Origin of the sequence: Sphingobium sp. TA15 (assembly GCF_037101235.1) — a bacterium.
Classification (GTDB): Bacteria; Pseudomonadota; Alphaproteobacteria; order Sphingomonadales; family Sphingomonadaceae; genus Sphingobium; species Sphingobium indicum.
Map to the genome: position 1 here is coordinate 3,266,525 of NZ_AP025355.1, position 113,413 is coordinate 3,379,937.

General features: G+C 63.2%; 110 protein-coding genes and 1 tRNA gene (2 of these 111 cut by a window edge). 72 read left to right on the top strand and 39 right to left on the bottom strand.

Translation table 11 applies throughout. The features are described 5' to 3' along the window. The 9 genes in view from Sj15T_RS16015 to Sj15T_RS16055 are tightly spaced (at most 10 nt apart) and all read left to right on the top strand, a layout consistent with a single transcriptional unit that may run on beyond the window. Nucleotides 1-168, top strand: partial view of a VirB3 family type IV secretion system protein gene (locus tag Sj15T_RS16015; RefSeq protein ID WP_013041713.1) — the 3' portion only. 114 nt of this gene lie to the left of the window's left edge; the window shows 168 of its 282 coding nt (coding positions 115-282); the start codon falls outside the window, past its left edge; its stop codon occupies nt 166-168. A 10-nt stretch (nt 169-178) separates the two neighbouring features. After that, complete coding sequence (trbE, locus tag Sj15T_RS16020; protein WP_013041712.1) at nt 179-2,617, top strand: conjugal transfer protein TrbE; 2,439 nt, start codon at nt 179-181, stop codon at nt 2,615-2,617. Beyond that, nucleotides 2,614-3,378 carry a P-type conjugative transfer protein TrbJ gene (gene trbJ, locus Sj15T_RS16025; protein ID WP_013041711.1) on the top strand — a complete coding sequence of 255 codons (765 nt, stop codon included), beginning with the start codon at nt 2,614-2,616 and terminating at the stop codon, nt 3,376-3,378. Before trbE ends, trbJ begins: the two co-directional genes overlap by 4 nt. Nucleotides 3,379-3,388: 10 nt before the next feature. Further along, complete coding sequence (gene trbK-alt, locus Sj15T_RS16030) at nt 3,389-3,724, top strand: putative entry exclusion protein TrbK-alt (RefSeq protein ID WP_013041710.1); 336 nt, start codon at nt 3,389-3,391, stop codon at nt 3,722-3,724. Between the two features lie 2 nt (nt 3,725-3,726). Further along, the gene (gene trbL, locus Sj15T_RS16035) at nt 3,727-5,085 is read left to right on the top strand and encodes a P-type conjugative transfer protein TrbL (protein WP_013041709.1); all 1,359 of its coding nucleotides are present in this window, start codon (nt 3,727-3,729) and stop codon (nt 5,083-5,085) included. Then, nucleotides 5,085-5,768 carry a conjugal transfer protein TrbF gene (gene trbF / locus Sj15T_RS16040; RefSeq protein WP_013041708.1) on the top strand — a complete coding sequence of 228 codons (684 nt, stop codon included), beginning with the start codon at nt 5,085-5,087 and terminating at the stop codon, nt 5,766-5,768. The genes trbL and trbF overlap by 1 nt, the downstream gene beginning before the upstream one ends. After that, entirely contained in the window at nt 5,765-6,814 is a 1,050-nt protein-coding gene (gene trbG / locus Sj15T_RS16045; protein ID WP_013041707.1) for a P-type conjugative transfer protein TrbG, read from the top strand. Before trbF ends, trbG begins: the two co-directional genes overlap by 4 nt. Further along, complete coding sequence (locus tag Sj15T_RS16050; RefSeq protein WP_013041706.1) at nt 6,811-8,037, top strand: TrbI/VirB10 family protein; 1,227 nt, start codon at nt 6,811-6,813, stop codon at nt 8,035-8,037. Before trbG ends, Sj15T_RS16050 begins: the two co-directional genes overlap by 4 nt. Nucleotides 8,038-8,039: 2 nt before the next feature. Next, nucleotides 8,040-8,291, top strand: a complete 252-nt coding sequence (locus Sj15T_RS16055; RefSeq protein ID WP_013041705.1) for a DUF2274 domain-containing protein — start codon at nt 8,040-8,042, stop codon at nt 8,289-8,291. Here Sj15T_RS16055 and Sj15T_RS16060 read toward each other — a convergent pair. The 5 genes from Sj15T_RS16060 to Sj15T_RS16080 all read right to left on the bottom strand — a co-directional run bounded on the left by Sj15T_RS16060 (nt 8,288) and on the right by Sj15T_RS16080 (nt 14,314). Continuing rightward, nucleotides 8,288-9,217: a LysR family transcriptional regulator gene (locus Sj15T_RS16060; RefSeq protein ID WP_013041704.1), complete on the bottom strand. Its 930-nt coding sequence runs from the start codon at nt 9,215-9,217 to the stop codon at nt 8,288-8,290. The genes Sj15T_RS16055 and Sj15T_RS16060 overlap by 4 nt on opposite strands. Nucleotides 9,218-9,282: 65 nt before the next feature. Further along, nucleotides 9,283-9,876: a TetR/AcrR family transcriptional regulator gene (locus Sj15T_RS16065; protein WP_238559301.1), complete on the bottom strand. Its 594-nt coding sequence runs from the start codon at nt 9,874-9,876 to the stop codon at nt 9,283-9,285. Nucleotides 9,877-10,046: 170 nt separating this feature from the next. Further along, nucleotides 10,047-11,582, bottom strand: a complete 1,536-nt coding sequence (locus Sj15T_RS16070; protein WP_013041702.1) for a DHA2 family efflux MFS transporter permease subunit — start codon at nt 11,580-11,582, stop codon at nt 10,047-10,049. Between the two features lies 1 nt (nt 11,583). Beyond that, a complete protein-coding gene (locus Sj15T_RS16075) occupies nt 11,584-12,735 on the bottom strand; it encodes an HlyD family efflux transporter periplasmic adaptor subunit (protein ID WP_013041701.1) in 1,152 nt (383 codons plus the stop codon). Nucleotides 12,736-12,748: 13 nt separating this feature from the next. Continuing rightward, nucleotides 12,749-14,314 (bottom strand): efflux transporter outer membrane subunit, encoded by a 1,566-nt coding sequence (locus Sj15T_RS16080; protein WP_148225642.1) that lies wholly within the window; start codon nt 14,312-14,314, stop codon nt 12,749-12,751. Between Sj15T_RS16080 and Sj15T_RS16085 the strand changes: the two genes are divergently transcribed. From Sj15T_RS16085 to Sj15T_RS16095, 3 genes are read left to right on the top strand one after another with little or no spacing between them, the layout of a single operon-like run. Next, nucleotides 14,259-14,912, top strand: coding sequence for a TetR/AcrR family transcriptional regulator (locus tag Sj15T_RS16085; RefSeq protein WP_013041699.1), 654 nt, complete (start codon nt 14,259-14,261; stop codon nt 14,910-14,912). The genes Sj15T_RS16080 and Sj15T_RS16085 overlap by 56 nt on opposite strands. 3 nt (nt 14,913-14,915) lie before the next feature. Further along, nucleotides 14,916-16,103, top strand: a complete 1,188-nt coding sequence (locus tag Sj15T_RS16090; protein WP_148225641.1) for a TetR/AcrR family transcriptional regulator C-terminal domain-containing protein — start codon at nt 14,916-14,918, stop codon at nt 16,101-16,103. Next, nucleotides 16,100-17,155: a TetR/AcrR family transcriptional regulator C-terminal domain-containing protein gene (locus Sj15T_RS16095; protein ID WP_013041697.1), complete on the top strand. Its 1,056-nt coding sequence runs from the start codon at nt 16,100-16,102 to the stop codon at nt 17,153-17,155. The genes Sj15T_RS16090 and Sj15T_RS16095 overlap by 4 nt, the downstream gene beginning before the upstream one ends. 170 nt (nt 17,156-17,325) lie before the next feature. Here Sj15T_RS16095 and Sj15T_RS16100 read toward each other — a convergent pair whose 3' ends face one another. After that, nucleotides 17,326-18,081 (bottom strand): CerR family C-terminal domain-containing protein, encoded by a 756-nt coding sequence (locus tag Sj15T_RS16100; protein WP_148225640.1) that lies wholly within the window; start codon nt 18,079-18,081, stop codon nt 17,326-17,328. Nucleotides 18,082-18,192: 111 nt separating this feature from the next. Here Sj15T_RS16100 and Sj15T_RS16105 point away from each other — a divergent pair, with 111 nt between their 5' ends. Then, entirely contained in the window at nt 18,193-18,861 is a 669-nt protein-coding gene (locus Sj15T_RS16105) for a TetR/AcrR family transcriptional regulator C-terminal domain-containing protein (RefSeq protein WP_193746229.1), read from the top strand. Between the two features lie 34 nt (nt 18,862-18,895). Here Sj15T_RS16105 and Sj15T_RS16110 read toward each other — a convergent pair whose 3' ends face one another. Together Sj15T_RS16110 and Sj15T_RS16115 are read right to left on the bottom strand one after the other, a co-directional pair. Further along, a complete protein-coding gene (locus Sj15T_RS16110) occupies nt 18,896-20,260 on the bottom strand; it encodes a transposase (RefSeq protein ID WP_013039168.1) in 1,365 nt (454 codons plus the stop codon). Nucleotides 20,261-20,265: 5 nt separating this feature from the next. Continuing rightward, nucleotides 20,266-20,679: a hypothetical protein gene (locus Sj15T_RS16115; RefSeq protein ID WP_148225638.1), complete on the bottom strand. Its 414-nt coding sequence runs from the start codon at nt 20,677-20,679 to the stop codon at nt 20,266-20,268. A 333-nt stretch (nt 20,680-21,012) separates the two neighbouring features. On the opposite strand from Sj15T_RS16115, the gene Sj15T_RS16120 reads away from it, so the two are divergent. Both Sj15T_RS16120 and Sj15T_RS16125 read left to right on the top strand, forming a co-directional pair. Continuing rightward, complete coding sequence (locus tag Sj15T_RS16120) at nt 21,013-25,872, top strand: autotransporter outer membrane beta-barrel domain-containing protein (RefSeq protein WP_193742852.1); 4,860 nt, start codon at nt 21,013-21,015, stop codon at nt 25,870-25,872. Nucleotides 25,873-27,032: 1,160 nt separating this feature from the next. Continuing rightward, a complete protein-coding gene (locus tag Sj15T_RS16125) occupies nt 27,033-28,217 on the top strand; it encodes a Fic/DOC family N-terminal domain-containing protein (RefSeq protein ID WP_028055928.1) in 1,185 nt (394 codons plus the stop codon). Nucleotides 28,218-29,247: 1,030 nt separating this feature from the next. Here Sj15T_RS16125 and Sj15T_RS16130 read toward each other — a convergent pair. The 3 genes from Sj15T_RS16130 to Sj15T_RS16140 form a co-directional block, all read right to left on the bottom strand. Then, a complete protein-coding gene (locus Sj15T_RS16130; RefSeq protein ID WP_013039124.1) occupies nt 29,248-30,027 on the bottom strand; it encodes a 3-hydroxybutyrate dehydrogenase in 780 nt (259 codons plus the stop codon). Continuing rightward, nucleotides 30,024-32,450, bottom strand: coding sequence for an FAD-dependent oxidoreductase (locus Sj15T_RS16135; RefSeq protein WP_013039125.1), 2,427 nt, complete (start codon nt 32,448-32,450; stop codon nt 30,024-30,026). Before Sj15T_RS16135 ends, Sj15T_RS16130 begins: the two co-directional genes overlap by 4 nt. A 90-nt stretch (nt 32,451-32,540) precedes the next feature. Next, a complete protein-coding gene (locus Sj15T_RS16140; RefSeq protein ID WP_013039126.1) occupies nt 32,541-33,293 on the bottom strand; it encodes an acetoacetate decarboxylase in 753 nt (250 codons plus the stop codon). A gap of 166 nt (nt 33,294-33,459) precedes the next feature. On the opposite strand from Sj15T_RS16140, the gene Sj15T_RS16145 reads away from it, so the two are divergent. Both Sj15T_RS16145 and Sj15T_RS16150 read left to right on the top strand, forming a co-directional pair. After that, nucleotides 33,460-33,834 carry a phasin family protein gene (locus tag Sj15T_RS16145; protein ID WP_013039127.1) on the top strand — a complete coding sequence of 125 codons (375 nt, stop codon included), beginning with the start codon at nt 33,460-33,462 and terminating at the stop codon, nt 33,832-33,834. Between the two features lie 864 nt (nt 33,835-34,698). Then, the gene (locus Sj15T_RS16150; RefSeq protein ID WP_013039129.1) at nt 34,699-34,968 is read left to right on the top strand and encodes an AlpA family phage regulatory protein; all 270 of its coding nucleotides are present in this window, start codon (nt 34,699-34,701) and stop codon (nt 34,966-34,968) included. Here Sj15T_RS16150 and Sj15T_RS16155 read toward each other — a convergent pair. From Sj15T_RS16155 to rpsM, 10 genes are all read right to left on the bottom strand, one after another. Next, a complete protein-coding gene (locus Sj15T_RS16155) occupies nt 34,958-36,214 on the bottom strand; it encodes a tyrosine-type recombinase/integrase (protein WP_021223132.1) in 1,257 nt (418 codons plus the stop codon). The two genes, Sj15T_RS16150 and Sj15T_RS16155, sit on opposite strands and share 11 nt — an antisense overlap. Nucleotides 36,215-36,532: 318 nt before the next feature. Continuing rightward, nucleotides 36,533-38,092 (bottom strand): glutamine-hydrolyzing GMP synthase, encoded by a 1,560-nt coding sequence (guaA, locus tag Sj15T_RS16160; RefSeq protein ID WP_013039131.1) that lies wholly within the window; start codon nt 38,090-38,092, stop codon nt 36,533-36,535. A 42-nt stretch (nt 38,093-38,134) separates the two neighbouring features. Then, a complete protein-coding gene (locus tag Sj15T_RS16165; protein WP_013039132.1) occupies nt 38,135-38,794 on the bottom strand; it encodes a YoaK family protein in 660 nt (219 codons plus the stop codon). An 18-nt stretch (nt 38,795-38,812) separates the two neighbouring features. Then, a complete protein-coding gene (locus Sj15T_RS16170; protein ID WP_013039133.1) occupies nt 38,813-38,977 on the bottom strand; it encodes a hypothetical protein in 165 nt (54 codons plus the stop codon). Nucleotides 38,978-39,069: 92 nt separating this feature from the next. Next, the gene (locus Sj15T_RS16175; RefSeq protein ID WP_007686681.1) at nt 39,070-39,600 is read right to left on the bottom strand and encodes a hypothetical protein; all 531 of its coding nucleotides are present in this window, start codon (nt 39,598-39,600) and stop codon (nt 39,070-39,072) included. A gap of 70 nt (nt 39,601-39,670) precedes the next feature. Further along, nucleotides 39,671-41,836, bottom strand: a complete 2,166-nt coding sequence (locus Sj15T_RS16180) for a prolyl oligopeptidase family serine peptidase (RefSeq protein WP_041386235.1) — start codon at nt 41,834-41,836, stop codon at nt 39,671-39,673. A gap of 256 nt (nt 41,837-42,092) precedes the next feature. Next, nucleotides 42,093-42,518: a 50S ribosomal protein L17 gene (gene rplQ / locus Sj15T_RS16185; protein WP_007686677.1), complete on the bottom strand. Its 426-nt coding sequence runs from the start codon at nt 42,516-42,518 to the stop codon at nt 42,093-42,095. Between the two features lie 177 nt (nt 42,519-42,695). Beyond that, the gene (locus Sj15T_RS16190; protein ID WP_013039135.1) at nt 42,696-43,760 is read right to left on the bottom strand and encodes a DNA-directed RNA polymerase subunit alpha; all 1,065 of its coding nucleotides are present in this window, start codon (nt 43,758-43,760) and stop codon (nt 42,696-42,698) included. A gap of 121 nt (nt 43,761-43,881) precedes the next feature. Further along, a complete protein-coding gene (gene rpsK / locus Sj15T_RS16195) occupies nt 43,882-44,271 on the bottom strand; it encodes a 30S ribosomal protein S11 (protein ID WP_004208752.1) in 390 nt (129 codons plus the stop codon). 101 nt (nt 44,272-44,372) lie between these two features. Next, nucleotides 44,373-44,741, bottom strand: coding sequence for a 30S ribosomal protein S13 (rpsM, locus tag Sj15T_RS16200; RefSeq protein WP_007686665.1), 369 nt, complete (start codon nt 44,739-44,741; stop codon nt 44,373-44,375). 318 nt (nt 44,742-45,059) lie between these two features. On the opposite strand from rpsM, the gene Sj15T_RS16205 reads away from it, so the two are divergent. Beyond that, nucleotides 45,060-45,599, top strand: coding sequence for a hypothetical protein (locus Sj15T_RS16205; protein ID WP_013039136.1), 540 nt, complete (start codon nt 45,060-45,062; stop codon nt 45,597-45,599). A 599-nt stretch (nt 45,600-46,198) separates the two neighbouring features. Here Sj15T_RS16205 and Sj15T_RS16210 read toward each other — a convergent pair. Beyond that, nucleotides 46,199-47,710, bottom strand: a complete 1,512-nt coding sequence (locus Sj15T_RS16210; protein ID WP_013039137.1) for an acetyl-CoA hydrolase/transferase family protein — start codon at nt 47,708-47,710, stop codon at nt 46,199-46,201. 98 nt (nt 47,711-47,808) lie between these two features. Between Sj15T_RS16210 and Sj15T_RS16215 the strand changes: the two genes are divergently transcribed. Further along, nucleotides 47,809-48,708 (top strand): LysR family transcriptional regulator, encoded by a 900-nt coding sequence (locus Sj15T_RS16215; RefSeq protein WP_013039138.1) that lies wholly within the window; start codon nt 47,809-47,811, stop codon nt 48,706-48,708. 46 nt (nt 48,709-48,754) lie between these two features. Here Sj15T_RS16215 and Sj15T_RS16220 read toward each other — a convergent pair whose 3' ends face one another. The 3 genes from Sj15T_RS16220 to Sj15T_RS16230 form a co-directional block, all read right to left on the bottom strand. Beyond that, entirely contained in the window at nt 48,755-49,024 is a 270-nt protein-coding gene (locus Sj15T_RS16220) for a 3TM-type holin (protein ID WP_013039139.1), read from the bottom strand. 10 nt (nt 49,025-49,034) lie between these two features. Continuing rightward, entirely contained in the window at nt 49,035-49,574 is a 540-nt protein-coding gene (locus tag Sj15T_RS16225; protein WP_007681880.1) for a glycosyl hydrolase 108 family protein, read from the bottom strand. A gap of 137 nt (nt 49,575-49,711) precedes the next feature. Then, nucleotides 49,712-49,788 (bottom strand) — tRNA-Pro (locus Sj15T_RS16230). Nucleotides 49,789-49,978: 190 nt separating this feature from the next. Between Sj15T_RS16230 and yajC the strand changes: the two genes are divergently transcribed. The 7 genes from yajC (at nt 49,979) to Sj15T_RS16265 (ending at nt 56,822) form a co-directional block, all read left to right on the top strand. Continuing rightward, entirely contained in the window at nt 49,979-50,314 is a 336-nt protein-coding gene (yajC, locus tag Sj15T_RS16235) for a preprotein translocase subunit YajC (protein WP_007681879.1), read from the top strand. A 9-nt stretch (nt 50,315-50,323) separates the two neighbouring features. Continuing rightward, nucleotides 50,324-51,925, top strand: a complete 1,602-nt coding sequence (gene secD, locus Sj15T_RS16240) for a protein translocase subunit SecD (protein WP_013039141.1) — start codon at nt 50,324-50,326, stop codon at nt 51,923-51,925. A 15-nt stretch (nt 51,926-51,940) separates the two neighbouring features. Next, on the top strand, nt 51,941-52,927 hold the full coding sequence (gene secF, locus Sj15T_RS16245; RefSeq protein WP_013039142.1) for a protein translocase subunit SecF: 987 nt from the start codon (nt 51,941-51,943) through the stop codon (nt 52,925-52,927). Between the two features lie 53 nt (nt 52,928-52,980). Further along, nucleotides 52,981-53,325, top strand: coding sequence for an MTH938/NDUFAF3 family protein (locus Sj15T_RS16250; protein ID WP_081440686.1), 345 nt, complete (start codon nt 52,981-52,983; stop codon nt 53,323-53,325). A gap of 102 nt (nt 53,326-53,427) precedes the next feature. Continuing rightward, a complete protein-coding gene (locus Sj15T_RS16255; protein ID WP_013039144.1) occupies nt 53,428-54,522 on the top strand; it encodes a Ppx/GppA phosphatase family protein in 1,095 nt (364 codons plus the stop codon). A 10-nt stretch (nt 54,523-54,532) separates the two neighbouring features. Continuing rightward, a complete protein-coding gene (locus tag Sj15T_RS16260; RefSeq protein ID WP_041385667.1) occupies nt 54,533-55,204 on the top strand; it encodes an RlmE family RNA methyltransferase in 672 nt (223 codons plus the stop codon). A 109-nt stretch (nt 55,205-55,313) separates the two neighbouring features. After that, nucleotides 55,314-56,822 carry a YifB family Mg chelatase-like AAA ATPase gene (locus Sj15T_RS16265; RefSeq protein WP_013039146.1) on the top strand — a complete coding sequence of 503 codons (1,509 nt, stop codon included), beginning with the start codon at nt 55,314-55,316 and terminating at the stop codon, nt 56,820-56,822. 31 nt (nt 56,823-56,853) lie between these two features. Here the strand turns inward: Sj15T_RS16265 and Sj15T_RS16270 are convergent, their stop codons facing one another. Genes Sj15T_RS16270 through Sj15T_RS16290 form a run of 5 tightly spaced genes read right to left on the bottom strand, consistent with a single transcriptional unit; the run spans nt 56,854 to nt 62,947 of the window. Further along, entirely contained in the window at nt 56,854-57,609 is a 756-nt protein-coding gene (locus Sj15T_RS16270; RefSeq protein WP_013039147.1) for an FCD domain-containing protein, read from the bottom strand. Nucleotides 57,610-57,626: 17 nt separating this feature from the next. After that, nucleotides 57,627-58,550 carry a Gfo/Idh/MocA family oxidoreductase gene (locus tag Sj15T_RS16275; protein ID WP_013039148.1) on the bottom strand — a complete coding sequence of 308 codons (924 nt, stop codon included), beginning with the start codon at nt 58,548-58,550 and terminating at the stop codon, nt 57,627-57,629. Next, complete coding sequence (gene araD1, locus Sj15T_RS16280; RefSeq protein ID WP_013039149.1) at nt 58,547-59,524, bottom strand: AraD1 family protein; 978 nt, start codon at nt 59,522-59,524, stop codon at nt 58,547-58,549. The genes Sj15T_RS16275 and araD1 overlap by 4 nt, the downstream gene beginning before the upstream one ends. A gap of 20 nt (nt 59,525-59,544) precedes the next feature. Then, complete coding sequence (locus Sj15T_RS16285; protein WP_013039150.1) at nt 59,545-61,122, bottom strand: aldehyde dehydrogenase (NADP(+)); 1,578 nt, start codon at nt 61,120-61,122, stop codon at nt 59,545-59,547. Between the two features lie 22 nt (nt 61,123-61,144). Further along, nucleotides 61,145-62,947, bottom strand: a complete 1,803-nt coding sequence (locus tag Sj15T_RS16290; protein WP_013039151.1) for an IlvD/Edd family dehydratase — start codon at nt 62,945-62,947, stop codon at nt 61,145-61,147. Between the two features lie 113 nt (nt 62,948-63,060). Here Sj15T_RS16290 and Sj15T_RS16295 point away from each other — a divergent pair, with 113 nt between their 5' ends. Beyond that, nucleotides 63,061-63,993, top strand: a complete 933-nt coding sequence (locus tag Sj15T_RS16295) for a 2-dehydro-3-deoxygalactonokinase (protein WP_013039152.1) — start codon at nt 63,061-63,063, stop codon at nt 63,991-63,993. After that, nucleotides 63,990-64,619, top strand: coding sequence for a 2-dehydro-3-deoxy-6-phosphogalactonate aldolase (locus Sj15T_RS16300; RefSeq protein WP_007686598.1), 630 nt, complete (start codon nt 63,990-63,992; stop codon nt 64,617-64,619). The genes Sj15T_RS16295 and Sj15T_RS16300 overlap by 4 nt, the downstream gene beginning before the upstream one ends. Nucleotides 64,620-64,918: 299 nt before the next feature. Here the strand turns inward: Sj15T_RS16300 and Sj15T_RS16305 are convergent, their stop codons facing one another. Next, nucleotides 64,919-66,982: an ATP-binding protein gene (locus Sj15T_RS16305; protein WP_013039153.1), complete on the bottom strand. Its 2,064-nt coding sequence runs from the start codon at nt 66,980-66,982 to the stop codon at nt 64,919-64,921. Between the two features lie 119 nt (nt 66,983-67,101). Here Sj15T_RS16305 and Sj15T_RS16310 point away from each other — a divergent pair, with 119 nt between their 5' ends. The 4 genes from Sj15T_RS16310 to Sj15T_RS16325 all read left to right on the top strand — a co-directional run bounded on the left by Sj15T_RS16310 (nt 67,102) and on the right by Sj15T_RS16325 (nt 70,886). Beyond that, the gene (locus Sj15T_RS16310) at nt 67,102-68,148 is read left to right on the top strand and encodes a COX15/CtaA family protein (protein ID WP_013039154.1); all 1,047 of its coding nucleotides are present in this window, start codon (nt 67,102-67,104) and stop codon (nt 68,146-68,148) included. Nucleotides 68,149-68,296: 148 nt separating this feature from the next. Next, the gene (gene rplM, locus Sj15T_RS16315; RefSeq protein WP_007686594.1) at nt 68,297-68,776 is read left to right on the top strand and encodes a 50S ribosomal protein L13; all 480 of its coding nucleotides are present in this window, start codon (nt 68,297-68,299) and stop codon (nt 68,774-68,776) included. Next, on the top strand, nt 68,776-69,303 hold the full coding sequence (gene rpsI, locus Sj15T_RS16320) for a 30S ribosomal protein S9 (protein WP_013039155.1): 528 nt from the start codon (nt 68,776-68,778) through the stop codon (nt 69,301-69,303). The genes rplM and rpsI overlap by 1 nt, the downstream gene beginning before the upstream one ends. Before the next feature lie 227 nt (nt 69,304-69,530). After that, complete coding sequence (locus Sj15T_RS16325; RefSeq protein WP_013039156.1) at nt 69,531-70,886, top strand: tyrosine-type recombinase/integrase; 1,356 nt, start codon at nt 69,531-69,533, stop codon at nt 70,884-70,886. 351 nt (nt 70,887-71,237) lie between these two features. Here the strand turns inward: Sj15T_RS16325 and Sj15T_RS16330 are convergent, their stop codons facing one another. Further along, nucleotides 71,238-71,699 carry a DUF6641 family protein gene (locus tag Sj15T_RS16330; RefSeq protein WP_041386240.1) on the bottom strand — a complete coding sequence of 154 codons (462 nt, stop codon included), beginning with the start codon at nt 71,697-71,699 and terminating at the stop codon, nt 71,238-71,240. Nucleotides 71,700-72,117: 418 nt separating this feature from the next. Here Sj15T_RS16330 and Sj15T_RS16335 point away from each other — a divergent pair, with 418 nt between their 5' ends. The 4 genes from Sj15T_RS16335 to Sj15T_RS16350 all read left to right on the top strand — a co-directional run bounded on the left by Sj15T_RS16335 (nt 72,118) and on the right by Sj15T_RS16350 (nt 78,729). Next, complete coding sequence (locus Sj15T_RS16335) at nt 72,118-72,801, top strand: hypothetical protein (protein ID WP_148225527.1); 684 nt, start codon at nt 72,118-72,120, stop codon at nt 72,799-72,801. Further along, nucleotides 72,794-75,535: an RTX toxin gene (locus tag Sj15T_RS16340; RefSeq protein WP_013039159.1), complete on the top strand. Its 2,742-nt coding sequence runs from the start codon at nt 72,794-72,796 to the stop codon at nt 75,533-75,535. Before Sj15T_RS16335 ends, Sj15T_RS16340 begins: the two co-directional genes overlap by 8 nt. 69 nt (nt 75,536-75,604) lie before the next feature. Then, nucleotides 75,605-77,374 carry a type I secretion system permease/ATPase gene (locus Sj15T_RS16345; RefSeq protein WP_013039160.1) on the top strand — a complete coding sequence of 590 codons (1,770 nt, stop codon included), beginning with the start codon at nt 75,605-75,607 and terminating at the stop codon, nt 77,372-77,374. Next, on the top strand, nt 77,371-78,729 hold the full coding sequence (locus tag Sj15T_RS16350; protein WP_013039161.1) for an HlyD family type I secretion periplasmic adaptor subunit: 1,359 nt from the start codon (nt 77,371-77,373) through the stop codon (nt 78,727-78,729). The genes Sj15T_RS16345 and Sj15T_RS16350 overlap by 4 nt, the downstream gene beginning before the upstream one ends. Nucleotides 78,730-79,141: 412 nt before the next feature. On the opposite strand, the gene Sj15T_RS16355 is transcribed toward Sj15T_RS16350, so the two are convergent. Next, entirely contained in the window at nt 79,142-79,684 is a 543-nt protein-coding gene (locus Sj15T_RS16355) for a recombinase family protein (protein ID WP_013039162.1), read from the bottom strand. Between the two features lie 279 nt (nt 79,685-79,963). Between Sj15T_RS16355 and Sj15T_RS16360 the strand changes: the two genes are divergently transcribed. Together Sj15T_RS16360 and Sj15T_RS16365 are read left to right on the top strand one after the other, a co-directional pair. Then, nucleotides 79,964-81,304 carry a hypothetical protein gene (locus Sj15T_RS16360; RefSeq protein WP_197532071.1) on the top strand — a complete coding sequence of 447 codons (1,341 nt, stop codon included), beginning with the start codon at nt 79,964-79,966 and terminating at the stop codon, nt 81,302-81,304. Next, the gene (locus tag Sj15T_RS16365) at nt 81,301-82,476 is read left to right on the top strand and encodes a hypothetical protein (RefSeq protein ID WP_013039164.1); all 1,176 of its coding nucleotides are present in this window, start codon (nt 81,301-81,303) and stop codon (nt 82,474-82,476) included. The genes Sj15T_RS16360 and Sj15T_RS16365 overlap by 4 nt, the downstream gene beginning before the upstream one ends. Here the strand turns inward: Sj15T_RS16365 and Sj15T_RS16370 are convergent. Then, on the bottom strand, nt 82,443-84,005 hold the full coding sequence (locus Sj15T_RS16370; protein WP_148225528.1) for a DEAD/DEAH box helicase family protein: 1,563 nt from the start codon (nt 84,003-84,005) through the stop codon (nt 82,443-82,445). The genes Sj15T_RS16365 and Sj15T_RS16370 overlap by 34 nt on opposite strands. A 530-nt stretch (nt 84,006-84,535) precedes the next feature. Further along, nucleotides 84,536-85,471, bottom strand: coding sequence for a hypothetical protein (locus Sj15T_RS16375; protein WP_148225529.1), 936 nt, complete (start codon nt 85,469-85,471; stop codon nt 84,536-84,538). Between the two features lie 112 nt (nt 85,472-85,583). Here Sj15T_RS16375 and Sj15T_RS16380 point away from each other — a divergent pair, with 112 nt between their 5' ends. Beyond that, nucleotides 85,584-86,780 (top strand): hypothetical protein, encoded by a 1,197-nt coding sequence (locus Sj15T_RS16380; protein WP_338756141.1) that lies wholly within the window; start codon nt 85,584-85,586, stop codon nt 86,778-86,780. 797 nt (nt 86,781-87,577) lie between these two features. Here Sj15T_RS16380 and Sj15T_RS16385 read toward each other — a convergent pair. Further along, nucleotides 87,578-88,768 (bottom strand): M23 family metallopeptidase, encoded by a 1,191-nt coding sequence (locus tag Sj15T_RS16385; protein WP_013039172.1) that lies wholly within the window; start codon nt 88,766-88,768, stop codon nt 87,578-87,580. A gap of 502 nt (nt 88,769-89,270) precedes the next feature. Here Sj15T_RS16385 and rpsL point away from each other — a divergent pair. The 31 genes from rpsL (at nt 89,271) to Sj15T_RS16540 (ending at nt 109,507) form a co-directional block, all read left to right on the top strand. Next, entirely contained in the window at nt 89,271-89,642 is a 372-nt protein-coding gene (rpsL, locus tag Sj15T_RS16390) for a 30S ribosomal protein S12 (protein ID WP_007686591.1), read from the top strand. A gap of 15 nt (nt 89,643-89,657) precedes the next feature. Continuing rightward, nucleotides 89,658-90,128 (top strand): 30S ribosomal protein S7, encoded by a 471-nt coding sequence (rpsG, locus tag Sj15T_RS16395; RefSeq protein WP_007686590.1) that lies wholly within the window; start codon nt 89,658-89,660, stop codon nt 90,126-90,128. A 174-nt stretch (nt 90,129-90,302) separates the two neighbouring features. Beyond that, entirely contained in the window at nt 90,303-92,375 is a 2,073-nt protein-coding gene (gene fusA, locus Sj15T_RS16400; protein ID WP_007686589.1) for an elongation factor G, read from the top strand. Nucleotides 92,376-92,511: 136 nt separating this feature from the next. Continuing rightward, nucleotides 92,512-93,702: an elongation factor Tu gene (tuf, locus tag Sj15T_RS16405; protein ID WP_007686588.1), complete on the top strand. Its 1,191-nt coding sequence runs from the start codon at nt 92,512-92,514 to the stop codon at nt 93,700-93,702. A gap of 209 nt (nt 93,703-93,911) precedes the next feature. Further along, entirely contained in the window at nt 93,912-94,220 is a 309-nt protein-coding gene (rpsJ, locus tag Sj15T_RS16410; RefSeq protein ID WP_007686587.1) for a 30S ribosomal protein S10, read from the top strand. A gap of 317 nt (nt 94,221-94,537) precedes the next feature. Then, the gene (gene rplC, locus Sj15T_RS16415; RefSeq protein ID WP_007686585.1) at nt 94,538-95,293 is read left to right on the top strand and encodes a 50S ribosomal protein L3; all 756 of its coding nucleotides are present in this window, start codon (nt 94,538-94,540) and stop codon (nt 95,291-95,293) included. A 2-nt stretch (nt 95,294-95,295) separates the two neighbouring features. Beyond that, nucleotides 95,296-95,919 carry a 50S ribosomal protein L4 gene (rplD, locus tag Sj15T_RS16420; protein ID WP_007686583.1) on the top strand — a complete coding sequence of 208 codons (624 nt, stop codon included), beginning with the start codon at nt 95,296-95,298 and terminating at the stop codon, nt 95,917-95,919. Beyond that, nucleotides 95,912-96,229 (top strand): 50S ribosomal protein L23, encoded by a 318-nt coding sequence (locus Sj15T_RS16425; RefSeq protein ID WP_013039173.1) that lies wholly within the window; start codon nt 95,912-95,914, stop codon nt 96,227-96,229. The genes rplD and Sj15T_RS16425 overlap by 8 nt, the downstream gene beginning before the upstream one ends. A 2-nt stretch (nt 96,230-96,231) precedes the next feature. Beyond that, nucleotides 96,232-97,068, top strand: a complete 837-nt coding sequence (gene rplB, locus Sj15T_RS16430; RefSeq protein WP_013039174.1) for a 50S ribosomal protein L2 — start codon at nt 96,232-96,234, stop codon at nt 97,066-97,068. A gap of 5 nt (nt 97,069-97,073) precedes the next feature. After that, a complete protein-coding gene (rpsS, locus tag Sj15T_RS16435; RefSeq protein WP_007686576.1) occupies nt 97,074-97,352 on the top strand; it encodes a 30S ribosomal protein S19 in 279 nt (92 codons plus the stop codon). Then, on the top strand, nt 97,352-97,735 hold the full coding sequence (gene rplV / locus Sj15T_RS16440; RefSeq protein ID WP_007686575.1) for a 50S ribosomal protein L22: 384 nt from the start codon (nt 97,352-97,354) through the stop codon (nt 97,733-97,735). The genes rpsS and rplV overlap by 1 nt, the downstream gene beginning before the upstream one ends. Nucleotides 97,736-97,739: 4 nt before the next feature. Next, nucleotides 97,740-98,435: a 30S ribosomal protein S3 gene (rpsC, locus tag Sj15T_RS16445; protein WP_013039175.1), complete on the top strand. Its 696-nt coding sequence runs from the start codon at nt 97,740-97,742 to the stop codon at nt 98,433-98,435. A 21-nt stretch (nt 98,436-98,456) separates the two neighbouring features. Next, complete coding sequence (rplP, locus tag Sj15T_RS16450) at nt 98,457-98,888, top strand: 50S ribosomal protein L16 (protein WP_007686573.1); 432 nt, start codon at nt 98,457-98,459, stop codon at nt 98,886-98,888. 3 nt (nt 98,889-98,891) lie between these two features. Continuing rightward, nucleotides 98,892-99,095 (top strand): 50S ribosomal protein L29, encoded by a 204-nt coding sequence (rpmC, locus tag Sj15T_RS16455; RefSeq protein WP_007686572.1) that lies wholly within the window; start codon nt 98,892-98,894, stop codon nt 99,093-99,095. Nucleotides 99,096-99,107: 12 nt separating this feature from the next. After that, on the top strand, nt 99,108-99,371 hold the full coding sequence (rpsQ, locus tag Sj15T_RS16460; protein WP_006960320.1) for a 30S ribosomal protein S17: 264 nt from the start codon (nt 99,108-99,110) through the stop codon (nt 99,369-99,371). Nucleotides 99,372-99,535: 164 nt separating this feature from the next. After that, a complete protein-coding gene (gene rplN, locus Sj15T_RS16465) occupies nt 99,536-99,904 on the top strand; it encodes a 50S ribosomal protein L14 (RefSeq protein WP_007686569.1) in 369 nt (122 codons plus the stop codon). Next, the gene (rplX, locus tag Sj15T_RS16470; protein WP_007686567.1) at nt 99,904-100,215 is read left to right on the top strand and encodes a 50S ribosomal protein L24; all 312 of its coding nucleotides are present in this window, start codon (nt 99,904-99,906) and stop codon (nt 100,213-100,215) included. Before rplN ends, rplX begins: the two co-directional genes overlap by 1 nt. Beyond that, nucleotides 100,215-100,787 carry a 50S ribosomal protein L5 gene (gene rplE, locus Sj15T_RS16475; RefSeq protein WP_007686565.1) on the top strand — a complete coding sequence of 191 codons (573 nt, stop codon included), beginning with the start codon at nt 100,215-100,217 and terminating at the stop codon, nt 100,785-100,787. Before rplX ends, rplE begins: the two co-directional genes overlap by 1 nt. Before the next feature lie 50 nt (nt 100,788-100,837). Next, complete coding sequence (rpsN, locus tag Sj15T_RS16480) at nt 100,838-101,143, top strand: 30S ribosomal protein S14 (RefSeq protein WP_007686564.1); 306 nt, start codon at nt 100,838-100,840, stop codon at nt 101,141-101,143. Nucleotides 101,144-101,155: 12 nt separating this feature from the next. Beyond that, nucleotides 101,156-101,551, top strand: coding sequence for a 30S ribosomal protein S8 (gene rpsH / locus Sj15T_RS16485; RefSeq protein ID WP_007686563.1), 396 nt, complete (start codon nt 101,156-101,158; stop codon nt 101,549-101,551). Then, nucleotides 101,551-102,084: a 50S ribosomal protein L6 gene (gene rplF / locus Sj15T_RS16490; RefSeq protein ID WP_007686562.1), complete on the top strand. Its 534-nt coding sequence runs from the start codon at nt 101,551-101,553 to the stop codon at nt 102,082-102,084. The genes rpsH and rplF overlap by 1 nt, the downstream gene beginning before the upstream one ends. Before the next feature lies 1 nt (nt 102,085). Further along, nucleotides 102,086-102,439, top strand: coding sequence for a 50S ribosomal protein L18 (gene rplR, locus Sj15T_RS16495; protein ID WP_007686561.1), 354 nt, complete (start codon nt 102,086-102,088; stop codon nt 102,437-102,439). 3 nt (nt 102,440-102,442) lie between these two features. Further along, entirely contained in the window at nt 102,443-103,150 is a 708-nt protein-coding gene (gene rpsE / locus Sj15T_RS16500; RefSeq protein WP_013039176.1) for a 30S ribosomal protein S5, read from the top strand. Nucleotides 103,151-103,156: 6 nt separating this feature from the next. Continuing rightward, nucleotides 103,157-103,333: a 50S ribosomal protein L30 gene (rpmD, locus tag Sj15T_RS16505; RefSeq protein ID WP_013039177.1), complete on the top strand. Its 177-nt coding sequence runs from the start codon at nt 103,157-103,159 to the stop codon at nt 103,331-103,333. Nucleotides 103,334-103,486: 153 nt separating this feature from the next. Then, nucleotides 103,487-104,023 carry a 50S ribosomal protein L15 gene (gene rplO / locus Sj15T_RS16510; RefSeq protein ID WP_013039178.1) on the top strand — a complete coding sequence of 179 codons (537 nt, stop codon included), beginning with the start codon at nt 103,487-103,489 and terminating at the stop codon, nt 104,021-104,023. Between the two features lie 190 nt (nt 104,024-104,213). After that, the gene (gene secY, locus Sj15T_RS16515; RefSeq protein ID WP_007686557.1) at nt 104,214-105,578 is read left to right on the top strand and encodes a preprotein translocase subunit SecY; all 1,365 of its coding nucleotides are present in this window, start codon (nt 104,214-104,216) and stop codon (nt 105,576-105,578) included. Between the two features lie 50 nt (nt 105,579-105,628). Further along, complete coding sequence (locus Sj15T_RS16520) at nt 105,629-106,285, top strand: adenylate kinase (RefSeq protein WP_041385678.1); 657 nt, start codon at nt 105,629-105,631, stop codon at nt 106,283-106,285. Between the two features lie 32 nt (nt 106,286-106,317). Beyond that, nucleotides 106,318-106,872 (top strand): SRPBCC family protein, encoded by a 555-nt coding sequence (locus Sj15T_RS16525; RefSeq protein ID WP_013039180.1) that lies wholly within the window; start codon nt 106,318-106,320, stop codon nt 106,870-106,872. 298 nt (nt 106,873-107,170) lie between these two features. Further along, a complete protein-coding gene (locus Sj15T_RS16530) occupies nt 107,171-108,208 on the top strand; it encodes an acyltransferase (RefSeq protein ID WP_013039181.1) in 1,038 nt (345 codons plus the stop codon). 85 nt (nt 108,209-108,293) lie between these two features. Beyond that, nucleotides 108,294-108,839, top strand: a complete 546-nt coding sequence (locus Sj15T_RS16535) for a hypothetical protein (RefSeq protein WP_013039182.1) — start codon at nt 108,294-108,296, stop codon at nt 108,837-108,839. Beyond that, nucleotides 108,839-109,507 carry a hypothetical protein gene (locus Sj15T_RS16540; RefSeq protein ID WP_013039183.1) on the top strand — a complete coding sequence of 223 codons (669 nt, stop codon included), beginning with the start codon at nt 108,839-108,841 and terminating at the stop codon, nt 109,505-109,507. Before Sj15T_RS16535 ends, Sj15T_RS16540 begins: the two co-directional genes overlap by 1 nt. On the opposite strand, the gene Sj15T_RS16545 is transcribed toward Sj15T_RS16540, so the two are convergent. Next, nucleotides 109,497-109,949, bottom strand: coding sequence for a peptidylprolyl isomerase (locus tag Sj15T_RS16545; RefSeq protein WP_013039184.1), 453 nt, complete (start codon nt 109,947-109,949; stop codon nt 109,497-109,499). The genes Sj15T_RS16540 and Sj15T_RS16545 overlap by 11 nt on opposite strands. A 136-nt stretch (nt 109,950-110,085) precedes the next feature. On the opposite strand from Sj15T_RS16545, the gene mgtE reads away from it, so the two are divergent. Together mgtE and Sj15T_RS16555 are read left to right on the top strand one after the other, a co-directional pair. After that, the gene (gene mgtE / locus Sj15T_RS16550; RefSeq protein WP_013039185.1) at nt 110,086-111,513 is read left to right on the top strand and encodes a magnesium transporter; all 1,428 of its coding nucleotides are present in this window, start codon (nt 110,086-110,088) and stop codon (nt 111,511-111,513) included. A gap of 28 nt (nt 111,514-111,541) precedes the next feature. Next, nucleotides 111,542-111,940 carry a DUF1489 domain-containing protein gene (locus Sj15T_RS16555; protein WP_013039186.1) on the top strand — a complete coding sequence of 133 codons (399 nt, stop codon included), beginning with the start codon at nt 111,542-111,544 and terminating at the stop codon, nt 111,938-111,940. Between the two features lie 16 nt (nt 111,941-111,956). Here the strand turns inward: Sj15T_RS16555 and Sj15T_RS16560 are convergent, their stop codons facing one another. Then, the gene (locus tag Sj15T_RS16560) at nt 111,957-113,351 is read right to left on the bottom strand and encodes a UdgX family uracil-DNA binding protein (protein ID WP_013039187.1); all 1,395 of its coding nucleotides are present in this window, start codon (nt 113,349-113,351) and stop codon (nt 111,957-111,959) included. A gap of 5 nt (nt 113,352-113,356) precedes the next feature. After that, nucleotides 113,357-113,413, bottom strand: the final stretch of a protein-coding gene (locus Sj15T_RS16565; RefSeq protein WP_007686537.1) for a hemerythrin domain-containing protein. It continues 408 nt past the right edge of the window; the window shows 57 of its 465 coding nt (coding positions 409-465); its start codon lies beyond the right edge, outside the window — the gene reads right to left on this strand; it ends in the stop codon at nt 113,357-113,359.

Below are 113,413 nucleotides of genomic sequence, written 5' to 3' on the forward strand. Positions count from 1 at the left end.
AACGGCACGCTCGCCGCCGCGCTTGGATTGGGTCTGCGCCTCTGGCTGGTTGGCCTGGCGCTCTGGGCGATCGGTCATTTCGCCGCGGTCTGGGCCGCCAAGCGCGATCCGCAATTCGTCGACGTCGGACGCCGGCATCTGCGCATCCCGGCCTATCTGACGGTCTGAGGGCGTCGCCATGATGAACCTTGCGGAATATCGCAATCGCAACACCCGGCTCGCCGACTTCCTGCCCTGGGTCGCGCTCGCCGGCGAGGGCGTGATCCTGAACAAGGACGGCAGCTTCCAGCGGACCGCCCGCTTCCGCGGTCCGGACCTCGACAGCGCCGTGCCGGCCGAACTTGTCGCGGTCGCCGGCCGCCTCAACAACGCCTTCCGCCGCCTCGGCTCGGGCTGGGCGATCTTCGTCGAGGCGCAGCGCCATGAGGCCGCGACCTATCCGACAAGCCGCTTTCCCGACCCGGCATCGGCCTTGGTCGACGCCGAGCGCAAGGCCGACTTCGAGGAGGCCGGCGCGCATTTCGAGTCCAGCTATTTCCTGACCTTCCTCTATCTGCCGCCGGCGGAAGACGCCGCCCGCGCCGAAAGCTGGCTCTATGAGGGCCGCGAGCGCGGCGGCGTCGATGCCCATGAGGTGCTGCGCGGCTTTATCGACCGCACGGACCGCATCCTCCAGCTCGTCGACGCCTTCATGCCGGAATGCGCCTGGCTCGATGACGCTGAGACGCTGACCTATCTGCACTCCACGGTCTCGACGACGCGGCACCGCGTCCGCGTGCCCGAGACGCCGATGTATCTCGACGCTCTCGTCGCCGATCAGCCGCTCACCGGCGGGCTCGAACCGCGCCTGGCCGACACGCATCTGCGCATCCTCACCATCGTCGGATTTCCGACCGCGACGACACCCGGCATCCTCGACGAACTCAACCGGCTCGCCTTCCCGTATCGCTGGTCGACCCGCGCCGTGCTGCTCGACAAGACCGACGCGACCAAGCTGCTGACCAAGATCCGTCGGCAGTGGTTCGCCAAGCGCAAATCGATTGCCGCCATCCTGAAGGAGGTGATGACCAACGAGGCGTCGGTGCTGGTCGACACCGACGCCGCGAACAAGGCGGCGGACGCGGATCTCGCGCTGCAGGAGCTCGGCGCCGACTATGCCGGCCAGGCCTACGTCACCGCGACGATCACCGTCTGGGACGCCGATCCGCGCATCGCCGCCGAGAAGCTGCGCCTCGTCGAGAAGGTCATCCAGGGCCGCGACTTCACCGCCATGCCCGAGACGATCAACGCCGCCGACGCCTGGCTCGGGAGCCTGCCGGGGCATGTCTATGCCAATGTCCGCCAACCGCCGCTTTCGACCCTCAACCTCGCCCATATGATCCCGCTGTCGGCGGTGTGGGCCGGGCCCGAGCGCGACGGGCATTTCGCAGCGCCGCCGCTGCTCTTCGGCAAGACCGAAGGCTCGACCCCATTCCGGCTGTCCATCCATGTCGGCGACGTCGGCCACACCCTCGTCGTCGGTCCGACCGGGGCCGGCAAGTCCGTGCTGCTGGCGCTCATGGCGCTGCAATTCCGTCGCTACGATCGCGCCCAGGTCTTCGCCTTCGATTTCGGGGGCTCGATCCGCGCCGCGGCGCTCGCCATGGGCGGCGACTGGCATGATCTCGGCGGCGGGCTGACCGAGGGTGCGGACGACAGCGTCTCGCTTCAGCCGCTCGCCCGGATCGATGACGCCGCAGAACGCGCCTGGGCCGCCGACTGGATCTCCGCCATCCTCAGCCGCGAGAGCGTTGCGATCACCCCGGAGGTCAAGGAGCATATCTGGTCGGCGCTGACATCGCTGGCTTCGGCGCCGCCCGCCGAGCGCACCCTGACCGGCCTGTCGGTGCTGCTCCAGTCCAACGACCTCAAGCAGGCGCTACGGCCCTATTGCGTCGGCGGACCCTATGGCCGGCTGCTCGATGCCGAGGCCGAGCATCTCGGCGAGGCCACCGTCCAGGCTTTCGAAACCGAAGGACTGATCGGGACCGGGGCCGCAGCCGCCGTGCTCGCCTATCTCTTCCACCGGATCGAAGATCGCCTCGACGGCCGCGCCACACTCATCATCATCGACGAGGGCTGGCTCGCGCTCGACGACGAGGGCTTCGCCGGCCAGCTCCGTGAGTGGCTGAAGACGCTGCGCAAGAAGAACGCGTCGGTCATCTTCGCTACCCAGTCGCTTTCCGACATCGACGGGTCGGCCATCGCGCCCGCTATCATCGAGAGCTGCCAGACCCGCATCCTGCTCCCCAACGAGCGCGCCATCGAGCCGCAGATCACTGCCATCTACCGACGGTTCGGGCTCAACGACCGGCAGATCGAGATCCTCGCCCGGGCGATGCCGAAGCGCGACTATTATTGCCAGTCGCGCCGGGGCAATCGCCTCTTCGAGCTGGGCCTGTCGGACGTCGCGCTGGCGCTCTGCGCCGCGTCCTCCAAGTCCGATCAGGCAGCGATCGCCAGTACGGTCGCCGAGCATGGCCGCGACGGCTTCCTCACCGCCTGGCTCGATCGCCACGATCTCGGCTGGGCGGCCCAACTCATCCCCAACCTCGAAACTCTGGAGACCTCCTCATGACCTCGCGCCGCACGCGCGCGGTGCGCCTTGCCGCCGCGCTGCTCACCACCACCCTCGCCACAGCGCCATACCTCGCCACGCCGGCCCAGGCGCAGTGGGTCGTCTACGATCCGACGAACTATGCGCAGAACCTGCTCTCGGCGACCCGCGCGCTTCAGCAGATCAACAACCAGATCACCTCGCTGCAGAACGAGGCGACCATGTTGATGAACCAGGCCCGCAATCTCACGAGCCTGCCCTATTCCTCGCTCCAGCAGCTCCAGCAGTCGGTGCAGCGGACCCAGCAGCTCCTCGGCGAGGCGCAGCGGATCGCCTACAATGTCCAGAACATCGATCAGGCGTTCCGGACCACCTACGGCAATGCCTCGATGTCGGCATCCGACACGCAACTCGTCGCCGATGCGCGCGAACGCTGGCAGAACACCGTGGGCGGCTTGCAAGACGCCATGCGGGTGCAAGCCGGCGTCGTCGGCAACATCGACACAAACCGCATTCAGATGTCTGCGCTGGTCGGCCAAAGCCAAGGCGCCACCGGAGCGCTTCAGGCGACGCAGGCAGGAAATCAGCTTCTCGCGCTCCAGGCGCAGCAGCTCGCTGATCTCACCGCCGTCGTTTCCGCCAACGGCCGCGCCCAGGCGCTCGCCGTCGCGGAGCGCGCGGCGGCCGCCGAACAGGGCCGCGAACAGCGTCGCCGCTTTCTTACGCCTGGCAGCGGCTATCAGCCGGGCAACGCGCGGATGTTCCCGAACAGCGGCAACTGAGGACGCGGCGATGGACGGGAAATCGCTCGCACGCATCGGTGCGATCGTCTTCGTCGCGGTCGCGATCACGGCGACCGCGATCGAGATGAGCCGGAAGGAGGAAACGGCGGAGAGCTGGGCGACAACGCGGCCGGTCCCGACGCCGAACGATCCGCTGCGCACGGAACTGTTCCGCTGCCAGGCGCTCGGCGAGGCCGGCCCTCGCGATCCCGCCTGCCTGCGCGCCTGGGCCGAGAACCGTCGTCGCTTCCTCGCCCCCGGATCGCGACCGGCCGGGAGACTGCCGGACGCGACGGCTCCGTCTGAGCCAGCGCCTGCCGACGCGCAGCCGGGCGAGGCGCGATAGGCATGGGGAACACCGGCGTCATCGACCATTTCCTCGAGGTCTTCACCCGTTACATCGACGGCGGCTTCGGTCTGCTCGGCGGCGAGGTGACGTTCATCGCCACGACGCTGATTGTGATCGACGTGACGCTCGCGGCGCTCTTCTGGTCCTGGGGCGCCGATGACGACATCATCGCCCGACTGGTGAAGAAGACGCTGTTCGTCGGCGTTTTCGCCTACATCATCGGCAACTGGAACAACCTCGCCCGGATCATCTTCGAGAGCTTCGCCGGTCTCGGCCTGAAGGCGAGCGGCACCAGCTTCACCACGGCCGATCTTCTTCGCCCCGGCAAGGTCGCGCAGACCGGGCTCGATGCGGGACGGCCGCTGCTCGATTCGATCTCCGGGCTGATGGGCTATTGGAGCTTCTTCGAGAACTTCATCCAGATCGCCTGCATGTTCCTCGCCTGGGCGCTGGTGCTGCTCGCCTTCTTCATCCTCGCCATCCAGCTCTTCGTCACCCTGATCGAGTTCAAGCTGACGACGCTCGCCGGCTTCGTGCTGATCCCCTTCGGCCTGTTCGGAAAGTCCGCCTTCATGGCCGAACGGGTGCTCGGCAACCTCATCTCGTCCGGCATCAAGGTCCTCGTCCTCGCGGTCATCATCGGGATCGGATCGACCCTGTTCTCCGAATTCACGGCGGGCTTCGGGGGCGCCACGCCATCGGTCGACGAGGCGATGGCCATCGTCCTCGCAGCCCTCTCATTGCTCGGCCTTGGCATCTTCGGGCCCGGCATCGCGTCCGGCATCGTCTCGGGCGGTCCGCAGCTCAGCGCCGGCGCTGCCGTCGGCACGGGTCTCGCCGCCGGCGGCATGGTCGCGCTCGGAGCCGGCGCCGTGGGCGCCGCCGCGACAGGCGGCGCCTCCCTGGCAGGCGGGGCCGCCGCCGCCGCCCGCGGTGGCGCTGCCCTCGCTGGCGGCGCATCGACCGCCTACAGCCTCGGGGCCGCGGGGCAGACGGGCGCTGCTAGCGTCGCCGCCGGTCTGGGCGGCGTCGCCCGGGCCGGCGGGAGTGCCGCGATCTCGCCCCTTCGTCGCGCCGCCTCCCGCGCCGCTGAAGGCATGCGCTCGAGCTTCAATGCCGGCGGCCGCGCGGTTCTTGGAGCCACGGGCGGCTCCACGACCGGTGGACCGAGCGCCGGCGGACCGGGGTCCGAAGATGCGGCTGCTACGGCAGGCGGCGGAGGCCCACCCGCCTGGGCGCAGCGCATGCGCCGCCGCCAGCAAATGTCCCATGCCGTCCAGGCGACGGCCCATGCCGTCCGCTCGGGTGATGCCCATGGCGGCGGCTCCTCCGTCAACCTGTCCGAAGGCGACCGCTGATGTTCAAACGACCCGCCACCCACTACGGCAAAACAGCCGAGCCCGAGACGCCCTACCAGCGCGCCGGCCAGATCTGGGACGACCGCATCGGCTCGGCCCGCGTCCAGGCGCGAAACTGGCGTCTTATGGCATTCGGCTCGCTCTTCCTCTCGGCCGGTTTCGCCGCGGCCCTGGTCTGGCAGTCCGCCCGGGGAACGGTCGTGCCCTGGGTGGTGCAGACCGATCGGCTCGGACAGGCGCAGGCGGTGGCGCCGGCCATGGCCGATTATCGCCCGACCGATCCGCAGATCGCTTTCCATCTGGCGCGCTTTATCGAGGAGGTCCGTTCAATCCCGGCCGACGCCATCATCGTCCGCCAGAACTGGCTGCGGGCCTACGACTTTACGACCGATCGAGGCGCTGCCGCCCTCAACGACTATGCACGCGCCAACGACCCGTTCACCAATGTCGGACGCCAGCAGGTCGCGGTCGAGGTCTCCAGCGTCATCCGCGCATCTCCCGACAGCTTTCGCGTCGCCTGGGTCGAGCGCCGCTACGAGAACGGCCAGCTCGCCACGACCGAACGATGGACCGCGATCCTGACGATCGTGATCCAGACACCACGCAATGCCGATGTCCTGCGGAAGAACCCGCTCGGCATCTACGTCAACGCCATCAACTGGTCACGGGAGCTTGGGCAATGAGGCCGTCGTTCCGTAAAGCCGGAATGCCGGCTTCACGCATCCAAGCATGTGCGCATCCACGGATCGGCACGCTGCCGGTCATTCTGCTCGCCACGACGGCGCTCGCTGGATGCGCGACCACGCACAAGCCGCCGGAGATCTCCTACGACAATGCCGCCCCCGCCGTGCAGACGGTCGATCCGCCGGCGCCCGTCACCGTCGTGGAGCTACCCCGGCCGCTTCCGCTTCCCGGCCAGATGAAGCCGGTCGAGCGCTCCCGGCAAGCGCCGGAACCCGCCGATCCGGCTGCACGGGTGAACCAGGCCAATGCCGCGGCGCGCGTGCAGCCCGTGCGCGACGGCTTCATCAATTCGATGCAGGTCTATCCGTTCACCCAGGGCGCGCTCTATCAGGTGTATACCGCGGTCGGGCAGATCACCGATATCGCGCTTCAGCCCGGTGAGCAGCTCGTCGGGTCCGGCCCGGTCGCCGCCGGAGACACCGTCCGCTGGATTATCGGCGACACGCTAAGCGGCTCGGGCGCGACGCAACAGGTCCATATCCTGGTCAAGCCGACGCGGCCGGAGCTGATGACGAACCTCATCATCAACACCACTCTGCGAACCTACCACATGGAGCTACGCTCGACCGAGCGCACCTACATGGCGTCGGTTTCCTGGCAATATCCCCAAGACCAGCTCATAGCGCTGCGTCGCCAGAATGCGCAGGCCGAGGCGACCCGTCCCGTCGCCACCGGCGTCGATCTGACCAACGTCAATTTCCGCTACGCGATCGAAGGCGATCGCGCGCCATGGCGGCCGCTTCGGGCCTTTGATGACGGACGGCAGGTGTTCATCGAATTCCCGCGCGGCATTGGCCAGGGTGAGATGCCGCCGCTGTTCGTCGTCGGTGCCGAAGGCAACACGTCCGAACTCGTCAACTACCGGGTCCGCTCGAACTACATGATCGTCGACCGCCTCTTCGCCGCCGCCGAGCTGCGCTTCGGTGCCGGCCGCGAGCAGAAGCGCGTCCGCATCGTCCGGACCGACGGGAGGCCGACCTCGTGAGCGACACCGATCCCCGCAGCGAGGAAAGTCCAGAGGAGGAGGCGCGGCCGCTGACCGGTGAGCCGCCGAGCCCGGCTGCGATGCGCCTGCGCGCCGAGCCGCCGCGCGTGACACGGCTCTCGCGCAAGGTTCTCGCCGGACTCGCTCTGGTCGCGAGCGTCGGCATCGGCGGCGCGCTCGTCTACGCGCTGCAAACCCGGGACGGCAGCCGACCGAATGAAGAACTCTACTCGACCGAGAACCGTCCGACCGCCGACGGGATTTCCGGCCTGCCGCGCGACTATAGCGGCGTGCCGCAGCTCGGCCCACCGCTGCCCGGCGACCTCGGCCGTCCGATGCTCGGCGCGCAGAACCGGGGTCAGCCCGTGCCTGCGCCCGGTGTCGCCGCGCCCAATCCTGGTCCAAACCCCGCGGAGCAGCGCCGTCTTCAGGAGCTGGAGGCCGCGAGGACCGCGCGCTTGTTTGCCTCGACAGAGACGAGATCCGCTGGTCCTGTAGCCGCTCCAGCGGCGCCGGACGCTGTTTCGCCGCCACCAACCCTGACAAATCTCGGCCTCGCCCCGCCGCCGGCGACGCCGACCGCCCAGGATCGGCAGAACGCCTTCCTCAACGCCGCCGCCGATCGCCGAACCGTGGCACCGGATCGCGTCGTGGCGCCGGCATCCCCCTATGTCCTCCAGGCCGGCGCCGTGATCTCGGCCGCTCTTCTCACCGGCATCCGCTCCGACCTTCCCGGGCAGATCACCGCCCAGGTGACGGAGAACATCTATGACAGCCCAACCGGCCGAGTCCTTCTCGTACCCCAGGGCACGCGCGTTGTCGGCCAGTACGACAACAACGTGCAGTTCGGGCAGAGCCGCGTGCTGCTGGTATGGAATCGGCTGATCTTTCCGAATGGTCGCTCGATCGTGCTCGAGCGACAGCCCGGCGCCGATTCCGAGGGATTTGCGGGTCTTCAGGACGGCGTTGATTACCACTGGTTTGAACTTGCCAAGGCCGCGGGACTGTCCACGCTGCTCAGCATCGGCTCCGAGCTCGCCATCGACGATGATGACCGCCTTCTGCGCGCTATCCGCAACGGCGGCCAGGACACCTTCAATCAGGCGGGCCAGGAGATCGTCCGCCGACAGCTCAACATCGCCCCGACGCTGACGATCCGGCCGGGCTTCCCGGTCCGCGTGATCGTCACGCGCGATCTCGTTCTCGAACCGTATGGAGGCTGAGCGTGGCCAAGCTGAAACTCGGAGCGATCACTGAAGACAAGCCGGTCAAGGTCTCCCTTGAACTGCCTGGAGCGCTGTTCCGCGACCTCCAGGAATATAGCGAGATCCTCGCGCAACAGGAGGGCGTGCCAGCGACGGAGCCGAGCAGGCTGATTGTCGCGATGGTGCAGCGCTTCATACAGACCGATAGGGGATTTGCCCGAGCCCGCAAGAACAAGATGCGCAATCCCTTGGAGGCTGATCGCGAGCGCTAGGCCCTCACGGCGCCATTCAAGCCGCGCCGCCCGGCCGCCACATCCCTGATGAGCCGCAGCATGCAACCCAGAGCGGGATTGGAGTTGGACGGCGACCAGACTGCGGAATATCGAAGCTGCTCGGGATCGCCGCCGATAGGGCGGAACGCGACACCCTCCGCCATGCCGTCCACGATGGAACCGCTCGTGAGCGTGATCCCGTATCCCATTGCGACGACGCTAAGGAGGCTTTGCCTGCTCACATCGTGAACATCGATCTTTGGGCTGAAGCCAGGCATTGAAAGCTTCCGGACCAGATAGTTGCGGATCTCCGGGCCGGCGCCACGTTGAGTGACGACAAAAACTTCGTCGCGAATATCCCGCCAGTGCAGCTCCTCGCGCTTCGCCAACCTATGGCTCGAGGGCAGTGCGACATAGATGCTCTCTGTCCAGAGCAACTGCACATCTTGCCCACTCGTTTTCGGCGTTCCGGCTAGGAATGAGATGTCGAGCTCGCCGGTCATCACGCGGGCGAGATCCTGCTCCGAAGATCCTTCGTGGAGGCAGACACGGATACGCGGGTAACGCCGGTGAAATTCCTTGAGCGCGAGGTGAAGGCGGCCTGCCGCCAAAGGGACGACCACTCCCACCTGCAACTCGCCCCGTTCCCCTTTGTGAACGGAAGCAGCGAGCAGGATGGCTTGACCGAGTTGATGCATGCCCGTGGACGCCTCTTCAAGGAAGAGCTGTCCAGCATTGGTGAGCTGAACCCCGCTCGGACTTCGATCGAAAATGCGAAAGCCGATGCGATGCTCCAAGAGCTGAACCCGCCGCGTCAGCGTTGATTGCGAGATATTCAGAGCGGCTGCGGCACGCCTGAAGCTTCGGTGCTGCGCGGCTGCGATCGCATATCGCAGATTCCGAAGGTCGAGCGACAGGTCCGGCATTTCCCCTCCTTAAGTTTGTTTATCGGCCGGACGCCGGAGAGGACATCAGTCGCGGCCTTCTCCTTTCAATGGTCTTTCTGCGGATCGCCTCGTTTCGGCCGAACGCCATAGCCGTTGAGGAACAGGTCGACTGCATCGACCACTTCTCTCTCAATCTCAACTTCAGAGGCGCCTGGCTGCCAGCTACACATGTGCCGCATGACCAAGCCGCATATACATAAGCTGTGAAGCTGCTCCGCCGCTCGCAGGCTATCCGACGCGCGAAGCCGGCCTGCGCGGATTTCGTCCTCAAGGAGACCGGCCAGCACGCTGTGCTGGCGGCGCGGGACGCACTTGTAGAACTCGCGGCCAAGCTCCGGAAAGCGCCGACCTTCGGCCGCCATGAGACGAAACAGCGTAGCCGCCGTTGGCGAAAGCATCGCCCGCATGAACTCGGCGCAATAGCAGATTAGTACGCTTCTCGGATCACCCGACCAGTCTGGCCTGCGAACCGGCGTGCTCTCTTCGATCCAAGCGGTGAGCGCTGCCGCGAACAAGTCCTTCTTCGAGGGGAAATAGGCCCAGAGCGTAGCCTTAGACCCACCCATCCGCGCGGCGATGGCCGACATTGACGTGCCGCCAAATCCCTGCTCGCTGAACGCCTGCTGTGCGATCGCCACAATCGCCGAGCGGCGCTCTCCGCGCTTGTCGTGACGCCGATTGACCCTTCCAGACCTCGGCGAACTTCCTTGGCGCACCATTACACTCGTCCGATGGCACTTGCCCGATCCGCAGGCCGGTCCGAGCCGGCCCGTCTGTCTCCAGCGATGATGCGCGACACGAGACCGCCTCAGTGGCTCACCTGCTTCAGCGGTCCTTTGGGCCGCTTCGCGAGCCAGACCACGGCAGCGAAGACCAGGATCAGGATCGTCGCCATCGCATAGAAGTCGTTGGTGGCGAGCATCACAGCCTGCATATCGACCATTCTCGAGAAGGCGGCGAGCCCTGAACCGGACTGCAACCCAGGCAGAGCCGCGGGAGCCGTCGAGGGGTCGATGATCGCAACCAGCTCGGCGCGGTTTCCTTTCGTCGCATTCTCCCAATAAGTCGAGGTCAACGACGCGCCGACGGCCATCGCCATGATGCGAATGAAGTTCTGCAACCCAGATCCGTTCGCAATCTTTTCGGGTGGAAGTTCCGACACCCCAAGCGACGTGAGCGTGACAAGGCAAGCCGGGACGCCGGCGCCGAGCACGAACATGGGAATTGCGACCGACATGAAATCGGCCTGCGCGTTCAGATGAGCGCGCATGAAGAAGGAGATGGCCAGAACCACCATGCCGTAGGTGACGATCAGGCGCGGGTCGATCTTCGACATCAACCGACCGACAATAGGCGCGGTCAAAACGGCCAGAATTCCCATCGGAGCGGTGGCAAAGCCCGCCCATGTCGCGGTGTAGCCCATCATCTGTTGGAGCCAAAGTGGGGTCAGCACGATATTTCCGAAGAACAGCCCGAACATTAGTCCCAGCGAAAGGGTCGAAACGAGCCAGGTGCGGTTTCGGAAAACCGATAGATCGATCACCGGGTCATCGTCGGTCAGCTCCCACAGGATCAGCGCGCCGAGCGCGATGCCAGCAACGATCGCCATCCAGACGATGAACGAAGACGAGAACCAGTCCAGTTCGCGCCCCTTGTCGATCATTGTCTGGAAGGCGCTGACGAACACGACGAGGAGGAGAAGGCCGACAATGTCAATCCGGCTGCGCGTGATGGCCGTCTCCCGATTGTGCATGAGCCACCAGGCAACACTGCCGACAGCGATCCCGAAGAAGATGTTGATATAAAAGATCCAACCCCAATGATAATTGTCGGAGATATAGCCGCCGAGGATCGGGCCGAAGATGGGCGCAACCACCGTCGTCATGCCCCAGATCGCCAAAGCTATGTTGGCCTTGTCCTTGGGAAATATAGAAATCAGTAGCGTGGAGGAAAGCGGGATAATCGGACCGCCCGCGAAGCCCTGGAGGATGCGGAACAGCACGAGGAAGCCCAGCGAACCCGACAGCCCGCACAGGATCGAGCAGATCACGAAGGCTACGACGCAGGCCGTGAACAGCCGCACTTCTCCGAACCTGCGCGAGAGCCAGCCCGTGATCGGAACCGTGATGGCCTCGGCGACCGCATAGGCCGTAATGATCCACGTCCCTTCGGTCGTCGAAACGCCCAGGTCGCCCGAAATCGTCGGCATCGCGACATTGGCGATCGTCGTGTCGAGCACGACCATGAAGTTGCCGAAGGACAAAGCGGCCGCCGCCATGACGAGCTTTGCGCCCGTCAACGGCGGATAACCGCTCCCTTCGTGCTCTCCACCCTTCGCGGACATCTCAATGCGCCCCCGACAAGTCGATCGTCGCGTGCATGGAGAGCCCCACGCGCAGCGGGTGTTCCTGCAACTCTCTCGGGTCGAGCCGAATGCGGACGGGGAGCCGCTGTACAACCTTGATCCAGTTGCCGGTCGCATTCTGTGCCGGGATCGCCGCGAAAGCCGACCCCGAGCCACCCGCGAACCCTTCCACGCGACCGTGATACACAACATCCGAGCCGTAGAGGTCCGACGTCAGCGTCACGGGGAGTCCCGGTCGAACCTGACTGAGTTGCCCCTCCTTAAAGTTGGCATCCACGTACATGTTCTGCACGGGAACAACGACCATGATCGGCACGCCCGGCTGGACGCGTTGCCCGACCGCGACATGGCGCTGATCCACTACCCCATCGACGGGCGCCCGGATCACCGCTCGCGAGAGGTCGACACGCGCCTGGTCAAGCCGCGCCGTAGCCGCAAGGACCTCCGGATTTGTCTCGACGGTCGTGTCCTCAAATAGGACCTGATTGGCGCGACGAGCGCCAGAGGCCGCATTCCGGGCCGCTTCCGCGGCTGCAATGCGCGCCCTTGCTTGCTCCACGGCCGCCTGCGCGACCCGGACCGCAGTCTGTGCATCGCTCAATTCCTGCTGCGAAATCGCGCCAGGGCCCGCGAGCCGGCGCCGCCGGCGTTCGTCAAGCTGGGCCTTGTCGAGATCGGCCTGTGCGCGAACCAAATCGGCGCGTGCAGTCGCTTCGTCGGCAGCTCGCACGGCTACCTGCCCAGCCAGATTGGCGTCGGTCTCCTGGACCTGCCGGACCTGCCGACGCGCCCGCCCTAAGGCTGCCTCAGCTTGTGCGACGGCAAGGCGCAAATCCGTATCATCCAGTTCAGCCAAGACGTCGCCAGCGCGAACAGCTTGCGTGTTGACGACCAGCACCCGCTTGACCGGGCCGCCGACGAGAGGCGTGACCTGCGCCACCTCGACATTCGTGTAGGCGTTCTCCGTCGACTCGGTGTCACCCGCGATGAAGGTCGCCCAGATCCACCAAGATAGGGCGATAAGAACGAGGCCCCCTCCGAAAAAGAGGAAAAGCCGCTTTCGCTTCTGGCTCTTGGGCGATGGGGGGTTTTCGGGAGTATTGTGATCTTGATCGAGGGTGACGTCCGTCATCGGCTTTTCCCAGTCATGAATTGGTGTCACGGGCTGGAACAGCCGCTCTGAAGCCGCCGCCCAGGGCTTTCGCCAAGGCAATGTCGAGGATGAAGCCCCGTAGACGCAGGGCGGCCGCTTGCTCACGAGCACTCAGAAGAGCGTCCTCGCTGATGAGCACTCTCTGGTAGTCGGACAGCCCGCCCTCGTAGCGCATTTTCGCGAGGCGATACGCCGCCTCCTGACGCGCGACGGAGGCGTTGGTCCGATCCACTCGTTCGCGCAGCGCGCGCAGGGACGTCGCGGCGTCAGCCGCATGATGCAAGGCTTGAAGAAGCGTCTCGTTATAGGTGGCGACGGCAGTATCGTACTCACCGCGAGCGCCGCGATATCGTGCGCTCAACCGGCCACCGTCAAAGATAGGCAGGCTGATCGCCGGCCCGACCGAACCGATCACCGATTCGGACCTGAACAAATTGTCGAGTCCGAACGACGCAAGGCCTATCAAGCCGCTGATGTTGACGTTCGGATAGAAACCCGCGCGTGCTACACCGATTCGCTCAGCCGCAGCCTCAACACGCCACCTTGCAGATACGACCTCGGGATTCCGGCCGACAAGTTCGATAGGAATGTTCGCGGGTAGAGCGTCGGGACGCCGCGTCGTCAGCGACGGCGGCTCAATCGCCAGTCCGCGATCCGGTCCTGCGCCAACCAAGGCCGCAAGGGCGTTTCGGCCGAGTCCGATCGCCTCGTTGATCGCCGCGAGCTGAGCTTCAGCAGCATCGACACCGCCTTCGGCCTGCTCCACAGATGTGCGCGGCTCGAGACCAGCATCGAACCGCCGCACGACTAAGTCCCGTGTCTCACGACGTATTCGGACCGCATCTGCGGCGACGTCGCGACGGACCAGCAGTTGAGCAAAGTCAACGTAAGCCGTGGACACCGCTGAAGCTAGGGCCAATCGCGCCGCCGCCTCATCCGCCTCGGCCGCCGTTCTCGCCGACACGGCTGCGCGTAATGCCGAACTGTTCTTTCCCCAAAGATCAAGCTCCCAACTCATGTTCACCAGGCCCGCTAGCAGCCAGTGCCAATCGCCATCAGTAGGGAGTCCGATACTTTGCGTGAGACGAGAGTCGCGCGCGGTCGCGGTGGCGCCGACGCTTGGCAAGAGCGCGGCTCGCGCAAGATCTGCTTGAGAAACAGCTATCCGGATGCGTGCGGCTGCTTGCGCGACTGTGGGTGAACCCTGCAAGGCCTCCCCCACCAGTGTATCAAGCTGCGTGTCTCCAAACGTCCGCCACCAATCGTCCTGGGGCCAGGCCTGGGACGTACCGGCAAGTGAGCGCGTCGCTGCAAAGGCGCCGGGCTGGGCTGGATCAGGCCGAGGTCCCAAGTCCGGGACAGTCGCGCATCCGCCTAACCCACCCACAAGCACAAGAATCGCTATTCGCCGCATCGTCCACCGCCGGTAATGCTCGTTACCGGCTTGACTGGTAAGGTAACGTACATTACCAGTCAAGAGGGAAAAGCGAACGGAGTTGCCAATGGTTGCCGATAGCCGCGCGAAGCGCCCGTCCCAGGATAGCCGGCGAACCGCCATCCTCGAAGCAGCCGCGCAGGTCTTCTTTGAGCAGGGCTATGCGGCGACGAGCATCGACGCGATCATCGAGCGCATCGGGGGCTCAAAGCGCAACATCTACAATGAGTTCGGGAACAAAGAGGGCCTCTTTACTGCGCTCGTTTCTGAAAGCGCCGACACCGCGCTTTCTGCGCTGTCCGTCGGCGGATTCGAGGGCCGCAGCCTGAACGAGGTTCTGCTCGAATTCGGCCGGCGTTTGCTTGAAATCTACATGTCACCGGGCCTGATCGGGGTCTATCGCTCGATCATGCCTGAGGCGTTGCGCTTCCCTGAACTCGCCAAGGATTTCTTCGACAAGGGACCTGGCCGAGCTTCAGACCGCCTTGCGGAAGTCTTGGCAGAGGCAAGGGATCGCGGCGAAATCGATCTCGATGATTGTCACGCAGCGGCGGACCATTTCGTCGGCATGTTCCGTGACAATCTCCACCTGCGCGTGGTGCTCGGTCTGCGGCCTCCGCCGTCGCCGGCAGAGGCCGAAGCAGCGGTGACATCCGCCGTCGGGATCTTCCTGCACGGCATCTATGGCATTGATCGCGCCGGCCGGCCCAAAGGACGGTGAGCAATGGCTGCGGACTCGGAACAGCCGCCGGGCGATCATGTCGGTGCTCCATCCGACTCGGCCTCCGACCGCCATCGGCGTTGCTACCTTTGGTGTCGCAGTCCGGTCGCGAACGACAATGAGATCGCCGCACGCAATTCCTCTGAGAGTTTCGCAGCAGGCGATGAAGAGGAAGTCGAACGGGAAGAGACGTCTGTAAGGTCCAGCGAGCTGTCATCACTCGAATGGACAGTCTTAAAGCTCGCCCTGACCGACAACTTGGCAAGCATATTGGACGAATCCAGGCTGCGCAGGTGTCTTCGAATCCTCTTTGGGACCCGACAAGCCAATCGTCTGGCGGATCCGCGTCTTGAGGCTCTTCGTCGCTTCGTCGTCCTAAGGCACCTGCGAACACCCGATGATGCTGATGAATATGACCTGATCAGACGAGCAGGATTTGAAGCCGCCCAGATCGGCGAGATAGCGCGGCACGTCACGCCGCGCGCCACAAGGCGACACGGCATCTTCTCAAGACTGTCGGCGGCGCGCCCCTCTCTATACCGGAAGGAGCATGGCATGAACGGCGAAAGGACCGAGGACTCCCCAGGCGGAAGCGGACAGCAGGATGACATGCTGCATACGCTCAGCGCGAAGCTCGACGACTCGAGCGAGACGCTCAACGGCATCGACCCCGTCCTCAAACGTGGAGGGTATTCCAAGCAGGAAATCCTCTCGGCCTTCGGTAGCATCGACGATCTCCTCGTCACGATCGCGGAGCGCAAGGCAGCCTTGCTCTCCGATCCTCTCGTCAACTGCGGGCAGATCATCGACGTGGAATTTGCGCGTCGTGTCCTGACGAACTTTGGCATTTTGGCATGGAAAGAATATTCCACATCCATCATCGCTCTCGTGCGCTTGATGGTCGCTGAAGGGGCGCACAGCCCCGACCTGAGAAAGCGCGTCTACGAGGCCGGTCCGTCCTCAGTCGCTTTCGAACTCTGCCAGTTCTTCGCCAAGGCGCATAGAGCAGGCGTCCTCAACGTTCCGCAGGCCGGTCTGGCCGCCGAGCAATTGCTCGGCATGCTCAGAGAGCCGCTTTATGAGGCGCTTGTGCTGAATCCCGCCGCCGCCTCTGCATGCGACGGTTCCGGAGCGGTCGCAGCGAGCGTGGACCTCATTCTAGACGGCTGCAAGCGGAGGCGGGCGCCGTGATCCCAAGCGACGAAACCGCGCAGGTACGAGCCGCCCGATTTCGGCGCCGGGACCATCCTACCCTCCATCAGAAGGCGGTACCAGGCGTCCCCCGCGACCTTGCCAACAGCATCGACGAGAACGGCTCCCTCGTTACCGTTCCGCCCGTAGACTGGATCGTCTGCTTCGTTCCCGGGCTTCAGTCGCAGTGGTGGCACCGCTTCGTGCTCAGCAAACACAAGCACGTCTATGCAATGCGACCAACAAGCACCGGAAGCTGGCTCCTCGTTGAGCCGTGGTGGACGCGCATGATGGTGACAATTCTGCCGCCCGCAGACGCCGTCAAGTTCCTGCGCTGGGGCGGCACCGGCGACATTCTCAGGGTTCGTGAAGCGGTGCCCGGACACGCCAGCCAACTCCGCGGCTGGTCGAATTGCGCCGTTCTCACTGCATTCGTCCTCGGCCGCCGGAGCTGGACCTGGACACCCCACGGGCTCTTCCGCCGCCTGCTTAGAGAGACGTCAACCCGTCGCGAGAATGTCGAAGATCTCCTCGTCGAGCAATTCACGAGAGTCATCAGCCAGCATTCCGCCGACGCGCTCGCCGTGAGCGCGGATCAGCTATCGCTTCCTTTAGAGGAGCTTCTGACGATCATCGGGCGCAACCTGCTCGAGGCGATGATGACTCCCTCGCTTATCGAGGTCTGCTACACTGCCATCCTTGAGGCGGAGCGTTATCCCGCCGCTACACGAGTCTACGCGGAACACGGCCCCAAACGCGCAATCGCTGTCGTATCCAGGATTTTGGACAGGGCCGTCTGCGACGGCCACATTGATCTCGTCGACTGCGAAGCCGGCGCCCGGCGGTTCCTCGCGATGCTCCGTGGAGACGTCCATTTGCAAGCTGTCCTTCAGATCGGCCGGATTCCGACGCCTGCTGAACTCGATCTGAGGGCGCGCACGACTGTAAAGAGATTCGTCCGCGGCGCGCGCGATGATCGCGCGACAAGTCGTGACACGGACGGCAGAGAGCGAGGTGCAATGTCATGCAGGTCGGAACAAGATCGAGCGTGACCAAACTCATGAAGAGGCGCACACCTAATCCAACGCATCCATCAGCGCGCGGACGACCTCAGAACCATTCTGAAGGCGCGATCTATCTCGAGCATGACCGCTCTCCCGGCGAAGGCGGCGCAATCGACGGCCGGTTAAATGGAAGAATGGAAGCGGGCTCGTATAGCGATTTAAGCCAGCAGGGTTGCTCTACAAATCCGGCGCACAAATTGTTCGATAGCGTCCGCATTCTCCGACTTCGTCGGATCGAGGCCGGTCATACGCTGCAGCATCTCAGGTGCCGTACGGAACATCCGCACCTGGCTGAGGATTGTAAAGGCCTTTAGGCGAATTTCGGTGCTGCTCCATAGCCCCCGGCCGAGCTGCGCCATTACGTCAATCAGCCGGTCGCCCACACGCTCCAATACGGCGGAGTAGAGAATATCGAACGCATCCGTCGGCTCCAGTTGTTCGCGCAAAATGAATCTCGCCCACGGCGCACTTTGGTCATCCAGCATCAGATGAAGGAGATCGACGACGAGTTCATCGATCTTCTCGATAGCTGCCTCTCCGTCCAGTTCGCCGTCCAGGCTTGCCCTCTCTAGGGTTGGAGCAAGCACACGCTCACAGCGCTCTGCAATGTGATAGGCCGCAGCGAGGTAGATGCCTTCCTTTCCGCCATAGTGATAGGTAATCGACGACATCGCAGTTCCGGCAGCCGCCGCGATCGCTCGCGTACTAGCACCGCAAATCCCGTGCCGTCCGAACTGATCAATTGCTGCATCCAGCACGCGATCACCACATGAAGGCGTCAACCCACGCTTCGGCATAGCCAGTCCAATAAACCTGGAAACCGATAAGCTCAATCTCGCGCGCGCCCCCGTCGCGCGGGAAATTTCGACGTGCGCCCGCCAGCACGGCAAGCTGGCACGAAACGAAATGTGCATCCCGCCGCTCGCTTCATATTGACCGAGTGTTCCGCTATGGAACCCACTACGCTGTCAACCGAACCGTTCGGTATGACACGAATCCCAGAGCCAGTGGCTTGGAGCGGAGCTATGTCGGGCAGAGAAAACGCAGGAATGACGATGGCGAGCCAGCAATCCAGCGATAAACGCACGCACATTCTCAATGTCGCGGGAAGATTGTTTCTCGAGAACGGTTTCGCTGGTACATCGATGGGCGATATCGCGAAAGCAGGGGCCGGCTCGAAAGGCACGCTCTACACCTACTTCGATAGCAAGGAGCAGATGTTCGACGAGTTCATGCACTCGGAAATCGAGGCGCGGGCGAACCTCGTCTTTGAGCTGCCAGAACATACCGAAAATCCGGCCGCGGCTCTACGCGAGCTAGGTGTCAGATATTTGAAGCTGACCACTCATCCGACCGTCTCGGCGATCCTGCGCCTAGTCATCGCAGAGGCAAGCCGGTTCCCGAAGATTGGAAAGCTATTCTACGATGGCGGCCCGAAGGCCGCACACGATAAGCTCACAGCTTTCCTGCATCGTTGCGTCGAGCAAGGTCACTTCGCGATTCCAGATGTCTCACTCGCAGCGTCTCAGTTCGTTCGCCTTTGCCAGGCGGATATCTGGCTCGAGTTTCTGCTCTGTGTCCGCGAGGCCCCGGATAGCGGCGAAATCAACTACTTGGTCGACTCAGCAGTTGAGGCGTTCGCGGCCGCTTACGGCCGGAGATCAGGAGCATCCGCGCCGCAGTCGCATCAATAGGCATCACCTAGCAGCGCGGTGACGAAGTCGGTTTTCAGCCGGGTCTGTCAGCGCCTTCAGGGGTAAAAACGATGAGGAGCATGGCCCTTTCTCCGTCGAACTCGGCGACGAGGGCGATGACGAGCGCAACATCGGTCTGAACTACGAACAAGAATGCCTTGGATGCGCCCCTGGCGCCCCTCGGAGTGCCGCAACCGAACAGGGCGCGCATGAGAATGCCAAGATTGAACCCGGCGACGTGGATCAAATAACGCTTGTGAACATTCTCGCGCCCGCGCAGCCACGCGCGGCGCATGCCGCCGCGATCCAGGACGTGGGCAAAGCTACGCTCGACCATCTCACCACGCTTGCGCATCGCCTTGCGTCCGACGGCGGATTTCAGGCGAGACCGATTGGCGTAGACGGCCTTCTGGGCAGCCTCGTCGCCGTGCCAGCGCAGATATCCATTCGGCGGTGCCGGCTCGGCGATGCGCGTCTTCCAGATGTCGCCGTCGAGACCCTTGAGGAGCTCGCGCGAATGATAGCCTTTATCGGTCACAAGATCGCAGGGATCCCCGGACGTCGGCGCCAGGCCAATGTCGGCGAGGTTGCGTGCTGCCGTCTCCAGCGTGGCGTCGAGCGTTGTCGTGTCGCCCTTGTCGGCCGGGTGGATCGGCGCTGCCACGATAACACCCGTGTCGAGATCGACCGCGTGTTCGGGCTTGTAGGCCAGACGCGTCGAGCCGTTCTTCATCCGCGCGACCTTCGCGTCGGGATCGGTCTTGCTCGCCCAGTCCGCATTCGACAGCTTCTTGCCCTTGCGTTTGCGATCGAGCCGGACAAGGTCGTCGATCGTCGGCGTGTCGATGCCGCTCTCTTGCGCCATGCGCACCAGCATCTCGCGGTAGGTCTCGCCATTGTCACGCCGCACGATGGTACGCAGCGCGGCGTTCGCCTCCATGGTCGAGCCATCGACGCCGATCCGCTCGCCTTTCACCAGATCGTGCCCGGCGACGAGGGCCAGTACCCAGCCGAAGATCTGGTCATGTACCTCGTGCGGCAGGCGGCTCCGCGTCTTCGACAACCAGCTATGATCAGGGACCTTGTCGCGGCTCGACAGTCGCAGGAACTCCCGCAGCGACAGCGAATCCGAACAGCGCCAGACAATCCCGCGTTCGCTGTCGATGCCCTCGAAATAGCCGATCAGCAGCATGCGGAAATAGCGGCCCGGCGGCAGCGACGGGGCTCCCATCCGCGGCGCATAATAGGGCTTGCACGTCTTCTCGACAAAGCCATCGAAGCCCGCCTCGGCCAGCAGCTTCTGGAGCTTGTCGTAGAAAACATGCCCCGGTGAACGCGGTATCTCCGCCCACGTCACGATCAAATCGGACTGGACCTCGCTATCACGCCCCATCGCCATCGCCGCTAACCCGCCAGACAATCCCACTGCCGCACTGAATCAGCCACCGCCGACTTCGTCAACGGCCTGTTAGCGGTGATCTCGGATACTGGAGATGGCAGCCGCAACGCTCCAGTTTCGCAGGTGGAAAATGCGTCTGGGAATGTGGCCTTGAGCTTGGCGACACTTCGGTCTGATAGCGAATAGCCGACGGTAGGATTAGGATAGATCCGGGTTAGGGTAGAGGGCGCCAGGCCAGAACGGCGTGCAATCTGGCTTGCTGAAAACCCGGTTTCCTTGACCAGGCAGCCAACCAGGTTGCGGGCTCTATCCTGATCCCATTCATCGACAAAAGACATGTGTTTGCGCCCGCATTTTTTTAGCGCGACATTCGACGGCGGCCGGTTGATCCGGGCGCCCTCCCGCCGCACCTGCATCATTATGCGCTTCCGACGCATCGGCGCAAATAATAATAGCGCAAATAAGCAAGCGCATATTTGCGCAAACTTTTACAAAATGGCGCACCTGCGCAGCGGATCAAGCTTGCATACGACCAGTTCTGTCATTTTATACGCCATTGCGCTGCAAAAAAGATTTGCGCGGTTTGCTTTCAGTGAATAGGTGTTTGCGAATGTTGCGCACATTTGCGCAACGGCAGGTGTTTGGGGGCGTTCCAAACAGTATCGATGCACGGCCGATTGCGTCCGTACAGCGCTGCTGCTCGTCGTTCACCACCCAATCCACCTGAGAAGCGCAGGCAATAGGGGTTTTGAATGAATAAGAATTCGAGGTTCAACCGGATGCTGCTGTTGTCAGCTTCCATACCGGCGGCGGCATTGCTCGCAAACGCCGGTGGCGCGTTGGCGGCTCCCGCCACCGTGAACGTACCGAGCGGCGCAGGGACCGGCGCGGCCGTGAACGCCGACATTGCCACGGCCATTACGACGCCGGCCAATCCTGATCTGACGGTAACGATCGCGAACGGCGCGGACATCAGCGGCGCGAATATCGGTTATGATTTCGTTGCGGGCGGCTTTGCTGCAGGCGAGGGCGATGGCGCGGTCATCGTCAACAATGATGGCAATGTGACCGGCCTGAGCTTCGGCGGTGTCGGCGCGGCCAGTGCGTCCAACAGCTTCACGGCGACCAACAACGGCGAAGTGGCAGGCAGCATCAGCGCCTCCAACTTCGGCGGCGCAGTTTCCGTCACCAACAACAATCTGGTTGGTGGCAGCATCAACGGCTCCGCGTTCGGCAGCGTCACGCTCGCCAACGGCGTCGCGGGCCAGGTCGACAGCCTGAACGGCCAGGGTCTCGGCGCGGGCACGGTGCAGATCACCAATGATGGTGCAGTCGACGATGATGTGTTCGGCTCGGCCTCGACCGGCACCGTCGGTATCGTCAACAACGGCGACATTGCGGGCGATGTTGATGCCGTCACGACAGAAGGCGCGATCTCCATCGCGAACGCGAGCACCGGTCGCATCAGCGGCGATGTCTTTGCCGGTTCGGATCAGGGCGCGATCACCATCGCCAACAACGGTCAGGTGCTCGGTCAAACCAACGCGGTGAGCCAGGACACGGTGTTCACTTCGACGGGCCCGACCACCACGGTTTCCGGCACGACCACGACGACACAGTCGAGCTTCTCTCAGCAGACGGTCGGCGGCGATATCGACGGGACCTATGCCGGCATCAACGGCTCACTGAACTTCGGCACGGGTAATGACGGCAGCGTCAGCCAGTTCACCGGGGGGAACAGCACGGCCACGGTGAGCGGAGCGGTCTATGGCGATCTCTCTTCGACCGCCCAGGGCTTCTCGACCACTGGCGAAAACGTCTCGGTTGTCACCGACTCGCGCGATGCCGCAGGCACCGGTTCCGTCATCAGCAGCAGCACCAACACGCAGCAGACGGTCGCCACCGGCGGCACGAGCACGGTGAACATCAGCGGCACGGTGGCTCCTGGCGATTCCAGCCGGAACGGTAATGTCACTTCCTTCGGCAATGCTGGCAGCAGCGTCGCTCTGAACGGTGGCAAGGTGTCGGGGAACGTCTCCTCGACCAGCCAGGGCCTGACCAGCGGTTTTGAGTTCAGCTCGGAAACGACCGACAATTATGATGCCGGCGTGTTCCAGGGCTCCAGCTCGACCAGCGGTTTCGAGTTCACGCAGAGCCAGGCTGGCGGCGACGCCTCGGTCACGCTCCAGGGAACGAGCCTGGTCGGCGGGAATGTCGACGTCAACGGTGTGACTTCCGCCACGGCGACGATTGGTTCGGCGGCGACCGTCGAACAGGATGTTTTCGTCAACAGCTTCGTGTCGGGCGACCAGTCATTCGCCTCTTCCAGCTCCAGCACCACAGACGCTGCGGGTGATGGCACGGCTGTCAGCTCCACTCTCTCCAGCTCGACAGCCGCTGCCAATGCAGGCAACGCGACGCTTGCCAATGCCGGACGAGTGGACGGCGATGCCACGGTTGGTGCGAGCTTCGGCAATGCCGCCGCCACCATCACGGGCACCGTAGGCGGTTCGGTAAGCGCTTTCGCCGGCACCACCATCGGTAGCACCGAAAATATTTCTGAGTTCACGCTTGATGGTGGCATCGGCACTCAGACCACTGCAACCTTCCGCGAGAATTCGGAAGATGTGGGCGGTACGGCTAGCGTTGTTGTCGACACGGCGGCCGCGCTGCAAGGCAAGGGCGTGCCGAGCGTCGCAGGCGATGTGAACGCTTCGGGCATCGGCGGCGCCTCGATCGCCATTGGTGCAGGCAGCGTTGTTGGCAATGCCGATCTCAGCAGCGGTGGCAATCTGTTCGCCAGCAGCCTTGGCGAAAGCATCTCGGAAGAGACCGTCACCACTTTCGCGGCTAACGGCTTCACGCCCGCCAGCCAGGTATCCACGACCAGCTTCGGTTCCGTGGGTGGCGCGGCTTCGGTCACCAACGATGGTACTGCCATTGGCGACGTGGAAGTTGAGGGCTTGACCTCTGCTTCGCTCGTCAACAACGGCGTGCTGGGCTCGGGCGGAAACCTGTTCAGTGTTTCGGCTCTGGACTCCGAAGCGAGCATCACGATCACCGACACGAATCCGACGGATGCCGGTTCGCGCACGATCGTTGCTACGGTCAATGCTTCGCCGGTCGGTGGCAATGCCAGCTTCACCAACAGCGGTGTGGCCCTGGGTAATGTCGAACTCGCCGGCCTCACTGGCGCGGTTACCAACAATGGCGTTCTCGCTGGTACGACCACCCTTGGTGAAGCGCAGTTCAGTGGCTCGGCAACGGTCAACGCGACGATCAACACCACCGACGTCAGCGTCGATCCGGTGCTGGCCTCCCAGACCTATACGATCGACCAGAATGGCGTGTCGCGCGGCTTCGTCGTGACAGGTGCCACCATCTCGCAGGATGAGGTCACCTCGGCCCTGGCCTCGCAGCTGTCTCCGTTGGTGCCGCTCGATGCCTCGCTGGTTGACCCGGCGACGTTCAACCTGACGGTGAACGGGCAGGCAGCGGTCAAGACGGCTGACATCAATGCGACGGTCAACCTCAACAACGGCTCGATCACGCTTGGCGACATTGACGCCCAGCGCGATGACAGCGGCGCTTACCTGACCAACACCACCGTCAACCTGAACGGCAGCGGCTTCCTAGGCGCGAGCGAGTTCAAGCCGACGGCTCCGGCAGTTACGAACTACAGCCCCGTGGCGCAATTGCCTGAAGAAGCTGAAGGTCTGTTCTCCCCGACTGGCGTCCGCGTGCTGGGCGTCAACGAGTTGAACAAAACCGGCACCGGCACTTTCGTCGTCACTGGCGCCGAATATGTCCCGGCGGAAGGCGCGACCCCGGCTGCCTGGACGCTCGACGTCAACAACTTCAACGTGAAGGCGGGTGAAGTTCAGCTGGATGTCGTGGGCTCGGACGACGCCGTGTTCGGCATCAAGGGCAACATCAATAATGATGCCACCCTTGTCCTTGGGCGTCGTGCACCGACCTTCGTTCAGACCGTCGGTAACAGCATCGTCACTCCGGGTCCGGAAGCGATCAAGGGCATCGAAATCCACCAGCAGGGCAACTACAACCAGAGCGCCAGCGGCACGACGGTAGTGGGTGTCAACCCCTCGCTGGTTCGTTTCGGCAACCTGTCGGTCGGCAATGCCGGTTCCTCGCCTGAGGTGTTGGGCCCGATCACCGGTGGTGTGAACGTCCCTTACTTCACCACTCCGACCAATGCCGGCGTCTTCTCGACCCCGTCTTCGGTCTCGGTGGATGGCAACCTGAACCTGGCCGGCAAGGTCGCGGTGACGGTGTCGAAGGACAGCCTCTATTCGACGGGTGACGGCTATACGCTCTTCACCTACACCGGCACCGGGGATGTCACGGCGACGGCCGCTTCATCGCTCGCTTCGCCCTTCGTCACCTTCGGCCTGAAGCATGACGCGACGGCCAAGACGGTATCGATCGAGGCGACCCGCAAGAGCTACGCCACCGGCGCGACCAATGCCAATGCGGCTTCGGCCGCAGTGGGCCTTGACAGCGCTCTGGCCGATGTCATCGCCCGGGTGAAGACCGACGCCGCTGGCGGCAACGGCTTTGCGACGGTGACGGAGATCGCCAATGCTCAGGACATCGCCAACATCGCTGCTGGGCTTGATTGGCGCCTGAACAGCGCACAGGCGGCGCAGGTTTTCAACGAGCTTTCCTCGGCTGAGATCTACGGTTCGCTTGCCGCTGTCGATCAGAACGCGGTCTTCAACACCACCGTCAACCGCCTGGCCGCTCGTCGCAGCTATGGTGAGGCGCTGGGCACCCAGCTCTGGTTCAACCCCTCGGCGAACTTCGCCAAGACGGGCGGCACCAAGTCGGGCGCGTCGAAGATCAAGACCAACAGCTATGGTGGTGCGTTCGGTATCGACGTCGCCTATCAGGACGATGGTGCCTTCGGCATCGGCTTTGGCTATGGCCAGCATGATGTGACCGCTCAGGGGTCGCCGGAAGAAGCGCAGGTTCGCACCTACACGATCGGTGCCTATGCGACCCAGGGCTTCGGCCCCTTCTACGGCAGCTTCCAGTTCGCATACGGCTTCTCGAAGTTCGAAGTCGAACGTGACCTGACCCTGCTGGCTCGCACGATCAAGGGCGACTTCAAGGGCAAGCAACTGGATGCGAGCATCGAGCTGGGCTATGACTTCGCTGCCGGCGGCAGCCTGGTTGTGACGCCCTACGGTAAGCTGGCGCTGCGTCGCTGGTCGATGAACGGCTTCACCGAAGAAGGCGGCGCGGGCATCGGCCTGCGTGTCGACGACGCATCGAAGACGGTCTTCTCGCCGGTGCTGGGTGTCAAGGCGGGAGCCCTGCTGGGTGATGCCGATGGCATCGCCTACCGTCCCTACGCCAAGGTGCAGTACAGCTTCCAGGGCAACATCGGCAGCGACCGCACGGTCCAGTATCTGGGCGGCGGCGATGCGTTCCGCCTGAAGGGTGTTGATCCGGACGGTAACGGCCTGATCGAACTGGGCGTCGATGCCTCGGTCAACAAGCGCGTCAACCTGTTCCTCTCCGGCGGTTATGGCTTCGGTGGCCACAACTCGATCGGCCAGGTTCGGGGTGGCATTAGCTTCGGCTTCTGACACAACGCACTAGCAAAGGAAGGGCGCGGCGGTTTCGGCGCGCCCTTTCGTTTGCATGCCCGCTTTGCTCTCGGGCGTGTGAGACAGGAATGTCGAGCACTGGACAGCGGCCTGGAAGAATTCTGCTGCGTCCAAATTTGTCGCGCGGCCTATTCAGATCCAGTGGAGAAGATATTGGTTCAGAATCAACGAGTAAACAGAACGTGAACAACTTTAGACAAAGCGCAGAAACGCATAAGACGCTTGCCCGTCTCCTTATGGAAAGGCTCGCACATTATGGTGTGCAGATTTTGACTAACGACAGCGGTGCGATATGTTTTTTCGTACCTTCTCCCGGCCACGTTGGTCGTCCTTGGGCAGACGGTGAATATGCGCATGGGCTAGAAGATGGTGCGATACGCGAACTGCAGCAGCTTGTCAGATCTTCGCCCCTGCTAACCGAGGCCATTTTGGAGGAAGTCGCGATTACCGGGCAGTGATCGGCTTCTGCATGAACAGCGACATTGAGGCACGTTGGACGAATGGAGGAGTGACGCAATGGCTGACGAAAAACGGAATTTGCTCGATGAGTTGATCGCCAACATCGGCCCAGAAAACTGCCGGACGAGATTGATTTCGGTCCTCCGGTTGGAAATGAAGTTGGCAGCCGACAGATCGTCGCGGAACGAATTTTGCGGGTTCTTGAATTTGCATCGTCCAATTGCGCCGATGCATCGAACTTGCATGAGTTCATGCGCCACCCCCATCCCATGCTAGGCGGCGAGTCGCCAATCGTTTGTGCGGTCTCCAGCAAGGCTGGTGCAGATCGCGTGATGAATATGTTAGGCCGCGCCGCGCACTCTGGAGGCGTTTAGGTGCCATTGGGGCAATGTCGCGGACCTTTTTGTCACTCGGCAATATCTGGACGATCAGCTATTGGTCTAAAAGGGCAAAGGAAATTATAAGAGTCTTCCCGATGGAAGGATGTTGTGATGAACGATGAAGACGTCCCTGGCGGCTAAGACCGTGATGCGTCCGGATATGTCGGAGGTGAAAGGTGCCGGCATTGAGGCAGTTTCCGGGTGAATCCCTTATTAAGCGCATTGCACGCCTTCTCTTATTGAGGTTTTTGTCATTAAAACTTACTATGGCTATGTTTTAAGGTCTTATGGTAAGGGTTAATGAACAGAAACAATCTCGCGCATGCAGTTCGCGAGCGGCTTGTCCGTTATCCTGAACCTCATGCCAGTCACTATGGTGTCGTGCCGCTTCCGCCTCCAGAATCAGCCCTGCCGCTGGGATCAGCGCAGCCCGCACATGAACGAGCGCTCGCTATGCTCGGACGTGCCGAAGCCCTCGCGGCGAGCCTGCCGGACCCCTATATTATCAGCCGTACGCTGAGCCGTCGCGAAGCAGTCGACAGCTCGGCCATTGAAGGCACGAACAGCACGCTCGACGAACTCCTGACAATCGAGGAAGAGGATGACGACGCGCGCGACGCCGCCCGTCAGGTACGGGACTATGCGCTGACCCTCGATCGCCTCCTGCCTCGTGCTGCAGCCGAGGGCATCGACATCTTTACAGTGCAGATGATCCAGGAACTCCACCACGAGGCGATGCAGCACGACCCGGAATATCCTGATTCGGCAGGGGCGCTGCGCAATATCGTGGTCTGGATCGGCGGTACGGGTCATATTTCGACATCGACCTATAATCCGGCGCCACCTGGGCAGGTGGGGGCCTGCCTTGAGGATACGGCCGCCTATATGCGCTGCGAAGGCATGCAGGCGATGACGCAGAGCCTGATCACCCGCATGGCGATTGCCCATGCGCATTTCGAAGCGGTACACCCCTTCCGAGACGGCAACGGTCGTGTTGGCCGCCTTTTGCTGCCGATGATGATGGCAGCGGAAGGGCAGGTGCCGCTCTATCTCGCACCCTATATCGCCGCAAACCGCGACGGCTATTATTCGGGCCTCAAAATCGCTCAACAACGGCTCGAATGGGGACCGCTCGTTGGCTATCTGTCCGATGCCATAACTGGAACGGTGGAAGAACTCTTCGCAACGCGGGATGGGTTGAATGCCTTGAAGGAACAGTGGCGCGGGCGAAGGAAGTTCCGATCGAACTCCGCTGCACTGCGGGCACTGGACCTCCTTAGCGACTATCCCGTCGTCACTATGAAGCGGCTGGCTCAGAAACTTGGAGTATCGCGACCGCAGGCCCTTTCCGCAATTAACCAACTGATGGAGGCAGGCATCTTGTCGGAGCGGACCGGCTACAGTCGCAACCGGATCTTTGCAGCCCAAGAAGTCCTGGCCATCGTCAACAGGCCTTTCGGCAGCAATCCTTCCGAGCGATCGTGACCCCTTGTTCGCCTTCTTTCTGCGGTAGCCAAACACCTCTGGGCGACCGGCTTTGGCCGATTCCCGAATGGCGGCTTAGCGGCAAGGGACTCAGGAAAGCTGCCATGCTCCGATGAATGTCGTGCTGCTAGCTCCAGGTTGCAGGCTGCGCGACAGATGGAATGGCAGGTCACGCTTTGTTGGATCGGATGCGAGATGATCCGGTCATCACAACTACACAGGGTTGCTGCTCATGCAGTGCACCGATGCCGAAAATGGATGAGCCGCCTCAACATGCTTCTATTCGCGGGGGGGGGCAAAAGACCGAAGCTTGTTGAGGCGGCGTCGCAATGCTGCTGAAAGCAGCGTCCGATATACTCCTGACTCTCTTTTCGGTTCCTTTTTCGGCTACTGCTTTCGGGCAATTGAATGCGTCGCTCACGATACACATCTGAGAAGTGCGACCCAAACTCGCCCCGTCTCCTTGCTGGAGAGGGGCCCTTGCGGCCGCGCTCGCGGTGCCTCGCTTCCCCCGCTGAGGCACCGCGAGGTCCATCCATCGGCGTCAAATTGAATCGACCGGAAATGCAAAAAGCCCCGCCTCAGAGAAGGCGGGGCCAGTTTGGGTCGCAATGCAGGCGAACCTGCAGAGCCACTAAACCATCGATCAGCTAGCTCGACCATATAACTAAAGTAATCATTTGGAGAAAAATTGAGTAACCTCAGTTAGTTAACATGTGGCCATCGATACAAGGATGACCTCGCCTAGGCTATCTAGGCGAGGTCATCAAGTCATGCAGCGGTATCTGCGACGAGGTAAATGCTTGATTTCACAATTAGTTCATTCGCCCAGAGAAGAAAGGTTGAGCGGATATGTTCAGAGTGCGCCCAGCTTCTTCTGCACGATGGCGCAATCGCGGCTATGTTCAACCGCGATGCTGTAAGCCTCAACGGCCTCGGTCTCTGTCTGGAATTCTTGCAATTCGCGCGTTCACAGCTAGCGTCGTGCAGCGATCGACACCCGGAGACCGGCTGAGGCATCGGAAGAACCTTATTGCATGAACCAACCGTGGCTGACGACGATGGACTGACCCGTCAGCGCGTTGCTCGGGAACCCCGCGAGGAACACCGCGGTGCGGGCGACGTCTTCGACGGTCGTGAACTCGCCATCCACAGTCTCCTTGAGCATCACCTTCTTGATCACGTCTTCCTCGCTGATCCCCAGCTCCCGTGCCTGCTCCGGGATCTGCTTTTCGACTAGGGGCGTGCGGACAAAGCCGGGGCATATCACGTTCGCGCGGACACCGTGCGCCGCGCCCTCCTTCGCAACGACCTTCGCCAGCCCGATGAGTCCATGCTTCGCCGTCACATAGGGCGCTTTCAGTACGGACGCTTCCTTGGAATGGACGGAGCCCATGTAAATGACACTGCCGCCGCCCTGGGCGTACATGTGCTTGAGGCACGCCCGCGTCGTCAGGAATGCGCCGTCGAGATGGATCGCGAGCAGCCGTTTCCAGTCCGAAAATTTGAACTCATCCAGCGGTGCGACGATCTGGATTCCTGCGTTCGAAACCAGAATGTCAACGCAGCCAAAGCGCTTTATGACGGCCTCGACGCCAGCTTCCACTTGGCGCTCGTCGGCGACATCCATCGCGACGGCCATCGCTGCCTCACCTTTGGGATCGAGCACCGCCGCCGCAGCTTCGGCCTTCTCGAGCTGGAGATCGGCGATCACGACCTTCGCCCCGTGGCGCACGAACTCGAGCGCGATGTCATTGCCGATTCCGCTTGCCGCACCTGTAATGACCGCGACCTTGCCTGACAGCATCATGGAGACTCCTTTTTGCTTTTCCGTTTCCGCGGGGTGCCAAGAACTGGCGCAGCCTGCGCAATCGTCTGGAGAACCGCGTCGGCGCCCGAGAGCGATCGGCCGGCTGCCGTGCCTGCTGCCGCTTCGGCGTGCTTGATTTCTTCGAGCGCGGAACTGGCTTTGGGCGTGGCTGACACGCCCGCCTTGCTGGTTTTGACCAGCGTCTGCTTTACTAAATCATAGCCTTCGGCTTGCAGCCGTCGGATCGATTCGTCCGAGAAGTCATAGTCGCGAGATGACGCTTCGCCCGGTCTGCGAGGGCGTTGGAACCGCGTGATCTCGTTGGTGAAGCCGTCGCCCATCAACTGAATGAAGCGGGGATGCCGCATAATCTTCGCGCGCTCGACCTGATCGATGCCCGACAGAATAATGTTGATCATGCTGCGGTACGCGTCGGTCATTTCGCGAATGCGGAGATCGCTGCGCACACGTTCGGAATAGACGACCTCGTCGCGCCGCGCGAGAACCTCGATCATGTTGGTCGGAAGCGGCGCGTCGCCCGCGAAGAGATCGACGATATAGATCCGCTTCCCGTCCGGGCCGCACCGATCGAGCACCAGATCCAGCGGCGAGTTGCTGACGATACCACCATCCCAATAGGCCGTGCCGTCCACCACCGTCCAGGAGAAGCCCGGCGGCAAGCTTCCGCTCGCCAGAACATGATCCGGCGTCAGATCGTCGATGTAGCTGTCGAAGACTTCCAACTGCGCGGTTGTCACGTTGACCGCGCCCACCAGCAGTCTGACCGGGCTGCTCTTGAGGCTCGAGAAATCGACATACTGCGCAATGAGCCTCCGCATAGGCGACGTGTCGTAATAGCCGGTCCACGGGGCCAGGAAATCGAAGGGCGGCATCCAGCGGGGCTTGAAAAACTTTGGCACGCCAAAGGCCAGGATCTGAGCCCCGACGGCGGCGCGACGCATTTCCGCAAATGGCAACGGCGGCGCGACGACTGTAAGGTCATTCCAGAATGATTGGAGCGCTTCGGTGGAGTGGCGGGGATTTCCGGCGATGATGGCGCCATTTAACGCGCCGATCGACACGCCCGCGACAATATCTGGGAAGATATGCTCTTCCTCCAGCGCGTGAACGACGCCGCACTCGAACGCACCAAGCGCGCCTCCGCCCTGCAAGACGAGCACCTTCTGCGCGGGAATGGTTTCGAGCAGGTATGCCGGATCGCCGAGTTGGTCCCGATATCGCTCAAGGTTGACCCGGTATCGGATCAGCCCCTCGGCTACCCGGATCTCGCTTGACGGGCGGCCCATGGAGAAGGCGGCCTGCGGAACGTCGTCGCGCAGATAAAAGAGCGCATAGGAACCATCCTTCAGGTCGCCTCGACTGATCCAATCCTCGGCGTTCTCCGGAATGCCAAGCATGTCGAAGCCCAACTCGCCCATTTCGCAATAGAAGTAGGAAACTTCATCGTACCGGAGCCGACGTCCGATCATATTCCGGGCGGCAAGGCGCCCCTGGCGAACAGCATTGTCCCAATGCTCAATATGGCGCCTACGCCGAAACACTGGATCGTAGAAGGACGTAACGTCGCCTGCCGCAAAGACATCCTCGGTGTTCGTGCGCAGTCTGTCGTCAACGGCGACGAAGCCATGCTCAAGCAGAATACCGCTACCATCGAGAAAACTGGTGGCCGGCATGACTCCGACGCTGACGATCACCATGTCGCACGGGATTTCGCGCCCTTTTTGCGTGCGGACCCCCGCCACGTGGCCGTCCCCGATCACCTCGACCGCCGTGTCGTCGAGCAGGATCGTCGCCCCTTTCCCTTCAGCATATCCCTGGAAGAAGGTCGAGATCGCCGGCGCTTCCAGATGCGGCAACACCCGCGTGGCGATGTCGAGCATCGTCACCTCCAGGCCCAACTCGATCAGCGAGAGCGCGATTTCCATGCCGAGGAAACTCGCACCGAGTACCACCACCTTACGGCCTGGCTGAGCCGCTTTCCGCACGACGTCGCAATCGACTTTGCGCCGAAGGTAGAAGACCCCCTCCTTATCCGCGCCCGACACGTCAAGGCGACGCGGGGCGGCGCCCGTGGCGATCAGCAGTTTGCCATACTCGAATGAGTCGCCGTCGTCTGTCCGAACCGTCCGTGACGCCGGATCGACGGCTGTCACCTCGGCGCCGAGGACGAGGCTTATGTTCTGCTGGCGATAGTAGTCGACAGGATGGACGAGGATATCGACGTCCGTCGACGTTCCGATAAGATATTGCTTCGACAGTCTGGGACGATGATATGGCGGGAATTCCTCAGCCGAGAGGATGCCGATCGTGCCAATGGCGCCCTCGCGCCGCAACGTCTCCGCCGCTGTCGCGCTGGCCAAACCGCCGCCCAGCAGCAGGAAATCGAATCTCTCACTTGCCACGGCGCGCGGCCTCGCCTCGAAAGCGCGGTCGCCGCTGGATGTCCGGGACTGAGGCGGCGTCTCGACGCTGCGTGCGCGATTGGCACCGGATCATACCCGCGGATCATCCTTCAGATAGTCATGGACGACCTCACCCAATCCCAGCGTGAGATCCGCGATGAAATGGGTTGCCGCGACAATCTCGCGCACTGGCAGCCTTGCGACGTCGGCGAGAGCGTGCGGGTAGAGATCGAGCGCGGCGGGGCCGCCCCACGCGCCCTTCAGGTCGATATCCTCAAGATGATAGCGCACCAGTTCACAGATGCGCGGCGTGCAATCGACGTGAGGGATCACCTTGAGCATGAAGTTGGGCTGCCGCATGGCCGCAAGGATCGGTTCATGATCGAGAATGACGTGCTTGTAGCCCATCGTGCCCAGGGCGCAGAGCGCGCTTCCATAGTGAAGCTTGCCAACGATCACGTCCGATTCATGGGCGATTGAAGGCGTGGCGAGCTTCTTCGGAAAGCCCCAGATTTCTCGCCCTCCGGCGATAGGCGCATCGTCGTCCAGATACATGGAGTGGACATAGCCCCCCGGCACGCCGTTGAAGCGCACCGGGATAACCTGCCCGGTCTCCGTATAGTCGCCGAACCCAGTCGAGTCCGGCATCCTGATGAACTCATAGTTCACAACCGGCTCGTCTATTTCGAGCGGTGCCGGAACCACTTCCCGCAACGCTTCTGGGTCGGTTCGGTATTTGATGACGATGTATTCGCGGTTGTAGAACCGATAGGGCGGGCGCGGGAACGCCGGGTTACATACAGGCATCGCAAACGCCCGCGACCTCACCTCATCAAAATCCATGGACAGTTCTCCTATTGAAACTGACCTGTGGCCCACATTCTGAGCTGCTTCTGCCGTCTACCGACTACTCCCCGAGATGCCCTAGAGTCAACCGAACGGTTCGGTTGACTCTAGTCGGTTGAAGGTCTACTGACATGGCCGAAACCGAAGCGACGTAGGACGAGTCATGACCGCGAACGACAGCCCTCCTGATAGCGACGTTGGCGCGCGGACGCTGGCCGCCGCGAACCTCGATCGGATGCACCAAGTCCTCGACGTGGCCATGAAGTCGGGACAGTCGTCCCTGAGTGCCGCGCGCGCAAACGGCGTGCGAGCGAGCAAGCTGGCGGTGGAAACGACTACGAAAACCATCGCCTACTCGCAGGCGACCGCCGCAGCGAGCACCGAGCATCTGACGCGCCTGATGCAGGTTCGAGATTTCAAAGAGGCGGCAGATCTTCAGGCGGAGTTCGTCCGCTCACGCCTTGCCGCGTTCCAGGACTATCTCAGGGACATCAGCAAGACGGCAGAGACCGCGCTGTTGGACCCAACCTCGGAATAGGACAGCCAGCTCGGACGCGGAGCCTTCGGGTCGCACCCTTTCCATCGCCTGAGCAGATATAAGATCGCTCGATACCAAACGGGGACCGGAGGGGCGCGAGAAGGGCCATACAATGCATGTGTGCGTCGGCCACACTCAGCGCCCGATCGCTGCGAAACGTGCTTTCCTCGTCAAAGCTATGCGCTGCTGGTGTTTAGCACGGCGGGAAACCCGGCTGGTCCAACCGCACCTCGCCCGATTACTCGCACCATGCGCCTGCGAAGTCCTCGCACCCGTCCTCGACGCGTTGTTTTCAAGCTTCGAGGCGTGCCTTGGACGTCCGGTTGTCGCAGGTCACCACCATCCTCTAGCTCGAGACGAGCTTGACCTTCTCGCGCTACTGACTCGGCCCGCCTCAGCGGACAGTCGGTTTCCGCAGTCGCCGCTCAAAACGGTCCTGCGCGTGGCACTGTGCTCCACTCGCATCATGGTTGCCTTGACCCTGCAAGAGATTGGACAACGGTAGCCGGCGCCGCCGGACATGCGCCCACGCCCGTCGTCGCGTGGCGTCCAGAGCTACGCAGCCCTTCTGCTAAAGCCGGTTCTGAGCGATGGTGCGGGCGGTCGGACTCGAACCGACATGGATTGCTCCGGCGGATTATGAAGTGAATCGTGCGTTCGACCAGGCTAAATTTCTACGGGCGGCGGCTTTTCAAACAGGGGCGAAGGCTTAGGGGTTGCTCTTAGGCGACACCTGCTCGCTGGGACTACCCGTCCGATGTGTACGCTATGCCCCGATATTACCGCACACGTTTACGCGCGGGCTTCAAAGTGGGCGATCTATCGTCTTCTATCTTCACAAAAGTAAAAACGTGGAGATAGAGTATGAGTGCTGCGCCCCATGTCGCCCGCAGGACAATTCGCCGGCAGCAGTTGCGAGAGATCGTGCCGCTTGCCGACAGCACGATCTACGACATGGAGCAGCGAGGAGAATTCCCGCAGCGCTTCTATCTTACCTCGCGCTGCGTCGTCTGGGACTTGGCAGAGGTCGAAGCCTGGCTCGACGCTCGACGCCATGCCTCTCGGGCTAGCACCGTTAAGCGCGCTCCCAGTCCCGATGTGAGATTGCGTCGTTCTCGGCCGGTCAAACACTAGGCTCGAGCTCAAGCAGCTCCATCGTGGCCGGGAGTAAGGTCGGCACATACTTCCGACCCACGACCCATGCGTCTACCAGATTGGACCACTCCTGCATCATGTGCCGGCGTTGATGCTCATACTCCGCCTTGTTGTAGACACCGCGCGAGGACCGTCCGTCCTCATGCGCCAGGCATTTCTCGATCCAGTCACTGTTGAAACCGAGCTCATTCAATAAGGTCGAGCCGGTGCGTCGAAGATCGTGAACAGTGAAGGGTTCGAGTGGCAGCCCCTCCTTCTTCGCCCTAACAACCACCGCAGTCGTAATCCGATTGAACGTCGCCCGCGACATCGGCGCGTCAGCGTCATATCTCGACGGGAGGACATAGCGCGAATTGCCCGCGCAGGTTTTCAGCGCGATGAAGATGTCGACGGCCTGCTGTGACAGGTAGACGTTGTGTGCCTTCGACCGCTTCATTCTTTCCTTGGGTATCGACCAGACGGCGTTCTCGAAATCGACCTCATCCCAAGTGGCATCCTGGAGCTCGCTCTTCCTGACCATCGTCAAGAGGAAGAGTTTCATTCCCAACCGTATGGTCGGCAGCGTCGGCACATGCTCAAGCTGACCGAGCATGACGCGGATCTCCGCCGGTGATAGCGACCGATCCTTTGGTACGAAGGTCGCGATGGACGCGGGCCCAACTTCATCCGCCGGGTTGGCGACCTTCTCACCATGCAAGACCGCGAATGCAAAGATCAGCTTCACGATATCGCGCACATGGACGGCCGTAGCCGGAGCGCCGCGATCCTTCACCTTCCCACACATCATACGGAGATCGTCGGGCGTGATCTCCGTCAGGAGCCTGTTTCGGAATATCGGCAGGATGTCGCGCTCGTAGATGGAGCGCCGCATAGCCCGCGTGCTATCGGCCATACGCGACTCTTGGAACCACTTTTCGCCGAACTCGCCGAACCGCTTCGCCTCTTTCAGTCGACGCTTGTCATGCTGCTTCTCTTGAGCAGGCGACCGTCCCTCTGAAATGGTCCGCTTCGCATCGATCAGCTTCTCGCGCGCCCTGGCAAGCGAGAGGCCGTCAGGGCCGTATCGACCGAGCGTCAGCGTCTCGCGCCGGCCGTTGAGTCGATAGTCGTACCGGAACACGATCGCACCTGATGGCTGGACCACGACGTACATACCGTCACGGTCGCTTACCTTGTACAATTTCTTCTGTGGTTTCAGTGCCTTAATTGCTGTGTCAGTAAGCATTGATGCCTCCAATTCTGTTCAAAAACAGCAGAGAGGCGCCAATTATACCGTCAGGCCGAAACAGGGGACGCTGAACGCGCTTTTCCCTCGTGTTTCTAGCTATTTACGGCCAAAAACTATACCGTCAGCAGCTCTCTTAGCTGTGACGGTATAGAGAAATCCGGCATCGAACAAGTTTCCCTATGCCGTCCGCTATACCGTCAAGCCGAGGCACTGCTGCTCGATAGATGATGATAGACGACGCAGTATTTATTGATATTATTCAGCGAGTTAGGTAGCGCCATGGCGTACAGACGGATACCACCGGATGGGTAAAAATCATTCCCACTCGATCGTGCCCGGCGGCTTCGACGTATAGTCATAGACCACCCGGTTGATGCCCTTCACCTCATTGATGATCCGCGTCGCCACCCGGCTCAGGAAGGCGGCGTCGAACGGGTAGATGTCCGCCGTCATTCCGTCGGTGGAGGTCACCGCCCGCAGCGCGCAGACGCTGTCATAGGTGCGATAGTCGCCCATCACCCCCACCGTCCGCACCGGCAGCAGCACCGCGAAGGCCTGCCAGATCGCGTCGTACAGCCCGGCGTTCCGGATTTCCTCCAGATAGACGGCGTCGGCCTTGCGCAATATGTCGCACCGCTCCTTGCTCACCTCGCCCGGAATGCGGATCGCCAGGCCTGGACCGGGGAAGGGATGCCGCCCGACGAAAATCTCCGGCAGGCCCAGTTCCCGGCCCAGCACGCGCACCTCGTCCTTGAACAGTTCGCGCAGCGGTTCGACCAGCTTCATGTTCATGCGTTCGGGCAGGCCGCCGACATTATGGTGCGACTTGATCGTCACCGAAGGCCCGCCGGTAAAGCTCACCGACTCGATCACGTCCGGATAGAGCGTCCCCTGCGCCAGGAAGTCCGCCCCGCCGATCTTCTTCGCTTCCTCCTCGAACACGGCAATGAACTCGCCGCCGATGAACTTGCGCTTCTTCTCCGGATCGGTCAGCCCCGCCAGCCCGCCCAGGAAGCGCTCCTCGGCGTTCACATGGACCAGCTTGATGCCATAATGCTCGCGGAACAGGCTGACGACCTGCTCCGCCTCGCCCAGCCGCATCAGCCCATGGTCGACGAACACGCAGGTCAACTGGTCGCCAATGGCTTCATGGATCAGCACGGCGGCGACCGCGCTGTCGACCCCGCCCGACAGCCCGCAAATCACCCGGCCCTCGCCCACCTGCGCCCGGATGTCGGCGATCTTGGTGGCGCGGAACTCCGCCATGGTCCAGTCGCCCTTGAGGCCGCAGACATGCCGCACGAAATTGGCGAGCAGCTTCGCGCCGTCCGGCGTATGCACGACTTCGGGATGGAATTGCGTCGCGTAGAAACGCTTTTCCTCATTGGCGGTGATCGCATAGGGCGCGCCCTCGCTGACCGCCACCACCTCGAAACCGGGGGCAAGCCGCGTCACCTTGTCGCCATGGCTCATCCACACCTGATGCTTTTCGCCCTCGGACCACAGCCCGTCGAACAGCGCGCAACCCTTCTTCACCTCGATGAAGGCGCGGCCGAACTCGCCGCTCTCGCCGCCTTCGACATTGCCGCCCAACTGCTGCATCATCGTCTGCTGGCCATAGCATATGCCCAGCACGGGCACGCCCGCGTCGAAGAAATGCTGCGGGGCGCGGGGGCTGTCCTCCCACATGACGGAGGAGGGACCGCCGGACAGGATGATGCCCTTGGGCTTCAGCCGCTCGAAGGCTTCGGCGGCGTTGTTGAAGGGCGCGATCTCGGAATAGACGCCCGCCTCGCGCACGCGGCGGGCGATGAGCTGCGTCACCTGGCTGCCGAAATCCACGATGAGGATGGAATCCTGAAGGGGCAGCGTCATCGAATCGCCTTTATAAGTCCAGAGGAAGGGATTCGCGCCCGGTTAGAGCGCTTGACGTCCCTTGTCCAGCGGTCCCAGGCGGCCGCTCCACAGCAGCAACAGCCCGGAAAAGGCCACGGCGACCCACAGCGCATGCAGGCCCATCAGCGCAAAGAGGCCGCCCCCCGCCACAGCGCCCGCCACCAGCCCCAGCCACAGCAGCAGATAGGGCAGCCAGTTCCATCGCGGCCCGCCGCTCAGCGCCACCGCCAGTTGCTGCCCCAGCTTCACCAGCGCGCCGGTCATGTAGGTGACGCCGATGCTGACCTCGCCATCGCGCTGGAAGACGTTGTTCACCGCGCCCATCGCCGCCGTCATCAGCAGCGTCAGCCCCATGCCCGGCCCGTCCGGCAGGGCCAGCAGCGCGGCGCAGACCAGCAGCGCGGTCGAAAGGCCCAGCACCGCCTGCTTGCGCCAGCGCCCCGCCCGGCGCGCGACCAGCGCGCCCGCCAGCACGCCGCCGACAAAGGCCCCGATCAATCCCGCCGCCATTCCCGCGACCGCCGCGCCGCTGGCCAGCCCTACGCCCAGCCGCGTCGAATTGCCGCTCATGAAGGAAACGAAAAGCCCGCCGAGCTTCAGGAACCCCAGCGCATCGATGAACCCCGCCTGCGCCGCCAGGCCGATGGCCAGCATGAGGCGGGAAGCATCATATCCGCGCATGGACCGGCCCTCGCCCCATCAGGCCTGGGACGGGGCCTTGCGCCCGTCCCCCCCGATCAGGGCGGCTGGGTGGCGATCAACGGCGGCGGCATGGCCAACGAAAATGGGCAGCAGATGCTGTCCGATCAGCACGATCGCCGAGACGAAAACGATGTTCTCGGTCGCGAAAAGGAACGCGGCCACCCCTGACTCCCCCTGATTCGCGTCGATGCTAATATATTGACGTAAAACGGGATAGGGCAAAGCGTGGCCGCGCTGCGGTGAACCGGGCTCGCTTATCGGGCGGCGCGATCCCGCCGGAAATAAAGGTCCGCGATCCGGCCATTCTGCACCGAACAGGTGAAGTGGCGCGAACGGCCGTCCTGCGTCCGCCAGCCGGACCGAATCTCCACATCGCCCTCCACGTCATAGCCGTTGCGGGTCTCGCGGGGTTCCTGCACCTGGCGCACCTCGGCATAGCCGCCGTCGCGCTCGGCCTCGTCGCGGGCGGCGAGCGCGCAGTAGGTGATCGCATCCTCGCTTTCCCGGTCGGCGGGGGCTGCGCCTGCAGGATCGTCCTGGGAGCCGTAGCGCTCGGAGGGCGCGGCCGCGCCGCCACGTTCCTGGTCCGCCGCCACCACGTCGGAGAAGTCGTCGTCCGCCTGCGGCGGGCCGGGGTCATCGGCGGGCGGCTGCGCCTCGTCCGACAGGTCGTCCTGCTCCTGCGGCGCGCCGTTCCGCGGCTGGAAGGCCTGCGCCGATGCGACGCCTCCCGTCAGCAGCGCCAGCGCGATCAGCGAACCCGTCATCCACCTCATCTCGTTCATGACCCTCGTCCCTCAGCAGAATTCTGCCGGTGGCTAGGCCCCTATGGCTGTCGGAGGCCTGAACGTCCCGCTATTTCGGCGCCGCGTCCAGTTTCAGCCCGGCATAATAAGCGGCAAAGGCGTAGCTGTCGGCATATTCGTCGATCAGCTTGTCCACGGGCTTGCCCGCGCCATGCCCGGCCTTGGTGTCGATGCGGATCAGGCGCGGCTTCGGCCCCAGTTCCGCCGCCTGCAACGCCGCCGCATATTTGAAGCTGTGCGCCGGCACCACCCGGTCGTCAGTATCGCCCGTGGTGACGAGGATCGCCGGATAATCCTTCCCGCCCATGATGTTGTGATAGGGCGAATAGGCGTGGAGCAGGCGGAAATCCTCCTCCCGGTCGGGCGATCCATAATCGTCGATCCAGTAACGCCCGGCGGTGAAGCGGTCGAAGCGCAGCATGTCCATCACGCCCACCGCCGGCAGGGCGGCGGCGAACAGGTCCGGCCGCTGGTTCACCACCGCGCCGACCAGCAGCCCGCCATTGGACCGCCCCTCTATGGCCAGCCCGTCCCTCGCCGTATAGCCGTTGGCCTTCAGATATTCGCCCGCCGCGATGAAATCGTCGAACACATTCTGCTTGTTGGCCAGCCGGCCCGCATCATGCCAGGCCTTGCCGAATTCCCCGCCGCCGCGCAGATTGGCGATGGCATAGACGCCGCCCTGCTCCAGCCACGCCATGCGCGTCGCCGAATAGCCGGGCGTCAGCGCGATGTTGAAGCCGCCATAGCCGTAGAGGATGGTCGGCGCGGGCGTCTTCGACAGCGCCAGCGCCTTCTTGCGGATCACCGTCATCGGGATCATCGTGCCGTCCTTCGACGGATAGCTGACCTGCTCTATGCCGTAATCGTCGGGGTTGAAGGGCAGGTCGGGCCGGGCGAACAGTTCATACCGCAGCGTCGCCGTGTCGAAGCGGTAGATGCTGGACGGCGTGGTGAAGCCGGAAAAGCTGAAGAAGGTTTCCGGATCGCCGTCGCGCCCGCCGAAGCCCGCCGCCGTGCCGATGCCGGGCAGCGGAACGTCGCTGACCTTCCGCCCGTCGAGGCCGACCAGTTCCGCCACCGTCTCCGCGTCGGACAGATAGGCCAGGATCAGCCGATCCCCCACCAGCGATCCGCCCGCCAGCGTGTCCCTGCGCTCCGCCACGACCTGCGTGCCGCTGCGGCGGGGATGGCGGGCGTCGATGCTGACGACGCGCAGGCGCGGGGCATATTGGTCGGTGATGAAATAGAGCGTCGGTCCCCGACTGCCGATCAGCCGCCAGTCGTTGGTCATGCCCCTGACCAGTGACCGGACCTTCACCTTGCCGCCCGTCAGTTCGGCCAGATGCAGCTCCCGGCGCGGGTCGGTGCCCTGGAAGCTGCTGATGACCAGCCAGCGCCCGTCCTGCGTCACTTGCGCCGTGTGGCCGAGGCGCGGCTGGTCCGGCGTGGCGTAGATAAGCTGGTCCTGCGCCTGCGCCGTGCCCAGCCGATGATAGAAAAGCTGCTGCCCCACGGTGGAGGATCGCGGGTCAGCCCCGTCCTGCGGCGCGGCGAAGCGGGAATAGAAGAAGCCCTGACCCCGCCCGTCCCAGGCGAGCTGGGAAAATTTCACCCATTGCACCACGTCTTCCAGCGGCCGGGCCGTCGCCACGTCCAATATCTTCAGCGTGCGCCAGTCGCTCCCGGCCTCCTGCACGGCATAGAGCAGGAAACGGCCGTCGGGGGAGGGCGCCCATTCCGCCAGCGCGTCCGACCCGTCCTCCGCCCAGTCATTGGGATCGATCAGCAGCCGCTGCCGCCCGGTCAGCCCTTCGCGCACATAGAGCGGCGTCTGGTTCTGAAGCCCCTTGTTATAGCCGTAGAAATAGCGCCCCCCGGCCTTGCGCGGGATGGTGTAGCGGCCATGGGCGAACAGCGCCTGCATGCGCCGCTTGAGGATGTCGCGCCCCGGCAGGCCATCGATGAAGCGGCGGGTGAGGGCATTTTCCTGCGCCACCCAGTCGCGCACGGCGGGATCGCCGCGCAGGTCGTTTTCCAGCCAGCGATAGGGATCGGTGACTTTGACCCCGAAATGATCCTCGACCAGATCGATCCGCCGGGCGGCGGGATAGCGCAGTTCCGAAGCGCCAGCGACCGCCGCATCCGGCTCCGCCTGCGCGGGGAGGGCCGCGAACAACAGCGCCGCCAAAGCAAAGCAGCCAAAGGCGCGCATCCGATCCCCCCGAAATCCCATTCCCATTCTCTGGCTTCTCATGGCGCGGAAAGGCAAGAAAACAAAGAATATTTCTTATCTCCCCTCCCCTTTAGGTTCAAACGAGGCACGTGACTCGTTTGAAGGGCCGGGGGTGGGGGCCAACCGAATGGGTCAACGCCCGGAGCATCACACGCCCCAAAAAGAAAAAGGGCCGCGCCCCCTTCCGGAAGCCGCGGCCCTCTTCATCTGCCCGCTTGCGCGAGCCGTCAGCGGATCATGCCGCTTCCAGTTCGTCGGCGTCGGCGTTCTGGACCGGACCGGAATCCTGACCCTTGGCATCGACGTCGCGGTCGACCAGTTCGATGATCGCGATCGGCGCCGCGTCCGAAGCGCGGATGCCGGCCTTGATCACGCGGGTATAGCCGCCGTTGCGATCCTTGTAGCGCTCGGCCAGAACGTCGAACAGCTTGGTGAGCTGCGCGTCGTCCTGCAGGCGCGCATGGGCCAGGCGACGGTTCGACAGGCCACCCTTCTTGGCGAGGGTGATCAGCTTCTCGACATAGGGACGCAGTTCCTTCGCCTTGGGCGTGGTCGTCAGGATCTGCTCATGCTTGATGAGCGAAGCCGCGAGGTTGCGGAGCAGCGAGTTGCGATGCCCGGCGCTGCGCTGCAGCTTGCGATGACCAACCTTGTGACGCATGATGTTCTTCCTTCCGTTCGTTAAGGGGCCGTGCGAGGTACCCCAGACCAGGCGGCGTTTCAGGGCCGCCGCCCAACAACCCATCTTTCGTCATCCCAGCGCAGGCTGGGATCTCGTGCCCCAAGGTCGCCCGTAGCGGCCTGAGACCCCAGCCTGCGCTGGGGTGACGGGTCGGATTTAACCCAGCAGCTCCTGTTCGAGCTTCTTGGCCATTTCCTCGATATTCTCCGGCGGCCAGCCGGGGATGTCCATGCCCAGGCGCAGCCCCATGGACGACAGCACTTCCTTGATTTCGTTCAGCGACTTGCGGCCGAAATTGGGGGTGCGCAGCATCTCGGCCTCGGTCTTCTGGACCAGGTCGCCGATATAGATGATGTTGTCGTTCTTGAGGCAGTTGGCGCTGCGGACCGACAGTTCCAGTTCGTCCACCTTCTTGAGCAGGTAGCGGTTGATCTGGTTCGCGTCGCTCTCGCCCTCGCTGGCCGAACCGCCGGCGGCGGCGCCGGCAGCCGGAGCGGCGGCGGGCAGCGCGTCCTCGAAGTGGACGAACAACTGAAGCTGGTCCTGCAGGATGCGGGCGGCATAGGCCACCGCGTCTTCCGGCGTGACGGTGCCGTCGGTCTCGACGGTCAGCGACAGCTTGTCATAGTCCAGTTCCTGGCCGACGCGGGTATTGTCGACCTTGTAGGCGACCTGCCGCACCGGCGAATAGAGCGCGTCGATCGGGATCAGGCCGATCGGGGCGTCGGCCGGACGGTTGGCGACGGCGGGGACATAGCCCTTGCCGACGTCGGCGGTCAGTTCCATGTTCAGCGTCGCGCCCTGGTCCAGGTGGCAGATCACCAGGTCGGGGTTCATCACTTCGATGTCGCCCACGGTGGTGATGTCGCCCGCGCGCACCTCTGCGGGGCCGGTGGCGGAAAGCTGGAGACGGCGCGGACCGTCGCCTTCCATCCTGAGCGCGACCTGCTTGATGTTGAGGACGATGTCCGTCACATCTTCGCGCACGCCTGCGAGCGAGGAGAATTCGTGCAGGACGTTCTCGATCTTGATCGAGGTGACCGCCGCGCCCTGGAGCGAGGACAGAAGAACCCGGCGCAGCGCATTGCCGAGCGTCAGGCCGAAGCCGCGCTCCAGAGGTTCGGCGACGAAGGTCGCCTTGCGCCTGCCGTCGCCCGCGACCTTGATTTCAAGGCTGTTGGGCTTCTTCAATTCCTGCCAGTTCTTCATGTTGACAGTCATGTATTTCCCCTGGGGATGAGGCCGAAACGTTCAAAATCCTGACCCGACAGGACGTTCCGACCGATGCAGATGGGTGAGCGGGCGACGCGTCCGCCGCCCGCCGACAAGCCGCGCGTCTTTATTAGACGCGGCGGCGCTTGGAAGGACGCACGCCATTGTGCGGGATCGGCGTCACGTCGCGGATGGAGGTGATGTGGAAGCCGACGGCCTGCAAGGCGCGCAGGGCCGATTCGCGGCCCGAACCCGGACCCTTCACTTCGACTTCCAGCGTGCGCACGCCATGTTCGGCGGCCTTGCGACCGGCGTCCTCGGCGCAGACCTGCGCGGCATAGGGGGTCGACTTGCGGCTGCCTTTGAAGCCCATCATGCCCGCCGAGGACCAGGAGATCGCGTTGCCCTGGGCGTCGGTGATGGTCACCATGGTGTTGTTGAAGCTGGCGTTGACGTGCGCGACGCCGGCCGAGATGTTCTTGCGTTCGCGGCGCTTGATGCGCTGGGGTTCGCGTGCCATTTTTGCTCTATCCTACTGAAATCTTGTGTTCCGGGAGGCTGTGCCCAAGGAGAGCTGCCTCCGGCGGAGAAAAAGTAAAATTAGTCCCCCGGACTAATTTCTTACTTCTTCTTGCCGGCGATCGGCTTCGCCTTGCCCTTGCGGGTGCGCGCATTGGTGTGCGTGCGCTGGCCGCGGACCGGCAGGCCCTTGCGATGGCGCAGGCCGCGATAGCAGGCCAGGTCCATCAGCCGCTTGATGTTCATCGCGGTCTCGCGGCGCAGGTCGCCCTCGACCGTCAGGTCGGCGTCGATTGTCTCGCGGATCTGCAGCACTTCGGCGTCGGACAGGTCCTGGACGCGGCGGCTGTGGTCGATGCCCAGCTTGTCGGCGATGTCGACGGCGGTCTTGCGGCCGATGCCGTGGATGTAGGTGAGCGCGATGATCACGCGCTTGTTGGTCGGGATGTTGACACCCGCAATACGTGCCATGGTAATCTGTACTCCTGCTCCACGGGGCGGTTGGCGCCGCCCCATCTCAAAGCGTCCGGGCTGACGTCCTTATGCGGACGACAACCGATTCGATAGACCCCCAAGACGCAAAAAAGACGGCCAGTGCCACTGCACTGCCGCTCGTCAGCGTGTCGGGAAGGGGTGCCCTTAGCGATTCGGCCCTTGGCTGTCAATGACGGAAGGGAACGAAAGCGGCGAAATCCCGCGCTTCCGCAGCCGTTTATTTCGGCCCGCCCGACGCGTCGCTCCGCCCTTTTCGGGTTGATGCGATCCCGTCGCCTGAGGCATGGAGGCGGGATGCGCTTCACTCTGCCCTCCGCCATGCCGACGGCCGCCTTCGTCCTGCTGGCCTCCTGCGTCGGCGCGCCCCAGCAGCGCGCGCCTGCGCCCGCGCCCGCGCCCAGGCCGACCCCGGCGGCCCGGCCTGCTCCGCCTCCGCCCCCGCCGGCCGACTGGCAGGACCGGGCGACGACCGCGGGCGACTGGCGCTATCAGGTCGACGGCGCCGGATCGGCCGCCCTGTTCGGCGCGGATGGGCAAAGCAGCCTGCTCATCATCCGCTGCGACCGGCCGACGCGCCGCATCACCCTTTTGCGGCCCGGCGCGGTGCAGGCGGCCATGACGGTGCGGACCAGCTATGGCGCGGTCAACTGGCCCGCCGGCGCCGCCCCCGGAACCATCGCGGCGACAGAGGCGACCCGCGCCGCCAGCGACGCGACGCTGGACCAGATCGCCTACAGCCGGGGCCGTTTCGCGGTCGAGGTGCAGGGGTTGGAGATGCTGGTGCTGCCAAGCTGGGCGGAGGTCGGCCGCGTCGTCGAGGACTGCCGCGGCTAAGCCGTTGATTTCAGGCAATTCGGACGAATTCCGCCGCAAATCGCCCGCGAAAGGCGGACGCAAAAGTATGATTCGAAAAAAGAATTTTACAAGCCTTGAAGTGGCGGCTCGTCTGATTCACATATCATTTCATAGACGGCGAAGGACCAGTATCCGGGAACGGCTATAGGGGCTTCAACTAGCGAAAGGAGGTGATCCGATGTCTCATGGTTCAGCAATGGGGTCGGTCAAGTCCATTCGGGGAACGCGCCGCTGAGCGACGCCATAGCGTCGGTTTTCCAGCATAGGGGCGACTGCAGGCCGCGGTTCCGCGGGCGGAGCGCCGCATCCGGAAAATAGCGCGATCAACGTTTCCCATGGGCGGCACTTCCGGCCGCTGACCATGTCAATGATGGGCCGCTGGAGGCTTTACTCCAGCGGCCCCTCTCATTTGCGCGGCGGTTTTGGCCGTCATTCCCCCTCCCGCAGGCGGGAGGGGTTAGGGGTGGGCGCGAGCGAAGCGAGCTTCCGCCTTCTCGGCTAGGGAAGAACGCCGCTGGCGCGGCGGCCCACCCCCGGCCCCTCCCGCCTGCGGGAGGGGAGAAGAGCGTCCCCCATGCCTACCCCCGCATCGTCCCCGTATCGATGAACCGCTGGTGCCAGGCCAGCGCCTCCCCCGGCAGCATCGGCGACTGCAACCCGTACGACCCCGCCATCGCCCGCCGGAAATAGTCCTTCAGCATCGGCCGGAAGTCCGGATGCGCGCACTTCTCCATGATGAGCTCCGCCCGCTGCCGGGGCGCCAGCCCGCGCAGGTCGGCCAGACCCTGCTCGGTCACGATCACCTGCACGTCCTGGTCGATATGGTCGACATGGCTGCAATGCGGCACGATGGCGGAAATCGCCCCGCCCTTGGCCGTCGAGGGCGTCATGAAGATCGACAGGAAGGCGTTGCGCGCAAAATCGCCCGACCCGCCGATGCCGTTCTGGATGCGCGACCCCATCAGATGCGTCGAATTGACGTTGCCGTAGATGTCCGCCTCGATCAGCCCGTTCATCGCGATGCAGCCCAGCCGCCGCACCAGTTCGGGATGGTTGCTGATCTCCTGCGGCCGCAGGATGATGCGGTCCCGGTACCGCCCCATGTCGGCGTTCAGCCGCGCCGCCGCCTCCGGGCTGAGCGACAGGGACGTGGCGCTCGCCATGCGCAGCTTGCCCGCGTCGAGCAGGTCCAGCATCCCGTCCTGGATCACCTCGGTAAAGGCGACCATGTCCCCGAACGGCGCGTCGATCAGGCCGGTCAGCACCGCATTGGCGATATTCCCCACCCCCGATTGCAGCGGCAGCAGCGAGGCGGGCAACCGCCCCTTCCTCACCTCATGGCCCAGAAATTCCAGCAGATGCCCGGCAATCGCCCGCGCCTTGCCGTCCGGCGCCTTGAAGGGGGCGTTGCGGTCCGGCGCGTCGGTCTCCACCACCGCGATCACCTTGCCGGGATCGCAGCGGAAGGTCGGCTGGCCGATGCGCTGGTCGGCGCGCACCAGCGGAATGGGCACGCGATGCGGCGGCAGCGCCGTGCCGTAATAAATATCGTGCATCCCCTCCAGCGCCGGGTTCTGCCAGCGATTGACCTCCAGGATCACGCCCTTCGCCCGGTCGATCCACGTCTTGTTGTTGCCGACCGAGGCGGACGGGATCAGTTCGCCGTCGGCGGCGATCCCCGTCACCTCGATCACGGCGATGTCCAGATCGCCCAGAAAACCCTGCCACGCCATCGGCGCGACCTGGCTCAGATGCATGTCGAAATATTGCATATGCCCGCCGTTGATCCGCTCGCGGGCGATGGGGTCGCTGTTGTAGGGCAGGCGGAATTCCACGCCGTCGGCCTGCGCCAGCGCGCCGTCCAGTTCCGGCCCGGTCGACGCGCCGGTCCACACCTTGACCCGGAAGGACTCGCCCGCCGCATGGGCGGCGGTCATCCGCTCCGCCAGCGCCAGCGGCACCGCCTTGGGATAGCCCGACCCGGTAAAGCCGCTCATCCCCACGGCCATGCCGTCCTGGATCAGCGCGGCGGCCTCCTGCGCGGTGCGGCGCTTGGCGGCCAGCCCGGCATGGGCGATGCGGTTCGACATGGGGCATCCTTCTCCGATTGCTGCCGGAGGGCATCTGGCTTTTCCGGGCTGGAGACAATAAGGATAAGCCGCACAATATCCGTGCGAGTCCCGTTCAAATGTCGGACCTGTTGATCGCCCTGCGGACATTCGTCCGCCTCTGCGAAAAGCCCAATTTCTCCCGCGTGGCCAGGGAATTGCACGCCAGCCACACCACCATCGCCCGCCGCCTCGACCAGGTGGAGGCGCATTTCGGCGCGGTCCTCTTCCACCGCACCACCCGCAGGCTGATCGCCACGCCTGAAGCCGACCGCCTGCTGGTCCACGCCCGCGCCATGCTGGACGCGCTGGAGGGGGCGGAACGGGATTTCGGCCCCGTGCGGGGCGAACCGGGCGGGCTGGTCCGCATCGGCTTCACCACCGCGCTCGGCCTCCATTATGTGGAGCGTCTGGGCGAACTGACCGCCCGCTATCCCGCGCTCCAGTTCGATTGCGCCATGACCGACTGGCAACGCGACATGGTGGAGGACCGGCTGGACCTCGCCCTGCGCGTCGGCCCGGTCGGCGACGACAGGCTGGTGGTCCACCCGCTGGGCAGGCTGCCCCGCCTGCTGGTGGCGCAGCCCGCCTATCTCGCCGCGCGCGGCATGCCAGCCTCCGCCGAAGACCTCTCCGCCCATCAATGCATCGCCTATGCCTATGGCGACGTGCCCGCGCGCTGGACGATCGACGGGCGGGAAAGGGTGGCGGTCGGCGCCTTCCGCAGCGACAGCAGCGAAGCGGTCCACCGCGCCGCGCTCAGCGGCCTCGGCATCGCCCTGCTCCCCGCCGTGCGGGTGCGGGACGATATAGCGGCGGGGCGATTGGCGCCGGTCCTCCCCGACAGCCATATCGCCCCGCTCGACATAGCGGCCGTCCACCCCTCCCACAAAAGCCTGGCCCCCAAGGCGCGGGTGGTGCTGGATTTTCTGAAAGCCAAGTTTCCGGGCGAACCGATTTCGTACCCGCCCCAAATGTAGCGTGCTCCTGCGCAGGAACACGGAAAACGGTAAAAGGCCGAAGCCCTTACCGCTCCACCCCCTTGGCCTTCCCCCAGGCCCGCGCCGCCGTATAGCCCAGATAGCCCGTCCCGAAGAGGGCATAGAGCGGCTCCGGCAGGGCGTTGAAATAGGCCCGCATCGCCCGAATGATCTCCGCCGCCACGTCGGGCCGCACCCCGCCGATCAGCCCCAGCGGCACCGACCACAGCAGCAACCCGTACATGACATAGAGAAAGGCCGGCCGCGCCCGCAGCGTCCACCGATCCCCCGCGATTCGCCTGCGTGAAGAGGTCATGCTCCCTCTCCTAACCAATGCGGTTGGCGAGCCAGCCGTAAAGAAAGGCCTCGTTGGCGGGCCTGCTCTCGGCCAGCGCCAGATAGCGCTCGCCTTGGAGCGCTTCGAGCGCCTTGAGCAGCACCTTCTCGCCCGCCCGCCCGCGAACGGCCAGAAAGGCGCCCAGCGCGGCGATCGTCTTCGCGCCCACGGCCTGGTCCACCTTCAGGTCGGGATAGTCCCGCCCGTTGCGGTTGAGCGCGTTCAACGCCCGTTGCAGGAAGCCGCCGGCGGTGCCCGGCCCCATGTTCACCGCCGTGTCGAACAGCTCCTCCGCCACGGCCGGCGCCAGTTCGGCGACGAAGGCGAAGCCCGGCCTTTCCCAATAGAGCCTGCGATAGATCGCCTCGGCAACCGTCCGGGGCATCGCCCGCATGTCGCCGCCATAGCCGTTCGCCCGCGCCACGGCCTGGGTGATGCCGAAATGAGTGGGTCCGCCGCGATCCGCCGGATGGTTGCTGTAACCACCCTCCCGCGCGATGACCTCGTCGATCAGAGCCGCAATATCCATGAAACGCCCTCCTGTTGCGGAAAGGCGGATCATTTATCCCATTTGGTTATCTGTAGGACAGCCGAAAAGCGGCGACGCAGGCGAAATGAAGAAAATGGGAAAAGGCTGGCAGGCCGGAAAAGGCCCTGCCGGAAATTTGGTCGGGACGAGAGGATTCGAACCTCCGACCCCCACACCCCCAGTGTGATGCGCTACCAGGCTGCGCTACGTCCCGACCGGAGCGGCGCAATTAGAAGCAGTTTGGGGAATATGCAAGCCATTCGATGCAGGCTTTTTGCGCATTCGTCCCAAAGCCTAATCATGTTGCCTCCGCCGTGCGATCTGTGTTAGCCGCGCGCCTTTGATCGGTGGGCGTTTATCCGACGCCCGCGACTGGACAAGACAATAAGGCGAAAGTCCCAACCATGTTCATATCTCCAGCCTTTGCCCAGACCGCGGGCGGGGAATCCTCCGGCGCCTCCATGCTGGTTCAGATGGCCCCGCTGGTCCTCATCTTCGTCGTCTTCTATTTCCTGCTGATCCGTCCGCAGCAGAAGAAGATGAAGGAACACAAGGCCAAGATCGACGCCGTGAAGAAGGGCGACCAGGTCGTGACCGGCGGCGGTCTGGTCGGCAAGGTGGTCCGCGTCGATGAATTCTACGCCGATGTCGAACTGGCGCCGGGCATGAAGGTGAAGGCGGTGAAGTCCACCCTGACCGACGTGATCGACCCCGCCACCGCCAAGCCCGCGAACGACTGAGCCGCACGCATGCTGAACTTCCCTCGCTGGGCTGTCGTCGCGATCCTGCTGCCGCTGCTGATCGGCATAGCCTGCGCCGTGCCGAGCTTCCTGCCGGATTCGGTGGTCGGGCAATTGCCCAAATTCATGCAGACCCGCGTGAACCTGGGCCTCGACCTGTCGGGCGGCAGCCACCTGCTGCTCGAAGCCTCGACCCAGGACGTGGCGAAGCAGCGCATCGCCAATATGGAGGAGCAGGTCCGCACGGAACTGCGCCGGGGCGACACCAAGATCGCGATCGGCGACATTTCCAGCCGCGACGGGAAATTGAGCTTCATGGTGCGCAACCCGTCGCAGGTCGACGCCGCCGTGGAGCGCATCCGGCCGCTGACCCAGGGTGCGGGCCTCACCGGCCAGCGCGATTTCAATGTGGAGGTGGTGAACAGCTCCACCATCGTCATCACCCCGACCAAGGCGGGCATCGACAATGCGGTGAAGGGCGCGATGGAAGTCGCGACGGAGGTGATCCGCAAGCGCATCGACGAAATGGGCACGCGCGAACCGACCATCCAGCAGCAGGGCGACAACCGCATCGTCGTGCAGGTGCCGGGCCTTCAGGACCCCAAGGCGCTCAAGGACCTGCTCGGCCAGACCGCCAAGCTGGAATTCAAGCTGGTCGACGTCAACGCCAACCCGGCGGAAGTCGCGCAGGGCCGCGCGCCGGTCGGCAGCGAAGTTCTGCCCTACCCGACCAACCCCGCCGGACCGCCGGTGATCGCCGTCTACCGGCAGGTCATGGTGTCGGGCGAAGACCTGACCGACGCGCAGCAGGGCTATGACCAGACCGGCAACCAGCCGATCGTCAACATCCGCTTCAACGGTGCGGGCGGGCGCAAATTCGGCCAGGTGACGTCGCAGAACGTCAACCGCCCCTTCGCCATCATCCTGGACGGCCAGGTGCTGTCCGCCCCCAACATCAACGAACCGATCCTGGGCGGCAGCGCGCAGATCAGCGGCAGCTTCACGGTGGAAAGCGCCAACCAGCTCGCCATCGCGCTGCGCTCCGGCAAGCTGCCCGTCGCGCTGACCGTGGTGGAGGAACGCACGGTCGGGCCGCAGCTTGGCGCCGATTCGATCCGCGCCGGCCTGATGGCCTCGGTCATCGCCGTCGCCGCCGTCGCCGCCTTCATGTTCGTCAGCTACGGCCGCTTCGGCATGTACGCCAACCTCGCCGTCGCCATCAACGTGCTGGTGATCCTGGGCGTGATGGGCATATTGGGCGCGACGCTGACGCTGCCGGGCATTGCCGGCTTCGTGCTGACCATCGGCACGGCGGTCGACGCCAACGTGCTGATCTACGAACGCATCCGCGAGGAGCGGCGGCGCGGCCGCGGGGTCGTGCAGGCGATCGAACATGGCTATAAGGAAGCCAGCCGCACCATCTTCGAGGCAAATGTGACCCACGCCATCGCCGGCGGCATCATGCTCGCTCTGGGGTCGGGTCCGGTCAAGGGCTTCGCGATCGTGCTGCTCATCGGCATCGCGACCAGCGTGTTCACCGCCGTCACCTTCACGCGCCTGCTGGTGTCGCGTTGGGTCCGCGCCAAGCGCCCGACCGAAATCCACATCTGACGGGCGGAGAGAAACATGAAACTGCTTAAGCTCGTCCCGGACAACACCAATATCGGCTTCGTCAAGCTGCGCCACTGGGCCTTTGCCCTGACGGCGCTGCTGACGGTGCTGGCGGTCGGCGCGACCTTTTACAAGGGGTTGAACCTGGGCGTCGACTTCGTCGGCGGCCTGATGATAGAGGCGAAGTTCGAAACGCCGCCGCAGACCGACAGGGTGCGCAGCGTGATCGACCGGCTGGGCGTGGGCGACGGCTCGCTCCAGCAGTTCGGCGATCCGAAAACGGTGCAGATCCGCCTGCCTCTGCCGGAACAGGGCGGCGCGGGCGCGGCCAACGCCATCGTCGAAAAGGCGCGCAAGGCGATGACGGCCGAATTCCCCGGCGTCACCTTTTCCCGCTACGACACGGTGTCGGGCAAGGTGTCGGGCGAACTGATCCAGAACGGCGTGCTGGCGGTGATGCTGGCGGTGATCGGCATCGCGATCTTCTCCTGGTTCCGCTACGAATGGCAGTTCGGCGTCTCGACCTTCGTCGCGATCATGCACGACGTGCTGATGACGCTGGGCTTCTTCGCCGTCACCCAGCTGGAATTCGACCTCAACATCGTCGCCGCCGTGCTGACCATCGTGGGCTATTCGATCAACGACAAGATGGTGATCGACGACCGCATCCGCGAAAATATGCGCAAATATCGCAAGATGGACATGAAGTCGCTGATCGACCTGTCGGTCAACGAAACGCTGCCGCGCACGGTCATGACCTCCGTCACCGTGCTGCTGGCGCTGGGCGCGCTGCTGCTGCTGGGCGGCCATGTGCTGCGCGGCTTCACGGCCGCCATGATGCTGGGCATCATCGTCGGCACCTATTCGTCGGTCTATGTCTCCTCCTCGCTGCTGATCAGCCTGGGCCTGTCCCCCGCCACGGCGGAGAAGAAGGCGAGCAAGGCCAATATCGCCGCCCAGGCCGAGCGGATGGGCCCGCGCGACGACGGGGCGCGGCCCTGAACGGCAACCGCTCCGGCATCGAACTGCGCCGCGATGACGCGGGGCAGGGGCCGATCGTCACCGGCTTTTCGGGGCGCGGCTTCCGGGTCAGGGACGATGTCTTTCCCGATGGCCTGCTGCTCTCGCCGGTGCGGGCGCTCGCCTGGCGGGACGCGCCGGCCGTCGACGCGCTGACGGTGGCGCATCTGGGCGACCTGTTCGACCTTGAAATCCAGCCCGAATTCCTGCTGGTCGGCACCGGCGCGGGCCTGCGACAGCCGCCCCGCGCCTTCGTGCGCGAACTGGAAGGACGCGGCATCGGCGTGGAGGCGATGGACAGCCGCGCCGCCGCCCGCGCCTGGGGCGTGCTGCGCGCCGAGGATCGGTGGATCGTCGCGGCCCTCATGCCGCTTGTCTGAAGGGGCGTCCGCCCCGCCTTGCGCTTTCCTCTTCCTTTGCCTACTCTTGTCGCCAAGTTCCGGCGCTTTTCGGCGCTGGCGAAGAAGAAAAGAGATACGGCCATGGTGCAGCACAGCCGCCCATCGCCGCAGAGTTCCGGCCCAGCCGGCGGAATTTCGGGCAAGGGGGTCCGTTCCGGTCAGGGCAATGGGAGCAAGGCTGCGGCCCTCACCCTGCCTCATCCGCTACGCGGGCGCCGCTCCTACGCGGCCATCGACCTTGGCACCAACAATTGCCGCCTGCTGATCGCCAAGCCCTCGGCGGACGGCTTCGTCGTCATCGACGCCTTTTCGCGAATCGTGCGATTGGGGGAGGGGCTTGCCGCCTCCGGCCGGATCAGCGACGCCGCCATAGAAAGGGCGATTTCCGCCCTGTCCGTCTGCGCCGACAAGCTGCGCCGCCGGCACGTCACCCTGGCCCGCTCGGTCGCGACGGAGGCGTGCCGCCGCGCCTCCAACGGGGCCGAATTCATCCAGCGCGTCTATCGGGAAACCGGCATCGCCCTCGACATCATCAGCGCGCAGGAGGAGGCGCGGCTGGCGGTGCTGGGCTGCCACGCGCTGCTGGAGCCGGGCGACGGCCCCGCGCTCATCTTCGACATTGGCGGCGGATCGACCGAACTGGTGCTGGTGAACGCCAACAGCGCCGGCGCGCCGCACATCGTCGATTGGGTGAGCGCGCCCTGGGGCGTGGTCTCCCTGACGGAAAGCGAACCCTTCGACCATGCCGACCCCCTGGACCGGCTGGCGGCCTATGCCCGGATGCGCGCCCGCGTGGCGGATGCCTTCGCGCCGCTGGCCCGCCGCCTGCCGTCCCCGCAGGCCGATATCCGCCTGCTCGGCACGTCGGGCACGGTGACGACGCTCGCCAGCCTGCATCTCGACCTGCCGCGCTACGACCGGCAGGCGATCGACGGGCTGATCGTGCCGTCGACGTCGATGCGGGCGATTTCGGCGCGGCTGTCCTCCATGCCCCTGGCGGAGCGGCAGAAGCTGCCCTGCATCGGGACGGAGCGGGCCGACCTGGTCGTGGCGGGCTGCGCCATATTGGAATCCATCCTCGACATCTGGCCCGCCCAGCGCCTGGGCGTGGCTGATCGCGGCATTCGCGAGGGCATATTGCGCGGCCTGATGGACCGCGACGGAGTGAAGATGTGAGAGGCCCCCTGTGAGAGGTACCGGTGCCGGCAAGGTGCGGGTCAAGACGGCGAAGGGGCGGACGGCGCAGTCCACCCGCTGGCTCGAACGACAGTTGAACGACCCCTATGTCCGCCGCGCCAAGGCGGAAGGGTGGCGCAGCCGCGCCGCCTTCAAGCTGATCGAGCTGGACGAGAAGTTCCATTTCCTGAAGGGTTCCCGCGCCGTGGTCGACCTGGGCGTGGCGCCGGGCGGCTGGGCGCAGGTGGTGCGGAAACTCTGCCCCAAGGCGAAGGTGGTGGGCATCGACCTGCTGCCGACCGATCCCATTCCGGGCGTCACCCTGTTCCAGATGGACTTCATGGACGACAAGGCGCCCGCCTTGCTGGCCGAGGCGCTGGGCGACGCGCCCGATCTCGTCATTTCCGACATGGCGGCCAACACCGTCGGCCATGCGGCGACCGACCATCTGCGCACCATGGGCCTGGTCGAGGCGGCGGCGATGTTCGCCGTCGAAAACCTGCGCAAGGGCGGCACTTTCGTGGCCAAGGTGTTTGCGGGCGGCACCGACGCCGACCTGCTGGCCATCCTCAAGAGGCATTTCACCACGATCAAGCACGCCAAGCCACCCGCCAGCCGCAAGGGCAGCGTCGAATGGTATGTCGTGGCCCAAGGCTTCAAGGGGCGGCCCGAAGAAGGCTGATCGGGCGGAGCCGACCGATCGTTACGCCAAGCCATTGAAAAAAGCCCGTGTTCCTGCGAAGGCGGGAGCATGGCGGGGATGGACTCGACGGGGCGCAGGGGGAACATCATTGGTTTCGACGGTATCGACGGTCGCCTATCTGGGGCTGGAAGCGCGCGGCGTGGAGGTTCAGTGCCAGCTCGTGCCCGGCCTCCCCAATTTCATCGTCGTCGGCCTGCCGGACAAGGCGGTCGCGGAAAGCCGGGAACGGGTGCGCAACGCCATCGCCGCCATCGGCCTTTCGCTGCCGCCCAAGCGGATCACCGTGAACCTCTCGCCCGCCGACCTGCCGAAGGAGGGGTCGCATTTCGACCTTCCCATTGCGCTGGCGCTGCTGGGCGCCATGGGCGTGATCGATGCCGAGACGCTGGCGGGCTATGTCGTCGTGGGGGAACTGGGGCTGGACGGCCGCATCGCCCCGACGCCCGGCGTGCTGCTCGCCGCGCTCCATGCGGGGGAGCGGGAACTGGGCCTGGTCTGTCCGGTGGCGCAGGGCGCGGAAGCCGCCTGGGCCGGTCAGGTGGAGGTGATCGCCGCGCCCGACCTGCTGGCCATCCTCAACCATTTCAAGGGCGCCGCCGCCCTCTCGCCCCCGCGCCCTGGCGAGGTGGAGCCGCCCGTCCGGACCGCGGACCTCAGGCAGGTCAAGGGCCAGGAAAGCGCCAAGCGCGCGCTGGAGATCGCGGCGGCGGGCGGCCATAATCTGCTGATGGTCGGCCCGCCCGGCGCGGGCAAGTCGCTGATGGCGAGCTGCCTGCCCGGCATATTGCCCGAACTGACGCCGGGCGAGGCGCTGGAAACCTCCATGGTGGCGAGCGTCGCCGGCATGCTGGAGGGCGGCCGGATCAGCCGCGCCCGCCCCTTCCGCAATCCGCATCACAGCGCGTCCATGGCGGCACTGGTCGGCGGCGGGCACAAGGCGCGGCCGGGCGAGGTCAGCATGGCGCATCTGGGCGTGCTGTTCCTCGACGAACTGCCCGAATTCCAGAGGACCGTCCTGGACTCCCTGCGCCAGCCGCTGGAGACGGGGGAAGTCACCGTGGCGCGGGCCAATGCGCATGTCACCTTCCCGGCGCGGGTGCAGTTGGTGGCGGCGATGAACCCCTGCCGCTGCGGCCATCTGGGCGATCCGGCGCTGGCCTGTTCCCGCGCCCCGCGCTGCGCGGCGGACTATCAGGCCAAGGTGTCGGGACCGCTGCTCGACCGCATCGACCTGCATGTGGAGGTGCAGGCGGTGACGGCGGCGGACCTGGTCCTGCCCCCTCCCGCCGAAGGATCGGCCGAGGTCGCGGCCCGCGTCGCGGCGGCGCGGGCGGTGCAGACGCGCCGTTACGAAGGGACTTCGCTGCGCACCAATGCCGAGGTGGATGGAGAGCGGCTGGAGGACGTCGCCGGGCCGGATCAGGCCGGCCGCGAATTGCTGGCGCAGGCGGCCGCGGCGATGAAGCTGTCGGCGCGGGGCTATACCCGCGTGCTGCGCGTGGCGCGCACCATCGCCGACCTGGCCGGCGCCGAGCGGGTCGGGCGCGTCCATGTGGCGGAGGCGCTCAGCTACCGGCGGCGGGCCCCGGTGAACTGACGGCGCATTCCGCCCGCCGGCGCGCCCTCGCTCAGGGCTTGCCGCGATCCGCCATCACCACGTCCATGTCGGCCATGGCCAGCCGCAGCAATTCCACCATGCTGCTGCGCGCCGCGGCGGTGTCGCGGGCGGCGATGGCCTGATAGACCGCCTCGTGATCGGGCAGGGGATCGCGCGGCAGCAGCTTCTTGCGATGCTTGAAGGTGGTGGTCCAACCCACCGCCGCTCCCACCGAACTGGCCAGCGCGGCGAGCGCGTCATTATGCGTCGCCGCCAGCACCGCATGGTGGAAACGCTGGTCCGCCGCCCGCCCCTCCGGCGTGGAAAGCCCGTGCTTTCCCATCTCGTCCAGCGCCTGCGCCATGACGGCCAGTTGCTCGTCGGTCCGCCGCCGCGCCGCGAATTCGGCCGCCGCCGGCTCGATCACCCCGCGCAGTTCGAACAGGTCGCGGATGAAGTCGCGGTCCGGTTCCCCCGCGAACATCCAGGCCAGCATTTCCGGGTCCAGCACGTTCCATCGACTGCGCGGCAGCACGCGGGTTCCGGCCTTGGGCCGGCTTTCCAGCATCCCCTTGGCGATCAGGATGCGCACCGCCTCCCGATAGGCGGTGCGGGATACGCGGAGCCGCTCCGACGCCTCTATCTCCCCCTCGAACAGGTCGCCGGGCTTGTGGGTTCCCATCAGGATCGCCGTGCCCAATTGCCGGGCGATGGCCTGGTGGATGCGAAGCGAGCCTTCGTCCGTAGCTATCTTGCGTTCCGTTACGTCCTTGCGCTCGCTTTCCAATGTTCAGGCCCCCCTGTTCAGTCGTCGAAGGCCGTCGTAGGGCAATGCCGGCCACAAAGGAAGGCGTCCGCCACCAATCGCAACGGCGCGATGTCCGCGTCGATCGCCCGGTCCGCGACCAGCCCGACGAAGCGGCGGTACATGGCCGGATATTCCTCGTCCGGCGCCTTGATCTGGACTTCGCCGTCCAGGCGCAGCGTGTTGCCGCCCTCCGACAACAGCAGGCTGCCGTTCGCCGTCTCGACCGCGATGTCCCAGGTCTGCGGGCCGGTCTGGCGCCAGTCGAACAGGGCCTCCACCGCCGCGCCCGAAGCCGTCGCCATGCTGAGCGCCGCGCCGATGGGCGCGTCCTTGTTCTCCGGCACTTCCAGCCTGGCCGACAGCATCGTCACCGGCTCCGGCACGATCTCCGTCAGGATCGACAGGGCGTTGATGCCCGGATCGAACACGCCGAAGCCGCCCGCTTCCCAGATCCAGGGCTGGCCCGGATGCCAGTGACGGACATCCTCGCGCCACTGGATGTCGATGCGGCGGATCGCGCGCGACGCCATCCACGCCTTCGCCTGCGCGACCGCGGCGGCATGGCGGCTGTGCCAGCTTGCATAGAGGGTGACGCCCTGCGCCCCGGCAAGGGCGATCAGCGCCTCCACTTCCGACACGGTGGCGCCCGGCGGCTTTTCCAGGAAGACATGCTTGCCCGCCAGGATCGCCTGCCGCGCCGCCTGGTAGCGGACCTGCGGCGGCTGGCAGAGGATGACGGCGTCCATGTCCGCCTCCCCGGCCAGCATCGCGTCCAGATCGGGATAGTTGTTCAACCCCTCCTCCTGCGCATTGCGGCTGGCGACGGCGACCAGCTCTATGCCGTCGGTCCTCGCAATGGCGGGAAGATGCTGGTCGCGGGCGATCTTGCCCAGCCCGACAAGGCCTGCCCGGATGGTCATAGGACTTTCACCCTTGCCAGGCCTTCGTCCGCCGCGCGGCGCAGGCCGTTGCGCACCGGCAGGGTGAAGGGCGCGGCCTCCACCTCGAACACGTCGCCTTCCCGCGCGGCGAAGCCGTCCGAAAAGGAGAGGGTGGCGGTGCCGAAGAAATGGACATGGATGTCGCCCGGACGACGGAACAGGCCATATTTGAAATGATGATGTTCCAGATTGCCGATCCGGTGCGACATGTTGGCCTCGCCGGAAAGGAAGGGCCTTTCCCAGACCGTCTCGCCATCGCGGACGATGCGGCTGGTGCCGCGCAGGTCGTCGGGCAGGTCGCCCAGCAGCAGTTCCGGCCCCAGCGCGGCCTGACGCAGCTTGCTGTGCGCGAGCCAGAGATAATTGCCGCGTTCGGTGACATGATCGGAAAATTCATTGCCCAGGGCAAAGCCCAGCCTGACCGGCGCGCCGTCCGCGTCGATCAGGTAGATGCCGGCGACCTCCGGCTCCTCCCCGCCATCCTCCGCGAAGGCGGGCATGGCGAAATCCTCGCCGGGATGAACCAGTGTCCGGCCGTCTCCCTTGTAGAACCATTCGGGCTGCGCGCCGATGCCGCCGTCGGCGGGCTTGCCGCCCTCCACGCCCATCAGGAACATGCGCATGCTGTCGGTCAGATCGCCCGACGCGGCCGCCTTGTGCATCTTGTCGCGGCCCTCCGCCGATCCGAGATGGGTGAGGCCCGTGCCCGCGACCAGCAGATGCGCGGCATCCTCATGGTCGATGGGGCAGAGCAGCCGGACGGCGGAAAGGTCCACCGTCCCGCCCAGCCGCGGTTCGGCCATGGCGGCCAGGCCTTGCCCCGCCGCGATCGCCTCCAGCGCCAGCGCGCGAGTGGAATCCGCGCCCTCCACCCGCCGGGCCGCGCCGGTTCCGTCAAGGGCGGCGACGCCGCGGCGGCCGCCCTCCTCGAACTGGACCAGCGAACGGATCATGGATGGCGTCCCGGACAGGCTCACCGGGCGATCTCCAGCCTGCCTTCGACGCGGCGGTTGAGCTTCCACGGGTTGGCGGCCTGGAGGGCGGGCGGCAGCACCGCGTCGGCCATGTCCTGATAACAGACCGGGCGCAGGAAGCGCATCATCGCCAGCGTGCCCACGGACGTCGAACGGCCGTCGGAGGTGGAGGGGAAGGGGCCGCCATGCACCATGGCATGGGTGACTTCCACCCCGGTCGGCCAGCCGTTCGCCAGCACGCGCCCGACCTTGCGGGACAGGGTGGGCAGCAGCTTCGCGGCATCGGCCTGGTCGCCGTCGTCCATCTGGAGCGTCGCGGTCAACTGCCCCTCCATCCGGGCGATGGTGTCGATGACCTCCTCGATCGTCGCGCATTTGACGAGGATGGAGGAGGAACCGAACACTTCATGCGCCAGCGCCGGATTGGCGCGGAACTGCTCGCCGCTGGCGGCGAACAGCGCATGCTGGCCGCGATGGACGCCGTCCGCCGCCATGCCGCGGGCGATGGTGGTGACGCCCTCCGCCCCGGCCAGCGCCGCGACGCCCTTTTCATAGGCGGCATGGATGCCGGGCGTCAGCATGACCTGCGCCGCATTGCCCGACAGCGCTTGGGCGGCCGAAGCGACGAAACGGTCCAGATCGGGGCTGTCGATCGCGATCACCAGTCCGGGATTGGTGCAGAACTGGCCCGAAAACAGCGTCAGCGATCCGACGAAGGCGGTGCCCAGCGCTTCGGCGCGGGCGGCGAGCGCGCCGGGCAGCAGCACGACCGGATTGATGCTCGACATTTCGGCATAGACCGGGATCGGCTCCTTGCGCTCGGCCGCGATCTTCATGAGGGCAAGGCCGCCGCCCCGCGACCCGGTGAAGCCCACAGCCTTGATGCGCGGATCGGCCACCAGCGCGCCGCCGAGGTCGTTGGTCGTGCCGGGCAGGTAGGAAAACACGCCTTCATGCAGGCCGCTGTCCCTGACCGCCGCGGCGATGGCGCGGGCGACCAGTTCGCCGGTGCCGGGATGGGCCGGGTGGCCCTTCACCACCACCGGGCAACCCGCCGCGAAGGCCGATGCGGTGTCGCCGCCCGCGACCGAGAAGGCGAGCGGGAAGTTGGACGCGCCGAACACGGCGACGGGACCGACCGACTGGTTGACGCGGCGCAGGTCGCTGCGCGGCAGCGGCTGGCGCTCCGGCAAGGCCTTGTCGATGGTGGCGTCCAGCCAGTCGCCCTGGCGCACATAGCCTGCGAACAGGCGAAGCTGGCCGACGGTGCGGCCCCGCTCGCCCTCCAGCCGGCCGCGCGGCAGGCCGGTCTCGCTCATGGCGGTGGTGATCAGCAGGTCGCCAATGGCCATGATCCGGTCTGCCACCGCCTCCAGAAAGGCGGCGCGGGCGTCGGGCGTCAGCGTGGAGAAGCTCTCGAACGCGGCGTCGGCCAGCGCGCAGGCGTCCGCGACATCGGCGGCCGAGGCGTTGTGAAAGGCGACCTCGCCCTTCGCGCCGGTCGACGGGTCGATGGCGAAGAAGGGTTCGCCGCCCTGGCGCTCGCTCGCGCCGACAAGAATGGCTCCGTTGAACATGGGGATAAACTCCGAAATGGGATTAATGATTGTCGCGCGGCAGGCCCATGGTCTGGGCGATGCGCTGATATTTCTCCGCGCCCTCCAGGATCGCGCCGGTGTTCAGCTGGCCGACGACGGAGCGCTGGATTTCCTGCCACGGCGTCTGCGAGGCGGGATATTTATAGCCCCCCTCCGCCTCCAGCGCCGTCCGGCGGCCGGCCAGTTCCTCGTTTGAAATGAGGACGTTCACCGTGCCCTCGTTCAGGTCCATGCGCACCCGGTCGCCGGTCCGCAGCAGCGCCAGGCCGCCCATGGCCGCCGCTTCGGGCGAGGCGTTGAGGATGGAAGGGCTGCCCGAAGTCCCCGACTGCCGCCCGTCCCCGATGCAGGGCAGGGCGGACACGCCCTCGGTGATGAGGTAGGCGGGCGGCCGCATGTTCACCACCTCCGCCGCGCCCGGATAGCCGACCGGGCCGGCGCCGCGCATGAACAGCAGCGTATCGGGCGTGATGCCGACGGCCGGATCGTCGATCCGCGCATGATAATCCTCCGGCCCGTCGAACACGACCGCCGGGCCTTCAAAGGCGTTGGGATCTTCCGGATTGGACAGATAACGCTCCCGGAACTCGTCCGAAATCACGCTGGTCTTCATCACCGCCGCGTCGAACAGATTGCCCGACAGCACCAGGAACCCGGCATCCTCCTTCAGCGGCCGGGCGAAGGGACGGATGACCTTCTCATCCTCGATCTCCACGCCCCGGCAATTCTGACCCATGGTCTTGCCGTTGACGGTCATCGCGCCTTCGCGGATCAGGCCCTGTTCGATAAGCTGGCCCACCACCGCCGGCACGCCGCCGGCGCGATAATAATCCTCGCCCAGATATTCGCCGGCGGGCTGGAGGTTCACCAGCAGCGGCACCTTGTGCCCCACCGTCTCCCAATCCTTGAGCGGCAGCTCCACCCCCACATGGCGCGCGATCGCCGCCAGGTGGATCGGCGCATTGGTCGACCCGCCGATGGCCGAATTGACGACGATGGCGTTGTGGAACGCGTCCAGCGTCAATATGTCGGACGGCTTCAGGTTCTCCGCCACCATCTCGACGATGCGCCTGCCGGTCCGATAGGCGACCTCCTGCCGGTCGCGATAGGGCGCGGGGATCGCCGCCGATCCCGGCAGCATCATGCCCAGCGCCTCGGCCAGCGAGTTCATCGTCGTCGCCGTGCCCATGGTGTTGCAATAGCCGGTCGACGGCGCGGAGGACGCCACCAGCTTGATGAAGCCCTCATCGTCGATCTTGCCCGCCGCCAGCAATTGCCGCGCATGCCAGACGATGGTGCCCGAACCCGTCCGCTCGCCCTTGAACCAGCCGTTCAGCATCGGCCCGACCGACAGGGCGATGGCGGGGATGTTGACCGTCGCCGCCGCCATCAGCAGCGCGGGCGTCGTCTTGTCGCAGCCGGTGGTCAGCACCACCCCGTCCAGCGGATAGCCGTAGATCGCCTCGACCAGCCCCAGATAGGCCAGGTTGCGGTCCAGCCCCGCCGTCGGCCGCTTGCCGGTTTCCTGGATCGGGTGGACCGGAAATTCCAGCGCGATGCCGCCCATCTCCCGAATGCCCTCGCGCACCCGCTCGGCCAGCACCATATGATGGCGGTTGCAGGGGCTGAGGTCGCTGCCCGTCTGGGCGATGCCGATGATCGGCTTGCCGCTGCGCAGTTCCTCCAGGCTCAGGCCGAAATTCAGATAACGCTCCAGATAGAGCGCGGTCATGTCTATATTGTCTGGGTTGTCGAACCAGGCGCGGCTGCGCAGCTTGTCGGCGGGCTTGGACGAATCGCTCATTGGGAAAGGCACCTGTCGAAGAAGATGGTGGATGGATTCCGGGGCAAGTTGACCCGCTCGCCCCTCAGATATACTCATACAAATAGATTTTCAAGGATGCTTCGGACGAAGTGATGAATTTGATGAGCCGCTATGAGGTCGTCGGCGACTGGGGCACCAGCCGCCTGAGGCTGTTCCGCGTGGAGCAAGGCCGCGTGACGGCGCGCCATGACGGCCCCGGCATCGGCGCGGCGGCGGGGCAGGCGGAAGCGGCCTTCGCCGCCGCCATCGGCCCCTGGCTGGAGGAAGCCGCGCCGACGCAGATCCGCCTTTGCGGCATGGCCGGCGCCCGCGACGGCTGGGTGGAGGCGCCCTATGCGGATTGCCCCGCCGACGCCGCGACCTGGCGTGCGGCGGCGACGCGGTTCGCCTGGCGCGGCGTGCCCGTCGCGATCATGGCGGGCCTCGCCTGCACCGGCGCGAACGGCGCGCCCGATGTGATGCGGGGAGAGGAAACGCAGATATTCGGCGCCATGGCGCGCGATCCGGCGCTGGGGCAGGGCCGCAGCCTGATCGTTCTGCCCGGCACGCACAATAAATGGGCGGTGGTGCAGGATGGCCGCGTCTCCTCCTTCCGCACCATGCCGACGGGCGAGCTTTTCGCCCTGCTGCGGGACCGTTCCACCCTGGGCGCGCAGGCCGACCGGCCCGATCCTGCGCGGGAGGCGCAGGGCTTTGCAGAGGGGCTGGCGCGGGCGCAGGAGGGGCGCCCGCTCTCCTCCCTGTTCGCGGCGCGGACCATGCGGCTGCGGGCGGGGCGCCCGGCGGAGTGGGCCGCGGGCTATCTGTCCGGCCTGCTGATCGGGACGGAGATCGCGGAGGTCGCAGACATGCTCGAACAGGCGGACGACATATGGCTCATCGGCGACGGCCGCCTCTCGACGCTCTATGCCGAAGCGCTGGGCAGGCGGGGGCTGGTGGCCCAGGCGCTGGACGGCGACGCCTGCTCGCTGGCCGGGCTGGGCCTTTCTGGGCACCCCCACCATCCCCACGGAGACCCGTCATGACCCTCGACGACCTGCTGGCGCAAGGCGCGCCGCCCATCTGCGCGATCCTGCGCGGCATCCGGCCGCAGGAGGCGCTTGGGATCGGCGCAGCCCTGATCGATGCGGGCGTCCGCATCCTCGAAGTGCCCTTCAACTCGCCTGATCCGCTCGCCAGCATCGCCGCGATGCAGGCCGAATATGGCGACCGGGCGCTGATCGGCGGCGGCACGCTGCTGTCGGTGCGGGCGGTGGAGGAACTGCACGGCGCGGGCGGGCGGATCATGGTGACGCCCAACACCGACATGCAGGTGATCGCACGGGGCGCCGAACTCGGGCTGGAACTGCTCCCCGGCTTCATGACCCCCAGCGAAGCCTTCGCCGCGATCCAGGCGGGGGCGCGCCGGATCAAGCTCTTTCCCGCCGCCCGTCTCGGCCCCGCTTATGTGAAGGCGCTGAAGGACGTGCTGCCCAAACATGTGGGCGTCTGGGCGGTCGGTGGCGCGGGCGCGGACACGATCGGGGAATGGCTGGCCGCCGGCTGCGAGGGGATCGGCGTCGGCGGCGCGCTCTACCGCCCCGGCGACGGCGCGGCGACGGTCCGGGACCGGGCGGCCGAACTGGTCGCCGCGTGGCGACGGACGCCCTAGGCCGCGTGGACAAATTCGGAATGTCGGGAATTGGCCAGTTGCGGTCATTAGTTTCCGTCACCCCGGACTTGATCCGGGGTCCCGCTTTCTTGTCTGAGCGCCCGCCTCGTCCAAGGCAGCGGGACCCCGGATCAAGTCCGGGGTGACGAATAGGGGGGAGGGGCGACGAATAGGGGAACGTCCGCTCTCCACCCAAATCACGCAGTCCGGCGAGTCTTGAATTTGTCCACGCTGCCCAGAGCATTTTCAACTTGGCCGTTCACGGTCGACGGCTCGGAAAATGCGACCTCTAAGGGGCGTCACCCCACCTGCCGCGCCTCGTCCCGGTCCAGCATGTCGCGCACCTTGGTCGCCAGCTCCGCATAGGTGAAGGGCTTGGTCAGCAGTTCCACGCCCGGGTCGAGACGGCCGTGATGGATGATGGCGTTGCGCGCATAGCCGGTGGCGAACAGCACCTTCAGCCCCGGTTGCTGCGCCCGCGCCTGTTGCGCGATGTCGGCCCCGGTCATGCCGCCGGGCAGGATGACGTCGGTGAACAGCAGGTCGATGGATTGCGACGCCGCGTCCAGCGCCCGCAGCGCCGCCGCGCCGTCATTCGCCTCGATCACCCGATAGCCCAGTTCCTTCAGCACGTCGACGGTATAGGCGCGCACCTTGTCGTCGTCCTCGCACACCAGCACCGTCTCGTCGCCGCCGCACACCGGCGCGGTGCGTTCGGCGACCCCCGTGTCATTGTCGGGCAGGGGACCGTAGAAGCGGGGCAGGTAGATCTTGACCGTCGTGCCATGGCCGCTTTCGGAATAGACGCGGATATGCCCGCCCGACTGCTTGATGAAGCCATAGACCATCGACAGGCCCAGGCCAGTGCCCCGTCCGACCTCCTTGGTGGTGAAGAAGGGTTCGATGGCGTGGCTCAGCACCTCTTCGTCCATGCCCTCGCCGGTGTCGGACACGCTGATCAGCACATATTGGCCGGGGGAAACCTCCGCCTCCTGCGCGGCATAATCCTCGTCGATATGGGTGTTGGCGACCTCTATGGTCAGCTTGCCGCCGTCCGGCATGGCGTCGCGGGCATTCACCGCCAGGTTCAGCAGCGCATTCTCCATCTGGTTGACGTCGATCTCGATCGGCCAGATGCGCGCGCTCTGGATCGTCTCCACCTCTATCGTCTCGCCCAATGTGCGGTTGAGCATGTCCGACATGCCGCTCACCAGCCGGTTGGGGTCGATCCGCTCGGGCGCCAGCGGCTGGCGCCTGGCAAAGGCGAGCAGGCGCTGCGTCAGCAAAGCGGCCCGCTCCGCGCCCGCCATGGCGTTGTCGGCGGCGCGCCGCAGCCGCGCCTGGTCCTCGTTCAGGCCGCGTTGCAGCAGTTCCAGATTGCCGGTGACGATCTGCAGCAGATTGTTGAAATCATGCGCCACGCCGCCGGTCAGCTGGCCCAGCGTCTCCATCTTCTGCGCCTGCCGCAGCGCCTCTTCCGCCTCCGCCAGCGCCCTGGCATGGGCGCGCTGCTCGGTCACGTCGCGGGCGACGCAATAGATAAGGTCGTTTTCCGGCACCGCCGTCCAACTGAAATTGCGGTAGCTGCCGTCCTTCGCCCGGAATCGGTTTTCGAACCGCACCGTCGGCGTGCCCCGCGCCAGCCCGGCGATCTCGCCCTTGGTCTTCTCCAGGTCGTCGGGATGCTCCATCCATTCGGACGTGCGGCCGATCAGTTCCGCCTCGCTCCATCCCAATATGTCGGTCCAGGCCGGACTGGCCGCCAGCCAGGTGCCGTCCCGGTCGGCGACCAGGAAGGGATCGCGCGCCAGCGCCCAGAGCCGGGCGCGGTCGGCCCGCATCTCCTTTTCGGCCAGCACGCGCTTGGTCGTCTCGCTGACGATGCACAGCGCGCCGCCGACGGAGCCGTCCGCCTCGAACACCGGGGAATAGTTGATGTCGAAGAACACCTGTTCGCCCTGTCCGCCGTCCCGCTCGATATAGAAGGGGCGGTCCTTGGCATGCACCGACTGGCCCCGGTCGATGACGGAACGCAGCAGCGGCTCCAGGTCGTCCCACAATTCCGTCCACCCCTCCCGCGCCGGGCGGCCCAGCACGCGGGGATGCTTGTCTCCGATGGTGGGCGCATAGGCTTCGTTATAGAGCGCGCAGAGTTCCGGGCCCCAGAACAGCACGATCTCCGCCTGCGACGACAGCATCAGCCGCACGGTCGACACCAGCGCGGGCGACCAGCCGTTCACCGGCCCCAGCGGCGATCCCGCGTCGATGCGGGCGGTGAGCGCGCCCAATGCGCCCTGGGCGGCGATCATCTCCGCTATGCCCGGCGCGCCGCTCAATCGGTTATCCTCGGTCAGCCTGTCCATAGGGCCAGATACGCCTGTCCAACGCTTTGTATCCGTTCATGCAGAAGGCGTTACGACCTTTGTCCATGGTTCCGGGTTATCCTTGCAACGCGCGAAACAAGCGCGCATGGATCGGCGCCATGACCGCGACGACCCTGAGCCGACCCGCCACCGCCGTCCCACGCCCCGCGCCGATCGCGCGCTGGCTGCTGACGGTCGCAGCCCTCGTCTTCTGCATGGTCGTGGTCGGCGGCATCACCCGCCTGACCGAATCCGGCCTGTCGATCACCCAGTGGAAACCGATCGCCGGCGCCATCCCGCCGCTGACCCACGACCAATGGATGCAGGCCTTTCGCGACTATCAGAAGATCCCGGAATATCGGCAGTTGCGGCAGGGCATGACGCTGGGCGACTTCCAGTTCATCTTCTTCTGGGAATGGGTGCACCGGCTGCTGGGGCGGCTGATCGGCCTGGCCTTCGCGCTGCCGTTGATCTGGTTCGCGTGGAAAAGGGCGATCCCCCAGGGCTATGGCCTGCGCCTCGTCGCGTTGCTGGCGCTCGGCGGGCTGCAAGGCGCCATCGGCTGGTGGATGGTGGAATCGGGCCTGTCGGAGCGCACCGACGTCAGCCATTACCGGCTGGCGGTGCATCTGCTGACGGCGCTGTTCATCATGGGCGGGCTGATCTGGACCGCGCTCGACCTGCTGACCCGCGCCAAGACTCCCTTCGCCAAGCCCGCCATGCTCCATCCCTTCGCGGTGGTCGCGCTGCTGGCGCTGCTGGCGCAACTGATGTTCGGCGCCTTCACCGCCGGTCTGGACGCGGGCTATGTCTCCAGCACCTGGCCGCTGATGAACGACCATCTGGTGCCGCGGGGGATCGAATGGCTCGGCTCGCTCTGGGCGACCGTCTCCAGCGATCCCTATCTGGTCCATTTCATCCATCGCTGGTGGGCCTGGGGCGTCGCGATCCTGCTGGTCATGCTGGCGCGCATGGCCCGGCAGGCGGGGCAGCGCGGTCCCTCCATCGCGATCAACGCGACGGTCGGCGCGCAGATCGCGCTCGGCATCGCCACGGTCGTCAGCGGCATGGCGCTGCCTCTCGCGGTGCTGCACCAGGCGGTCGGCGCGCTGGTGGTCGCATCGGCCGCCTGGGGCGCCCACGCCCTGGGCGAACGCCGGGGATAGGCGTTGCCATAGTGCGAGGGTATCATTTTACCCGTCAGCAAAGCCGCCGAATCGCTTGACTTGAACGTCCCCACCCGTCATTAGCGCGCATCTTCGAAAGCTGGAAACAGCCTTCAATTCACTGTTTCATTCTTGGAGTATTGGCACCATGAAGGCGCTGATGAAGACCACCAAGCCGGCAACCCCGGCCACGGTCGAAAAGAAATGGGTTCTGATCGACGCGGAAGGCCTCGTCGTCGGCCGCCTCGCCTCGACCGTCGCGAACATCCTGCGCGGCAAGCACAAGCCGAGCTTCACCCCCCATGTCGATTGCGGTGACAATGTCATCATCATCAACGCGGAAAAGGTGAAGTTCACCGGCCGCAAGCTGACCGACAAGGTCTATTACAAGCACACCGGCTATGCCGGCGGCATCAAGGAAACCACCCCCCAGAAGGTTCTGGAAGGCCGTTTCCCCGAGCGCGTCCTGGAAAAGGCCGTCGAGCGCATGATCCCCCGCGGTCCGCTGGGCCGCCAGCAGATGCGCAACCTGCGCATCTTCGCCGGCGCCGAACACCCGCACGCCGCGCAGAACCCCGAAGTGCTCGACTTCGCGTCGCGCAACCGCAAGAACAAGGTGGGTGCATAATGTCCGATAACCGCCAGTCCCTGTCCGACCTCGCGTCGCTGACCGCCAACGCGCCGGCTCCTGCCGCCGCGCCCGCCGCCGACGCTCCGATCGCGCCGGCTCAGCCCGCCGCTCCGCTGCGCGCCCAGGAAATCGACAGCCTCGGCCGCGCCTATGCGACCGGCCGCCGCAAGGATGCCGTCGCCCGCGTCTGGGTGAAGCCCGGCACCGGCAAGATCACGGTCAACGGCCGCGACCAGGAAATCTACTTCGCCCGCCCGACCCTGCGCCTGGTGATCAACCAGCCCTTCGGCGTCACCGAGCGCGAAGGCCAGTATGACGTGATCGCCACCGTCAAGGGCGGCGGCCTGTCCGGCCAGGCCGGCGCGGTCAAGCACGGCATCGCCCAGGCGCTCGCCAAGTACGAGCCGGCGCTGCGCAGCGCGGTCAAGGCCGAAGGCTTCCTGACCCGCGACAGCCGCGCCGTCGAGCGCAAGAAGTACGGCAAGGCCAAGGCCCGCCGCAGCTTCCAGTTCTCGAAGCGCTAATCTGGAAGCTGGGATTAACCAGTTGGAAATCAAGGAAAAAGGGGTCAGAAATGGCCCCTTTTTTCCATTACACGTAGCTTACACGCTTGCCCCAGAAATGCGTTGCCGCAAGTTAGCCTGACGCACGCAGCTAACACGTGCAATTACACGCATGTTCATGTTTTGTTCGATTATGTGATCCCCTGAGCTTACGACTTAGTCACCTTTACACGCATAGGGTGACAAGCATGGGGCATCAGCAAGACACCGTAAAATTGATGGGCGGCGCAATCGTCCTCTACAAGCGCGGCGACAATAACGACGGGACGTGGCAGGCTCGTTTGGAGCTTGGCGGTGGCAAGCGCACACGACGAAGCCTGAAAACAGCAGATCAAGCGGGGGCGGAACGTGCTGCCCTTGAGCTATACAGCAAGCTCAAGCCTCGTGCCGACGCTGACATGCCACTCAATTCGATCAAGTTCGACGAATTCTGGGACAAACGCTGGATTCCTTGGGTTGAAAAGAATCTCAGCATTCACCGTCAGAGGCTCCATGACGGGACTGGCAAGCGCTACATCAAGCCGTATTTCGATAACTGCGCCGTGGACAAGATCACGGTCCAGAAGGTCGAAAATTACGTTGGTTGGCGGCGTGACAAGGGAACAAAGCGCCCCGCCCAAAAGACGCTTTTGATGGAAACAGGTTTGATCCGTCAGGCGCTGGATCAGGCCGTGCGCTGGTCACTCTGCCCTGTAATGCCACGCATCAAGGTGCCGTTGCTCAAGACCGATCCCAATCGTGCCAAGCGCTTTGGATTTGATGCGGACGAATGGTTCAAGCTCGCGCAGCACATGGATGATTGGCAACACGGCGGGCAGCACAAACTACACAATCATCAGCGCCAGATCGTCCGATGCCTCGTTTGGTTCTATTATCTCACGGGCATGAGGCCGCGCGAAGCCGCACTCTGCAAATGGGGCGACGTGAAATGGACCCGCGACGGCCTCGCCAAGATCACCGTGATGAACGAAACCAAGACGGGCACGCGAATTGTCTTCAGCCAGCCCGGCCTCAAGCCATATTTGCAGGAATTGGAGAATCTCCGAAAGGATGATGGTAGCACGGAGGAGGAGAAGCTTTTCCTCTTCAAGCCCGGTTGGGATCCGCACCACACTTTCCGCAATCTGCTGACCGAGGCGGAATTGCTGAAAGGGCCAGATGGCCACGACCGCACCATCTATAGCCTGCGACATACCTACATCACGGATCGACTGACGAACGGGAAGCATCACGCGGACATTGCTCGCAACTGCGGAACCTCCGTGACGCAAATCCACAAGCATTATGACCATGTGCTGCCAGAACACCGCGTCAAAGAACTGACTGGATATCCAGAGGGCGAATGGGATCCCGCAACGATCCTCGCCGCGCTGCGCTTTGCGAAACAAAACGGTGGGGAGGATTTCGATTTCGATGCCCTGGTAAAATCCGCTGGGCTGGCCGAATTGGAAAACGACCCGTGGGGCGATAAGCATCCCGCGCTCAGGCGCGTTCTCCAGCCCGACGAAAGCGATCTGCCCAGCCCCAGCAGCGCAACAGCGTGAATGCGCCCACCGCGCTCAGAAGCTCTGACAGCGCAAGCCCACTAATAGTGTGCGCGAGCAGCCATCTTGGATCGACGCGGGACAAAGCCTGCGTTTGATCGATAGCCTCGAAATTGGAGGCTGGAATGCAGCAAAATTTGCGGGATAGTTCGGGGAAACTGCTGGGGTGGCGGCAGCAGATAGGGCGGCAGATCAGGGGCTATGCGGCTAATGGATCGCCAGTGGGCTGGTTCGATCCCGCGATAAATGCCACTTATGATCGCAACGGTCGCCGGATTGGCATTGGCGATCTGCTCACCTCACTAATAGTGAGCGGACGTTAAGGGCGGACGCGCGGCCCGCCCTATTCAGTCAATTGCATGAGGCCGTAGCCTGCTTGGCTTTGCGCTGGGTCTTGCGGTCGGCGTTTGCGGCCTTCGCCTGCACGTCCAATTCGCCAGCATTGATGGCCTCGATGATCGACACGATCAGACTGGGCAGTTCCGCGAGGTTCTCAACCTCGACGGCGTTCATGCCCTTCGTCAATTCCAGCGGCTTGCTACCATAGCGAATCTGGAAGAACATCTTGCCGTCTGCATCCGTGAACCAGCCCTTGCGAACATGGCGCGGCGCATCAACGCGGATGTTCTCGCCCTCAGCGTTCTTGCGCGTGACCTTCTTGGTCGCGACAAAGGACGTTCCGGCGGTTTCCGCTTCCGCGAGCGATTTCTGTTCGTTGAGATAGCTGACCAGCTTGCCGCGTAGCATCTGCTCTGGCGTCAGGGGCGCATTGCGGGTGGCAGCGGTCAGCTTGAGGGTCTTGAGGATCGACATTTCCATTACTCCTTGGCCGTTATGGTCAAGGCCAGTCGATGGCATCGTCGTTCAGACGGTCGATCAAAATGTGAAGCAGGCGTAAACCGCAAGTAATTAGCTAGAAAATAAGCTCAATTTCGACGATTCTTAGCTGGAGGCGATTGTGCAAATCGCGATAATATGCGAGGCACGGGTCTGCGCTAGAGGCTAAACGGGGGTGGCTATGGTGCTTCGGGCGTTGAAGCTGGTTCCGATGGTGTACCAATTTTCGCATTCCTTAGGCGTATGGCAAGGGGTGGTGGTTTCGATGTGTCCCCACGCGCCGACCTCCCACAAAAGTTCATTTTGCAAGCGGCTGATCGCGACGCTAGAAAATCGCAAGGGGACAAGCGCAAGAGTGACGCGCTTAGGCAATTATCTTTGTTCCAGGAAATGGATGAGCGCTGCGTCCCTGCTTCTTCTAACGGGCCTTGCTACATCTGCCTGCTCCTATGTGCCGCAGAAGTATCACTATGAATTGATAGTAAAGGTGATGAGAGACGGAAAATCTTACGTTGGATCAAGCGTAAGAGAAGTCATCGTTTCAAGACAAGGAGGGGCTCTATTTTCCTTTATGGCGTCTAAACCTTATCGAGCTAGATTAATTGGAGAGGCGGTTGTAGTTGATTTGGGTGAGCTCGGTCATGTGTTCACTCTGCTTAGGCGGGCAGAGCCCGGCGAAGGCTTGGTGTATGATCAAGGTTGCACTGGGGATGCGGTTACAAATTACATAATGAATTATCATAAAAAAGCCGACTGCTCTCAAAGCCCAATGGAATCTGCGGACTTCGTAAAGAATATCGGCAGGCCTATATTATTCTCAGGACCCACAACGCCGACATCGATTATTCTCCAAAACTCGGATAATCCGTATTCGTTGAAATACCTTGATAATACATTTGAAGTTGAGATGTATATATCTGTCACGGACAAGCCATATAAACATAAAATAAGTATGTTATTCCCTTGGATTAAAAATTTCATGGGAAGGCGGTTCACCTATAATCCAGCAACCGGAAATGATTATCTTTTAGCCACGATTGGTGGATCTGAGTTTATTTCAGGAGGAACTGGTGAATAACAATCTTTTCTTATCGATCCTCGCAATGGACGCGTACAATCGCGGGCCGGGAGGGCACAGGATCGCACTCAATACCGTCAATGGTATAACTCAAATTGGAGACGCCGTAATTCTTGGTACATCCGACCCGAACGATGAGGTCAGTACTGGATTCTCGGCGGTATCTTATTCGTATAACGGCGATATTATAATTAGTTATCGTGGCACTGACGATACTAATATTTTTGATCCTTCGTCAGATATCTGGAATGGATGGTCAATAGGCGCGGGATTTATTGGCAATCAAGCGGAGCAAGCGCTCGATTATTACACAGAGGTTACTGGCCTATCTTCAACAGCCACTGCCAGCAATGTTGTCCTCACTGGCCAGTCTTTAGGAGGTGGGTTGGCCGGGTTTGTGAGCGCGGTATCCGGCTCCAACGCCGTTCTCTTCGATCATATGCCGTTCTTAGACGCCGCCGCGACCAAGGTGAGTAACCTTGGGACTACCGGGTACACCGATAGGCAATTTGCGTATAACGTCGATGGTGAGGCGCTATCGGCATTACGCCTCTTCGGAAGTACGCCAAGTGTAGAGATATCCATGGGGTCTGGCTTTATGGTTGCAGGGAGTGAACTGACCTCTAGTTCTTTTCCCGGTAGCTGGTACTTACATCAGCCAGAATTGATGGTCATCGCAATGTTTGGCCACACCGAAATACAAGATACTGACTGGCAAGAAGCGTTTTATTATATCACTCCAACACTTTTCGACCATGAAGTCATGGACACGATGTCCGGACTCGATCCAGATGCGAATGACGCGATCTACTATCCCTATCATAATCAGCAAATGTTGGGCGCCATCGCATATTCTTCGCTCGACAGTGGCGCTCTGATATTCGGGAATACTGGCATTCGGGCATTATATAATGATGCATCTGAATTCGGTCGAGCAATAGAGGCTGAGAATCAATCGCAGATCGATTCGTTTGGCGAGAAAATGGCGCTTTCATCGATGATAGTTCAATTTTCTGGCGAAGTTTCTATGAATAAAATCGTCGACAATAATTACATAAAAGAGGGAATACTGACCGTCAGGAATGACGGTCTTGGTATAGTTACTAGCGACAAATTGTGGTTTTCTTATGGATCTCTTACACCTACAACGGGAGTCCGCTTGGGATTTGATGTTATATTAGGATCAAGCCTTCAAGAAATTGGTATGTCGCGTGATGGGAATGCCAGCATTGACGACGTGAGTGCTTGGAATGCCATTTCGGGTCCTCTTGTAGATACAGGAATGGCTAATGCCACGGCCTTCGGCGCATATCTGTTTATGTCGGACAATGCATCGGCCTTTCACGTAGGTGAGGGCTGGGCCGGGCGCCTCAATGATTACGACGCGATTATGACGATCGGCAACTCGAGTGCCAACACGATATGGGGATCGTCTCGAGATGAGGTAATATTTGGGAATGATGGGGACGACGTAATTCACGGTGACGAAGGTAACAATTATTTACATGGCGGTGCGGGGCTGGACAGCGCTGAATACGATGCAGAAGAAGAGCATGTCGCCTTTTCGATGTTGGGAGTTGAAGTATTTTCTCAGGAACACTCAGACCGCCTAACTTCGATCGAGGCCATAAACGTACATTCTGACTTTTTTAGTTTGGATGTATATGATGACATTGCCGCCGACACAGACGTTTCTGTGAATGTAGCCCAGACCTCACACGCAGTCATAAACGTGAGCCAGGCGTATTCTGGCATGGCCCTTACTCTCTCATCAGGCGTCGGTACGTTGGATGACCTGTCCACCGAAGGCTCAATTGCGCTTAACGGTTTTGTGAATTTAGCCACTGTTCATGGAAGCGGATCTGATGATCAATTAAGCGTTAGCGGTAGCGATAATTCCGAGGTCTTTGGGGGCGACGGTCACGACGTTATCACAGGTGGGCTGGGCGTTCAAAACCTGTATGGTGATGCAGGCGACGACATCATTTTTGGCGGTGGGGGCAATGACTATCTTGATGGCGGCTTAGGTAATGACAACCTAAGTGGCGGGGATGGTGCAGACGTCATATGGGGAGGCCCGGAGTACGATGGGTACTACGATATCGACCATCTCTATGGCGGCAGTGGGGATGATATCATGCACGCCGGTGAAGCCCAGTCCTGGGTTTATGGAGAGGAAGGCGATGATCAACTGTACAGCGGATCATCTGATGCGGGATTTTATCTGAGCGGGGGGCAAGGTAACGATCAGTTTTTCGTTAACGCAACTGACACTGAAATTGTCGGCGGCGAAGGTAATGATGCATACAACTTTTACGGCTTCTTTCAGCCAGAAGATGGGGTCATTGTTAATCTCTCCGGCTCCTTTGGACACGACGTGGTTGAGAGTGGATCGGCTGTCTTCGATCTTGCAGGATATGATCGGTCGGATTTGAAATATATTTGGGATGCTGAAGTAGTCAGTTTTGACGGCGAGCAATACCAAATGGCCGGTGACTTGGCGTTGGTGGTGAAAAGTACAGGTGATTCAATTTTGTTTAGAGATGTGACTGGATGGCGCCAAGGAGCAACTTCTGGCGTGGTGAGAGAAACGTGGATGGCTGAAGGATACATTGATCTTGATTATCATGCATTTTTTGAGCAAGGGAATTATGACGGGCAGTTAACGGTAGACGGCATTTCCCTTATCGATTTCTACTTTGGCAGCACTGCCTCTTATGACGTTTTAGCTTGAACTAATCGATGAGTGATTTTGGAGGGTTGGCGCCGCAAGTTATCCTAGCGCGCCGATTTCGGGACGAGTATGTTCCAATTAATCCCGCAGTTGCGAGCTAAATCCATGGTTGCTACTAACAGCGATATGCTTCGCCACGCCGTTCAGAAGGCAAGGCGGCACTTTGGTGCAGTCGCGACTTTCAGTGCCCTGCTAAATGCTCTCTACATCACACCAACCTTATACATGTTGCAGGTCTATGATCGGGTAGTACCTACCCAAGGTTTGCAAACGCTTCTGTACCTGACATTGGTACTCATATTCGCGCTGATAACGCTCAGCCTGCTTGATCGCCTTCGCCTTCGATTGCTGATCCGTGCGGGAGTGAAGCTAGATATGATTGTTGCGCCAGCTTTGCTGGATGCGACCTTAGGCCGACCGGATCTACCTTCTGCGCGTCAAGGTCTGCGCGATTTCGACACATTGCGCAGTACATTGAGCGGTCCTGCAATTCTGGGACTGTTCGACGCCCCTTGGGTGCCCGTTTATCTGCTGGTATGCTTCCTAGTCCATCCTTGGATTGGTGTTTTAGCTGTGGTGGGATGCCTTCTCCTGCCCCTCGTCGCTTTTACCACATGGCGAGCAACCCGCCATAAACTGGCGCAGGCGCAACTACTGGCCAGCGTTTCCTATGCAAGCCAGGACGAGTTGCTGGCAGCGGCGGATGGCATAAGAGCATTGGGTATGCGGCGCGCGTTGGTCACGCGCCAGTTGCGCCAACGTGAAGCGATGATAGCGACGCAAACGCAGGCCAGCCTCGCCGCTGGCAGCTTTCTCACACTTGGCAAATTCATCAGGCTAGCGCTGCAATCCCTAGCTTTGGGCTTGGGGGCGTTGCTGGCCGTCGATAATCTTATATCAACAGGTGCGATTTTTGCGTCCTCCTTTCTCATCGCGCGCGCGCTTCAGCCGATTGAGCAACTGATTGCGACATGGAAGTCGCTAATTCAGGCACGCCAGCAATATACTGATATCCGGACACTGCTGGCGACCGCTCCGGCCGCAAGGATCAAGACTACGCTCCCTCCTCCAAAGGGGAAAATCAGTGTCGAAAACCTCACCGTTATGAACGAGGCCCGTGATGGCGCGGTTCTCCAAAACATCTCCCTCGCTATTCCAGCAGGTGAGGTCGTTGCCGTTGTTGGTCCCAGCGGCGCTGGCAAATCGACACTGATCCGCGCCATTGCCGGTGCGCTCCTGCCCGATCGAGGAAAGATACGGCTCGATGATGCCGATGCTCAGGATTGGGACCCGGAGATTCTCGCACGTCACATCGGCTACCTACCTCAAGATTCTACACTGCTGGCAGGTTCTATTGCCGATAATATCGCGCGCTTCTCTACCGAGTGGGGAGAGGACAGAACTTGCCTTGACACAGACGTTGTGGCCGCGGCGTCAAAGGTCGGAGCCGACGCTCTGATCCGCCGTTTTCCCAATGGCTATGACCATCAGCTCAAATCCGGCGGCAAGGGCATTTCCGCTGGCCAAGCCCAGCGCATAGCATTAGCACGCGCGGTCTTTGGTGATCCTGCTATTCTCCTTCTAGATGAACCCAATGCCCATCTGGATACCGAAGGAGACGCAGCGCTGATCGCAGCGTTGGGTGCATTGAAGGCAGAGCGCAAAACCGTTCTTGTCGTCTCGCATAAACTCGGCATCCTGCCGGTAGTGGACAGGATATTGGTGATGAGAGATGGACACATGGAAATGTTCGGTCCGCGCGACGAGGTGCTCGCCAAGATAACGCCGCCCAATATGCGCCGCGTCCCTGCCCCCTCAGTCGCGAAGGCCGCCTCATGAGCCAACAGATTGTCTTGCCCGCACTGCGCCCAGAGGTAGATCTGGCCGTCATCGCCGATCCCAAACGGGATATCCGGCAAGGCCTTATTATCGCCATCCTCTTCTTTGCGGGTTTTCTGGGTTGGACCGCGTTCAGCCGGCTAGATGCGGCGGCCTATGCCACAGGCCGCCTTATCGTCGCGGGCCAGCGCCAGTCCGTTCAGCATCGGGATGGCGGGGTGGTCGGCAGCATCCATGTCAGGGAAGGGCAGCGGGTGGAGCGGGGTCGCCTGCTCATGACACTGGCGGCGGCCGAGGTCCAAGCACAGGAACGGGCGCTGGCTTCCCAGGCCATTCGGCTTCTGGCGCAACGTGCCCGATTGGAAGCCGAGCAAATGGGCCTTTCCCAAATTAACGAACCGCAAGAATTTTTGTCGCTACAGCCTAGGGATAGAGCCGATGCGGCTCTGGCCATGAAACTGCAAAGGGCCGAGTTGCAAGCCCGCGTAGCGGTTCTGGCGGCGCAACGCGATGCGCTGCAACAGCAGGTCGTGCAATCCGGGGAGCAAGGCCGGGGATATAACGAACAAGCTGTTTCAACCCGTGAGCAACTTCGCCTGATCGACGAACAGATAGCTGCGCTCAGACCAGTCGCTGAAAAAGGTTTTGTCTCCAAGACACGCATGCGAGAACTGGAGCGGATGCGGGCATCCCTCGAAGGACAGCGCGGCCAATATAACGCCAGCGTCGCTCAGACACGCGGCGCGGTGCGGGAGAATGAAATACAGGTTCTGGAAGCCGAACGCAGCTTCCGTGAACGCACCGCGTCGGAATTGCGTGACGTCGAACTGCGGCTGGGCGATGTCCTTCCCAAGTGGCGCGCCGCGCGCGACCAACTCGCGCGCACGGAGATCCGTGCCCCTGCTACCGGAGCTATTGTGGGACTGACTGTTTTTACTCCCGGCGGCGTCATATCGCCGGGGCAAAAGCTCATGGATATTATACCGGAACGACAGCCACTCCGCATTCAGATGCAGATTTCACCGGATGACGCTGACGATCTGCAGATGGGGCAAAAGCTGCTGGTCAAATTTTCCGGATTGCATGAGCGGACCTTACCCAATCTGGAAGGCGAGCTGACACGTTTGTCGGCCGACAGCTTTATCGATGAGCGCAGCGGCCAAAGCTATTTCACAGGGGAGGCAGCGGTGCCGTTAAGCCAGTTGCAGCTCATCCGGAAAGTGCGCGGAGAGGATTTCGCCCTGCGGGCTGGGATGCCGGTTCAGGTGCTCATTCCTCTCCGCAAGCGCAGCGCCCTAGATTACGCGCTTGAACCGCTGATTGGCAGTTTCTGGTCTTCGTTCAGGGAACATTGATCGCTCTCTGCATTGTAGCTTCTACCCGACAGAGTGTCAGGAAAGTTTAGCGATTTCACGTCTGCTTGTTCTCGTGCTTTGCTCGGATGGCATTTGATGAAATGAGGTGGAAAAAGACGCCCACCCACCAAGCTTCCATCATGAGGCTGCTTTCTTCGCCGTGGCCTTGAAGTTGGCGCGGCGGGCATCGCGGGCAACATTAAGCTGGGGTCCAACTCGCCCGCGTATATCGCCTCGATGAAGATGAAGTCCGGTTCGACGAAATCCAGACCTCCTGAGTCAATGTCGCACCGTTTGGGAAACGAAGGATGGCGATGCCACTTTACTAGCTCGTATTCGTCGCGCGGCCGCTCGACTGGACGAATTGGAATACGGCGCCCTAGTTCCGAACGAATGAGAGGGTAACTTCCTATTAGGACGCGGTACGCAAGAGCCGATAAGCGGATTGCCTGTGGCACCCAAGTTCGCTGGCGATCGTGCTAGCTGTAAAGCCTTGAGCGGCCATTTCCCTGACCCGCTCGGCGTTAATCTTAGCCCTGCGCCCTTTATAGACGCCATTGGCCTTAGCCTTTGCGATGCCAGCCCGCTGCCGTTCCCTACGGATATCGTTCTCGAATTCCGCCACTGCGCCCAAGATCGCGAGTGTCAGCTTGCCCGTGCTGCTACTGGTGTCGATGGACTGATGGACGCATTGGAAGGCAACGCCCTTGCGGCTGAGTTCGTCTAATAGCTGAAACAGGTCAGTCAGCGAGCGAGCGAAGCGGTCAAGCCTGCTGACCACGATGGTGTCGCCCTCGCGGACAAACTGCATCATTTCCACCAGCCCTGCGCGTGCCCTGCTGGTGCCGCTGGCCTGATCCTGAAAGATGCGGTCACAGCCGTGGGCAGCAAGTTCATCCATCTGGACAGCAAGGCATTGGTCCGTGGTGCTGACACGCGCATAGCCGACGATCATGTTTGCTCCTGTCACTTTTGGGTCTGGAGCCTGACCATCTGATGTCATTTTTGGCGGAAATCGACCTGAATGTGACAGCCACCGCGCGGAATGCGACTGTCACGACAGGGACTACCTGAATGCGGCACTCACTAGTAGTGGCCCGACTCCACGGCCATGAACCTGACTCTTCACGGCCGATTGCGGCAAAAGCTGCGCTGTTGCCCCGATGGGGGGGGCATTGGCCGCAAGCGTCGGCCTTCGCGTAAGGCTGGAAGAACGAGGCAGAGCGGCGCATCTGTGCTGAATTTTCAAAATCTTGCTGGCTGCGTATTTCTTTTCCTCGTTCCAGTCCTATGTTCTCTTCATTGCTCGCAGGGGGATGGTGTGGAGAAGCAAACTATCGGCGCTTGGGTCGTTCACCACGGCCGCAAGGTTGCGGCTGATATGCGCGGGGCCGCTGAATTTAGCGCGATCGATCTGGCAGCGAAGTCCGCTGGGCTCTTGGCTCGCTTGGGGGAGAGCGATGAAGCCACCTTAACTTCGGACCAGGTCATCGCGGCTGCAAAGGTTGGAAACCTCAATCCGAAAACTGAGCTCACAGCTTGCTTAGATCACTTGCAGAAGCGTAAACTTATCGACCGTTCGGCTTCTGGCGATGTGTCCGTGTTGGGCGTGAGCGGATCCTCGGCGCTAACCCACGCTGCGGATCTTTTTGAAGACAACGACCCCCATCCCACCGAACGCGCTGCCATTACTTTAGCCGAACTGGCCTCGCAGGCCCCAGTCACGGCGAATGGTGCAATTGAATTTCTCGGTGATACCCACAAGCTCGCCAAAGCGGACGCTACCGATTTTGTTCTGCAGGCTTCCCAGATCGGCTTTGTCGATGCGGAAGGGGAAGGGGCAGACAAACTCTTGTTCAATGGCAACCTCTTTCGTCGGGACACCGCTAGCAAAGCCAAAAAGGTTATCGATTCGCTCAGTTCCGCCGAACAGGCAAAGATTGTCGAATTCGATGCAAAATTAAAATTGCGCGGAGCCGTAACAGCCGCAACTGCGATAAAAATTCTTGGCGAGCCCTTGTTTGCCAAAGTACGGGCAGCAGCCCTGTACGACATGAACATAGTTTCCAATGAAGCCGGTGATCATGTTTTCATAACTTCGCCGGGATCATTCCATAAATTCAGCAATCCCCTGACGGAAGATGCTTTTGATCACGCAAAAGCGCTGGTGGCAGCCCTGACATATGGAATGACTCACAGCCCATCAGCACGCGGACAGATATGGGGGATCGATCTTCTGCTCGGAAAGCTGATACGAGGCGGTTCCGTGGGACCAGCCACGGCCATTGGCAATGACTACAGAGCACTTGAACTCGAGCGCGTAGTGCAAACCGAACGCTCCGGTTACGGGTTCAAAATGCGCCTGTTGAAACGCGAAGTCGGGGTAATTGCTTTGGAAGTGCTAAAAGGCAGAAATGCCGCCGCCGCCGCTCTGGAAACCTTACCCAGCGCCGGAATGCGAAGCTATACCCCACCAGAGGCCGCGCGCGTTGGCCTGCGAAAGGGCCAGTCTGCTGCGAGCCGAGCGCAGACCCGTTCGCTGTTGAGCGCAGTTCGTGGCGGAGGCTCGCTGTGAACGCCAAGCCAACCAGTGCTCCCAAAAAGACCGGGAAAAAGGGCTTCGAGACGGAGGAGATTGTACGGTCTTACTTCCTGGGGGCAGGATTTTTCGTAGTTCGTGGTGTGAAGCTACGACATGGCGGCGATGAACTGACTGACATTGACCTCTGGCTCTACGAACGATCGGCGACACTCGCACGTCGCCGGATTATCATAGACATCAAGGATAATGCGCAGCCTAAGGCGGCCGAGCGTCTCTTTTTTGTGAAGGGTCTGGCTGAGTTAATCCAAGTCGAAGCGACCGGGATTGCAACCAGCGACTCGCGTCGTTCTCTGCGGGAGCTCGCCCGGAAGCACAATGTTCTGTGGATCGACAACGCCGATCTGCAAAGATTGAAATCGAGCCAGCGTCTTACGGCTTCCTCGCGCCTCTCTGACGAAGATTTGGGTGAACTTATTGCCAAGGTTGATGCATCGCGCTCTTCGAAGGATGTCCGCGACACCTTCGCCTCGGTAAAATCTTCAGTGGCCGATCGGTTCGGACCATCTTGCGCAAACACCGCAGCGGATGGCGCGCAATATTTTGCGCGAATGTGTGTCGAAGCACATCCCAACTCACTTCCCGCGCAGGTTTTTACTCGCCTAACGTATTTTTGCGCGGGTATCGCTGCCGCCGCGTTTGACTTTGCCTCAGGGGAATCCGCGCTGCGTCCTCAGCAGGAGCGACTGGCTAGCTTGACCGACGCTATCCGCTTTGGTGACGATCCAAAAGGGACGGCAGAAAAGCTTCGTTGGGCACAAGCCGCCATAAGGGATTACGCCCCTAATGGCGCTGGCCTTGCCGACATAATTCACAATCGGTTCCATCAAGCACTTCAGTCAGTTCCGGCTGAGAGCCTCGCTGAAATCGTAGTAAAAATGGCGAACTCTGATCGCCTCTTCAATGCCGCGAAAGATTTAGAACAGGCTGCATTTTTGATCGATTGTCCAGAATTTGATGAACTGCCTATCGATGCCAGGGCCTTTTTGGGAGCAATGCTGGACTTTATCACAATTGATCGGATTACTTTTTCTCAGGGTTGGACCCCACCTAAGCCTGTTATAAGCGCTCCCGCTGCCACTGAAGATGCAAATCCAACGACTTCCGAGGCAACTCACCCGCCGACTGAGGACGGCAAATTGTTATGAGGATAACAGGCAGGCCATCCCGCCTCCCCGTTTAGTCTGCCTGAAAGCCTCCCTACCCGGCGCTCACTAGTAGTGAGTCCGCCGCCGCCTTTTTTGGCCGCGCGATGCTTCCTGACCCGTTCCGCGTTGGTCATTGCACGCACGGCCTTGGGGCGGCCAACTTTGCCCACTTCCCAATCCAGTCCCGTGCTGAGTTTGCTGACTGCCGCCCCAGCGAATTTGCCCGCAATCCATTCCGCGCTGGCCCTGCTGGGCACGATGATGATCACGGGCGCGATGGCGTCGGGATCGCGCAATGAACAGCGCATGATGGCCTGATATTCCGACTGATAGCAGATCACCGTGCGGATTTGGCTGTCGGTCAGCCCCAACATAGCCAGAAACTTCGCGCTGGCATGGTTATGGACGAGTGCGATGGTGCTGGCGACGGCATGGCAGGCGATGAAATGCGGTTCGTTGAGGCCGTGGCTGACGGCGGGCAGGCGATCATTGCGGTCGAACATCATCATGTCGGCGGATTTGTTCGCCACCCAGAGGAAGCGCTGCCCTGCGAAGAAGCGTTGGATGTAGTCGCCCACCTCTTCCAGCAGTGTCATGCCCGTATCGTCGTTCTCGGTCTGGGACCGCGAAATCGACCATTCCCGCTCGAACAGATAATGGACGGTCAGGCGGTCGCCGTTCTGGTGTTCATGGTAGCGCAGCCCTTTGGTCAGCAGCGGATGCGGCACAAAGTCGATGTCGCGGCGAATGCCCCACAGCGCGAACAATTCGGTTTCCCGCGCATTGGCGCCCATCAGCGTGACGGAATTGAAATCCTGAACAAACTCAGGGCCGAGGATCGAGAAAAAATTGATTTCGCCTTCGCGCTTGGTCCCGTCCAGCAAGGCTTGATAGCAGGCCGTCTCCACCATGACGGTGCGGCTGTCGTCCAGCAGATGGTTGGAGATCGGGCCAAAGCGTTCCAGCAGCTCGTCCTTGCTCTCGTTGCGGAGCAGGATTTCCACCGCACCGCGATGCCCCGGTGAGATTTTCACCGCGCTGATGCCACGGCCAAGGTCTTCCAGTTCGATATGATCGGTCAGATGCGCGTGGGTCTTGACGATCTTGAGCGCGAGACATTCGAACACGGACGGGATTTCGTCGACGAACAAATCCCAATGCGCGCGGTGCGCTGGCGGCAGACGTTTCAGGGCTTCGTGGCTGATGAGCAGCACCTGGCCCTTGCCCTTGCCAGCATTGGCCATGTGGGCTTCGATCCGTGGGGTCACGGCATCGCCATTGCTGCTGGAAAGGATGGATTTGACCGCCAAGGCTGGATTGGCACGGCGCAGGTTCGCGGCAGTCTGACGGATAAGGTGTCTAGTTGGCTGCGCGATCAGGATTTTGTGGTTTTCGCTGGTCGCCAATTTGGCCGCAAGCTGTTCGAGCTGGTAGGTCTTGCCCGATCCAGCGGGCGCAGAAACGTAGTGAATTCGTGTTTGCATTCGATAATGTTCTCCTTTTCCCAAATTGCAGATGCCTTTGTCCAAGCATATTTCCCGCCATTCGTCCATTTTCTTTGTCATAATGAGCGGCGGCGAGAACACGATCTGGACAAATGCGGGATGCCGCCGCTCATATCTATTTATCTATTTGCGGTCGGAATTGACCTGACCTGGGACTGTAACACGGCACCAGATGCGTAACGTCTTTATTATTCTTTAAGATAGTTTTCGTTACACAAAGATATTGAGAAGAAGACTAAAAACGACGCAGAGCGGCGTATCCAACGCAGGCGAGCGAAGCGATGCGGGTTGGATGGCCGGCGGCGTCAGTTTTTATGGCGTTGCGATGAGCGCAGCCAGAGCAAGGCCATTGTCATCATGGACATATCCCCCACCAAGCCCTGCGGCCTTGGCGTGGGATAGCAATTGGCCGCACGGCCCGCATTTGACAGCTTCGCCGCCAAATCCATGCCTGTAGCGGCCATTGCCTTTTATCTGGATTGGCTGGAGGAATCTCAATCGAAGGCCGCAGCGCGGCGGGAGGATTGGCGCAGCCTTTCCCGTCTGATGCCGTGTTACAGGTGCCCCACTAGTAGTGAGCGCGCTCCATACCACTCGGCGGCGATCTTTTTGCTCCGCGCGCGCCATTGCCCATGAAGGAAATCCCAATCCAGCGGCATCGCATGTTCGCAGGTCGCATAGCTGGGAAAGATGCCCCTTGCGGCATTCTCTGCGATCATATGCCCGCGACTGAGGGCGCGGCTCGTCAGGATTTTCAACGCACCGTGTCGATCAATGAGGTCGTCAGGATCGCGTTTGGGATTGGCTTTCACATAGGCGCTATGAGCCTCGCTGAGCTTGGCCATCACGCCAATTTGCCAATTTTTCAGAGCCGGTCGCCTGAGCTTGATTCGCATCGCCTCGCAGTAGCGGCCCGCGCTGCGAAGATCGTTCCGCTTGTCCGCCACCTGATATTTCGGTGATCCGTCTGCCACGACATGACTGTCTGGCATCATCCCGTCCAGCATCGCCTCCACCTGCCTGATGATCTCGGCCTTGCCCATTCCCAGCGGGATCGCGGCGATAACGGCGGACGGTTTGCCCTCAACGATCCACTGCTTCGCCAGATAGGCTTCAAGCCCCTCCATGATGTCAGGGGCTGGCTCAGGACCGTCGTGACGCACAATGCCAAGTTGGGCCGTGCTGGGCCGCTTACCAAAATGACCCATGAAGCGGTATTGCTTATCCAGCCATTCGCCACTCGAAATCTGGACATCGCCAAGGTCATCATAGACAGCCAGGACGACGTCAAAATCCGCTGGCAGCGCCTCTGCGCCCATCAGTTCGCCAGCGCGGCATTGACGGGCAAGCTCATAGCTGGGGCTGATTTGCAGGAATTTGAACCACAAATCTGCCGCCCAAATCTCCGGCCAATCCATCCATCTGTCGTCCCAAACCGCGATAAAGCCAAGGTTTGGGGCGCGTCGTTTGCGCCGCCTGTTCGTGTTCATGGGTTGTCCCATAATTCCCATATGATCCTGATAATCACTTATCTAGGCAACCCCCATGTATCAACACCTCACGACGCCGCGATTGTGCCGCGTCGATGAAGGAGAATACCGAATGTCTGATGTAAGTGAGTTGCTGCTCGTGCAGCGTTTTGATGCTGATCGCGGGTGGTTCGATTTTGAAGTTGAGAAGCAGGATGACGGCTCTGAGGTCCACTATGCCGCCAAGCGTTTTGGGCTGCTCCGCGATGACGTTTCTACTGGCATGGACCAGTTGCCGGCCGAGCGCATTCTGGAACTGATTGCTGCCTTCAAGCAGAAGTCACTTGTCGCCGATAACGAGGCCCAGACGAAGCTCAGGGTCGCTGGTCGCCAAATCCTCTACCAGCAGCTTGCGGAAGCCTATGCCTTTGGCCTTGCCTGCTTTTCGTCGATCTACAATCGCGAACATTTGACGACCGTTTTGTCGCAGCACGATCTGGGCAAGCAGGCGAAGGCTCTCACATCGACCGGCAGTTATAACAAATGGAATGCCATCACGGCGCTGCTCTACGGGCGTTGGGTCAATACCGACACCGACGCCCCCATCGCCGATGGGGAGCATGAAGGCATTGCCAATCGCGCATACCGGCGTGATCGTTCCGCCGAGAAATATGGCTGCGTCCTTGCCACTCTGGAAGGCAGCAAGGTTAGAGTGCCTGACGTGGTGGATTTCATTACCACGGCAAAATTCAAGTCCTCGGAGGACGGCAAGGTCTATGGCGGCATTCTGGCGCTGGAGATGCACTATAGGCAATGGGCGGCCAAGCAGGCGGCGAAGCGAGCCAAAAAGCCTACGCCACGGCAAATTGCACGGCGTCAGCAGGATCGCGCCAATGCTGTCGCCAAGGCGGAAAACCCCGCCAACGACGATGTGTTTGAATTTGCCAAGCCTGCCCAACTTTCAGAAGCCGTTGAGTTTGGCCGCATAATCTTCAAAGTGCTCGGCGATAAGCTGTTCGTTGTCGGCGTGGATGGCTGGGAACAGGCCAAATACGATGAGTTTGTCATTGCGAAGGGCAGGAAAATTCTAGCCCGCGAAGCTGAAATTCAGGCCGGGATCGATGCCAAGCGGGAAGGAGTGAAAGAGAGCGCAGGCGCAGTGTTGGTCAATCTACGCTACGATGAGGATTTCTCCGATTTGCTGGCAGATGGGGCCGATGTTGAGGAGGTGACCGCCGCCTTCAAAGCGACCGTGGCTGACATGAAGGCAAAGCGACTGCAAAAGCAAACTGAGCATCTTGAGCAGTTTGCCGATCCAATCCCCGACTAACTACTGCACGTAATCTGCCACCGCGCCAGTGTGGTAGCACATATATAGCCCATGGAGACGCATATGCGTTCCAGCGACGGCCTTTGAAACGCTCTCACGGCTCGCCGTGGGGGCGTTTTTCATTTGCCTCACCACTATTAGTGAGCCGAACCCTGATATAGAATTATCTACATAGTAAATTTCTACATAGTAAAACCCTACATCTGATCGGCATCGACATCGCGCTCGACGGATATATGTGGGTAGAATGGGAGTCTGCCTTCCGGACCTGAACCAGATTGGTTCTGCGAAACCGATTAGGATGCCGATTTGGGAAGGGGCTCAATGTAGGAAATCTGGCGAGTGCGTTCAGCCTCTTTCCTACGCTTCTGCTGATCCTTCACCGATTGAAGGGCCTGCTTGGCCAATTCGACCTGACGCTTTTTCGCTGCCACCATGGATTGCGCGGGAGTCATAGGCTTTTGGGGTTTGCGCGGCTTCTTGGGTTTGGTCGTGGCGAATTCGTAAAATCTCATGCCGTATTTATATCTCTGCGACATAAGATATTGAAAAATATAGATATTTATGAATTATAATTACACGTTCGTTACACGTATGCCGCAATTAACTATCTATCATATTGATATTATTATTCAATTTTACAGGCTCGGACTAGCGAAGCGCTGATCGTTCGATCAATATGAATGCAAGGGAAGGGGCTGGTTTTCCGGCCCTTTTCTTTTTCGGGCAGAAAGATTGCCGACCGAAGAGACGAGGGAGACGGCAATCCCCTCCCGGTTAGTCGCCGCTGGTGGTCTCTATCCCCGGTCGCCGACATCGGCGAGACGCGCCGTCGCGATTTGCTGGATTTGGAGGACATCCTTGCGCGCCTCCAGGAAGCGGCGGGGATTGATGGCATTGCCGTTCACCCGCACCTCGAAATGAAGATGCGGCCCCGTGGAGCGGCCGGTCGATCCCATGCGCGCAATGGCGCCGCCGCGCGCCACCTGTTGGCCGACCCGCGCGCTGAAGCCGGACAGATGGGCGTAGCGGGTCAGGATGCCGTTGCCATGCGTGACCTCGACCACATTGCCATAGCCGCTGCGCTGGCCGACGAAACTGACCTTGCCCGATGCGGCGGCCAGGATCGGCTGGCCCATGCTACCCGGAAAATCCAGGCCCGCGTGGAAGGCCGCATGGCCGTTGAACGGATCGCTGCGATAGCCATAGCTGCTGCTCATCATCGGCGTCGCCGTCGGCTTGCCGGAAGGGATGGCGAGCAGGCTCGCTTCCAGGAATTCCATGCGGGACAGCGCCTTGGCGAGCTTTTCGAACTCGCCCGGCAGGACGTCCTGTCCTTCCCAGGGCACGAAGGGGCCGCCCATCGCCCGGTTTTGCGCGCGGGCGGCGCTGCGGGCGAGGCTGTCGGGATTGAGGCCGAAGCTGCGGATCGCGGCGGCCGCCTTGTCGGCGCGCTTCTGGACGGCGCCGGTCAGCAGGGCGGCGAAGCGGCGCTGCCGGGCGTCGATCCGCAGCAGCGGCGCCGCTTCCGGCGCAACGCTGATCTTGGTGTCGAGCTTGGACGTGCCGCCCTTGGTTCCGCCATCGGCCTTGCCGACCACATCGCCGGCGGGGGCCGTGCCGTCCTGGCCGAAATGCGTGCGGTAAAGGTCGTCCATGAAGTCCTGGCGCTCCTGCAGCTCCTGCGCGAGCTGGTCGACCGACTTGCGATAGCGCGCGACCTGGCTGGCGCTGCTGGAGACGGCCTTGTCCCGGGCGGCGAGAGCGGCGCGCTCCTGCTCGATCTCAGCGCTGCTGGCGGCCACGGACAGGCCGAATCCAATCCCGCCGACCAGGGCGGAAGAGAGCAGGCCGGCCGCGGCAAGCTGCGCCCTGCGCGAGATATGGATGAACTTCACCTGGCCGCCGGAGCGCAGGAAAATCTCCCGATCCGGGCACAGCTTCGAACACCGGGCCGTCATGCCGGCCCAGAGGGCGGCTGCCCCCATCTTGCTCCATTGCGACAATTGCGACCCCGCGTGCGTTTTTAGTGAACGGGGCGCTAACAAATGGAATCGAGTCGCGCGAATCCGCCGACGGGGAGTCGTGACGAGTCGAAGGATGGACGGGGTGAAACGTGGAACCAGGGAAATCGGTTCCGGCCTGTCGCAAATTTTTCTCGGCCTGCCTTCCCTGGCGCGGCGCGACGGTCCCGGTGCATCGTCTCAGGACGGACGGCTCGTTTATCCGCCTCTTCGCCACGCAGGCCCGGCGTTCTTGACCCGCGTCTCGCGCATGGCTATAGGCGCGCCTGCCCAAAGACCGGATAAGGAGCGGATTCGTTCGTGCCGATCCCGGTCCTGGGGCATCAGAGCTGAACATTGCCGGTGCTCTTGCGGCTCCGGGCGGGTTTCCGCCGGAGCCTTTGCCGTTTGGAGGCGATTCGTTTTCCAGGCCGCAAGGAACGCGGGGATGCATGCGGTAAAGTAACTGAAAAAGGTGAAGGGCTTCATGCCAACGATCAACCAGCTGGTCCGCAAGGGCCGCGAGCTGCAGAAGACCAAGTCGAAGGTTCCTGCAATGGAAGCGAACCCGCAGAAGCGCGGCGTTTGCACCCGTGTCTACACGACGACTCCGAAGAAGCCGAACTCGGCCCTCCGCAAGGTGGCGAAGGTGCGTCTGGTCAACCAGCGCGAAGTCATCACCTACATTCCGGGTGAAGGCCACAACCTTCAGGAGCACAGCGTCGTGCTGATCCGCGGCGGCCGCGTGCGCGACCTTCCCGGTGTGCGCTATCACGTGCTGCGCGGCGTTCTGGATACCCAGGGCGTCAAGGACCGCAAGCAGAGCCGTTCGAAGTACGGCGCCAAGCGTCCGAAGTAAGGGGAGACCAGAAACATGTCACGTCGTCGTCGCCCCGAAAAGCGCGTCATCCTGCCCGATCCCAAGTTCGGTGATGTCGTGCTGTCGAAGTTCATGAACAGCATCATGCAGGACGGCAAGAAGGCCGTCGCCGAGTCCATCGTGTACGGCGCTCTCGACACTGTCGAGGCGAAGTCCAAGAAGGACCCGATCGCCATGTTCCATGACGCGCTGAACAATGTGAAGCCCGGCATCGAGGTCCGCAGCCGCCGCGTCGGCGGTGCGACCTACCAGGTCCCCGTCGAAGTGCGCCCGGAGCGCGCCCAGGCGCTGGCGATCCGCTGGCTGATCACCGCGTCGCGCAACCGCAGCGAAACCACCATGGCTGCCCGCCTGTCGGGCGAGCTGCTGGACGCCGCCAACAATCGCGGCAATGCGGTCAAGAAGCGCGAAGACACGCACCGCATGGCGGAAGCGAACCGCGCCTTCTCGCATTATCGCTGGTAATCCGGCGCTGGAAAAAGGCGAAGCGGGCATCCATATCGTCCGCTTCCTCTCATGGTTTCAAAAAATCGGTCCGTTCGCCATGGGTGGCTACCCATGGCGAACGGATTGGTTTAGGGGCCACGCGCAGATTTAACGAATCCCCAACCGCCGGCGAGCCGGCAACGGAGAAGCATCATGGCCCGCAGCCATCCGCTCGAACGCTATCGCAATTTCGGTATCATGGCGCATATCGACGCCGGCAAGACCACCACGACCGAGCGCATCCTTTACTATACCGGCAAGTCCTACAAGATCGGCGAAGTCCATGACGGCGCCGCCACCATGGACTGGATGGAGCAGGAGCAGGAGCGTGGCATCACCATCACGTCGGCTGCGACCACCTGCTTCTGGAACGACCACCGGCTGAACATCATCGACACCCCCGGCCACGTCGACTTCACCATCGAAGTCGAGCGTTCGCTGCGCGTGCTGGACGGCGCGGTCGCCGCGTTCGACGGCGTCGCGGGCGTGGAGCCGCAGTCGGAAACCGTGTGGCGCCAGGCGGACAAGTACAAGGTGCCGCGGATGTGCTTCATCAACAAGCTCGACCGTACCGGCGCCAACTTCTATTATTGCGTGCAGACGATCATCGACCGTCTGGGCGCCACCCCGGCCGTCCTCTACCTGCCCATCGGCGCGGAATCGGACTTCAAGGGCCTGGTCGACCTGGTCGAGAACCGCGCCATCATCTGGAAGGACGAGAATCTGGGCGCCGAATTCTCCTATGAGGAGATTCCGGCCGACCTCGCCGACAAGGCCGCCGAATATCGCGAGAAGCTGATCGAACTCGCCGTCGAGCAGGACGACGATGCGATGGAAGCCTATCTGGAAGGCAATCTGCCCGACGTCGCCACGCTCAAGAAGCTGATCCGCAAGGGCACGCTGGGCCATGCCTTCGTGCCGGTGCTGTGCGGCTCGGCGTTCAAGAACAAGGGCGTCCAGCCGCTGCTCGACGCGGTGGTCGATTATCTGCCTTCGCCGCTCGACATTCCCGACGTCCAGGGCATCAACCCCGACACCGACGAGCCCGACAGCCGCAAGACGGCCGACGATGCGCCCTTCTCCGGCCTGGCGTTCAAGATCATGAACGACCCGTTCGTGGGTTCGCTCACCTTCCTGCGCGTCTATTCGGGCACGCTGACCAAGGGCAGCTACCTGAACTCGGTCAAGGACAAGAAGGAAAAGATCGGCCGCATGCTCCTCATGCACGCCAACTCGCGTGAGGACATCGACACCGCCTATGCCGGCGACATCGTCGCCCTGGCGGGCCTCAAGGAAACCACCACCGGCGATACGCTGTGCGCCGAGCGCCAGCCGATCATCCTGGAGCGGATGGAATTCCCCGAGCCGGTGATCGAGCTGTCGGTCGAACCCAAGACCAAGGCCGACCAGGAAAAGATGGGCATCGCGCTCAACCGCCTGGCCGCCGAGGATCCGTCCTTCCGCGTCTCGACCGACCACGAATCGGGCCAGACCATCATCAAGGGCATGGGCGAACTCCACCTCGAAATCCTGGTCGACCGCATGAAGCGCGAGTTCAAGGTCGAGGCCAATGTGGGCGCGCCACAGGTCGCCTATCGCGAATATCTCGCGAAGAAGGTCGACATCGACTACACCCACAAGAAGCAGTCGGGCGGATCGGGCCAGTTCGGCCGGGTCAAGGTGACGGTCATCCCCGGCGAGCGCGGTTCTGGCTACCAGTTCTTCGACGAGATCAAGGGCGGCAACATCCCGCGCGAATATATCCCGTCGGTGGAAAAGGGCTTCCGCGAGACGGCCGAGACCGGCCATCTGATCGGCTTCCCGATCATCGACTTCGAAGTCCACCTGACGGACGGCGCCTATCACGACGTCGACTCGTCGGCCCTGGCCTTCGAAATCTGCGCCCGCGGCGCGATGCGCGAAGCGGCCGCCAAGTCGGGCATCAAGCTGCTTGAGCCGATCATGAAGGTCGAGGTCGTGACCCCGGAGGAATATCTGGGCGACGTCATCGGCGACATGAACAGCCGTCGCGGCCAGATTCAGGGCACCGACAGCCGCGGCAACGCGCAGGTGGTCGAGGCGATGGTCCCGCTGGCCAACATGTTCGGCTATGTGAACCAGCTTCGTTCGTTCACCCAGGGGCGCGCGAACTACTCGATGATCTTCTCGCACTATGACGAAGTGCCGCAGAATGTGGCGGACGAAGTCAAGGCGAAGATGGCCTGATAATTTTCCTTGGCCGGGTCGTGCAAACGGCTCGGTTAGGGGCTGGTATTCTCTGAATTTGCTGCTATGGACGCGCCTTCGCGAGGCGCGGCCGAGCGGTCAGACCAAAGCTGATTTGATTAGAAGGTAGGATAAAATGGCTAAGGCTAAGTTTGAGCGGAACAAGCCGCACTGCAACATCGGCACCATCGGTCACGTCGACCATGGCAAGACCTCGCTGACCGCGGCGATCACCAAGGTGCTCGCCGAAACCGGCGGCGCGACCTTCGTCGACTATGCCAATATCGACAAGGCGCCCGAAGAGCGCGAGCGCGGCATCACCATCTCGACCGCCCACGTCGAATATGAAACCGAAGCCCGCCACTACGCCCACGTCGACTGCCCGGGTCACGCCGACTACGTCAAGAACATGATCACCGGCGCGGCCCAGATGGACGGCGCGATCCTGGTCGTTTCGGCCACCGACGGCCCGATGCCGCAGACCCGCGAGCACATCCTGCTCGCCCGCCAGGTCGGCGTGCCGCAGCTCGTCGTGTTCATGAACAAGGTCGACCTCGTCGACGATCCGGAAATCCTGGAACTGGTCGAGCTGGAAATCCGCGAACTGCTGTCGTCCTACGACTTCGACGGCGACAACATCCCCGTCATCCCCGGCTCGGCCGTCAAGGCTCTCGACGGTTCGAACGACGAAATCGGCAAGCAGGCCGTTCTGAAGCTGATGGCTGCCGTCGACTCGTTCATCCCGCAGCCGGAGCGTCCGGTCGACAAGCCGTTCCTGATGCCGATCGAAGACGTGTTCTCGATCTCGGGCCGCGGCACCGTGGTGACCGGCCGCGTCGAAACCGGCATCGTCAAGGTTGGCGAGGAAGTCGAGATCGTCGGTCTGAAGGACACCCGCAAGACCACCGTGACCGGCGTCGAAATGTTCCGCAAGCTGCTCGACCAGGGTGAAGCCGGCGACAATATCGGCGCGCTGATCCGTGGCGTGGGCCGTGAAGAAGTCGAGCGCGGCCAGGTTCTGGCCAAGCCCGGCACCATCACCCCGCACACCGAGTTCGACGCGGAAGTCTATGTCCTGTCGAAGGAAGAAGGCGGCCGTCACACCCCGTTCTTCGCCAACTATCGTCCGCAGTTCTACTTCCGCACCACGGACGTGACCGGCGAAGTGATCCTGCCCGAAGGCACCGAGATGGTCATGCCCGGCGACAATGTGAAGCTCGGCGTGAAGCTGATCGCCCCGATCGCGATGGATGCGGGTCTCCGCTTCGCCATCCGTGAAGGCGGCCGCACCGTCGGCGCAGGGGTTGTCGGCACGATCTCGAAGTAATATAGGACCGCAGCGGCGCGAATCGCCTGATTCGCGCCGCTGAGTTTTTTGCCGCCCCGGATCGCCTTTCTCCGGCTCGCATGAGCTAGAAGGGCCAGGAACGGGGCGGATATTTTTTGGTTGGCGCATTTTCACAAGTCATCGGCTGCTCCGGCTGATTTCTGAAAATGCTCCGGGGTTTTTGGCTCTTTCGCATCGGTACAGGAACAATGGACAGCAACATCCGCATTCGCCTCAAGGCGTTCGATCATCGCGTGCTCGATCAGGCGACCGGCGACATCGCCGACACCGCCCGCCGCACCGGCGCCCTTATCCGCGGTCCGATTCCCCTTCCGACGCGCATCGAAAAGTTCACGGTCAACCGTGGCCCGCACATCGACAAGAAGTCGCGCGAGCAGTTCGAGGTCCGCACCTACAAGCGCATGCTTGACATTGTGCAGCCGACGCCGCAGACGGTCGACGCGCTGATGAAGCTGGACCTGGCTGCCGGCGTGAACGTGGAAATCAAACTCGCTTAAGCGAGTTTGCCTTCAGCCCCGGCGAAAGCCGGGGTCTCGGGCAGACAAGCAAGTTCCTGTTGTCCTTTTGGCGGCAGGGTATCGGGCATTCCGGCTTGCCGGAAGCTCAAACGACACAAGGGATACCGCACGGCCCGCCGGTGAACCGGCCAAGGCTCGTGGTCCTGGTCCCCCGTCGCCTTTCCCTGGCGGGATCGGCATCCAACCCGGACGGGGTGATTGTTATGCATGGGTTGGGCCGCGAGGGAGAAATCCTGAGCGGTTTTTTCGTTGGATACGCCCGCTGCTAAGGCGGGCCTCTATGGGAGTAATCGGTGATGCGCACAGGCGTGATCGCTAAGAAAGTCGGGATGACCCGTCTGTTCCAGGAGGACGGACGTCATATTCCGGTTACGGTTCTGGCCCTTGAGGGCAATCAGGTCGTGGCCCGCAAGGAAGTCGAGCGTGACGGTTATGTCGCGGTTCAGCTCGGCGCGGGCGTCGCGAAGGTCAAGAATGTCGCCAAGCCGCAGCGCGGCCACTTCGCCAAGGCGGAAGTGGAGCCGAAGGCGCGCCTGGTCGAATTCCGCGTCGCCGAGGATGCGCTCCTCGATGTCGGCGCCGAGATCGCGGCCGATCATTTCATCGCCGGCCAGCTGGTCGACGTTGCCGGTCACACCCAGGGCAAGGGTTTCGCCGGCGCCATGAAGCGCTGGGGCTTCGGCGGCATGCGCGCCACCCACGGCGTGTCGATCAGCCACCGCGCCCATGGTTCGACGGGTAACCGCCAGGATCCGGGCCGCGTCTTCAAGAACAAGAAGATGGCCGGTCACATGGGCGACCGCGAGCGGACCCAGCAGAACCTGGAAATCGTCCGCACGGACGTCGAGCGCGGCCTGCTGTTCGTCAAGGGCAGCGTCCCGGGCGCCAAGGGCACCTGGCTGACCGTCTGCGACGCCGTCAAGGTGAAGCGTCCGGCGGACGCGCCCTATCCGGCCAGCCTGAAGCAGGCTGCCAACAGCAACAACGCTCCGGCTGAAACGCCCGCTGAAGAAGCGGCCGCGCCCGAAGCGACCGAAGGCCAGGAGGGCTAATCATGAAGGTCAAGGTACAGACCCTCGATGCCGCAGCCGCCGGTGAAGTGGAACTGAACGATGCCGTGTTCGGCGTCGAACCCCGCACCGACATTCTGCACCGCGTCGTCACCTGGCAGCTCGAAAAGCGTCGCGCTCCGGCTCGCGCTACCCGTGAGCGTTCGGACGTTGCCCGCACGGGCAAGAAGTTCGGCCGCCAGAAGGGCGGCGGCACCGCCCGTCACGGCGATCGCAAGGCGCCCGTGTTCATCGGCGGTGGTAAGGCGCACGGCGCCCGCGCCCGCACCTTCGGCCACGACCTCAACAAGAAGGTTCGCGCGCTCGGCCTGAAAATGGCCCTGTCGTCGAAGGCCAAGGACGGATCGCTGATCGTTCTCGACAATCTCGACGTGGCGGAAGGCAAGACCAAGGCTCTGGTCGCGCACCTCGCCAAGCTGAACCTCAACAAGGCTCTGTTCATCGACGGCGACGCCGTGAACGTCAGCTTCGCGAAGGCTTCGGCGAACATCATCGGCGTGGACCTGCTGCCTGCCGTTGGCGCCAACGTCTATGACATCCTGAAGGCCGACTCGCTGGTGCTGACCCGCGCCGCGGTCGAAAAGCTGGAGGCCCGTTTCAATGGCTAAGAAGGAAGCGACCACCGTCGACAACCGTCATTATGACGTCGTCGTCGCGCCGGTCATCACCGAGAAGTCGACCCTTCTCTCCGAGAACAACGCCGTGGTCTTCAAGGTCGCCAATGATGCGTCGAAGCCGGAGATCAAGGCCGCCGTCGAAGCCATTTGGGGCGTGACCGTCAAGAGCGTGAACACGCTGGTCGCCAAGGGCAAGACGAAGCGCTGGAAGGGCAAGCCCTACACGCGCTCGGACGTGAAGAAGGCGATCGTTCGCCTGGCCGACGGCCAGTCGATCGACATCACCGAAGGAGTGCGCTGACCATGGCGCTTAAGAGCTACAACCCGACGAGCCCGGCCCAGCGCGGCCTGATCCTCGTCGACCGCAGCGCGCTGCACAAGGGCAAGCCCGTCAAGGCGCTGACCGAAGGCAAGCGCAAGACCGGCGGCCGCAACAACAAGGGCCATGTGACCTCGCGCGGCATCGCCGGCGGCCACAAGCAGCGTTACCGCATCATCGACTTCAAGCGTCGCCTGTGGGACGTCGAGGGCACGGTCGAGCGTCTGGAATATGACCCCAACCGCACCGCCTTCATCGCGCTGGTCAACTATCCCGACGGCACCCAGGCCTATATCCTGGCTCCCCAGCGCCTTGCGCCGGGCGACAAGGTGATCGCGGGCAAGAAGACCGACGTGAAGCCGGGCAACGCGATGGAACTGGGCCAGATGCCGGTCGGCACCATCATCCACAATATCGAGATGAAGCCGGGCAAGGGCGGTCAGCTTTGCCGTTCGGCGGGCACCTATGCCCAGCTCGTCGGCCGCGATCGCGGCATGGTGATGGTCCGCCTGTCCTCGGGCGAGCAGCGCTACATCCGTTCGGACTGCATGGGCACCGTTGGCGCCGTGTCGAACCCGGACAACGCCAACACCAACCTCGCCAAGGCCGGCCGCAACCGCTGGCTCGGCAAGCGTCCGCTGACGCGCGGCGTGGCGAAGAACCCGGTCGACCACCCGCATGGCGGCGGTGAAGGCCGGACCTCGGGCGGCCGTCATCCGGTCACGCCCTGGGGCAAGCCGACCAAGGGTGCGCGCACCCGCCACAACAAGGCGACGGACAAGTTCATCATCCGTAGCCGCCACGCGAAGAAGAAGAGGTAAGCGAGATGGCTCGTTCCGTCTGGAAAGGTCCGTTCGTGGACCTCAGCCTTCTGAAGAAGGCGGAAGTCGCTCAGGATGCCGGTGGCCGTTCGGGTCCGATCAAGACCTGGTCGCGCCGTTCCACCATCCTGCCGCAGTTCGTCGGCCTGACGTTCAACGTCTATAACGGCCGCAAGCATGTGCCGGTCTCGGTGAACGAGGACATGGTGGGTCACAAGCTGGGCGAATTCGCCCCGACCCGCTACTTCCCCGGCCACGCCGCCGACAAGAAGGGCAAGCGCTAATGAGCAAGGAAAAGGCTCCCCGCCGCGTCGCGGACAATGAGGCGCTGGCCGTCGGCACGCAGATCCGCGGTTCGGCCCAGAAGCTGAACCTGGTCGCCACGCTGATCCGCGGCCGCAAGGTCGAGGACGCGCTGAACATCCTCGCCTTCTCGAAGAAGGCGATGGCCGTCGACGTGCGCAAGGTGCTGGCCTCGGCCATTGCCAATGCGGAAAACAACCACAATCTGGACGTCGACTCGCTGGTCGTCGCGGAAGCATCGGTGGGCAAGAGCTTCACCATGAAGCGCTTTCACGCTCGCGGCCGCGGCAAGTCGACCCGGATTCTCAAGCCCTTCAGCCGCGTGCGCATCGTCGTGCGCGAGCAGGCCGAAGCGGAGGCGTAAGCACATGGGTCACAAGAGCAATCCGATCGGTCTGCGTCTGCAGATCAACCGTACCTGGGACAGCCGCTGGTTCGCGGAAGGCGCCGACTATGGCCGCCTGCTGCTGGAGGATCTGAAGATCCGCCAGTTTATCATGAAGAACCTGCCGCAGGCCGCGATCTCCAAGGTCGTGATCGAGCGTCCGGCCAAGCTGTGCCGCGTGTCGATCTACGCCGCCCGTCCCGGTGTCATCATCGGCAAGAAGGGCGCGGACATCGAAAAGCTGCGCAAGAAGCTGGGCGGCTTGACCTCTTCGGACGTCAGCCTGAACATCGTCGAAATCCGCAAGCCGGAAATCGACTCCAAGCTCGTCGCGCAGGGCATCGCCGACCAGTTGGAGCGCCGCGTGGCGTTCCGCCGCGCCATGAAGCGCGCGGTGCAGAGCGCCCTGCGTCTCGGCGCCGAAGGCATCAAGATCACCTGCGGCGGCCGTCTGGGCGGCGCGGAGATCGCCCGCGTGGAATGGTATCGCGAAGGCCGCGTTCCGCTGCACACGCTGCGCGCGAACGTCGACTATGCCGAAGCCGAAGCCCACACCGCTTATGGCGTTTGCGGCATCAAGGTCTGGATCTTCAAGGGTGAGATTCTGGGCCACGATCCGATGGCCACCGACCGGCTGATGCTGGAGGCTCAGACCTCCGGCGTGCGCCCGGCGCGCTGAGAATAAGGTAGGTATAGCGTCATGCTGCAACCGAAAAAAATGAAGTTCCGCAAGACCTTCAAGGGCCGGATCAAGGGCGACGCCAAGGGCGGTTCTGCTCTGAACTTCGGCGCCTATGGTCTGAAGGCCCTGGAGCCCGAGCGCGTCACCGCGCGCCAGATCGAGGCGGCCCGCCGCGCGATCCAGCGCCACCTGCGCCGTCAGGGCCGCCTGTGGATCCGCGTGTTCCCCGACGTGCCGGTTTCCAAGAAGCCCGCCGAAGTCCGTCAGGGCAAGGGCAAGGGTTCGGTCGAATATTGGGCAGCCCGCGTCAAGCCGGGCCGCATCCTGTTCGAACTGGACGGCGTGCCCGGCCCGCTCGCAGCAGAGGCTTTCTCGCGCGCCGCGATGAAGCTGCCGATCAAGACGAAGGTTGTCGCTCGCCTCGGCGACACCTCCCACCTGGAGGGCTAAGCCGTGGCGAATGTTGCCGACCTCAAGACCAAGACGGACGACGAACTGTCGACCGAACTCAACAACCTGAAGCGCGAGCAGTTCAACCTGCGCTTCCAGGCGGCCACCAACCAGCTCGAAAAGCCGAGCCGGGTGCGTGAAGTCCGCCGGTCGATCGCGCAGATCAAGACCCTGCAGTCCGAGCGTTCGCGCTCGGTCGCGAAGTAAAGGAAACACACGATGCCCAAGCGCGTGCTGACGGGAACGGTGGTTTCCGACAAGACCGACAAGACGGTGGTGGTTCGCGTGGAGCGCAAGGTTAAGCATGCGCTCTACGGCAAGATCATCCGCCGTTCGAAGAAGTACCATGCCCATGACGAGGGCAATGTCTACAAGGAAGGCGAAACGGTCCGCATCGAGGAGACCGCTCCGATTTCCAAGCTCAAGACCTGGAAGGTCATCGAGCGCGTGGACACCCACAAGTCGCCGGAAACGGCGGCCTGAGGTTAGTCACCGGCCGTAAGGGTCGAAATTTCGGACGCGGGGCTGGCCTTTTCGTCAAGAAGAGGTTACAGGCCCGCGCTTCGTGTTTCGAATCTTCCGGTCGAAACTCGAATTCGGAACCGCCGGGATAGTCTCGGTAGGCCAGACAAGAAGGAACCGGATCCATGATCCAGATGCAATCCAATCTTGACGTCGCTGACAACAGCGGCGCCAAGCGCGTCCAGTGCATCAAGGTGCTGGGCGGATCGAAGCGTCGCTTCGCGAGCGTGGGCGACATCATCGTCGTCTCGATCAAGGAAGCCGCGCCTCGTGGCAAGGTGAAGAAGGGTGACGTGCACCGCGCCGTCATCGTGCGCACCGCCAAGGACGTGCGTCGCGCTGACGGCAGCGTGATTCGCTTCGACGGCAATGCCGCCGTGCTGATCAACAAGAACGAGGAGCCGATCGGCACCCGTATCTTTGGCCCGGTCGTTCGCGAACTGCGCGCCAAGAAGCACATGAAGATCATCTCGCTCGCCCCTGAGGTGCTGTAATGAGCGCTGCCAAGATCAAGAAGGGCGACAAGGTCGTCATCCTGGCCGGCAAGGACAAGGGCCGCACCGGCGCCGTCCTGCAGGTGCTGCCGAAGGACGACAAGGTCCTGGTGGAAGGCATCAACGTGCATGCGCGCCATCGCAAGCCGGACCAGGCGAACCCGCAGGGCGGCATCGAGCGCAAGCCCGCGCCGCTCCACATTTCGAACGTCGCTGTCGCCGACAAGGATGGCAAGCCGACCCGCGTCCGTTTCGAGGACCGCGACGGCAAGAAGGTCCGCGTCGCCGTCAAGTCCGGTGAGGTGCTGTAATGAGCGACAAGTACATCCCCCGCTCCAAGTCGCTCTATGACGCCGAAATCGCCAAGGCGATGACCGCTAAGTTCGGTTACAAGAACGTCATGGAAGTGCCGAAGATCGAGAAGATCACGCTCAACATGGGCGTCGGCGAAGCGACCCAGGACAAGAAGAAGGTCACTTCGGCGGCCGAGGAAATGGAACTGATCGCCGGCCAGAAGCCGGTCATCACCAAGGCCCGCAAGTCGATCGCGCAGTTCAAGCTGCGTGAAGGCATGCCGATCGGCGCCAAGGTCACGCTGCGCCGCGAGCGCATGTACGAGTTCCTGGATCGCCTGATCAACATCGCGCTCCCCCGCGTGCGCGACTTCCGGGGCCTGAACCCGAAGAGCTTCGACGGCCGCGGCAACTACGCCTTCGGCATCAAGGAGCAGATCATCTTCCCGGAGATCAACTATGACCGCATCGACAAGGTGCGCGGCATGGACATCATCGTGACCACCACGGCGAAGACGGACGAGGAAGCGCGCGAACTGCTGCGTCTCTTCGGCTTCCCCTTCCCGATCGAAGAGAAGCAGGCGGCCTGAACGGGCCCCGCTTCTCTTTCCGACAAACCCAAGGAAAGAGAACTTAAGTCATGGCGAAACTGAGTTCGATCAACAAGAACGAGCGCCGCAAGAAGCTGGTGAAGAAATATGCCGGCCGCTATGCGAAGCTCAAGGCGATCGCGAATGATACGACCGCTGACGACAGCGATCGTCTGATCGCGCGTCTGAAGATGGCGGAAATTCCCCGCAACGGCAATCCGACCCGCGTGCGCAACCGCTGCGAGCTGACGGGCCGTCCCCGGGCCTATTACCGCAAATTCCGTCTCTGCCGCGTGCAGTTGCGTGATCTGGCCAACAAGGGCCTGATCCCCGGCGTCACCAAGTCGAGCTGGTAAGGATCATTTGAGATGGCATTGACCGATCCCCTGGGTGATATGCTCACCCGCATCCGCAACGGGCAGCAGGCGAAGAAGGACAGCGTCGTGTCCCCCGCTTCGAAGCTGCGCGCCCGCGTGCTCGACGTGCTGCAGCGCGAAGGCTATATCCGTGGCTATTCCGAGGAACTGCTCGGCAACCATCCCGGCCTGCGCATCGAGCTCAAATATTTCGAAGGCCAGCCGGCGATCAAGCATGTCGCCCGCGTGTCCAAGCCGGGCCGCCGCGTTTACTCCGGTTCCAAGGAACTGCCGGTGATCCGCAACGGCCTGGGCATCACCATTGTCTCGACGCCCCGCGGCGTTCTGTCCGACGCCGAAGCGCGCGAGCAGAATGTCGGCGGCGAAGTGCTGGCGGAGGTGTTCTGATGAGCCGTACTGGTAAGAAGCCGGTTGCCGTCCCCGCGGGCGTCACCGCCGCCATCGCCGACGGTCAGCTTTCGGTGAAGGGGCCCAAGGGCACCCTGTCGCTGCCGCTGGCCGACGAAGTGACCTACAGCATCGAGGAAGGCTCGATCGCCGTGAAGCCTGCCAATGACAGCAAGCGCGCCCGCGCTTTCTGGGGCATGCAGCGCACGCTGATCGCGAACCTGATCACCGGCGTGACCGAGGGCTTTTCGAAGAAGCTGCTCATCACCGGCGTCGGTTACCGCGCCAACGCCCAGGGCAAGACCCTGAAGCTGCAGCTCGGCTATTCGCACGACGTCGATTTCGCGGTGCCGGAAGGCATCGAGATCAAGACCCCGGACAACACCACGGTCGAGATCAGCGGCATCGACAAGCAGAAGGTGGGTCAGGTTGCCGCCGAGATCCGCCGCTGGCGCAAGCCCGAACCCTATAAGGGCAAGGGTATCAAGTACGCTGGCGAGTTCATCTTCCGCAAGGAAGGGAAGAAGAAGTAAGATGGCAAAGCTTTCCCTCTTCGCGCGGCGCCGTCGCCGCGTCCGCACCGCGCTCAAGGCTGTTTCGGGCACGCGTCCGCGCCTCAGCGTCCACCGTTCGGGCCGTCACATCTACGCCCAGGTCATCGACGACGCGCAGGGCAAGACCCTGGCGGCCGCGTCGACCCTGGACAAGGATGTGCGCGGCAAGACCGGCGCCACCGCCGACGCCGCCGCCGATGTCGGCAAGCGCGTCGCCGCCGCGGCGACCGCCGCCGGCGTCACCCAGGTCGTGTTCGACCGTGGTGGCTTCCTGTTCCATGGCCGCGTCAAGGCGCTGGCCGATGCGGCCCGTGAAGCCGGGCTGGAGTTCTGACAAATGGCTGACGAAAACGAAATCCAGGCCCAGCCGGGCGCACCGGCTGCCGTTGAAGGCGGCGAGCAGACCGAAGGCCGTCGCGGCCGTGGTCGCGGCGGCGACCGCAACCGTGGCGAGCGTGGCGGCCGTGGCCGTCGCGACGACCGTCGCGGCAATCGTGACGAGGAACAGGGCGAGGAACTGATCGAGAAGCTGGTTCACATCAACCGCGTCTCGAAGACCGTCAAGGGCGGCAAGCGCTTCGGCTTCGCTGCTCTGGTCGTCGTCGGCGACGGCAAGGGCCGCGCGGGCTTCGGCCATGGCAAGGCGCGCGAAGTGCCCGAAGCCATCAGCAAGGCGACCGCTTCGGCCAAGAAGGCGATGGTCCGCGTTCCGCTGAAGGAAGGCCGCACGCTGCACCATGATGGCCTGGGCCATTTCGGCGCAGGCAAGGTGACGGTTCGTTCGGCCCCGGCCGGTACGGGCATCATCGCCGGTGGTCCGATGCGCGCCGTGTTCGAAAGCCTCGGCGTCGCTGACGTCGTGACCAAGTCGAACGGCACGTCGAACCCCTATAACATGATCCGCGCGACCTTCGCGGCGCTGGGCGAGCAGACCAGCCCCAAGTCGGTGGCGCAGCGTCGCGGCAAGAAGGTCGCCGACCTTCTGCGTCGCGGCGGCGCCTCGGCCGAAGTCGCGCAGGCCGATGCCGAAGCGATTGCGGAGTAACAGGATATGGCGAAGATCAAGATCAAGCAGATCGGTTCGCCGATCCGTCGTCCCGAAGCCCAGAAGAAGATTCTGATCGGCCTGGGCCTTGGCAAGATGCACCGCGTGGTGGAACTGGAAGATACCGCGGAAGTCCGCGGCGCGATCAAGAAGCTCCCCCATATGGTGGAAGTGGTCGACTAATATCCGTCATCCCGGCGAAGGCCGGGATCTCAGGCCGCTGGGCGAACCCTCGATGGGGTTCCGCCCAGCCTCACAAGGCCCCAGCCTTCGCTGGGGCTGCGGCCCGGCCCTTTGGACCGGGCCTTGCGCGAACATAGCGAAAGCGAGTGCACAATGACCAAGCTTAACGAACTCAATGACAATGCCGGCGCCCGCAAGGGCCGGATGCGCGTGGGCCGTGGTATCGGTTCCGGCAAGGGCAAGACCGCCGGTCGCGGCCAGAAGGGCGCGAAGGCGCGTTCGGGCGTCAGCATCAACGGCTTCGAGGGTGGCCAGATGCCGCTCCACATGCGTCTGCCGAAGCGTGGCTTCAACAATATCTTCGCCAAGGATTTCGCGATCGTGAACCTGGGCGCGGTGCAGAAGGCGATCGACGCCGGCAAGCTGGACGCCAACGCGACCATCGATCATGCGGCGCTGAAGGCCGCTGCCCTCGCCCGTGGCGGCAAGGACGGCGTGCGCCTGCTCGCCAAGGGCGATCTGACCGCCAAGGTCAGCTTCCTGGTCGCCGGCGCGTCGAAGGGCGCGGTCGAAGCGGTAGAGAAGGCCGGCGGCAAGGTCGATGTGATCGCTGTCGTTCCCGCGGCTGAAAAGGCCAAGGCGAAGAAGGGCACCGCCCTTGCCGCGAAGAAGGCCGCTGCAAAGGCCTGATCCGGCCCGCCAAGTCTTGCAAGCATGACCCCGCTGCCCGATATGGGTCGGCGGGGTCATGTGCATCGGGGAACGCTGTTTGTCGCAGGAGCGGCAAATCCCGGTTCGACAGCGCCCCATGACCTCGCTAAGGGGTTAGCGATTCAGGCCGGAGCGTTACTCCGGCAAGATGTTTTGAAGGGCAGCCAAGATGGCATCGAGAGCCGACCAGCTCGCATCCAATCTCAGCCTGGCGAAGTTCAGCCAGGCGACCGACCTCAAGAAGCGCCTGTGGTTCACGCTGGGCGCGCTGATCGTCTTCCGCTTCCTGAGCTTCGTGCCGCTGCCGGGCGTCGATCCGACCGCCCTGTCGCAGCTCTACGCGCAGACCAATGGCGGCATCCTCGACATCTTCAACACCTTTTCGGGCGGATCGCTCTCCCGCATGAGCCTGATCGCTCTGGGGGTGATGCCCTATATCACCGCGTCCATCGTGGTGCAGCTTGCCGCCAGCCTCTCGCCGCAACTCGCGGCGATCAAGAAGGAAGGCGAAAGCGGCCGCAAGAAGCTCAATCAATACACCCGTTACGGCACGGTCGGCCTGACCGCCGTGCAGGGCTATTTCATCGCCGTGGGGCTGGAGAGCTTCGGCGCGCAATCGGGCGTGCAGGCGGTGGTCGACCCTGGCTATCTGTTCCGGGTCGCGGCGGTGGTCTCGCTGATCGGCGGGACCATGTTCCTGATGTGGCTGGGCGAACAGATCACGTCGCGCGGGATCGGCAACGGCGTGTCGCTCATCATCATGGCGGGCATCGTCGCGCAATTGCCGGTGACGCTGAGCAACCTGTTCAAGTCGAGCAGCACGGGCGCGATTTCCGGCCTGGTGATCTTCCTGGTGATCGTGCTGGGCTTCGGCCTCATCGCCTTCATCTGCTTCATGGAGCGGGCGCAGCGCCGGGTGCTGATCCAATATCCCAAGCGCCAGACGCGGCAGGGCCTGATGCAGGCGGACCGCAGCCATTTGCCGCTGAAGGTCAATACCGCGGGCGTGATCCCGCCGATCTTCGCTTCGTCGCTGCTGCTGATGCCGCTCACCGTCTCGCAATTCGCCGGCCAGACCGTGGCGGGCGAGAGCAGGCTCGGCGATTTCGTGCTGACGCTGAACCAGTATCTGTCGCACGGCAGCCCGGTCTATATGGCGCTGTACGGCCTTGGCATCGTCTTCTTCTGCTTCTTCTACACCGCCGTGGTGTTCAATCCGGAAGAAACGGCCGACAATCTCAAGCGCAACGGCGGCTTCATTCCCGGCATCCGCCCGGGCAAGAACACCGAAAATTATCTGGATTATGTGCTGACGCGCATCACGGTGATCGGCGCGGCCTATCTGGCCTTCATCTGCCTGGTGCCGGAATTCGCCATCGCCCGGGCGGGCATTCCCTTCTACCTTGGTGGGACTAGCCTGTTGATCGTCGTCAATGTTACGGTCGACACCGTGACGCAGATCCAGAGCCACCTGCTCGCCCATCAATATGGGGATCTGATCAAGAAGGCGAAGCTGAAGGGGCGTCTGCGCTAACGCTGCGCGGCGCGGTTAAAAAGCGCGAAGAACAGGGGAGAATGCGCGACATGAATATCATTCTGCTCGGCCCTCCGGGCGCCGGCAAGGGAACGCAGGCGACGCGCCTGGTGGACAGCCGGGCCATGGTGCAACTGTCGACCGGCGACATGCTGCGCGCGGCGGTGAAGGCCGGGACGCCCATCGGCCTCAAGGCCAAGGCGGTGATGGAGGCCGGCGAGCTGGTGTCCGACGAGATCGTCTCCGGCATCATCGGGGAGGCGCTGGACGCCCTGGCTCCGGAAACCGGCGTGATCTTCGACGGCTATCCCAGGACGGAGGCGCAGGCGCATTCGCTGGACGGCATATTGGCCGACCGCAACCGGACGCTGGACCATGTGATCGAACTCGAAGTGGACGAGGATGCGCTGGTCGAGCGCATCACCGGCCGCTTCACCTGCGCGACCTGCGGCGAGGGCTATCACGACAGGTTCAAGACGCCGAAGGTCGAGGGCGCCTGCGACAAATGCGGCGGCCATGAATTCAAGCGCCGTCCGGACGACAATGAGGAAACCGTGCGGACCCGCATGGCCGAATATCGCGCCAAGACAGCGCCCATCCTGCCGATCTACGAAGCGCGCGGCATCGTGTCGCGGGTCGACGGCATGGCCGACATGGACGATGTGACGGTCGCTATCGCCGCCATATTGGACGGCAAGGCCGCCTGAGTTAAGCTGGCCCTCCATTCGGGAGGGGATTTATGCGCAAGATCGTGGCTTTGGGATGGGCTGGCGCGGCGATGGCCGCACCGGCCCATTCTGCTGTTACCGCCAGCAGCGATGCCGGCTTTGCGGTGGAGAACAGCGTTCAGGTCGCCGCCGATGCCGCGACGGTCTATCGCCTTCTGGGCCAGCCCGGACGCTGGTGGAACGGTGCGCATAGCTATAGCGGCTCTGCCGCCAATCTCAGGCTGGAACCAGTGGCGGGCGGATGCTTCTGCGAAGCATTGCCGGGCGAAGAGGGACGGGTGGGCAGCGTCGAACATGCCCGCGTGATCCATGCCGCGCCTGACCGGCAATTGCGGCTGTCCGGCGCCCTTGGGCCGTTGCAGGCCGAAGCCGTGACCGGGACGCTGACTTTCGACATCGCCCCGTCCGGGAAGGGCGTGCGTGTCGTCATGAGCTATGTGGTCGGCGGTTATATCCGCATGGGTGCGGCCAGGATCGCGCCGGTGGTGGACAAGGTGCTGGCGGAGCAACTGGCGGGATTGAAACGGGTGGCGGAGCAGGATGCCGCTGGCCGAACCGGCCTGTGATGGGCGTTCCTGGGGTCCGCAGCCAGCGGCAAGAAAGGCCAATCCAAGACATTCCCCTCCCGCAGGCGGGAGGGGTTAGGGGTGGGCGCGACCCCGGACTTGATCCGGGGAGCTTCTGACTTGGCCGTTGCAAAACAACGCGGATGTCGCGCCAGCCCACCCCCTAGCCCCCTCCCGCCTGCGGGAGGGGGAACGTCCGCTTCCCACCCAATCCAGTCATCGACGGAAGCATGGCTTATATCGCTGCTTAACCACGATATTAACGGAATGATTGCTGTTTCTTTGCTATGGCGCGGTCATGCCGGGGCCGCGCCCTTCTTCCCGCCGATTGACGGAACTGGACGCCTTGCGCGGGCTGGGGGCGCTATGCGTGCTGGTCTTCCATTATTCCACGCGCTTCCATGAACTGTTCCCGCAGGCGGCCCATGTGCCCTTCCGCTTTCTGGGCGGCAATTACCGGGTGCTGCTGTTCTTCGCCATTTCCGGCTTCGCGATCTTCTTCACGCTCGACCGCATCCGCACGGCGGCCGATTTCCTGATCAACCGTTTCGCGCGGCTCTATCCCGCCTATCTCGTCGCGATGCTGTTGACGCTGGGCATCGAATCCCTGGCGCGGGTTTCCCAACTGCTGATCGGGCCGGCGGCGATTCTGGCCAACGTCACCATGCTGCAGGGCTTCGCCTTCCTGCCGGAGGTGGACGGCGCCTATTGGACGCTGACGGTGGAGATCGCCTTTTACGCCTGCATGCTGTCGATCTGGAAGTGCACGGGGCTAAGGCGGCTGGAACTCTTGCTGCTGGGCTGGCTGGCCGCGCGCTGGCTCTACGCGCTGTGGCCGGGCATGCCGGAAAGGATCGTGATGCTGCTGGTGCTGCGCTATGTGCCTTTCTTCATCATCGGCATATTGTCCTATCGCGTCTGGGCAGGGCAGCGAAGCTGGCGCCAGCAGGCGCCCCATGCCGCGCTCGCGCTGCTGTCGGTCGCGACGATCGACAGCCCGGACATGCTGCTGGCCGGCGTCCTGCTGCTGGCGACGTTCGTGGCGCTGGTCGCCGGGCGGCTGCGTTTCCTCAGCTTTCGTCCGCTCGTCTGGATGGGCGGGATCAGCTATTCCTTCTACCTCATCCATCAGCATGTCGGCTTTGTCGTCATGCTGAAGATGGCGGAGGCGGGGTACAGTCCCTGGACGGGGTTCGCGGCGGCATTCGCCGTGGCGCTGGTTTTGGGCACGCTGATCAACCGGCTGGTCGAGCGGCCCGCCGGGGAAGCGATATTGCGCTGGTGGCGGAATCGGGGAAGGTCCGCGCCCGGCGAAGGTGCGCCGAGCCAAGCCTGACCGCTCTCCCCACCCAGGCCATTCACAACCAATTCAAGCAGCCCGCGTTATGCATGGCATGGATGCAGGATGAAGGAGAAAGGCGATGGCCTGGACCGGACGGAGGTTCCTCGCGGCGATCGGCCTTGCCGGTGCGCTGGCCCTGGGCGGCTGTGCTTATGATGATGGCTATTATGGCGGCGTGAGCGTGGGCAGCGGCTATTATCGTCCCGGCTATTATGGCGGCTGGTATGACGGCTACTACTATCCCGGCAGCGGCTATTATGTGTACAATCGCAGCGGCCATCGCCAACGTTGGAGCGAAGGCCAGCGCCGCTATTGGGAAGGACGCCGGGAGGCCCGCCGCGATGACGGCCGGCGCGGCAACTGGAACAATGGCGCACCGCGTCAGGGCTGGCGGGAGCGTTCCGGCGGCGACGGCAATCGGTGGAGCGGCAATTGGCGGAACGCCCGACAGGGCAATCCCGCTGCGGGCGCGCAGGCGCCCCGGCCAGGAAGGGGACAAGGGGATATGACGACGCCACGGACGGAACGCAATTGGGGGACGCCGCGCACCCGATCCGACGGCGGCGCGCGTTCCGGCGGCGGCGGCCGCTCCGGCCGTGAGGGCTGGCGGGGTCGGCGCGACTGATGCGGCTTGGGTCCAGCGCGGTTCTCGCCCTGCTCCTGCTCGCGGCCTGCGACGGCCGGGAGGAGAGCGCGATCGACAATCTGGCCAATGGCGCCAATGCGGCGCAGGTCGAAAATAATTTCCGGGCGGAGGCGCAGGCGGTGCTGGAGCCGCTGAACCCGCCGGCGCCCGGCATGCCCGGCGGCCTGCCGGTCGACCCGCAGCCAGTGGTGGAGGAAGGCTCCATCGATCCCAAGGGTGCGCAGGGCGCAGCCCAGGTGGTGCAGGGCTATTACGGCCTGCTGGAGGAAAAGCGCTATAATGACGCGCAGGATCTGTGGAACGACAACAGCGCCATGGGGGCGGAAGACGATGCGCGCTTCGCCGCCCGTTTTCGCGGATTCAGCGAGATCCATGCCCAGTTGGGCGCGCCCGGCGCGATTGAGGGGGCCGCGGGATCGCTGTTCGTGACGGTGCCGGTGCAGGTCTATGGTCGCCTGGCCGCGAACGGCAAGCCCTGGTATCGGCTGCGGCAGGTGACGTTGCGCCGGGCCAACGATGTGCCCGGCTCCAGCGAGGCGGACCGCCGCTGGCATATAGAGAGCATCGGCCCCTATGCGCCGCCGACTGAGGAAGCGGCGGAGACGGGCAACGCCATCTCCGCCACGGACAGTCTTCTTAAGAAATAGTCGCCTTCACGATCTTGCCGGGGGTCTTGGGCGGCTCGCCCTTGGGCAGGGCGTCGACATGTTCCATGCCGGAGGTGACTTCGCCCCAGACGGTGTACTGGCCATCCAGGAAGGTGGCGTCGTCGAAGCAGATGAAGAACTGGCTGTTGGCGCTGTTCGGGTTCATGGCGCGGGCCATGGAGCAGACGCCCCGGACATGCGGCTCGCGGCTGAATTCGGCCTTCAGGTCGGGCAGCTTCGACCCGCCCATGCCGGTGCCGGTCGGGTCGCCGCCCTGCGCCATGAAGCCGGGGATGACGCGGTGGAACACGACGCCGTCGTAGAAGCCGTCCTTGGCAAGCTGGGTGATGCGCTCGACATGGCCGGGGGCCAGGTCGGGACGCAGCTTGATGACGACGTCGCCGCCGCTGTCGAGGGAAAGGGTCAGGGTGTCGTCGGCCATGAAAAATCCTCTCTTCGGGGAAAATTGGGGTGATGGACCATATAGAGCGTTGAGACGGGGATGGAAGCCATTGCAATTGTGACGGGCATGGGCAAAAGCAGCGAAATGCTACAGGAACCGGACAGTAGGGGACGCGATGAGCGAACGAGCCGATACGGCCGAACCCCGGCCGGACGAACTGGGCGATATCGCCGCTGAACAGGCCGAATCCCGCCATGACGAGGATGACCGGCTGAAGGGCGAATTCGTCTCCGCCGTGCTGGACGCGGTGGAGGCGGACGACCGCGACCTCGCGCGCGAACTGGTCTCGCCGCTGCACCCGGCCGACATCGCCGACCTTCTGGAACTCACCCCCTCCGAACGGCGCGGGCAGGTGGCGGCGGCGCTGGGCGACCTGGTCGGCGCGGAGGTTCTGTCCGAACTCAACGATTATGTCCGTGACGACCTGCTCGACGCGCTGCTGCCCGAACAGGTGGCTGAGTTCGCCGCCGAACTGGACACCGACGACGCCGTCGCCATCATCGAGGATATGGAGGAGGCCGACCAGCAGGCCGTCCTCGATGCGATGGAGCCGGAAGACCGCGCCGCCATCGAAAGCGCGCTCTCCTATCCGGAGGAATCCGCCGGGCGCCTGATGCAGCGCGACCTGGTCGCGGTGCCGGAGCATATGACGGTCGGGCAGGTGATCGACTATCTGCGCGACAATCGCGACCTGACCAGCGATTTCTGGGAAATCTTCGTCGTCGACGAGGCGCACAAGCCGATCGGCACCTGCCAGTTGAGCTGGGTGCTGACCTGCCCGCGCAGCGTCGCCATGGCGGACCTGATGAAGCGCGAACAGACGCTGATCCCGGTCGACATGGACCAGGAGGAGGTCGCGCTGCGCTTCCAGAAATATGCGCTGATCTCCGCAGCGGTGGTGGACGGCAGCGGGCGGCTGGTCGGCATGATCACGGTCGACGACATCGTCCACATCATCTCCGAGGAAGCGGGCGAGGATATCCTCCGCCTGTCCGGCGCGGGCGAGGGCGACATCAACCAGCCGATCCTGGAAACGGTGCGCACGCGCCTCCAATGGCTGGTGGTCAACCTCGGCACCGCGATCCTGGCGGCGTCGGTGGTCGGGCTGTTCCAGTCGACCATCTCCAAATATGTCGTGCTGGCGGTGCTGATGCCCATCGTGTCGGGCATGGGCGGCAATGCGGGGACGCAGACCATGGCGGTCGCCGTGCGCGCCCTTGCCACCAACCAGCTCACCAGTTCCAACACCATCCGCCAGATCGCGCGCGAATTCCGCATCGCCAGCGCCAACGGCACGGCGCTTGGCATATTGATCGGCGTCGCGGTGGGGCTGATCTACGGCAATCACGACCTTGGGATCGTCATCGCGCTCGCCATGCTGATCAACAATCTGGTGGCCGGGCTGGCGGGCATATTGGTGCCGGTGACGCTCGACCGGATGAATATCGATCCGGCCGTATCCTCGGCTGTGTTCGTGACGGCGATGACGGACGTGATGGGCTTCTTCTCCTTCCTCGGCCTTGCCACGGTCTGGGGTTTGTAATCGGCCAGCCAGCGCCCATCTTCCTGCCATGCCGCTGCACCTCACCAAGATCGCCTTTCGGAGCGAAAGTCCCGCGACGCTCCGCGCCTGGCTGGAAAGCCATGCGGAGGAGGCGCGGCTGACCACGCGCTACCTGCCAAAGCGGGTCGAGGAACTGGCGGATGGTTCGCTGTTCTGGATTCATGGGCACCAGCTTGTCGGGCGCAGTCCATTGCTGGGCTTTCAGGAAACCGGGCAGGGCCGTTACTGGATCAGGCTGGAACCCCGGCTGATCCCGGTGCGCGCATTGCCCAAGCGGGCGCATCAGGGCTGGCGCTATCTGGAGGACAAGGACGCGCCGCCTGATCTGGGGTCGGGCGAAGCGAACGATCTGGACGCCATGCCGACGCGGTTGCTGGGGGAATTGTCGAAGCTGGGGTTATTGTAGGATCCCTCGGCGACTTTCAGGCGAGCACCTTCACCTGCTCTCCAATCTCCCGCAGTTCCGCGACGAAGCGCTTTCTCTCCTCCATCTTGCGAGCCTCATCCGGCACCCTCAGCAAATAGCTGGGATGCACCGTGATCCAGCCCTGCGCGCCGCTCTCCAGGGCGATGGGCGCGCCGCGGACGCGGCTGATCGTCACCGCCTTCCCCAGCAGCGCCCGCCCCGCCGTGGCGCCGAGCGCGACGATAATCCGGGGCCGGACCAGCTCCAGCTCCTGCGTCAGCCACCAGCGGCAGGCCTGGATTTCCGGCGTTTCGGGCGTCTGGTGGATGCGCCTCTTGCCGCGCCGCTCATGCTTGAAATGCTTGACGGCGTTGGTGATGTAGGCGCGCCTGCGGTCGATCCCCGCCTCCTCCAGCGCATAGTCGAACAATTGCCCGGCCGGCCCGACAAAGGGGCGCCCGGCCAGATCCTCCTGATCGCCGGGCTGTTCCCCGATGAACATAAGCGGGGCGTCGACCGGCCCTTCTCCGAACACCGTCTGGGTCGTGTCGCGGTAGAGCGGGCAGCGGGTGCAACCCATCGCCTCCTCACGCAGCGCGCTCCAGGCCGCCGCGGCGTTCCCCTGCCGGGCGGAAGGCTTGGGCGGCGTCGCGATCATGGCCGCCTCCCGTGACTGGGCGCCTGCCACAAGCTCCGGGATGAGCGCGGCTTCGGGCAGGTTGCGCCAATATTTCCGGGGCATTTCGGACAGCATCGCGCCGACCTTGAGCCGCGCCGGATTGAAGATCGCCGCATAATAGCCCTTCCAGATGTCCTCGACCGGGTCTTGCGCGGGCGCATCCCGGCGGGTGGCGCCCGGTCCTTCGGTCAACGCATCGCCGTCCCAATGGATGCTGAGTTCCGGCGTCAGGATCGACCAGCGCATCGAGGCGAAGCGGCGCGCGAAGAATCCGGCATTGGCGCGGACGATATGATGGTCCGGCTCGAACCAGGCGACGAAGCGAGGCCCCTCCGCATCGGCCAGTTCACGGAAGCGGACGAAGGCGCGCATCTTGTGCATGTCGCGCCGCACTGCCTTGGCCAACGCTTCCACCCGCCGGACCAGCGGGTCGGCGCGATCCTCCAGGCTGGCGGGGCGGTCGCGCACTTGGACGAGCAGGGCGTAGAGCAGGGCGAAACGCTCCGCATCGCGGTGCAGGATTGCCCTCTCCGCCAGTTCGACAAAGGCGCGCGGGACGGAAAAGGCGACCTCGCCTACGGGCGGAGGCTCTTCGTCCGCCGCGAAGAGATCGCCTTCATCCCCTATATGCCAGAGGATGTCGGCTGGCTTCGTGCCGGCGAGGGCGAAGGCGCGCGCGGCCACGCGCCAACCGTCGAAATCATCCGGTCCGTTCAGCCGCGCGCGATGCATGGACCCTAATCATTCGCCTCGGCGCGCTGCAATTCGGCCGGTTTGCGCTGGGCGAACCGCGC

Bases quoted from the DNA above. Each gene is read 5' to 3' on its own strand.
- trbE (WP_013041712.1), top strand. From the start codon at position 179: ATGATGAACCTTGCGGAATATCGCAATCGCAACACCCGGCTCGCCGAC.
- trbJ (WP_013041711.1), top strand. From the start codon at position 2,614: ATGACCTCGCGCCGCACGCGCGCGGTGCGCCTTGCCGCCGCGCTGCTC.
- trbK-alt (WP_013041710.1), top strand. From the start codon at position 3,389: ATGGACGGGAAATCGCTCGCACGCATCGGTGCGATCGTCTTCGTCGCG.
- trbL (WP_013041709.1), top strand. From the start codon at position 3,727: ATGGGGAACACCGGCGTCATCGACCATTTCCTCGAGGTCTTCACCCGT.
- trbF (WP_013041708.1), top strand. From the start codon at position 5,085: ATGTTCAAACGACCCGCCACCCACTACGGCAAAACAGCCGAGCCCGAG.
- trbG (WP_013041707.1), top strand. From the start codon at position 5,765: ATGAGGCCGTCGTTCCGTAAAGCCGGAATGCCGGCTTCACGCATCCAA.
- Sj15T_RS16060 (WP_013041704.1), bottom strand. From the start codon at position 9,217: ATGCCGGACCTGTCGCTCGACCTTCGGAATCTGCGATATGCGATCGCA.
- Sj15T_RS16070 (WP_013041702.1), bottom strand. From the start codon at position 11,582: ATGTCCGCGAAGGGTGGAGAGCACGAAGGGAGCGGTTATCCGCCGTTG.
- Sj15T_RS16075 (WP_013041701.1), bottom strand. From the start codon at position 12,735: ATGACGGACGTCACCCTCGATCAAGATCACAATACTCCCGAAAACCCC.
- Sj15T_RS16085 (WP_013041699.1), top strand. From the start codon at position 14,259: ATGGTTGCCGATAGCCGCGCGAAGCGCCCGTCCCAGGATAGCCGGCGA.
- Sj15T_RS16080 (WP_148225642.1), bottom strand. From the start codon at position 14,314: ATGGCGGTTCGCCGGCTATCCTGGGACGGGCGCTTCGCGCGGCTATCG.
- Sj15T_RS16090 (WP_148225641.1), top strand. From the start codon at position 14,916: ATGGCTGCGGACTCGGAACAGCCGCCGGGCGATCATGTCGGTGCTCCA.
- Sj15T_RS16100 (WP_148225640.1), bottom strand. From the start codon at position 18,081: ATGCACATTTCGTTTCGTGCCAGCTTGCCGTGCTGGCGGGCGCACGTC.
- Sj15T_RS16105 (WP_193746229.1), top strand. From the start codon at position 18,193: ATGTCGGGCAGAGAAAACGCAGGAATGACGATGGCGAGCCAGCAATCC.
- Sj15T_RS16110 (WP_013039168.1), bottom strand. From the start codon at position 20,260: ATGGCGATGGGGCGTGATAGCGAGGTCCAGTCCGATTTGATCGTGACG.
- Sj15T_RS16115 (WP_148225638.1), bottom strand. From the start codon at position 20,679: ATGATGCAGGTGCGGCGGGAGGGCGCCCGGATCAACCGGCCGCCGTCG.
- Sj15T_RS16120 (WP_193742852.1), top strand. From the start codon at position 21,013: ATGAATAAGAATTCGAGGTTCAACCGGATGCTGCTGTTGTCAGCTTCC.
- Sj15T_RS16125 (WP_028055928.1), top strand. From the start codon at position 27,033: ATGAACAGAAACAATCTCGCGCATGCAGTTCGCGAGCGGCTTGTCCGT.
- Sj15T_RS16130 (WP_013039124.1), bottom strand. From the start codon at position 30,027: ATGATGCTGTCAGGCAAGGTCGCGGTCATTACAGGTGCGGCAAGCGGA.
- Sj15T_RS16140 (WP_013039126.1), bottom strand. From the start codon at position 33,293: ATGGATTTTGATGAGGTGAGGTCGCGGGCGTTTGCGATGCCTGTATGT.
- Sj15T_RS16145 (WP_013039127.1), top strand. From the start codon at position 33,460: ATGACCGCGAACGACAGCCCTCCTGATAGCGACGTTGGCGCGCGGACG.
- Sj15T_RS16150 (WP_013039129.1), top strand. From the start codon at position 34,699: ATGAGTGCTGCGCCCCATGTCGCCCGCAGGACAATTCGCCGGCAGCAG.
- Sj15T_RS16155 (WP_021223132.1), bottom strand. From the start codon at position 36,214: ATGCTTACTGACACAGCAATTAAGGCACTGAAACCACAGAAGAAATTG.
- guaA (WP_013039131.1), bottom strand. From the start codon at position 38,092: ATGACGCTGCCCCTTCAGGATTCCATCCTCATCGTGGATTTCGGCAGC.
- Sj15T_RS16165 (WP_013039132.1), bottom strand. From the start codon at position 38,794: ATGCGCGGATATGATGCTTCCCGCCTCATGCTGGCCATCGGCCTGGCG.
- Sj15T_RS16175 (WP_007686681.1), bottom strand. From the start codon at position 39,600: ATGAACGAGATGAGGTGGATGACGGGTTCGCTGATCGCGCTGGCGCTG.
- Sj15T_RS16180 (WP_041386235.1), bottom strand. From the start codon at position 41,836: ATGCGCGCCTTTGGCTGCTTTGCTTTGGCGGCGCTGTTGTTCGCGGCC.
- rplQ (WP_007686677.1), bottom strand. From the start codon at position 42,518: ATGCGTCACAAGGTTGGTCATCGCAAGCTGCAGCGCAGCGCCGGGCAT.
- Sj15T_RS16190 (WP_013039135.1), bottom strand. From the start codon at position 43,760: ATGACTGTCAACATGAAGAACTGGCAGGAATTGAAGAAGCCCAACAGC.
- rpsK (WP_004208752.1), bottom strand. From the start codon at position 44,271: ATGGCACGCGAACCCCAGCGCATCAAGCGCCGCGAACGCAAGAACATC.
- rpsM (WP_007686665.1), bottom strand. From the start codon at position 44,741: ATGGCACGTATTGCGGGTGTCAACATCCCGACCAACAAGCGCGTGATC.
- Sj15T_RS16205 (WP_013039136.1), top strand. From the start codon at position 45,060: ATGCGCTTCACTCTGCCCTCCGCCATGCCGACGGCCGCCTTCGTCCTG.
- Sj15T_RS16210 (WP_013039137.1), bottom strand. From the start codon at position 47,710: ATGTCGAACCGCATCGCCCATGCCGGGCTGGCCGCCAAGCGCCGCACC.
- Sj15T_RS16215 (WP_013039138.1), top strand. From the start codon at position 47,809: ATGTCGGACCTGTTGATCGCCCTGCGGACATTCGTCCGCCTCTGCGAA.
- Sj15T_RS16220 (WP_013039139.1), bottom strand. From the start codon at position 49,024: ATGACCTCTTCACGCAGGCGAATCGCGGGGGATCGGTGGACGCTGCGG.
- Sj15T_RS16225 (WP_007681880.1), bottom strand. From the start codon at position 49,574: ATGGATATTGCGGCTCTGATCGACGAGGTCATCGCGCGGGAGGGTGGT.
- yajC (WP_007681879.1), top strand. From the start codon at position 49,979: ATGTTCATATCTCCAGCCTTTGCCCAGACCGCGGGCGGGGAATCCTCC.
- secD (WP_013039141.1), top strand. From the start codon at position 50,324: ATGCTGAACTTCCCTCGCTGGGCTGTCGTCGCGATCCTGCTGCCGCTG.
- secF (WP_013039142.1), top strand. From the start codon at position 51,941: ATGAAACTGCTTAAGCTCGTCCCGGACAACACCAATATCGGCTTCGTC.
- Sj15T_RS16255 (WP_013039144.1), top strand. From the start codon at position 53,428: ATGGTGCAGCACAGCCGCCCATCGCCGCAGAGTTCCGGCCCAGCCGGC.
- Sj15T_RS16275 (WP_013039148.1), bottom strand. From the start codon at position 58,550: ATGACCATCCGGGCAGGCCTTGTCGGGCTGGGCAAGATCGCCCGCGAC.
- araD1 (WP_013039149.1), bottom strand. From the start codon at position 59,524: ATGATCCGTTCGCTGGTCCAGTTCGAGGAGGGCGGCCGCCGCGGCGTC.
- Sj15T_RS16285 (WP_013039150.1), bottom strand. From the start codon at position 61,122: ATGTTCAACGGAGCCATTCTTGTCGGCGCGAGCGAGCGCCAGGGCGGC.
- Sj15T_RS16290 (WP_013039151.1), bottom strand. From the start codon at position 62,947: ATGAGCGATTCGTCCAAGCCCGCCGACAAGCTGCGCAGCCGCGCCTGG.
- Sj15T_RS16295 (WP_013039152.1), top strand. From the start codon at position 63,061: ATGAATTTGATGAGCCGCTATGAGGTCGTCGGCGACTGGGGCACCAGC.
- Sj15T_RS16300 (WP_007686598.1), top strand. From the start codon at position 63,990: ATGACCCTCGACGACCTGCTGGCGCAAGGCGCGCCGCCCATCTGCGCG.
- Sj15T_RS16305 (WP_013039153.1), bottom strand. From the start codon at position 66,982: ATGGACAGGCTGACCGAGGATAACCGATTGAGCGGCGCGCCGGGCATA.
- Sj15T_RS16310 (WP_013039154.1), top strand. From the start codon at position 67,102: ATGACCGCGACGACCCTGAGCCGACCCGCCACCGCCGTCCCACGCCCC.
- rplM (WP_007686594.1), top strand. From the start codon at position 68,297: ATGAAGGCGCTGATGAAGACCACCAAGCCGGCAACCCCGGCCACGGTC.
- rpsI (WP_013039155.1), top strand. From the start codon at position 68,776: ATGTCCGATAACCGCCAGTCCCTGTCCGACCTCGCGTCGCTGACCGCC.
- Sj15T_RS16325 (WP_013039156.1), top strand. From the start codon at position 69,531: ATGGGGCATCAGCAAGACACCGTAAAATTGATGGGCGGCGCAATCGTC.
- Sj15T_RS16330 (WP_041386240.1), bottom strand. From the start codon at position 71,699: ATGTCGATCCTCAAGACCCTCAAGCTGACCGCTGCCACCCGCAATGCG.
- Sj15T_RS16335 (WP_148225527.1), top strand. From the start codon at position 72,118: ATGAGCGCTGCGTCCCTGCTTCTTCTAACGGGCCTTGCTACATCTGCC.
- Sj15T_RS16345 (WP_013039160.1), top strand. From the start codon at position 75,605: ATGTTCCAATTAATCCCGCAGTTGCGAGCTAAATCCATGGTTGCTACT.
- Sj15T_RS16350 (WP_013039161.1), top strand. From the start codon at position 77,371: ATGAGCCAACAGATTGTCTTGCCCGCACTGCGCCCAGAGGTAGATCTG.
- Sj15T_RS16355 (WP_013039162.1), bottom strand. From the start codon at position 79,684: ATGATCGTCGGCTATGCGCGTGTCAGCACCACGGACCAATGCCTTGCT.
- Sj15T_RS16375 (WP_148225529.1), bottom strand. From the start codon at position 85,471: ATGAACACGAACAGGCGGCGCAAACGACGCGCCCCAAACCTTGGCTTT.
- Sj15T_RS16380 (WP_338756141.1), top strand. From the start codon at position 85,584: ATGTCTGATGTAAGTGAGTTGCTGCTCGTGCAGCGTTTTGATGCTGAT.
- Sj15T_RS16385 (WP_013039172.1), bottom strand. From the start codon at position 88,768: ATGGGGGCAGCCGCCCTCTGGGCCGGCATGACGGCCCGGTGTTCGAAG.
- rpsL (WP_007686591.1), top strand. From the start codon at position 89,271: ATGCCAACGATCAACCAGCTGGTCCGCAAGGGCCGCGAGCTGCAGAAG.
- rpsG (WP_007686590.1), top strand. From the start codon at position 89,658: ATGTCACGTCGTCGTCGCCCCGAAAAGCGCGTCATCCTGCCCGATCCC.
- fusA (WP_007686589.1), top strand. From the start codon at position 90,303: ATGGCCCGCAGCCATCCGCTCGAACGCTATCGCAATTTCGGTATCATG.
- tuf (WP_007686588.1), top strand. From the start codon at position 92,512: ATGGCTAAGGCTAAGTTTGAGCGGAACAAGCCGCACTGCAACATCGGC.
- rpsJ (WP_007686587.1), top strand. From the start codon at position 93,912: ATGGACAGCAACATCCGCATTCGCCTCAAGGCGTTCGATCATCGCGTG.
- rplC (WP_007686585.1), top strand. From the start codon at position 94,538: ATGCGCACAGGCGTGATCGCTAAGAAAGTCGGGATGACCCGTCTGTTC.
- rplD (WP_007686583.1), top strand. From the start codon at position 95,296: ATGAAGGTCAAGGTACAGACCCTCGATGCCGCAGCCGCCGGTGAAGTG.
- Sj15T_RS16425 (WP_013039173.1), top strand. From the start codon at position 95,912: ATGGCTAAGAAGGAAGCGACCACCGTCGACAACCGTCATTATGACGTC.
- rplB (WP_013039174.1), top strand. From the start codon at position 96,232: ATGGCGCTTAAGAGCTACAACCCGACGAGCCCGGCCCAGCGCGGCCTG.
- rpsS (WP_007686576.1), top strand. From the start codon at position 97,074: ATGGCTCGTTCCGTCTGGAAAGGTCCGTTCGTGGACCTCAGCCTTCTG.
- rplV (WP_007686575.1), top strand. From the start codon at position 97,352: ATGAGCAAGGAAAAGGCTCCCCGCCGCGTCGCGGACAATGAGGCGCTG.
- rpsC (WP_013039175.1), top strand. From the start codon at position 97,740: ATGGGTCACAAGAGCAATCCGATCGGTCTGCGTCTGCAGATCAACCGT.
- rplP (WP_007686573.1), top strand. From the start codon at position 98,457: ATGCTGCAACCGAAAAAAATGAAGTTCCGCAAGACCTTCAAGGGCCGG.
- rpsQ (WP_006960320.1), top strand. From the start codon at position 99,108: ATGCCCAAGCGCGTGCTGACGGGAACGGTGGTTTCCGACAAGACCGAC.
- rplN (WP_007686569.1), top strand. From the start codon at position 99,536: ATGATCCAGATGCAATCCAATCTTGACGTCGCTGACAACAGCGGCGCC.
- rplX (WP_007686567.1), top strand. From the start codon at position 99,904: ATGAGCGCTGCCAAGATCAAGAAGGGCGACAAGGTCGTCATCCTGGCC.
- rplE (WP_007686565.1), top strand. From the start codon at position 100,215: ATGAGCGACAAGTACATCCCCCGCTCCAAGTCGCTCTATGACGCCGAA.
- rpsN (WP_007686564.1), top strand. From the start codon at position 100,838: ATGGCGAAACTGAGTTCGATCAACAAGAACGAGCGCCGCAAGAAGCTG.
- rpsH (WP_007686563.1), top strand. From the start codon at position 101,156: ATGGCATTGACCGATCCCCTGGGTGATATGCTCACCCGCATCCGCAAC.
- rplF (WP_007686562.1), top strand. From the start codon at position 101,551: ATGAGCCGTACTGGTAAGAAGCCGGTTGCCGTCCCCGCGGGCGTCACC.
- rplR (WP_007686561.1), top strand. From the start codon at position 102,086: ATGGCAAAGCTTTCCCTCTTCGCGCGGCGCCGTCGCCGCGTCCGCACC.
- rpsE (WP_013039176.1), top strand. From the start codon at position 102,443: ATGGCTGACGAAAACGAAATCCAGGCCCAGCCGGGCGCACCGGCTGCC.
- rpmD (WP_013039177.1), top strand. From the start codon at position 103,157: ATGGCGAAGATCAAGATCAAGCAGATCGGTTCGCCGATCCGTCGTCCC.
- rplO (WP_013039178.1), top strand. From the start codon at position 103,487: ATGACCAAGCTTAACGAACTCAATGACAATGCCGGCGCCCGCAAGGGC.
- secY (WP_007686557.1), top strand. From the start codon at position 104,214: ATGGCATCGAGAGCCGACCAGCTCGCATCCAATCTCAGCCTGGCGAAG.
- Sj15T_RS16520 (WP_041385678.1), top strand. From the start codon at position 105,629: ATGAATATCATTCTGCTCGGCCCTCCGGGCGCCGGCAAGGGAACGCAG.
- Sj15T_RS16525 (WP_013039180.1), top strand. From the start codon at position 106,318: ATGCGCAAGATCGTGGCTTTGGGATGGGCTGGCGCGGCGATGGCCGCA.
- Sj15T_RS16530 (WP_013039181.1), top strand. From the start codon at position 107,171: ATGCCGGGGCCGCGCCCTTCTTCCCGCCGATTGACGGAACTGGACGCC.
- Sj15T_RS16535 (WP_013039182.1), top strand. From the start codon at position 108,294: ATGGCCTGGACCGGACGGAGGTTCCTCGCGGCGATCGGCCTTGCCGGT.
- Sj15T_RS16540 (WP_013039183.1), top strand. From the start codon at position 108,839: ATGCGGCTTGGGTCCAGCGCGGTTCTCGCCCTGCTCCTGCTCGCGGCC.
- Sj15T_RS16545 (WP_013039184.1), bottom strand. From the start codon at position 109,949: ATGGCCGACGACACCCTGACCCTTTCCCTCGACAGCGGCGGCGACGTC.
- mgtE (WP_013039185.1), top strand. From the start codon at position 110,086: ATGAGCGAACGAGCCGATACGGCCGAACCCCGGCCGGACGAACTGGGC.
- Sj15T_RS16555 (WP_013039186.1), top strand. From the start codon at position 111,542: ATGCCGCTGCACCTCACCAAGATCGCCTTTCGGAGCGAAAGTCCCGCG.
- Sj15T_RS16560 (WP_013039187.1), bottom strand. From the start codon at position 113,351: ATGCATCGCGCGCGGCTGAACGGACCGGATGATTTCGACGGTTGGCGC.